The organism is Onishia taeanensis (assembly GCF_900100755.1).
Taxonomy (GTDB): Bacteria; Pseudomonadota; Gammaproteobacteria; order Pseudomonadales; family Halomonadaceae; genus Onishia; species Onishia taeanensis.
The window spans coordinates 254,951-367,826 of sequence record NZ_FNCI01000002.1; the positions used below are offsets into that span (position 1 = coordinate 254,951).

Sequence of the window (112,876 nt, forward strand, 5' to 3'; positions counted from 1 at the left end):
GCGGGTCGTTAGCTCAGTTGGTAGAGCAGTTGGCTTTTAACCAATTGGTCGTAGGTTCGAATCCTACACGACCCACCAAATTATGCCGAAACGCCCCGATCTCTTAGAGGTCGGGGCGTTTTGCTATGGATGCTAGGTATCGGCTCGTCTGCGCGGCAAGGCAATGCCATGGCGTTATGGCGACGACAAGCGTCTCAATTCGAGCTAAAATGGCCGTTGGGCAGGTGATGCGGGAGCCGCACCGCCAACGCCCTCTGGAGCCTCGGTGCGTGCAGAGAGCACGACCGCCGATGCATCTGGTGCCATGCAGGGGGAGCCCCTGCCAGTCACAGTGGTAGACACGATGACGATCATGACTTCCCGAGCCGAGGTGCGCGAGCATCTGGCCCGCGCCTACTGCCCGACGCGCATTCCCGCCGAGGATGAGGCGCGTATCGATGAAATCAAACGCCTGCTGCATGAGCGTAATGCCGTGCTGGTAGCGCATTATTATACCGACGACGCCATCCAGCAGCTTGCCGAGGAAACCGGCGGCTGTGTGGCCGACTCCCTGGAAATGGCCCGTTTCGGTGCCCGCCATGAGGCCTCGACCCTGGTGGTGGCCGGTGTGCGCTTCATGGGCGAGACGGCCAAGATTCTATCGCCTGAAAAGCGTGTGCTGATGCCGACCCTCGAGGCGACCTGCTCGCTGGATATCGGCTGCCCGGCCGATGAGTTCGCGGCCTTCTGCGATGCCCACCCCGACCGCACCGTAGTGGTCTACGCCAACACCTCGGCCGCCGTGAAGGCGCGCGCCGATTGGGTGGTGACGTCCTCGATTGCCGTCGACGTGATCGAGCATCTCAAGGCCCGAGGCGAGAAGATTCTGTGGGCGCCGGACAAGCATCTGGGAGGCTACATCCAGCAGCAGACCGGCGCCGACATGCTGCTCTGGGACGGTGCCTGCATCGTGCACGAGGAGTTCAAGGCCAAGGGCATCGAAGACCTCAAGGCGCTCTATCCGGAGGCGGCGGTGCTGGTGCACCCGGAGTCCCCGGCGGCGGTGGTCGAGCTCGCCGATGTGGCAGGCTCCACCTCTCAGCTGATCAAGGCGGCCAAGGAGCTGCCTCAGGACAAGCTGATCGTGGCCACCGACCGCGGCATCTTCTTCAAGATGCAGCAGGCGGTGCCGGAGAAGACCCTCTTCGAGGCGCCGACAGCCGGGCGTGGCGCGACCTGCAAGAGCTGCGCCCATTGCCCGTGGATGGCCATGAACGCCCTGGATAACCTGGCCGGCGCGCTGCGCGAGCTGAGCGGCGAGATTCAGGTGGACGACGCGCTGCGCGTGAAGGCGTTGAAGCCCCTGGAGCGGATGCTCAACTTCCAGCGCTAAGCCAGCCCCCGGCCTTGATTGGCCGGTAGTGGCGGCGCATGTCGCCCATGTCACTTGAGTTGAACTGGCCGAAAGCACAGCGGCCCGCCCTCTGGTTGGGGGCGGGCCGCTTTTTTGTATTGGGGCGGGCCGCTTCTTTGCATTGGAGAGAAACGAAAGGGGCCGCCAATAGCGAGGCGTCGCCGGCTACTGAAAGTCCTTGAGCTCCTCACGGTAGGCTTCGAAGGCCTCGCGGCGCTCCTCGATACGACCGGTAATGCCGATGTCACTTGCCTGTTTGGCCACGTCCTCGGCGATATCCAACTGGCGAATGGCCTGAGTGATGTGACCAGTCAACTGCAGGTATTCGGCGCGGGCCAGGTGGCTCCAGGCCTCGCGGTCGCTGCGCCCGGCGGCCTCTGACAGCAGGTTGAAGACCTGAGGGGCTTCGGGGCGCTGCTCGCTAAGGTCGCGCAGCGTGCCGAAGGCGGCGTTGGGGTCCTGCTGTAGCTGGGCTTCCGCTTCGATCATGCGGGCCGGGAAATAGTCCGGCATCAGCCGCAGCACGTGTTGGCTGCGGGACAAGGCTTCGCCGTGCTGCCCGGCATCCAGTGCCAGTTCGGCGGCGCTGGTGGGAATCAGCGGCAGGTCAGGCCATTCCCGCGCCAGGGCATCGAGCGCCGAGAGCGCGCCGGCCAGGTCTCCCTGACGAGCGCGGATCAGGGCCGCCAGGTAGCGCTTGGCGGCCGGCGAGGGGGCGCTCTGGTTGAGCAGGGTGACGGCTTGGGTCGGGGCGTCCTGGTGAATCAGCAGCAGCGCGCGGGCGCGTACCATGTCATATTGCGGCCCCGTGTCGCGGAGGCTGCCGGCTCCCATGCCCATGGCTCTGGCCTGAATATCGCTGATACGCGACTCGGTGAGCGGGTGAGTGAGCAGAAACTCCGGCGGGTTGCCGCCCTGCAAGGCTGCCTGACGCTGCATGGCGCGGAACATGTCGACCATGGCCTGAGGGTCGTAGCCGGCCTCGCGCATCACCTGCAGGCCTTGGCGATCGGCCTCCTGTTCGTAGCGCCGCGAATAGGCCAACTGGTCCTGAAAGAAGGCGGCTTGCGAGCCCATTGCCGCGGCAATTCCTGCATCGCCTCCGCCGCCGGCGGCGATCAGCATGCCGGCAAGCATCGCGGCCATGGTCGGCAGCTGGGTCTCTTCTGCTCTGGCTTTCTGACGAGCGTAGTGGCGCAGTGACAGGTGGCCCAGTTCGTGGGCCAGCACCGAGGCGAGAGCGGCTTCGTCCTTGGCGAAGGCAAAGAGGCCGGCGTTGATCCCCACCACGCCCCCGGGCACCGCGAAGGCATTGAGCACTCGGCTGTCGACCAGGGTCACCAGCAGTTGATTGCGCTGGATGCCGCTGTCGGGCAGCAGGCGGGCGATCAGAGTGTCGACATAGTCTTGGCTGAGCGGGTCCTGCCATAGCGGTGCATGGGCGCGGAACTGCCGCAGCCAGGTACGGCCCAGGCGGTATTCCTCGCTCGGGTTGACGCCGCTGGTGGCCGAACCAAGCTGTGGCAGGTCGAATTCAACGGCCTGGGCTGGCGTCGTGGTCAGGGCGCCGGTCATGGCCAGCGTGGCGATGGCGTATCGCCAAGCCTTCCAGGGTGATGGCATGATGTTCCTCGTGCATGAGCGCCCGGGCGAGGCGCGCCTTCTTCTCCGACCGCTGCCGATCCGCTAAAGTGCCGTGTACTGAGAGCCGCCTGGCGGTTCGATCTTCAATTCCCATTTTTCATCCCCCATTGTTTCGGGAGACGGCATGACCTTGCAACCAGACGATGTGCTCGATGCCCGAGACCTGCCCTGCCCGCTGCCGTTGCTCAAGGCCAAGCAGGCACTGTCGCGGCTGGCGGTAGGGCAGGTGCTCGAGGTGATGGCCACCGATGCCGGCTCATGGCGGGACTTCGAGTCCTACATTGCCCAGAGCGGCCACGAGATGCCAGCGCGGGAGACGCGCGGCGAGGTCTATCATTACTGGCTGCGCAAGGGCGATAAGGAGCGTTCGGCATGACGCTGAAGGCATTGTTTTCGGGCTGGCTGGAGCGCTACTTCTCTGACGAGGAAGCGGTCATCCTGCTGTTGCTGCTGATTGTCGGCACCGCGGCGGTGGTGCTGCTGGGCGGCATGCTCGCGCCTTTTCTCACCGCGCTGGTGATCGCCTTTCTGCTGCAGGGGGCGGTGAACTGGTTGACCCGACGCCATGTGCCGAATTTGGCAGCGGTGCTGCTGGTGTACCTGGGCTTTCTCGGCATCTTGTTAGCCATGGCGCTGATCGTCATGCCGCTGATCTGGAACCAGATGGTCAGCCTCGTCCAGGAGATTCCGCGCATGTTCGCCAGTGGCCAGAGCTTTCTGGATGAGGTTCAACTGCGCTATCCCAACCTGGTCACCCCGGACCAGATTCAGGGCTGGATCGACGCGGCCGGCCGCGAGCTTACCCAGGTCGGGCAGCGGGCCCTGACCCTGTCGCTGGCCTCGCTTGGCAACTTGATGGATCTGATCATCTATCTGGTGCTGGTGCCGATCCTAGTGTTCTTCATGCTCAAGGATCGCGAGCGGCTGGTCGGTTTCACGCTATGGCTGATGCCGCGCAAGCGCGACCTGATGACCCGTATCTGGCACGAGATGGACGCCCAGATCGCCAACTACGTGCGCGGCAAGTTCATCGAAATCGTGATCGTGGGGAGTGCCGGCTTCCTGACCTTTGCCTATTTCGGCCTGCCGTACTCGGCGCTGCTGGGCATGTTGGTAGGACTGTCGGTGCTGATTCCCTTCATCGGTGCTGCCGTGGCGACGCTTCCGGTGGCCGCGGTTGCGGGCTTCCACTTCGGCATCGGTGAGCAGTTCTTGTACGTGATCCTCGCCTACGGCGTGCTGCAGGCACTGGATGGTAACGTGCTGGTGCCGATTTTGTTCTCCGAGGCTGTCAATCTGCACCCGGTGTCGATCATCTTGGCGGTGCTGTTCTTCGGCGGTATCTGGGGCTTCTGGGGAATCTTCTTCGCGATTCCGCTGGCAACGCTGCTCAAGGCGCTGGTCTATGCCTGGCCGAGAGGGATACAGGAGCTCGCCGACCAGCCGGTCAGAGGCGAGCAGCATAGCTAAAGGCCCCGCCCAGGCCGCCATTGTCGGCCGGCGTGGGCGGGGAGGGGTATCAACCGGCGTGAAGGGCCTGGGCCGCTTCGAGCACTTCCTCGACATGGCCCTTGACCTTGACGCCTCGCCATTCGCGGGCAAGCTTGCCTTCGCTATCGATCAGGAAGGTGCTGCGCTCGATCCCCAGGTGCTCCTTGCCGTAAAGCTTCTTGAGCTTGATGACGTCGAATAGTTTGCAGACCGCCTCGTCCTTGTCGGAGATCAACTCGAAGTTGAAGGCCTGCTTGGCCTTGAAGTTTTCCTGGGCGCGAATGCCGTCTCGAGACACGCCGATAATCACGGTGTTGGCGGCATCGAAGGCATCCTTGCGGTCGCGAAAGTCACCGCCTTCGGTGGTGCAGCCCGGGGTGCTGGCCTTGGGGTAGAAGTAGATCACGACCTGTTGGCCCTTGAGTTCTGACAGGGTCACGGTGGTGTCGCCGGTCGCTGTGGCAGTGAAGTCGGGTACGGGGTTGCCGAGGCTTAAGCTCATGGGAAGCTCCTTAGGCAGTAGTGGATATCATCGCGAGTAGCGAAATTCAGCGCTTTGAATTCACGGTTCCGGGGCATCATGGTGTTGGCATGATCTGTCGGCATCGAATGCCGAGCATCCAGATTGTGCAAAGATTACACGTCAGCGCCGCGGTGCTGTAAAGGCTCTGTCGAAGACGGCGATACCTAAACGAAAGTCCTTGCGTTGGGTTCTGTACAGGCTCTGGCGGCCTGAGTACCATCTAGGCCCTGGCTTCATATGCGGCTTCATACCGGTTCAACCATCAGCGCCATCTTCTGCGGCGGCTGATGCATAGGCGTTTGTAGAGGAAAGAAGATGATCACAGGCAGTATCGTCGCCCTGGCGACGCCGATGAAGGCAAACGGAGAGATCGATTGGGAGGCGCTGCGCCGCCTGGTGCGCTTTCACCTCGAGCATGGCACCGATGGCATCGTCGCCGCCGGTACGACCGGTGAGCCGACCACCATGTCCTTCGCCGAGCACTTCGACGTCATTCGCACCGTGGTAGAAGAGGTCGGTGGCCGCATCCCGGTCATCGCCGGTACCGGCTCGAACAACACCACCGAGGCAGTGGAGCTGACCCGATACGCCAAGGAAGTCGGCGCCGATTACTGCCTGACGGTGGCGCCCTACTACAACAAGCCGACCCAGGAAGGCCTGTTCCAGCACTTCAAGGCCATTGCCGACGCCAGCGACCTGCCGGTGATTCTCTACAATGTGCCTGGTCGCACCTGCTCGGACATCTACAACGAGACCGTGCTGCGCCTTGCCGAAGTCGACAACATCGTCGGCCTCAAGGATGCCACCGGTAACCTGGAGCGCGCCGAGGATCTGATCGAGCGCCTCAAGGGCTCGGACTTCATGCTCTACTCTGGCGATGACGCCACCGCCTGTGACTTCATGCTGATGGGCGGCCACGGCGACATCTCGGTAACCGCTAACGTGGTGCCCCGCGCCATGCACGACCTGTGTGCGGCCGCCGTGGCCGGCGATGCCGACAAGGCACACCAGATCAATACCCGGCTGATGCCGCTGCATACGCAGCTGGGCATTGAGGCCAACCCGATTCCGGTCAAGTGGGCACTGAATCACATGGGCTACGCCGAGCAGGGCATTCGTCTGCCGCTGACCTGGCTGTCCGAGAAATATCATTCAACGGTCGGCGAGGCGCTGCAACTGGCAGGCGTCAGCGACGACTGAACGCCCCTCGCTTGTCCGATAATCAAGGTGGATGCATGAAAGCTGCCACGAACTGGATGCCGCTGGTAGCGGCCATTGCCCTGACAATGGCCGGCTGTTCCAGCGGCGGCTACTACGATGACCGTAGTGAAGCCTACACCCAGGCCAAGAGTGCCGAGCCGTTGGCCCTGCCGGCCGGCAGCGAGCTCTATGAGACCCGCGAAGCGATGCCGGTACCCAGAGCCAACCGGCCTTACCGCAAGCTGGATGACGAATTTACCGCTCCCAGGCCTCAGCCGTCTGTCGCTGAGCGCGATTACGTCGAGCGCCGCAGCATGGGCGATGCCCGCTGGCTGACGGTCAATGACCCGCCGGAAGTGGTGTGGCCGCGTATCGTCGAGTTCGGCGAGCGCCAGCGGCTGAGCGTCACCGATCGCGATGAAGTGGCCCGGCGCCTGACGACGCCCGATGGCGTCATCGTGGTCAACGATGGCCTAGGCGCCACCAGCGAGGTGCGCTGCGAGCTAAACGCAAGCGCTCTCGACGGCTGCCTGAATGCCCTGGCCGGCTACCTCGATGCCCGCGGCCAGACCGCCATGGCTTCGAACCTGTCTAGCCGCAATGCCGCTGGCACTGCGGTGGCGCGCCTGGTTGGCGGTGAGGGCAACCGCGCCTTGTTGATCGATTCCGACGCCGAGCAGGCCTGGGCCGAGCTTAGCCACTTGCTCGAGCGCGACTTCGACCAGCCCGAGCAGCAGCTGCTTGACCAGGACGCCGCAGGCGGCGACTTCGAGATCGCCTACCTGCCGCTGGCCGAGCGCCATCCGGGGATGATCAACCGGCTGTTCAGCGACCAGACGCCCCGTCGTGCGCGGCTCAATGTGGTGCCGGCGGAGAATGGGCAAGCGCGCCTGACGGTAACGAGTGTCGGCGAGCCGGCGCTGGACGATGACGGCGTGCGCGACCTGCTGGGTCGGCTGTCCTCGCTGTTGCGTTGATGCCGCCAGCAACGCCTGCCCTGCACTTCGCGTCGCTGGGCAGTGGAAGCAAGGGCAATGCGACCCTGGTCAGCGACGGCGAGACCCATCTGCTGATCGACTGCGGTTTCGGGCTGCGCGAAACCGAGCGGCGGCTCGCCCGGCTGGGGTTGCACCCGAAGCAGCTCGCTGCGGTGCTGGTGACCCATGAACACGGCGATCATATCGGCGGCGTCGGCGCCCTGGCGCGGCGCCATGGTATGCCGGTCTACCTGACGCCCGGCACCTGGCTGTCGGGTCGCCTCAAGGAAGTGCCGCGCCATGAGTGGATCACCCCCCAGGCGACGTTGGCCATTGGCGGAATCGATATCATGCCGGTGACCGTGCCCCATGACGCCCGAGAACCGGTACAATTCCACTTAAGCGCCCATGGTCGACGGCTGGGTGTCGTGACCGATCTTGGCCATCCCAGCGCCCATGTGATCCAGGCCTTCGCCGGCTGCGATGCCCTGATCCTCGAGTGCAACCATGACCGGCAGATGCTGGCCGATGGGCCTTATCCGCCGCGTCTCAAGCGCCGCGTGGGTGGCGATTGGGGGCATTTGTCCAATCCCCAGGCGGCGACGCTGCTAGCGGGGGTCGGGCTCGACCGGCTGCAGCGGATCGTCTGCTCGCACCTGTCGGAACATAACAACCGCCCAGAGCTTGCGCTGGAAGCGCTGGTGCCGCTGCTCGATGGCGATGAATCACGGCTGGTGGTCGCCGCCCAGGATCAGGGCCTGGACTGGCAGACCATCCGCTAGGCTTTGTTTAGCCCCCGTTTGTCGCACCGCCACGTCATCCGTTACCTGTTTAACGACCCTGTTATCACCTCTGTCCGTTACCTCCCCATTCGGAGACCCCTCATGGAAAAGCGTCAAGAGCTCTATGCCGGCAAGGCCAAGTCGGTCTATCACACTGACGACCCGGATCGCCTGATCCTCGAATTCCGCGACGATACCAGTGCCTTCGACGGCGAGCGGATGGAATCCCTGGCGCGCAAGGGTATGGTCAATAACAAGTTCAATGCCTTCATCATGGGCAAACTTCAGGAAGCCGGCATTCCGACGCACTTCGACGGCCTGCTCTCGGATACCGAGTGCGTGGTCAAGAAGCTCGATATGCTGCCGGTGGAGTGCGTGGTGCGTAACATTGCTGCCGGCAGCCTGTGCCGGCGCCTTGGCGTCGAGGAAGGCCAGGTGCTGACGCCCTCGACCTTCGAGCTGTTCTTGAAGAACGATGCCCAGCACGACCCGATGATCAACGAGTCGCTGGCGGAGACCTTCGGCTGGGCGACGCCCGAGCAGCTCAAGGAAATGAAGGCGCTGACCTACAAGGTCAACGATGTGCTCAAGGCGCTGTTCGAAGAAGGTGGCATGCTGCTGGTCGACTACAAGCTCGAGTTTGGCGTCTTCAAGGGCCAGATCGTGCTCGGCGACGAGTTCTCGCCGGACGGTTGCCGCCTGTGGGATGCCAAGACCCGCGAGAAGCTCGACAAGGACCGCTTCCGCCAGGGCCTTGGCGGTGTGATCGAGGCCTATGAGGAAGTGGGCCGTCGTATCGGTATCAGCTTCGACTGAGGCGGCCAACACGCCATGTCGAACGAAGGGCCTTACGGGGCCCTTCGTCGTTTCTGCACATGGCTAGCGATAAGAGCAATGAGCGACCGGTCGGCCCGGAGCCAGGTGGCGCGAGGGTCTTTTGCCAGGGATGGCAAAAGTAGCGCCCAGGGATGGGGTCATAGCGCCCTCGCGACGTCGTGGCAACGGGCCAGACCTACCAAGCCGAAGCGCTATACCGCCACGATCTCGACCACCTCCAGGCGCGTCTCGCCTGCCGCATTGGCCAGGGCACGAAAGCGCACATCGACATCGCGCAGCCTTACCCCGTAGATACGTGACTCGGCGCCCTTGCGATAGGCGGGGCGGGGGTCCTGGGCCAGCACCTGGCCGATCAGGGCGCGCAGCGAGGCGGCGTCTTCGCGCTGGGACAGGGTTTCCTCGGCCGCTGCGCAAAAGGCCACCGGGCACTGGGGCGGTGCGGCGGGGGCGAAGCCGGCCCTGGCGTCGGGTTGCGCCTCTGCCCACGGCAGGTAGGGCTTGATGTCGAGTATCGGGGTGCCGTCGAGCAGGTCGTGGCCGGAAAGCTCGAGTGCCACGCCGTTGTCGGTATCGATGCCCTTGAGTTCGACCAGCGACAGCCCCAGGCGGTTGGGGCGGTGGGTGCTGCGGCTGGCAAAGACGCCGACCTTGGCATTGCCTCCCAGGCGCGGCGGGCGCACCAGCGGTGACCAGCGCTCGGGACTATGGTGAAAGACGAAGGTCAGCCATAGGTGACTGAAGGCCTCGAGGCCACGCACGCTGAGCGGGTCATCGTAGGGCGGTAGCAGCACCAGGCGGGCGCGGGCGGCCGGCGCCAGTCCTGGCTGGCGGGGTATGCCGAACTTGTCCGGGTAATCGCTCTCGATGCGCCCGATGGGCGTAAGGGCGAAGGCGTCGGCGTTGGATGCAGAAGGAGGATTCATGGGCCGCATTATGCCGTGCCTGCGCAGCTGGCGCACGGCGCTCTATCTTGTGCCATGTGCCTTGCACGGCCATGAGGATTGGCGCCGACGCGCGCCTTAGGTAGTCTGGCGGCATCATTCACGGGAGACACAGCGGTGATCGATCTCGAGCAACTGGCCCGCGCCCAGCAGGCCATCGTGGCCGCCGGTGACGAGCTGTACCGCGCCGGTCAGGTGCCGGCCACCGGCGGCAATTTTTCGGTGCGCCTGGATGCGACTCATATGGCGGTAACGGCATCGGGTCGTCACAAGGGACGGCTGACGCCGGCCGACGTCATGGTCACCGACTTCGCCGTCACACCGCTCGGCAGCCCCCAGAAGCCGTCGGACGAAGCGCGTCTGCATGGCCAGCTCTACCAGGACAGGCCCGAGGCCGGCGCTGTGCTGCATACCCATTCCCGGGCCGCCACCGTGCTGTCGCGCCTGATCGAGGGCGATACCCTGTGGCTCGAGGGGTTCGAGCTGCAGAAAGCAATTGAGGGAGTGGCAAGCCACGATACGGCATTGGCGGTGCCCATCGTCGATAATGACCAGGACATCGCCGCGCTGGCCGAGGTGGCGCGCGAGCGGCTGCGGGGTCTCGATACACGCGCCTATTTGATCCGCGGCCACGGCCTCTATACCTGGGCGCGGGACATGAGCGGATGCCTGCGCCAGGTCGAGGCGCTGGATTTCCTCTTCGATTGTGAACTGATAATGCGCCGTACCCGCTGAGCGGAGCGGCCCACGATACGGCGGGGCGCGGCCCGCCCGCTCGCCTTGCCCGATGGAGTCTTGCCATGAGCTTTCTCAACGTCTACCACGACCATGACCCGGACCAGCCGCTGCTGACCACCCATGATGGTGAGCGCATCGCCGCCGAGCTCGCGGCGCACGGCATTCGGTTCGAGCGCTGGGCCACCAAGGCCGATCTGGCGCCCGACGCTGACCCCGAGGTGGTGCTAGCGGCTTACGCCGAGGAAATCGAGCGTCTCAAGGCCGACAATGGCTTTGCCACCGCCGATGTGATCGGTTTGACGCCTGAACATCCGGACAGGGAGGCGTTACGCGCCAAGTTCCTCGACGAGCATCGTCACAGCGAGGACGAGGTACGCTTCTTCGTGCGCGGCGAGGGGGTCTTCTATCTGCACCTGGATTCGCGGGTCTATGCGGTGGGCTGTGCCCAGGGCGATTTGATGTCGGTGCCGGCGGGCACGCCCCACTGGTTCGATATGGGACCGGCGCCGCACTTTACCGCCATTCGCCTGTTCACCAATCCCGAAGGCTGGGTAGCGAACTTCACCGGCGCGGGTATCGCCGCCCGCTTCCCGCGCTTCGAGGCCTTGCCGACCGGCGGAGGCGAGTCTGCTGAGTCGGCACCGGGGAGCCTTGCATGATTCGCGCCATCGTCACCGATATCGAGGGCACCACCGGCTCGATCGCCTTCGTTCATGAGGTGCTCTTTCCCTATGCCCGCCGGCAGTTGGGCGACTTCGTTCGCCAGCATTACCAGCAGGCCGACGTCGCCAGGCAGCTCGAGGCAACCCGCGAGGAGGCCGCCGAGCCCGATGCGGATATCGAGCGGCTGATCGCCATTCTCGAGGGCTGGATTCAAGAGGACCGCAAGGCCACGCCCCTCAAGGCCTTGCAGGGCATGGTCTGGGAGGCCGGGTATCAGGCCGGGGATTTCACCGGTCACGTCTATCCCGACGCCGCCGAGGCCCTGATGCGCTGGCATGAGCAGGGCTATGCCCTCTACGTCTATTCCTCGGGGTCGATACAGGCCCAGCGGCTGCTGTTCGGCCATAGCGATGTGGGGGATCTTACGCCGCTGTTTGCCGGCTACTTCGACACCACGACCGGCCCCAAGCGTGAGGCCGAAAGCTATAGGCGCATCGTCGAGGCGATCGGTCATGCGCCGCAGGAGATTCTCTTCCTTTCGGACGTCGTCGCCGAACTCGACGCCGCTCGCGCGGCCGGCCTCGCGACCTGCCAGCTGGTGCGTGAGCCCGGTATGACCACCGGCGAACATCCGCTGGCGACACGCTTCGATGAAGTGAGCCTTGATGGAATGGGCCGTGATGCAGCGAGCTTCGACGAGTCGCATCGTGCTGAGGCCCATTGTGAATCAGGAGGAAGCAATGACCGCCGCTGATAGCAGCCCCCGCGCCGGCAAGGCGCGCATCGTCTATCGCGACGCTCTGCCCGATGACGGTGCCGATCAGGCCGAGGTCTTCCATCATGCGGTGATGCAGGGCGCGGCCCAGCACTACAGCGTCGAGCAGCGCCGTGCCTGGGCAGCGGTGCTGCCTCGCGAAGGCAGTGCCTGGGTGGCCCGCCAACTGCTTCACCCGACCCTGGTGGCGGCCTGTGATGGGCGCTGCGTGGGCTTTCTGGAGATCGGGCAGGGCGGTGACGGCGAGGGGCGCATCGAAACGCTCTATGTCTGGCCGTCGCTTGCTCGCCGCGGTATCGGCAGTACCCTGCTGGTCCATGCGGAGCGCATGTTTCTGGAACAGGGACTGGCGCGGGTGCGTATCGAGGCAAGCCTGATGCTGGCGCCGCATTTGATCCAGCGCGGCTGGTGCCAAGAAGGGGAAGAGTGGGTAGAGCGTGGCGGTGAGCGACTGCCACGGGTGCGTCTGGTCAAACGGCTTGATCTGGTCGAGACCTAGACAAGCACTGCGTCTTCCTCGTCGGCCTTTCAGATAAAGCCTGGGATACACGGAATACATGGCATGAATGCCCGCCCGGCGGCGCCATGAGCGCTTTCGGGCGGGGCTCGTGCTGCCCTTGGTGGGCGCTTTAACGGGTCTCGGTTTTCAGGATGCGCATCGACAGGTCGATGGACTGCACGTCCTTGGTCAGGGCGCCGCTGGAGATGCAGTCGACGCCGGTCTCGGCGATCGCTCGCAGGGTGGCGTCACTGACGTTGCCCGAGGCTTCCAGGGTGGCGCGGCCGCTGCCACGGCGTACCGCCTCGCGCAGATCATCCAACGAGAAGTTGTCGAGCATCACCACGTCGGCCGAAGCCGCCAGCGCCTGGTCGAGCTCCTCGAAGGTTTCGACTTCGACCTCGACCGGCAGGTCCTTGGCAATATCTCGAGCTTCCTTGACCGCCGCCGCAATGCCACCACAGGCGGCGATATGGTTCTCCTTGATCAGGAAGGCGTCATAGAGGCCGACCCGGTGGTTGTAACCGCCGCCGCAGGTCACCGCGTACTTCTGGGCCAGGCGCAGGCCGGGCAGGGTCTTGCGGGTATCCAGCAGGCGCACGCCGGTGTCCTGGATCAGGTCGACGTAGGCGCGAGTGCGGGTGGCGGTGCCGGAGAGCGTCTGCAGGAGATTCAGGGCGGCGCGCTCGCCGGTCAGCAGGCTGCGGGCCGGGCCCTCGAGTTCCAGCAGGGTGTCGCCGGCCGCCATCCGGTCGCCGTCGGCATACTGCCAGTTAAGCGCCACCCGGGAATCCAGACGACGATAGAGCTCGTCGACAAAGGCCACGCCGCACAGCACGGCGTCCTCGCGGGTGATAACCCGGGCGGTGGCCCACTGGCGTTCGGGAATCAACTGGGCGGTGATGTCGCCAGGACCGACGTCTTCGGCCAATAACCTAGCGGCACTGGTGCGGATCTCTTCGGCGAGGGCTTCGTGGTAATGCATGGCGTGCCTGGGCTCCCTGGCGTGGGCAGCACCGGCGCAGGGCAGCGGTGCCTGAAGGATGAATCGATGCGACAATGCTTCATTATAGGGAATCCACGCCTGGCGCGTCACATGGCGCAAGCCGCGACCGGGCCATGATGGGAGGGAAGTCGAATGAGGCACGAGGCATGAAGATCGAACAGGGCCTCTGGGCACCGGCTCGCCAGCAGCCGTCACCGAACCAGAATGCGCGCCCCAAGGGCGAGGTATCGGCGCTGGTGCTGCATTCGATCAGCCTGCCGCCGGGCGTTTTCGCCGGTGATGCGATCGAACGGCTGTTCACCAACTGCCTCGACCCTGGGGCGCATCCCTACTTTGCCCAGATTGCCGCGCTTCGCGTGTCCGCCCATTTGCTGATTCGCCGCGATGGCGAAGCCGTGCAGTTCGTGCCCTTCGAGCGGCGCGCCTGGCATGCCGGTCGCTCCTGCTGGTTCGATGGCGTTTCCTGGCGTGGCGAGCTCAACGACTTCGCGATTGGCATCGAGCTTGAAGGCGATGAGCAAAGCCCTTACCGCGCCGCTCAGTACGCGACACTGGCAGGCGTGGTCAAGGACCTGCTGGAACACTATCCCGCCCTGACAGCCGAGCGCATCACCAGCCATGCCCGTATTGCGCCCCTGCGCAAGACCGACCCTGGCCCGGCCTTCGACTGGGCCTATTTTCGCCAGTGCTTAACGGCCGAGATGTGAGCTGTCGGATCCTGCCCGCTGGCCTTTGCATCATCGTGAGCCGAGTCGTTAAGCGGCAATCAGCGGCTGGACAGGTCGCTCGGTTGCGAGCGTTGCACGGGCCGTTTGTAGTTCGGTTACAGACGGCGAGCTTTCGTCTAGGCTCAGTGGAGTGGTGCGCTAGGTCCTTGTGCTGCAATGCAATATTTGAAATGGAAAAAGTTTCCATTTTTACTGCAATTGGCAGGCGCTGGTCTTTGCGGTATCTTCGTGGCCTGATTCCGGGCATTCCGCGTATCATTCCGTAACGACACTACATGCCCACTATATCCGAAGACGTGACCCATAGAAGGTCACGCTCGCACTGAAGAGCGCCATACGCCCCTCCCTCCTCCCGGGTGAGGGCAGACCGACACAATATCTTCATTCGGAGAGACGTCTATGAGTCTGGAGGCAAGAGAAGATTTCGATCCGACCGAAACCCAGGAGTGGATGGAATCCCTGGCATCGGTCGTTGATCGGGAAGGCGAGGAGCGTGCTCAGTACCTATTGAGTCGTCTGGCTGATCGCCTGCGTCGCGATGGCCGCATTCCCCCGTTCTCTGTCAATACGCCACATCGCAACACCATTCCGGTGCATCGCGAGGCGAAGATCCCCGGCGACATGTTCATCGAGCGCAAGCTTCGTTCGGCGATCCGCTGGAACGCCATGGCGCAGGTCCTGCGTGCCAACAAGAAGCACAAGGGGCTTGGCGGCCACATTGCCAGTTTCCAGTCCTGCGCAACGCTGTACGAAGTGGGCTTCAACCACTTCTTCCGCGCCGACGATGGCGAACACAAGGGCGACCTGATTTATATCCAGGGCCACGTGACCCCGGGTATCTATGCGCGTTCCTTCATGGAAGGCCGGCTGACCGAAGAGCAGATGGACAGCTTCCGCCAGGAAGCCGAGGGTGGCGGTCTGCCGTCTTATCCTCACCCCTATCTGATGCCGGACTACTGGCAGTTCCCGACCGTTTCCATGGGGCTGGGGCCGATCCAGGCGATCTACCAAGCCCACGTCATGAAGTACCTGGACTCCCGTGAACTGACCGACATGCGCGACCGCAAGGTCTGGGCATTCCTCGGCGACGGCGAGTGTGACGAGCCGGAATCCCTGGGTGCCCTGCATCTGGCGAGCCGCGAGAATCTCGACAACCTGATCTTCGTGATCAACTGCAACCTGCAGCGCCTCGACGGCCCAGTACGCGGTAACTCGCGGATCATGGACGAACTCGAAGGCGTCTTCCGCGGTGCCGGTTGGAACGTCATCAAGGTGGTCTGGGGCGGTCAGTGGGACCCGCTGTTCGAACGCGACAAGCACGACATGCTGCAAAAGCGCATGGACGAGGCGGTCGACGGCGAATACCAGAACTACAAGGCCAACGGCGGCGCCTATACCCGCGAGCACTTCTTCGGCAAATACCCGGAGACGGCCAAGCTGGTCGAGGACTACTCCGACGACGATATCTTCCGTCTCAACCGGGGTGGTCACGATCCGCAGAAGGTCTACGCGGCCTACCACGAGGCGGTCAACAACGCCGACGGTCGTCCGACCGTGGTGCTGGCGCATACCGTCAAGGGCTATGGCATGGGCGGCGGCAGCGGTGAAGCCGACATGGAAGCCCACCAGATCAAGTCCATGGAACACGAGGCGCTGAAGAAATTCCGCGACCGTTTCGGGGTGCCGATCACCGACAAGCAGCTCGAAGACGGCAACGTGCCCTACTATCGTCCGGACGAAGACAGCCCGGAGATGAAGTACTTGTTCCTGCAGCGCGAGAAGCTGGGTGGTTTCCTGCCCAAGCGCCGCACCGAGTTCGAAACCCTCGAAATTCCCGGCCTCGACGACAAGATGTTCGCTTCCCAGACCAAGGGCTCTGGCGACCGTGAAGTGTCGACCACCATGTCGTTCGTGCGGGTGCTCAATGGCCTGGTCAAGCACAAGCAGCTGGGCTCTCGCGTGGTGCCGATCATTCCCGATGAGGCGCGTACCTTCGGCATGGAAGGCATGTTCCGCCAGCTGGGCATCTATGCCTCGGGCGGTCAGAAGTACGATCCGGTCGATGCCGGCCAGATCATGTACTACCGCGAGGACAAGAAAGGTCAGATCCTCGAGGAAGGCATCACCGAGGCCGGCTCCATGGCCGCCTGGATCGCGGCGGCCACCGCCTACGCCAACCACGACATGACGCTGATTCCGTTCTACGTCTACTACTCGATGTTCGGCTATCAGCGTATCGGCGACCTGGTCTGGGCAGCCGGCGACCAGCAGGCCCGTGGCTTCATGATCGGTGGTACCGCCGGTCGCACCACCATCAACGGTGAGGGTCTGCAGCACCAGGACGGCCACAGCCATATCCTGATGTCGACCGTGCCGAACTGCCGCTCTTACGACCCCTGCTATGGCCACGAAGTCGCGGTCATCATGCAGGACGGCATGAAGCGGATGTATCAGGATCGTGAAAGCTGCTTCTACTACATCACGGTGATGAACGAGAACTACGCACACCCCGAGATGCCGAAGGGCAGCGAAGAGGGCATCGTGCGTGGCATGTATCTGCTGCAGGAAGGCAAGGCCAGCAGCAAGAAGGCGCCGCGGGTTCAACTGTTGGGCAGCGGCACCATCCTGCGCGAGGTCGAGGCCGCCGCCGAGATGCTGGCCGACGAGCATGGTGTCGTCGCCGACGTCTGGAGCGTGACCAGCTTCAACGAACTGCGTCGCGAAGCGCTCGACTATGATCGCAACCAGTTCCTCGAGCCGGACGACAAGCGCGAAAAGCCCTGGATCACTCAGCAGCTGGAAGGTTGCGAAGGTCCGGTGATCGCGTCGACCGACTACATGAAGCTTTACGCCGATCAGGTCCGTGCCTGGGTGCCCGCCGACTTCCATGTCCTGGGGACCGACGGTTACGGGCGCTCGGATACCCGCGAGCAACTGCGTCGCTTCTTCGAGGTGGACCGTTATTACGTCACCGTGGCCGCCCTGCGCGCGCTGTCCGAGCGTGGTGAGATCGACCGCAAGGTCGTTGCGGATGCCATGAAGAAGTATGGCATCGATCCGACAAAGCCGAATCCGGTGGATTCCTGAGACGCAGGTAAGGGTTGATCAGATGAAGGGCGAGCAGCGACGGCCAGGCAGTATTTGCGCTCGTTGGCTCGCCCGCCTGACCCATTTTACGCCTGCGGCGAGCATGATTAGGAAAGGAGCGCGACCTTGAGTAGCGAAATCATCAAAGTCCCCGATATCGGTGGCAGCACCGATGTCGAAATCATCGAGATCGCGGTGTCGGTAGGCGATGTAATCGCCGCTGAGGACACCATGATCACTCTCGAGTCCGATAAGGCCAGCATGGATGTCCCGGCGCCCAAGGGCGGTAAGGTCGTCAAGGTGCTGGTCAAGGAAGGCGATACCGTCTCCGAAGGCGACGACATCCTCGAGCTCGAAGCCGAGGGCGGTGGCGACGCCGATCAGGACGAGGCACCCGCCGAAGCGTCCTCCAAGGCTGAGGACGAGCCGGCCGAGAAAGCCGAGCAGAAGCAAAGCGGCGGCCAGGCGGCGAAGAAATCCTCCGGCGGAGGCAAGCGTACCGTCGAGATCAAGGTGCCGGACATCGGCGGCAGCGAGAACGTCGAGATCATCGAGGTGGCCGTGGCCGAGGGCGACGAGGTCAGCGAGGAAGATGCGCTGATCACCCTGGAGTCCGACAAGGCCTCGATGGACGTGCCGAGCCCTTATAGCGGCAAGCTCGTCTCATTGGCGATCAAGGAAGGCGACACCGTCTCCGAAGGCGACGTGATCGGCACCATGGAAATCGCTGGTGACGATGGCGACGCTGAAGAAGACGCGCCCAGCGAGCCGGCCTCAGCCTCTGAAGAGAGCGCCGAGCAGTCGAGCGCGGACGAAGAGCCGGAAGGCGCCGAGGAAGGCGAGTCTCAGCGCAAGGAGATTCGCGTTCCCGATATCGGTGGCAGCGAGGACGTGCCGATCATCGAGGTCTCGGTCGCTGAAGGTGACGAGATCAACGAAGAAGACGCCTTGATCACCCTGGAGTCCGACAAGGCGTCGATGGACGTGCCGAGCCCCTTCAAGGGCAAGCTGGTCGAGCTTGCCGTGAAGGAAGGTGACACCGTCTCCGAAGGCGACCTGATCGGCTATATCGAGGTGGCAGGTGCCAAGCCCGCTGCCAAGAAGCCGTCAGCGCCCAAGAAGGAGGCTTCGGCCCCGGCAAAAGAGCCGGCAGCAGCCAAGCAGGACGCGGCACCCTCCAAGCCGCAGAGTGCACCCCAGGCGGCAGAGCCGGTAAGCGATGGCAAGCGCGTGCATGCGGGCCCCGCGGTGCGCATGCTGGCCCGCGAGTTGGGCGTTGATCTGACCCAGGTCAAGGCCACCGGTCCCAAGGGCCGGGTGCTGAAGGAAGACGTGCACGGCTTCGTCAAGCAGGTAATGAGCCAATCCCAGGGCAAGGCGGCTCCCGCTGCGGCACCGGCGGCAGCCGGCGGCGCAGGCATCCCGCCGATCCCGGATCAGGACTTCAGCCAGTTCGGCGAGGTGGAAGAGAAGCCGATGGGCCGCCTGATGAAGATGGGCGCCACCAACCTGCATCGCAGCTGGCTCAACGTGCCACACGTGACCCAGTTCGACGAGGCGGACATCACCGAGCTCGAGTCCTTCCGCAAGTCGATGAAGGCCGAGGCCGAGGCACAGGGCGCCAAGCTGACCCCGCTGCCGTTCATGATCAAGGCCTGCGCCTTCGCGCTGAAGAAGTTCCCGCAGTTCAACGTCAGTCTCAAGAGCGACGGCGAGACCCTGGTGCACAAGAAGTACGTGCACATCGGGGTGGCCGTGGATACCCCGGACGGCCTGATGGTGCCGGTGATTCGCAACGCCGATCAGAAGTCGCTGATCGATCTGGCGAAAGAGTCCGTGGAACTGGCCAAGAAGGCCCAGACCAAGAAGCTCAAGCGCGACGAGATGACCGGTGGTTGTTTCACCATCTCGAGCCTGGGGTCGATTGGCGGTACCGCTTTCACACCGATCGTCAACGCACCGGAAGTCGCCATCCTCGGCGTTTCCAAGGCGCAGATGAAGCCGGTATGGGATGGCAAGGCCTTCGAGCCGCGTCTGATGATGCCGCTGTCGCTGTCCTACGACCACCGTGCGGTCAACGGTGCCGATGCGGCGCGCTTCACGGCCTTCCTGGCTCAGGCGCTGACCGACATCCGCCGGATGCTGCTGTGATCCGGTCTTGATGCTGCCGGCGTTTGCCGGCTACCGAAACGGCGCCCACGGGCGCCGTTTTTTTATGCGGGCAAAGGCAGCATCCTGGACAACCCCGACCAAAGTGCTATTGGGAAAGACCAGGCCTGGCGGTGAGGATGATCCTGGTCAGCATTAGGACGACCCCGATCCGGCGTTGCTTGTTTCACGAGCTTGGCCCCGGTATTGTCTGCGGTCATCACAATTTTTACCTTCACTCTATAACGCGAAGTCATTCAAGGAGTCATTCTGATGCGTTTGATCCTGTTGGGCGCCCCCGGGGCCGGCAAGGGCACCCAGGCCCAGTTCATCTGCGAGCGCTTCGGCATTCCGCAGATCTCCACCGGTGACATGCTGCGCGCCGCCGTTAAGGAAGGCAGCGAGCTGGGCATCAAGGTCAAGGAAATCATGACCACGGGTGGGCTGGTGTCTGACGACATCATCATCGCTCTGGTCAAGGAGCGTATCAGCCAGCCCGACTGCGCCAATGGCTTCCTGTTCGACGGTTTCCCGCGCACCCTGCCGCAGGCCGATGCCATGAAGGACGCCGGCGTGAAGATCGATCACGTGCTGGAAATCGCCGTCGACGACGAGGAAATCGTCAAACGTCTGGCGGGCCGTCGCGTGCACCCGGGCTCTGGCCGGGTCTACCACGTCGAATACAATCCGCCCAAGGAAATGGGCAAGGACGACGTCACCGGCGAAGCGCTGATCCAGCGTGAGGACGACCAGGAGTCCACGGTGCGCAACCGTCTTTCGGTCTATCACGACCAGACCGCCCCGCTGGTGGATTACTATCAGCAGTGGGCCAAGGAAGACGCTGACGTCGCCCCGGTCTATCACCGGGTCGAGGGTGTGGGCAGCGTCGACGACATCACCCGTCAGGTAATCGAGGCGCTCGAGGGCTGATCGCCTCCGCTCGATTCTCCGAGGGCTCGCCATGGCGGGCCCTCGGTCGTTTGGGAGGCCGTTAGCCAGGCGTGCCACCCGCCAGCGACGCCGTAACTTTCCTCGTCTTCACGCCGCGGCGTATAATGCCGCCCACATCTCCTGACCCCCGATACCGCTATGCCGACCCTGCTGGCCCTGGATGCCTCCTCGAGCGCCTGTTCCGCGGCGCTGCTTTGCCGCCGCGACGGGCATGACGATCAATTGCTGGCGCGCTTCGTGCAGGCGCCCCGCGAACATACGCGCCGGCTGATGCCGATGATCGACGAACTGCTTGACGAGGCCGGCCTGACCCTCGCCGATATGGACGCCCTGGCCTACGGGCACGGCCCCGGCTCCTTTACCGGCCTGCGCATCGCCGCCGGCGTGGCGCAAGGCTTGGCCTTTGGCCTCGAGATCCCGCTGATCGGCGTCTCTACCCTGGAAGCCCTGGCGCTGGCCGGCCATCGTCGTCTGCACCTGCGTCATGTGATGCCGGTCATCGATGCCCGTATGGGCGAGCTCTATACCGCCGCCTATCGCTGCCATGCCGGTGAGTTGACCCGGCTCGCCGACGAAGCGCTGGTGTCGCCTGAGCGACTGACGCTGCCCGCCGGTCACGAGGAGGCCGATTGGGTCGGGGTCGGCTCGGGATGGGAGCAATGGGAGGCGCTGCCGGTGACGGTGCAGGCCGGCGTCAGCCAGCATCTGCCCGACATGCAGCCGGCGGCCGAGGATATGGTGCTGCTGGCGGCTCAGGCCTTGGCGTCGGGCGGTGGCGAGGCGCCGCATCTTGCCCAGCCGGTCTATCTGCGTGACCAGGTAGCCTGGCAGAAGAGCCGGTGAGCGGGCAGCAGCCGGCAGAAGCGGGGCACGAACCGCCGGTGGTCGTCTGCGGTGAGGGCCTTGGCGAGCTTGCCGCACGCCTGGGCTTGCCGCAGGCAGCCGCGCCTGGGCCTCGGCTGACGCTCATGCAGCTCGATGGCCAACTGGTGCTGGCCGGCGACGAGCGGCTGTACGGCAAGCCGCTGGCCGCCGACTTCGTGGCCGGAAAGGCCGCTCATCGCCGCCGCTTTGGTGGCGGTCGCGGCCAGCTCATCGCCAAGGCCTGTGGCTTGGGGGCAGGGAAGGGCCAGGCGTCTGCCATGCCCAGCATTGTCGATGCCACGGCGGGACTTGGGCGTGACGCCTTCGTGCTGGCAAGCCTTGGCGCCGAGGTGCTGATGCTCGAACGGGTGCCGGCGATCTATGCGCTGCTCGAAGACGCATTGGCCCGAGCCCAGCAGGACGCTGAGACCGCGCCCATCGCTGCTCGCCTGCTGCTGGAGCACATCGATGCCAGCCTGGGCCTCGCCGAGGCCATCGCCAAGACGCGCCATGCGCCTCAGGTGATCCATCTGGATCCGATGTTTCCCCACCGCGACAAGTCGGCACTGGTGAAAAAGGAGATGCGGCTCTTTCGCGAGCTGGCCGGTGATGATGCGGATGCGCCCAGGCTGCTCGAAGCCGCTCTGGACGTGGCCAGCCACCGGGTGGTGGTCAAGCGCCCACGCAAGGCGCCGCCGATCGACGGCCCCGCTCCGCACCATGTCCTCGAGGGCAAGACCAGTCGCTATGATCTCTACGTGCACCGTTCGCTGCGCGATATCTAGCCCATGCCGCCTGTCAGGGTGGCCTGCCCTTTGCCAAGGACTTTTGCCAAGGACTTTCCCATCGTGCTGCATTGCTGGGTTGATGGTCGTCTAGGCGTCATCAACAGGCGGCGTTGCCGTACTTGCCTCGGCCTCGGCCTTGGATGAGGGTGAGGGCGCGGCGTCGCTAGTCGGCGCGGCAAGCTGCTGCAGGCGGTGGCGTAGCGCCGGGTCGAAGAGGGTGTTGACACGCTCGGCGGTCGCCGTCAATTCGGCGCCATAGCAAAGCCGACCGTCCTCGTCCGGCCATGTCCAGCCGTCGGCTTCCAGGCTCGTGACCAGACCCGCGAACAGCCGTCGATCGAAGAACTCCGGCGCATCCAGCCCCGACAGCAGCGTCAGGCGCTCGGCCAGAAGTCCGCTCTGCTCGGCGAGTTGATCCCGGGTCAAACTGCCGCTCGGCAGGCGCAACAGGCTCGCCAGCAGCAGATAGCCCCGTTCCAGAGACGGCTGGATCAGCCGCCCCAAAAGGTGTAGCTGTTCGCGGCCTGCATGCCCCGCCGAGGGGCGTCGCCAGCGGGGCACGCTTGCCTTGTCGCCTGCTGGCCGCGTCTCGACCTCCAAGAGTCCCTGATCGACCAGTCGATCCAGGGTGGCGCGCAGCGCTGTGGCCAGCTCCGTTTCTGGAGTGATATACAGCTCCCGCACCAGCACGGGCCAGCCCGGAGCCAGCAGGGCGTGCAGTTCTTCCTCGCTGAAGCGGACGTTATTGCGAAAGGCGAAGGCCACCAGGCCTGCCAGCGCGAAATGATGCAGCACATTGTTGCGATACCAGCTCAATAGGCTCGTCTGCTCCGGGCTCGCCAACACCAACTCGCCAAGCACCTGGTGGCGTCGCTCGATAAAGCCCAGCGACTCGACGTGGGGAATCCACTCCGCGGGTGAGCCACTGAGGCCCTGGGCGGGGGTCGAGCCGTCGGTGCCAATCGCTTCCGCTGAGCTCCTGGCCAAGTCGACCAGCAGCTCGAGCTGGCGCTCGAGCAGGTCGCGTTCGATGGCTCTGTGCGGAGTGGCCAATAGCACCAGGGCGACTAGGTTCACCGCATTGAGCGGCACGGCGGCATTGATGCGTCGCGCCAGTTCCTCGCCCAGTCGCGGCACCGCGCGCTGCTGCCAGTCCTCGTCGCTGGCGTGGCGCCACTCGGGCGTCTCGGCATCGAGAAAGGAACTCAGCGGCAGCGGTGCGCCGATGGTCACGCTGACGCGGCCAAAGGGTTGTCGCAGTCGACCAAACACACGCAGCAGCCCAAGCGGTGTCTCCCGTCGCTTGGGTTTGCCGGCAAGCTCGGCTCGGTAGCTGTCGCTCTCGATGACGCGCTCGTAGCCAATCGCCACCGGGATAAAGGCCAGTTTTCCCGAGTGCCCGCGGGTCTTCACGCCTCGGACATGGGCGCGCAGCGTCATCGCCAGCATGCCCGGGCGCGGGTCGAGCAGACGCCCGCTGCGCGAGCGTCCGCCTTCGATGAAGTACTCGAGGGGGTGCCCGCGGGATAGCAGGCGCGCCAAGTACTCCTGGAAGACCGCGCGGTAGAGACGATTGCCCTTGAAGCTGCGGCGCATGAAAAAAGCGCCGCCGCGCCGCAGCAGTGGGCCAATGACCGGCATGTTGAGGTTGCGACCGGCAGCGATATGCGGCGGCATCAGCCCCTCGTGGAAGAGCACGTAGGACAGCAGCAGGTAGTCGATGTGGCTGCGGTGGCAGGGCACATAGACCAGGGTATGGTCACCGGCCAGTGCCTTGACCGCTTCGATACCCTCCACGTCGACGCCGTCGTAGAGCCGTGTCCAGAGGCGTTCGAGCAGGCCGTCGAGCAGTCTCAGCACCGGATAGGTCATGTTGGAGGCGATCTCGCGGCCATAGCGGCGGGCGCGCGCCTTCACACGGGAGACTTGGCGACCTTCGGACTCGGCGGTCTCGGCGATGGCCTCGCGCACCGTCGGGCTTGCCACCACGCCATCGATCAGGGTGCGGCGATGGGAGAGATCGGGGCCCAGCACTCGGGTGCGCTGGCGCCGGAAGTGCACCCTCAAGAGCCTTGCCACCTTGCGGTTGGTGAGGGCATCGGGGCGTCTTTCGATCAGCGCGCGCAGCGACAGTGGCGCTCCGAAGTGCACCTCGACGCTGCGCCCGTGAACCAGTACCGCCAGGGCACGCCTGAGACGGCCGGTCAGCCCCCAGTCATCGGCGGTGATCAGCGACCAGAAGCCGAAGCGCTTGCCCGGCGCGCGTCCCCAGAAGACACTGACCGGCAGCAGCTCGAGATCCTGTTCGGGGTGGCCATGCAGCCACTCTAAGTAGCCAAGGAAGGGCGCCTGGGCTTTGCGGCGCCGTCCCGGCAGCGACACGCAGCGTGACAGCGCCGGTTGCTGTTCACTCAAGGGCTGATTCGGCTCGGGCAGCTCGCTTCGCGCGCACAGGGTCTCGAGCAGCAAGCGATCCGTGAGCGCCGGATGAGGCAGCACATAGATCGTCATGGCCGTTGGTGACAGGCCAAGCGATGCTGGGTCAGGCTCGATCAGACGAACCTCGACCCAGGCACGAATAAGGGCCCGAACGGGGCGGCGCACTAGGCTGGCAAGGGCTGATATCCAGGGCATTCCCTTACCTTATGCAATATGAGAGGGCCTAGTATAGCGTTGGTGACGCCCGACCGGCGCAAAGCCGGTGCCAGGGGGGCAAGAAAGGGGCCGCGAAAGGCGCGCAACGCGGTGGGAAAACAGCGGGGGCATCGAGCACGACAGGCGCTGGTCGATGGGTAAGCAAGCACGGGTGTGACTCGACACAAGCGATAAGGATGCAGGCATGCAAGGCAACTGGCGTGACGGAAATCGCTTCACGCTGCTGGCAGAGGCCCAGCAGTTTCTTCCCGAGATGTTCAAGGCCATCGAGTCGGCCCGGAATTCGTTGATTCTCGAGCTCTATCTGATGGAGTCCGGCGAGCTCTCCAATTCCTTGATCGATCTTCTGGGAGAGGCCGCGGAGCGTGGCGTGACGGTGATGTTGCTGCTCGATGACTACGGTGCCATGGGGCTCGAGAGCGCCGATCGTGAGCGACTCGCCAAGCGCGGCGTGGCAATACGTTACTTCAATCCACTCGCCTGGAAGTCGCTCGCCCGCAACCTGACCCGAGACCACCGCAAGCTGCTGGTGGTCGACGGTGAGGTGGCCTTCACCGGCGGCTTCGGGGCGGTCGATGCTTTCCTCGGCGCCTGGTACGAAGTGGCCGTGCGTATTGAAGGACCCGTGGTCGCTGATTGGGTGCGGCTATTCTCAAAGCTGTGGGATTCGTCCTTGAGTCGCGGTGAGGGCGAGGCTGCCCTGGTCCGAGGGCTGCGCGTGGCGCTGCGGGAAGACCGCGGAGCGAGGGGAATGCTGGGGCGAGTGGTCTGGGGGCAGGGCTATCGCTATCAGGCCATTCGCCGCTCACTGCAGGCACAGCTGGAGTCGGCGCAGGACAGGGTCTGGATCTGCACGCCCTATTTCGTGCCCACCCTGAGTCTGCGCAACCGTTTGGTACGGGCGGCGCGTCGGGGAGTGGACGTGCGCCTGCTGCTGCCTGGTGTCGATCATGACCACCCCGGCGTGCGTTATGCCGGCCAACGTTTCTATGGCCGTATGCTGCGTGCCGGGGTGCGCATCTTCGAGTTTCAGCCAAGCTTCATTCACGCCAAATTCTCGCTGGCGGACAATTGGAGCGCGATCGGCTCCTGCAACTTCGATCACTGGAACCTGCAGTGGAACCTGGAGGCCAATCAAGAAGTGCGCGATGTCCGTTTTGCCGGCGAGGTACAGGCACTTTTCGAGCGCAACTTCCGGGCAAGCCAGGAAGTCGATCCTCAGCGCTGGGCCGAGCGCCCGCGGTTGCAGCGGCTGCGCGAATGGCTGTGGGGCCTGGTGGATTCCATGCTCACCCGGCTGCGCTGAGCGCTCCTTTTCCAGTCATCAAGACCGCGACGCTGCTCGGCTTGGCTGCTGCTGGGTGATGCAGTGGATGTTGCCACCGCCGAGCAGAATCTCCCTGGCCGGCACGCCGACCACCCGGCGGCTGGGAAAGAGGTCTTGAATGATGGCGCTGGCCGCGTCGTCGAGGGCAGGGTCCAGCAGCGGCATGACCACCACCTCGTTGCCGATGTAGAAGTTCACGTAGGAGGCCGCCATACGATCGCCGGGCCGCCGCGGATGCGAATGGTGAAGCCGGTCGATGCCGCTGGCCTCGTCTTCGGCGATATAGAGGGGGCCCGGTTGCAGCAGCTTGTGAACCTTGAGCGATCGACCCTGGGCATCCTTTGTAGACTCCAGCACCTCGAGTGCTTCTCGGGAGATGGCGTACTGGGGGTCGGCCGGATCATCGCACCAGGTCAGGGCCACCTCGCCGGGTGCGACGAAGCAGCATAGATTGTCGACGTGGCCGTCGGTCTCGTCCTGATAGCAACCCCGCGGCAGCCAGATGATGGTCTTGACCCCCAGGGTATCGCGCAGTACCTGCTCCATCTCGGCCTTGGTCATATCGGGATTACGGTTGGGGTTCAGCAGGCATTCCTCGGTGGTGACCAGGGTGCCTTCGCCATCCACGTGAATGGCGCCGCCCTCGAGCATGACCGGTACCGTGAAACATTCCACGCCGAGTAATTCGGCGACCTTGGTACGAATGCGCCGGTCCTTGTCCCAGGGAAAGTAGAGGCCGCCATCGAGGCCGCCCCAGGCATTGAACTCCCAGTTCACCATGGCCAGGCGGCCATCCGGGTGGGTCAGGAAGGTCGGGCCCACGTCACGCATCCAGGCGTCGTTGCTGGAGAGCTCCACCACCCTGACATGGTCGGGGAGCTGGATGCGGGCGTTCTCATATTGGTCGTCGTTGACACCCACGAACACGGTCTCGCTCTCGGCGATCGCCGTGGCTACCTCGATGAAGGCCTGCTGGGCGGGCTTGGCGCCATAGCGCCAGTTGTCGGGACGCTGCGGCCATAGCATCCAGCAGGCATCGTGGGGGGCAAACTCGGCGGGCATGGAAAAGCCCTGTTCGGCCGGTGTTGCGTGGCAGGCGCCCTCAAGGGCACCGGGTAGATTGCGTGTCGTCATATCGATTCTCACAGGTAGCCGACCACCAGGAACACTACCGTGGCGATAGCCGCGGCAATCAGCACATAGGGCAGTTGAGTCAGAGCGTGGGCCATGGGGGTACAGCCGCTGCCTTGAGCGGACAGCACGGTGGAGTCACCGTAGAAGCAGGCGTGGCTGCCAAAGGCACTGGCCGAGATGAGCGCCCCCACCACCAGCGGCATGTTGGCGTCGACGCTCATGGCCAGCGGAAGCACGATGGGCATGGCCACGGCAAACAGGCCCCAGAATGATGCGGTGGCGAAGGCCAGGAAGGCCATGGTCACGAAGACCACCGCTGGCAGTAAGCTCGCCGTCATCATCGGTTGTACCGTTGCGATGACGTAGTCGGTGAGTCCTAGCCCGTCGTTGACCTCCTTGAGTGCGAAGCCGGCCACCAGGGTTCCGAGGGGCATGATCATGGCCTTGAAGCCGTCCAGGGCTGTATCGAAAGTCTCGTGGAAACTCAGCAGCCGCTGGGCGCCGATCAGCACTAGCGTAACCGCCAGGGCGACAATCACGCCGCGCAGGATGTCGATGTCGAAGTACCAGGTGAAGAACACCAGGGAGGCGATGGGCACCAGGAAGTTCAGCAGGTGGGGACGTGGCTGATTCTCGTCCACTTCCAGGGTGTTGTCATTGATGCCCGCGGGGATGGTTTGTCCACCTGCGGCACGCGCTTCGGCAGCCTTCATCGGGCCAATATTGGGAACCCAGCCCATTGCCACCATTGGCACGATGGCGGCGGCCACCCAGGCGTAGAACATGAAGGGAATGGCCTGAATGTAGAGGCTCATGCCGTTGCCGGTGATGTCGTTTTCTTCGAGCAGGCCGGCGAAGAACACCGCCCAGGTCGAGAAGGGGACCAGGATGCACACCGGGGCCGCCGTGGAGTCGACGATATAGGCGAGTTTTTCCCGTGAAATGTTGAAGCGGTCGGTGATCTTCTTCATCGAGGAGCTGATGGTCAGGGCATTCAGGTAGTCGTCGACGAAGATGATCAGACCCAAGAACCAAGTCGTCAGTAGGCTTTGTTGGCGAGTGTGAATGCGTCGGGCCATGGTGTCGCCGAAGCTGAGCACGCCACCGGTCTTGACCAGCAGGGCGATCAAACTGCCGAACAGGCCGCAGACCAAAATGATCCAGGTGACGGTATCGTTGCCCAGTACGGTGAGCAGGACGTCTGAGCCCTGGGTGACCACCGAGGTCGGGTCGATCATCAGCAGGCCGACCAATGCGCCGGTCATTAGCGATTCGATGGTGCGTTTAGTGACAATGGCCATGCCCAGTACCACCAGGGTAGGGAGCAGGCTCCAAGCGCCGAAAGTTTCCATTAGATCTCTCTTGTGGTTGTTGATCTGGAAAAGGGGCAGGCTCGGCGGGCGCCCTTGGTCCCGCCGAGCTGAAGATCACAGGTAGCCATCTTCCTTCAGGGACGCCGTGGTGGCTGCCAGGGCTTCGTCGAGAATGGCGATTACCTGATCGACGGTATCGCGGGTCCAGATCAGCGGTGGCGAGACGATGTTCAGGTGGCCCACCGGACGGATGATCAGGCCACGCCGCTGTGCCTCGGCGGCGACCCGGTCGCCGACTCGCGCCTCCACCGGTAGCAGGTCCTTGGTCGCTTTATCGGCTACGTTCTCCAGGCACATCATGAAGTGGCTGCCGCGGACATCGCCGACCGTTGCATGATGCGACAGCGTCTTGAGCCGCTCCTCAAGATAGGGGCCCACCTCACGGACGTTCTCGCAGATGCTTTCGCGTTCGAGGATCTCGATGTTCTTGAGCGCCGCTGCACAGCTCACCGGATGACCGGAGTAGGTGAACCCCGTGCTCAACACGCCGCCCTTGCGCTGCGGAGTGCCCAACACTTCATAGAGCTCGTCGGAAATCAGCGTCGCTCCTAGCGGCGCATACCCCGAGGACAGTCCCTTGGCGCAGTTGATGATATCCGGCTGGGTGTCGAACACCGCCTCCGAGGCGAAGAAGTGGCCCAGTCGACCGAAGGCGGTGACCACCTCGTCGGCGATGAGGAGGATGTCGTTGGCACGGCAAACCGCCTGCATGCGCTTGAGATAGCCCTCGGGGGCGACCAGGACCCCGCCTGCGCCCATGATCGGCTCGGCGATGAAGGCGGCGATATTATCCGCCCCGATCTCGGCGATGGCGTCCTCGAACTCCTTGACCAGGTGGTCGCAGTACTCGACCTCGCTCATGCCCTCGGGGCGACGGTAGCAGTTGGCCTCGCTGAGATGGGTCACCAGGTGATCCAGGGTATCGAAGTCCCAGTTGTTGCTCTCGATGCCGGTCAGGCTGGCGGCCAGGTAGGTGGTGCCGTGGTAGGCGTTATTGCGCGAGAGGATACGCTTCTTGTCCGGCTTGCCCAGGCGGTTGAAGTAGTAATGCACCAGGCGAATGGTGGCATCGTTGGCCGTCGAGCCGCCGCAGCTATAGAAAACGTGATTGAGATGGGCCGGGGCCAGCTCGGCGAGTTTGGCGGCGAGCTCTGAGGCCGGGGCATTGGACAGGTTGTTGAACGTCGAGAAGTAGGCCATGCGAGTGGCCTGATCGGCCATGGCCTGGCCAATCTCGGCACGGCCGTGGCCGACGTTGACGCACCATAAGCCGGCAATGCCATCGATGAAGCGATTGCCGCGCGAGTCCTGGACGTAGATGCCCTCGCTGTCGGTGATCAGGTCGCAGCCTTCCTCGTGGAAGGTGCTGAAGTCGGTGAAGGGGTGGATGAAGTGGTCCTTGTCCTTCTGCCATAGAGACTGGGTGTCGAGGGCAGGAGAGGTATGAGTCGGGCGATGCGTTGTTGTCGTCATGGCGAAGCCTCCTAAGGTTCGGGACCAGCCTAGCCAGCCCGGGATGGCACGCGACATATCCTGATTGGGGTATATCGGTGACTGATGTGGCGCTCGTAAGGTGATGAACAGGTAACGCCAGCCCTTAACAATCACCAACGAGGCGCACTATGACGACTTCCATCGACGGCCAACGGCTGTGGGACATGCTGATGGCCATGGCCGAGATAGGCCCCACCGCGAACGGCGGCAGCTGCCGCCTGGCACTGACGCCGGAGGACGCTGCCGGCCGCCGCCAGTTGCTGGACTGGTGCGAGGAAATCGGCTGTACCTGGCGTCTTGATCAGGTCGGCAACCTGTTCATCCGTCGTCCTGGACGGCGCGATGATCTGGCCCCTGTCGCGACCGGCAGCCATCTGGATACCCAGCCCAAGGGCGGGCGTTTCGATGGCATTCTCGGCGTGCTGGCCGGGCTCGAGGTCTTTCGCGCCCTGCATGATCAAGACATCGTCACCGAGCGCCCGCTGGAGCTGGTGGTTTGGACCAACGAAGAAGGCAGCCGCTTTGCCCCGGCCATGGTCGCTTCGGGCACCTATGCCGGCGAGTTCAGCGTCGATTACACCCTGAGCCGCCGCGACGGCGACGGCGTGACCCTGGGCGAGGCGCTGGAAGCCTGCGGCTACGCCGGCACCCTGCCGGTGGGCCAGCCACGACTGGATAGTTTCTTCGAATTACATATCGAGCAAGGGCCAGTGCTCGAGGACGCCGGCGAGTCGATCGGCGTGGTCACCGGCGTGCAGGGCATGCGCTGGTTCGATGTGACCTTCAGCGGTCAGTCGGCGCATGCCGGCCCCACCCCGATGCGGCTGCGCCATGATGCCCTGGCGGCGGCAGCGCGGCTGATCGACAGGCTGCAGACTCATGCCCTGGCCGACGATAGCGGTGCCACCAAGGTCACTTGCGGCTGCCTGGAGATTGCTTCGGCTTCGCGCAATGTGATCCCCGGCGAGGTGTGCCTTACCGTGGATCTTCGTCATGTGGATGAGGCCGAGCTCGACGCGCTCGAAGCCTATTTCGGTCAGGAGCTGGCGGCAGTGGGCGAGACCTTCGGCGTGGCGATCACCCAGCAGCGGATCTGGGCCTCGCCGGTGGTGGACTTCGCGCCGGAATGCATCGCGGCCGTGGAGCAGGCAACCCATGCCCTAGGGGTTCGCTACCGGCGCATGATGAGCGGTGCCGGCCACGATGCCGTCTATGTATCCCGCGTCGCCCCTACCGCCATGATCTTCATTCCCTGTCGCGACGGCATCAGTCATAACGAAGCCGAATACGCCTCGCCGGAGCACTGTGCCCTGGGCGCTCAGGTGTTGTGCGATGCCCTGCTTGCACGTGCCAATCGCGCGGCCTGACTGATTAGGAGCCTTTCATGAATGACATGACGCAAACCGCCCCGCAAAGCCTCGCCGACTGGCAGGCGCTGGCGGCTGCCCTCACGCTCGAATCCCGCGCTTATATCAACGATACCTTCACTGACGCCGCCGATGGCGCCACCCTGACCACCATCAATCCGGCCACCGGCGAGACGCTCGCCGAGGTGGCGAGCTGCGACGCCGCCGATGCCGATACCGCGGTGGCGGCTGCGAGGCGTGCCTTCGACGGCGGCGAGTGGTCGCAACTGGCCCCGGCCGGCCGCAAGGCCGTGCTGCTGCGGCTCGCCGAGTTGATGGAGACCCACAAGCACGAGCTGGCGCTGCTCGACACCCTGGACATGGGCAAGCCTGTCTCGAGTTCGCTCGGCGACATGGCGGGCGCCATCGGCTGCCTGCGCCACCACGCCGAATCGATCGACAAGCTTTACGGCGAGGTCGCGCCCACCGGCAACAGTGCACTCGGCCTGGTGCTGCGCGAGCCGCTGGGGGTGGTGGCCTCCATCGTGCCGTGGAACTTCCCTTTGATGATGACCGCCTGGAAGATCGCCCCGGCGCTGGCCGCCGGCAACAGCGTGATCTTGAAGCCTTCGGAGAAGTCACCGCTGTCGGCGCTGCGTCTGGCGAGCCTGGCCCGCGAGGCCGGCCTGCCGCGCGGTGTCTTCCAGGTGCTGCCGGGCTTTGGCCATACCGTGGGCAAGGCGCTGGCGCTGTCGATGGACGTCGACTGCCTGGCCTTCACCGGCTCCACCGCAGTGGGCAAGCAACTGATGCAGTACGCCGGCCAGTCGAATCTCAAAAAGGTGTTCTTGGAGTGCGGCGGCAAGAGTCCGAACCTAGTGTTCGCCGACTGTAAGGACCTGGATCGGGTGGCCCAGCATGCCGCCGGCGCGATCTTCCACAACCAGGGCGAGGTGTGCATTGCCGGCTCGCGGCTGCTGGTCGAGAACTCCATCCGCGAGGCCTTCGTCGACAAGGTGCTGGCCGCCGCCGAGCGCATGCAGCCCGGTGACCCGCTGGACCCGGCAAGCTTTATGGGCGCGATCGTGGATGACACCCAGCATGCCCGCATCTTGGACTATATCCGCAAAGGAGTAGAGGAGGGCGCTCGGCTAAGGACAGGCGGTCAGGCACTGGACGGACCGGGGCTCTTTATCCCGCCGACGGTGTTCGATGGCGTCACTGACGATATGGTGATTGGCCGCGAGGAGATCTTCGGTCCGGTGCTGTCGGTGTTCGGTTTCGACAGCGAGGAGGAAGCGGTGCGGCTGGCCAACGACAGCGACTACGGCCTGGCGGCCGGGCTCTGGAGCCAGGACATCGATCGCATCATGCGGGTCACGCGGTGGCTTCGGTCTGGGCAGGTATTCGTCAACAACTGGGCCGAGATGGACCAGACGGTGCCTTTTGGCGGCGTCAAACAGTCGGGCAATGGCCGCGACAAGTCCCATCACTCACTGGAGGAGTATTCCGATCTCAAGAGCGTGTGGATGACGCTGACTCCCTGAGGGCGGAGTGACCGCGAGTCACCAGAGGCGTGTGTTTCTTCCCTTGTCGGTCGTGGTTAGTCCCGACCGACTTTTTTGTGGTCAGCCGCTCTGCCGACGGGACACCAGCGCCACGTGATCGAGGAACAGTCGAAAGAGCTGCGACTGGCTGGAGACATCGAGGCGCTGATAGATATGTTTGCGGTGGACCTTGACGGTGCCGTCACTGATACCGAGTTCGCGGGCTGCCGACTTGGTGGAATGACCCGCCAATAGCAGCCGGACGATCTCCCGTTCGCGCTGGGTCAGGGCTTCCTGGCCAAAGCTATCGAAGGCGGCTTCCACCGGTTCAGGTTCCTCCAGGCGCGCTTGAAAGCTGTGGCCTTGCCACTTCCAGTATTCGCCGAGCAGGGCGTTCACCACCGGCATGATGTGGCGCAATGTCAGCATGTCGCGCCGTGTCACCGGCGGGCCATCCCGATGAAAGCCTAGCGATACCATCATCACCACGTCGGTATCGACGCGGGCGAAGAGCCCGATTTCGTCGGAGAGGCTCAGGGCACGATAGTAGTAGTGATAATACTCGCTACTCTCGAAGCGGTCGGGTGCCAGTTCACGCAGCCGATAGGCCCCCTGGTCGAGGCCGTCATGCACTGCCTTGAAAAAGGGGTCGAGCAGGTAGGCCCGGCTCAGGTAGCGGTCTATGCACTGCTCGCGACGGTCTTGCGGATAGTTATCGTGAATCAGCAAGGGCCGGTGGTGGCCCTTGTAGGTGTTGATCAGGATGGTGTTGAACTCGATCAGCTCGTGCAGGGCCCGCTCCAGCATGGTGGGAAAACCACTGCCCGGCGCCGCCTGGATCATGCGTGCGAGACTTTGATGCCATTCCAGGGCGGCGGCGTTGGCGAGGAGGTCATGCTGATTCATTGGCAGCCATTAGCGCGATGAGAAACGCCGTTCAGAATAGCATTCCCCACCTCGTCGGTAAGGGCATCCTGCGTTGAATGGCGTCGGGCGCCCACTAGCGCCGGCGCCCCTTGCCGCTCTTGCCGGCCGGCTTCTTCTTGCGCGGGGTCGGCTTGGGCGCTTCCGGTGGAACCCGGTAGTTGAGATAAAGGTCCAGAACCAGCTCGGGCAGTTGGCGTACCAGCGACTCGAGGCGGGCCTCGTCGCCGGCGAGGTCGGCCATGTCCGGTTCGTCGTCGAATAGCCCCGATAGCGCCATGAACGGCAGCAGCAGGGTGGCGGCACTCTCTTCGTCGCCTTCGAACCAGGCGGCTTCGTCGAGGAATACCGCCTCCATGAAGGCCGCGCACCAGTCGCCGATCGGCGTTTCCGCCGGTGCGATGCCGCCAAGCTCAAGGTCGAAGGGCAGCTCAGGAAGACCGCCCTGTTCCATGGTCGAGATGGCATTCGCCTTAAGCGCTTCCAGGAGCCCCAGGATCTCGTCGCGCTCGGCGCTGTCCGTGAAGTCTGGCTCGCCGTGGAAAAGCTCGCCGACCCAGGTGGTGGCGGGCGTTTCCCGGGGTGCGACGGCCAAGGCCACCAGAAAACCGTGGGCGCCAATCACATCCAGGGCATCGGCGTCGACGCGCTCGGATTCGAGGAAGTCGTCGAGGCGGTCGAGTGCCTCGTCGTCGATCAGGGGCGTGGGAACGGGGGTCTCTGACATCGGAAATCTCGTCGTCGGTCTCGCCAGGGAGAATAAGAGGCACTTTACGCGCCTAGCATGGCGCGCCATTCTAGCATCCCATGACCACCCCATCTTCTTCCGCTGCCGTTTTGCCCACGCCGCTTCCCGAAGAGCTCGAGTCGCTGGACGCCGCGTCCCTGAACGCTCGCCTGTATCAGCGTGTCGAAGACGCCTTCCAGCTTTGCCGAGAAGTCCATCCGGCCCTGCCTCGGCCAAAGATATGGCTCGACCTGCGGGGCAAGAGCGCCGGCCAGGCGCATTTCGGGCGCGGCGGGCTGCGCTTCAATGCCCAGCTTTATGCCGAGAATCGCCAGGCGTTTCTCGTCGAGGTGGTGCCCCACGAGATGGCGCATTGGCTGGTTTGGCACCTCGATGAAGGGCCCCGGCTGCGTCCCCATGGCCATGAGTGGAAGACCGTCATGCGCCAGTTGTTCGGGCTTTCGCCCAGCACCACCCATCGCTTCGATGTGGGCCGGGCAAGCCCTACGCCTTATCGCTATGCTTGTGGCTGTCAGGAGCACTTCTTCAGTTTACGCCGGCACCGGCGGGCCCTGCGGGGGCAGGCGTATCGCTGTCGACAGTGTGCCGAGACCTTGGTCTATCAATGTGTGCTGTCTTCCGAGAAAAGCCAGTAAGCTACTGTTATGCAATAAGATTGAGGGTCTACCAATGTCTAAAAGGCGCGGCCGCGAGCAGGGGTATATGCTGGACTAGCTTTCCGGGTCGGCGGCGAGGGATGAACCGCGGCCGGCAACATTCCATTTCTGGCACTCTTCTGGACGAGGTTCCTCAATGACCGAACAGCCGCATGTCCATCCGGTGCGCGATGATATCGCTGCCAACGCCTGGGTCGATAACGCCAAATACTTGGCCATGTATCAGCAATCGGTAGACGATCCGGAAGGGTTCTGGGCCGAGCAGGCCAAGCGGCTCGACTGGATCAAGGCGCCGACCCGGGCCAAGAACACGTCGTTCGCCAGGGACAATGTCGATATCCGCTGGTACGAGGATGGCACGCTCAACGTCAGTGCCAACTGCCTGGATCGTCATCTCGAGACCCGCGGCGATAAGCCGGCGATCATCTGGGAAGGTGATGATCCCAACGAATCCAAGACCCTGACCTATCGCGAGCTGCATGCCCGCACCTGTCAGCTGGCCAATGCCATGAAAGAGCTGGGCGTGAAGAAGGGCGACGTGGTCACCCTCTACATGCCGATGATTCCCGAAGCGGCAATGGCCATGTTGGCCTGTGCACGCCTCGGCGCCATTCACTCGGTGGTGTTTGGCGGCTTCTCCCCGGATGCCCTAGCCCAGCGTGTCATCGACGCCGAGTCGAAGCTGATCATTACCGCCGATGAGTCGGTGCGTGGCGGCAAGCAGGTGCCGCTCAAGGACAACGTCGATGCGGCCCTGACCCGCAAGGGCGCCGAGGTGGCCGAGTCGGTGCTAGTGGTCAAGCGCACCGGTGGTGACATCGACTGGCACGAGGGCCGCGACGTCTGGTTCCACGAGCGCGTCGACGGTCAGTCCACCGACTGCCCGGCGGAAGAGATGAACGCCGAGGATCCGCTGTTTATCCTCTATACCTCCGGCTCTACCGGCACGCCTAAGGGCCTGAAGCACACCACGGGTGGCTATCTGACCTATGCGGCCATGACCCACCAGTACGTCTTCGATTATCACGACGGTGAGGTGTACTGGTGCACCGCCGACGTGGGCTGGGTGACCGGCCACAGCTATATCGTCTACGGCCCACTGGCCAATGGCGCCATCACGTTGATGTTCGAAGGGGTGCCCAGCTATCCGACGCATGGGCGCATGGGCGAAATCGTCGACAAGCACAACGTCAGCATTCTCTATACTGCGCCCACCGCGGTGCGCGCGCTGATGGCGCACGGTGACGACGTCATGGCCTCCAGCAAGCGTGACAGCCTACGTCTGCTCGGGTCAGTAGGCGAGCCGATCAACCCCGAGGCCTGGGAATGGTTCTATCGAGTGATCGGTAACTCCCAGTGCCCGATCGTCGATACCTGGTGGCAGACCGAGACCGGCGGCATCATGATCTCGCCGCTGCCGGGCGCCACCGAGCTCAAGCCGGGCTCTGCCACGCGGCCCTTCTTCGGCGTGCGTCCTGCACTGGTCGACAATGAGGGGCATCTGTTGGAGGGTGCGACCGACGGCAACCTGGTCATCCTCGACTCCTGGCCGGGCCAGGCCCGCTCGATCTGGGGCAATCACGAGCGCTTCGTGCAGACCTACTTCTCGACCTACGACAACATGTACTTCACCGGCGATGGCTGCCGTCGTGACGAAGACGGTTATTACTGGATCACTGGTCGTGTCGATGACGTGCTCAACGTGTCCGGGCATCGCATGGGCACCGCCGAGATCGAGTCCTCGCTGGTGGCTCACGATGCGGTGGCCGAGGCCGCCGTGGTCGGCTTCCCGCACGATATCAAGGGCCAGGGCATCTACATCTACGTGACCCTGAATGACGGCATCGACCCAAGCGATGAACTGAAGAAGGAGCTCACCCAGTGGGTGCGCAAGGATATCGGGCCCATCGCCTCGCCGGATGTGATCCAGTGGGCGCCGGGTCTGCCCAAGACGCGGTCGGGCAAGATCATGCGCCGTATCCTGCGCAAGATCGCCGCCAATGAGACCGATGGCCTGGGCGATACTTCCACGCTTGCCGATCCCTCGGTCGTCGATGAGTTGATCGCCAACCGTGCCACTCATTGACGTTTCCTGAACCGACGAATCAGGAAGGGACCCCAACCCGCGCCAGGAGCCTGGAAGGCGTTGATGCCTGCCAGGTGTCCAAGGGGGCAGGGGGCACGCCAGCCCGGGGTTCTTTTCTGTCTCTTACCGGCCTTCGGGCCGGTTTTTTGCGCTGTGACAAGTAAATGTCGACAACTCCCCTGTATGCTTGGGAATACCCGCTACCATGGGGTAACATGCGGTAATACAACGGCGAACCCACCAACATCACCGGTACGTTGGTCGCTGAAAAGAGGATCCGGAGGAGTCTCAATGGCCTTTGCCCAGAAATTCATCGTCGCCGATGACCATCCGCTGTTTCGCGCTGCCCTTACCCAAGCGCTAAGGCAGCAGGCGCCCCAGGCCGAGATCGTGGAAGCTGACACCATGGAAGCCACCACCGACGTGGTGACTCGCCATCCGGATGCTGACCTGATCCTGCTGGACCTGCACATGCCGGGCGCCCATGGTTTCTCTGGGCTGATCCAGCTGCGCGGTCAGAATCCCGATGTCCCGGTGGCCGTCGTTTCCGGCAGCGATGAGCCCTATGTGGTGCGTCGCGCGATCGATTATGGCGCCTCCGGCTTCATTCCCAAGTCGTCTTCACTGACGCTAATCGCTGAGGCGGTGGGCGAGATCCTCGAGGGGGAAGTCTGGCTGCCTGCTGAACTGGCCGATGTGCTGGGCGAGACCAACGAGGAAGAGTCACGCTTTGCCGAGGCCATTGCCTCGCTGACGCCTCAGCAGTTCCGGGTCCTCAACATGCTCACCGAGGGCCTGCTCAACAAGCAGATTGCCTATGAGCTGAACGTATCCGAGGCGACCATCAAGGCGCACGTCACCGCGATCCTTCGCAAGCTGGGCGTGCACTCCCGCACCCAGGCGGTGATCGCCGCCCAGAAACTCGAGGTCGAGCCACCCAAGGTGGAGTCTTGATCTTCGGTCAGGAGCCATAATAGCGTCGCTGCCCACCTGGAAGCCTGAAGCTGAAAGAACGCCGCCCCCATGGCCTTGCCGTGGGGGCGGTTTCATTTAGGCTGCTTCGGGCTTCGGGCTTCGGGCTTCGGGCTTCGGGCTTCGGGCTTCGGGCTAGGCGCTAGGCGCTAGGCGCCCGGCTGGCCTGAAGTGTACGGGTCAGCAGCGCGCGCAGTGCCGCGGGGCGGACAGGTTTTAGCAGCAACTGATAACCCGCTCGCTTGACCTCCTCGGCCACCTCTTCGGTTCGATCGGCGGTGATCACGATACCTGGCACTGGTCCTTCGCAGCGCTCGGCCAGGGCGTCCAGTGCCATAAGGCCGGTCACTTCGTTGTCCAGGTGATAGTCGGCGAGTATGGCATCAGGATCGCTTTCCAGATGGCGCAGGATCGACTTGGCGCCGCCTATCGAGGTGGCGGTGAAGACCTCGCAGCCCCAGCCGGTGAGCATCGCCTTCATGCCCTCGAGAATCAGCGTCTCGTTATCGATACAGACCACGCGGGTACCGGCAAGCTTGTTACCGGCGCGACGCTGCTTGGGCTCTTCCTGTGTGCTGACCTCTTGGGCGGCCACCATCGGCACGGTCACCGAGAAGACCGTACCCACGCCTTCCCATGAGCGGACCCGAATCGGATGATCCAGCACTCGGCTCATGCGGTCGGCAATCGACAGCCCGAGGCCGAGCCCCTTCTCGCTTTCCTTGTGCCGCGAGGCCTGGTCGAGACGCCGGAACTCCTGGAAGATTTCGGCTTGCTTGGCCTCCGGAATGCCGGGGCCGGTATCCCAGACCTCGATGACCAGCTGCCCCTCGTGGCGACGACATCCCAGCAGCACTCGCCCCTGCTGGGTGTAGCGGATGGCGTTGGAGAGGAAGTTCTGCACGATGCGCCTGAGCATCTGGGCGTCGCTGTCGACCCACTGCTGGGTGGCGACCACCACGAGATCCAGGCCGCGCTCCTCGGCCATCACCTCGAACTCGGCGCGCAACGGCCGGAAGACATCGGCCAGCGCGAAGTGGCTGCGACGCGGGGTCAGGGCCCCGGCATCCAGCTTGGAGATGTCGAGCAGGGTGCTGAGCAGCTCCTCGGCGGCCTGCAGCGAGTTATCGATATGGCCGATGGTGCGGGAGAGATCCTCGGCGTCGTCCTGCTGGGCCAGCGCCGAGGTGAACAGGCGCGCGGCGTTCAGGGGCTGCAGCAGGTCGTGGCTGGCCGCGGCCAGAAAGCGGGTCTTGGAGGCGTTGGCGTCCTCGGCGACCTGCTTGGCCTGGCGCAGGGCCTGCTCGGCCTCGGCGCGTACCCGGTTCTCCTGACGCAGGGCTGCGTTGGCATCCGAGAGCGCAAGAGTGCGCTCGCGGACTCTTTCTTCGAGGTTCTCGTTGGTCTCCTTGAGAGCTATCTCGGCCAGCCGACGTTCGGTGATGTCCTGGTAGAGGGCAAAGAAACCGAGGATGGTGCCGCTATCGCCGAAGTGCGGCGTATAGGTGACCAGCAGGTAGCGGGTGCCGCCCTCGTCGTCACGCTGGGAAATCTCGAAGCTGACCCGCTCGCCGGCCAGTGAGCGGCGCATCCAGGGCAGCCCCTCGTTGGCGACGTGATGGGGCATGACCTCCTCGAAGCGCTTGCCGATCACCGCGTTGCGATCGATGTTGAAGACCTGCTCGTAGGCGCGGTTGGTGAAGAGGTAGCGACAGTCCTTGTCGAAGTAGGCGATCAGGGCCGGCACGTTGTCGGTGTAGATGCGGATGTTGTTCTCCGAGCGGATCAAGGCCTCCTCGGTACGCTTCTGGCGGGTGATGTCCTGATAGGTATAGACGAAGCCGCCTCCCGGCATCGGCATGCCCTGCACCTCGAGCACGGTGCTGTCCTGGCGATAACGCACATAGCGGTGGGGCTGGCCCTCGCGAATATTGTCGACCAGCAGCTCGACGTGTTCTTCGGGGTCGCCAGGGCCGTATTCGCCATTATGGGCGTTATAGCGCAGCACCTTGTCGAAGGGTGCGCCGACCCGAATCAGATGGTCGGGAAAGCGGAATAGCTCCAGATAGCGCTGATTCCAGACCACCAGGCGCAGGTTCTGGTCCACCACGCTGATGCCCTGGTTGATGTTCTCGATGGTGGCCTGGAGAAGGGCGCGGTTGAACTCCAGCACCTGGGAGGCCTCATCGACGATCGAGATCACATCCGAAATGCCGATACCGCGCCCCTGCAGCGCCGAGTTGACGACGATACGCGCCGAAGACCCCCCCAGTACCGAGGCCAGAAAGCGCTCGGTGAACTGGATGATATCGATGGAGGCGCGCTGCGTGTCCTCGAGCTTCTTACCGTTACGCCGAGCGTAGTCCTCAAAGGCGCGTTGCACCTGGTCGGCACCAAGGAAGCGCTCACATAGCACCTTGAGGTCGCCCACCGTGGTGGCGCCCGCCCAGGGCCTGTTGATCGGCGTCTGACGGGTCTCGACGCTGTCCACGAACAGCGAGGCCTGGATGCGTTCGACCACGCGCTGCGGGGTCATTTGCGAGACGAAGATATAGCCGAACAGATTGAAGCCGAGCGACAGCATAACGCCGTGGGTGAAGTTATCGCTGACATTGAGACCGAACAGGTCGGTGGGCGAGAGCCAGCCGATGCCCAGCGGCCCGCCGGCGAGCCAGTCCCCGGGCAGCACGCCTGCCTGGATCAGGGCCGGTGTCAGCAGCGTGTAGGCCCAGATGGCGAAGCCGATATTCATGCCCACGATCACGCCCAGACGGTTGCCGCGTTTCCAGTACAGGCCACCGAGCAGGGCCGGGGCGAACTGAGCGGCAGCGGCGAACGACAGCATGCCGGTCGATGCCAGGGTGCTGAATTCGGCGGTCAGCTGATAGAAGCCGTAGGCAAGCCCCAGGATGATCACGATGGTGACGCGGCGGGCTCGCAGCACCAGGCGGCCATAGTCGCGGGCCTTGGTATCGAACCAGCGCAGGCGGAACAGCAGCGGAATGACGATCTCATTGGAGATCATGATCGAGATGGCCACGGTGGCGACGATCACCATCCCGGTGGCCGCCGAGAAACCACCGATGAAGGTCAGAAGCGTCAGCGGCACATTGTTGGCCGCCATGGGAATGGCCAGCACATAGGTATCGGGTTCGATGCTGGTGCCCGAGAACATCGTCAGACCGGCGGCGGCCAGCGGCAGCACGAAGAAACCGATGACGACCAGATACAGCGGAAACAGCCAGCGGGAACGCCGGGCATCGTCACGGTGGGTGTTCTCGACCACCGCAACGTGGAATTGGCGCGGCAGGCAGAACACCGCCAGCATTGCCAGCAGGGTTTGCGCCCAGAAACCGTTGCCGAAATCCTGCTCGGTCAGCTGGCGCTGCAGCTCGAGCTGGATATCGGCCCGCATCAGCAGGTCGCCGAGACCGTCGAAGAGTCCCCAGGTGACGTAGGCGCCGAGTATCAAGAATGCCGCCAGCTTGACCAGTGACTCGAAGGCAATGGCTTGAATCAGACCCTCGTGGTGCTCGGTGGCATCGGTATGGCGGGTGCCGAAGAGGATCGCGAACAGCGCCATGACCGCCGCCACATAAAAGGCGGTGTCGGCGAACAGCGGTGCGCGGGTCACGTCGCTGCTGTCCGTGAGTACTTGAAAGGCGGCGGATACCGCTTTCAGCTGCAAGGCGATATAGGGCAGGGTGCCGATCAAGGCCACTAGGCTGGCGAAGGCGGCAAGCGACTGGGTCTTGCCGTAACGAGAGGCGATGAAGTCGGCGATCGAGGTGACGTTCTGGTGCTTGGCGACGCGGATCATCTTGGCCAGTACCGGCCAGAACAGCAGGAAGGTCAGGATCGGGCCGACGAAGATGCTCGCAAACGACCAGCCCGAGGTGGCGGCCTCGCCCACTGCGCCATAGAAGGTCCAGGAGGTGCAATAGATGGCCAGCGCCAGGCTGTAGATGATGGGGCGTCGTTGGCTTGGCCCATGCTGCTGGGCATGACGATCGCCCCGCCAAGCGATGGCGAAGAGGACGACGATATACAGAAGCGATATGGCGATCAGTAGCCAGCCGTGAAACATGCCTGCTCTCCCTCGAATGTCGCCCCATTCTAGGGTAATGCCGCCCCGGAAGGCAGCCGGTGAGAGGCATTGGATCAGATCAATGATTCGTGAACCAAGCCTACAACCGAGCAGATGTTTGGGTGAGGCGCGAAGGCAAGATGGCTCGACGGATGATCCGCAGCGCCTAGCGACTCAACGACGCAGCAAAGGCCCCGTTGGGGCCTGGACGGCAGAGGTAAGAATAGCTGTGAGGAAGCGTGGTATGGCGCTCAGGACGCGTTGCATACCGCCTGGAAGACCGGGTCGCTGTCCTTCAGGCGTACCAGCTCATCAAGCTTTGGTTCGCCGGTAGAGGCGTCGAGCGGCACCCGTTCGCGGGTGGTGCAATTCATCAGGTAGGGCCGCGTGCTGACATGATCGACGGCCTGCTTCTCGAAGCGGTAGCGAATGAACTCGACGAGCCTATCGTTGCCCGCCTGACGGCTGATCAAGTTCTCCCGGTCGATGACCTGGAAGGCTGTCGTCATGGGAAAGAGATAGGTCCAGGGGCGCCAGAACATCTTGCTTTTCTCGCTCGCTACGACCTGTGCCGAAGGCGGCAATTGCTGCTGCTTGTGAGCGAACCAGGTGTATTCGGCATGGATTTGGTAGGCCAGCATGCCCAGTCCGCCGAAGGCGGGGATGATCCAGCGCGGCAGCCGCTTACCGCTGAGTGTTCTCAGCAGCAGGGCGATGCCCGCCGCACCGAGGCCGGCGAAGACTGCCGCGATCAGGTGCCACATCATATTCGGGTTTCCTCAAAGCAATCGGGCTTCCTGCTGGAAGCCCGATTGGGTGATGCCGTGGCGCCGGTTGGCGCTGTCAGACGAGTATTATGGCTTAGTGATCCACTGCCATGCCAGCACCCTTGGGATAGCGGACGCTTTCCACCAGGTCCTGGATTTCCTGCGGCGGTGCCTTGGTGACGCTGGAGACGCTGAAGGCTACGGCGAAGTTGATCATCGCGCCCACGGCACCGAAGGACAGCGGCGAGATGCCCAGGATCCAATTATCCGGCGTGTTGGCCAGGGTGTTGGTGCCCGGAATGAAGAACCAGCCGAGGTAGGTGAAGATGTACAGCAGGGTGGCGATCAGGCCCGAGAGCATGCCGGCCACGGCACCCACGTTGTTCATCCGCTTGGAGAAGATCCCCATCATCAGCACCGGGAACAGCGAGGCGCCGGCGATACCGAAGGCCAGGGCCACTGTCTGTGCGGCGAAGCCCGGCGGGTTGAGACCCAGATAGGTGGCCAGCAGGATGGCACCGGCCATCGAGATACGTGCCGCCAGCATCTCGCCTTTTTCGGTGATCCGCGGGTTGATCATGGTCTTGATCAAGTCGTGACTGACCGCCGACGAGATGGCCAGCAGCAGGCCGGCAGCGGTAGACAGCGCAGCCGCGATACCCCCGGCGGCGATCAGGCCGATGACCCAGCCGGGCAGGTTGGCGATCTCCGGGTTGGCGAGCACCAGAATATCGTTGTTGACGTTAAGCTCACTGCCTTCCCAACCGCGCTGTGCGGCGGTATCAGCGAATGCCTCGTTGCTGTCGTTGTAGACCTGGATGCGGCCGTCGTTGTTCTTGTCTTCGTACTGGATCAGGCCGGTTTCTTCCCAGGTACGGACCCACGCGGGACGATCTTCGTAGAGGATGGGGTTGTTGGCCGCTTCATCATAGTTCTCGACCTGACCTGCCATGTCCGGATAGACAGTGGTCATCAGGTTAAGGCGAGCCATGGAGCCCACGGCCGGGGCGGTCAGGTAGAGCAGGGCGATGAACACCAGCGCCCAGCCCGCGGACCAGCGTGCGTCAGCAACCTTGGGCACGGTGAAGAAGCGAATGATGACGTGAGGCAGGCCAGCGGTACCGACCATCAGCGACATGGTGAACAGCACCATATTCAGCTTGTTGTCGACGTCGGCGGTGTAGTCGCGAAAACCGAGTGCATTAATCACGTCATCCAGTTTCGCCAGCAGTGGCACGCCGGATTCGGTGTGGGTGCTAAAAAGACCGAGCCCCGGGATGGGGTTGCCGGTAAGTTCCAGCGAGATGAACACGGCGGGGATGGTGTAGGCGATGATCAGTACGATGTATTGGGCCACCTGCGTGTAGGTGATGCCTTTCATGCCGCCGAAGACCGCGTACAGGAAGACGATGAAGGCCGCGATCCAGATGCCCCAGGTGTTGCTGACCTCGAGGAAGCGCGAGAAGGCGACACCGGCACCGGTCATCTGACCGATGACATAGGTGATTGAGGCCACGATCAAGCAGATGACCGCCACCAGGCGCGCGGCGTTGCTGTAGAAACGGTCACCGATGAAATCAGGCACGGTGAACTTACCGAACTTGCGCAGGTAGGGGGCCAACAGCATTGCCAGGATGACGTAGCCGCCGGTCCAGCCCATCAGGAAGGTGGAGTTGGCATAGCCACCCGATGCCAGCAGGCCCGCCATGGAGATGAAGGAGGCCGCCGACATCCAGTCGGCGGCCGTGGCCATGCCGTTAGTGATCGGGTGCACGCCGCCGCCGGCGACATAGAAGTCCTTGGTGGAGCCCGCACGGGCCCAGATCGCGATCCCGATATACAGGGCGAAAGAGGCGCCCACGAATAGCAGGTTAATGGCAAATTGACTCATGCGATTACTCCCCGAGACCGAACTTTTTGTCGAGGCGGTTCATCTTCCATGAGTAGAAGAAGATGATGCCGATGAAGGTGAGGATCGATCCCTGCTGAGCGAACCAGAAGCCCAGGTCAGTACCGCCCACGGGGATGCCCGCCAGTAACGGGCGCAGCAGAATGGCGCAGCCATAGGACACCAGCGCCCAGACGATCAGGCAGCCTGTGATTAGACGCACGTTGGCCGACCAGTAAGCAGCAGCATTGGATTTGTCATCTGCCATAGTCATGCTCTCCGGATGTTCCAGGGTTGAGTTGTTGTTGCGACATTAAGTGTGATGTAGCCGGTCGATCATTCTTTGAGCATCACTCCGGGTAGCGCTTCCATTCATTGCTGAAATGGCGGCATCGTGGTGAGAAGTCATCAGGATCGGCTTCATCATCGGTTGCCCATCGGTGCTTCACTAAGACCTTGGTTTATTGTTCCTTTGTCTTTGGTGGAATGCGCTTTTATGTCGCTGCATTCATCAGCACTGATACTGGTCAATAACCCAGGAAAAACAATCCCATACTTTGGTATCAGGGCTCGAAGGCGCTGTGAAAGATTTTCCTAAAGTTTTGTTTTTTCAAATGGTTATGAGACCCTTTGTTTTTTATCGTCCTATCTTTAGTCGTGTGGTTAGGACGATGGTATAGCCTGGTTTTGATCGAAGTTATACCAAAGAGAAAAAGTTGAACGATGGTCTAGGTGTCGGCCGGTGAGAAGCTGTTGCTATGCTGCCTGAAAGTTAAATGATGTTTGGCGGGCGCCGTCAGGTCAGCCATCACTGTCGTGACGTGAATAGGCGCCGGCACTCGCTGTAGAGATAAGACGAAGGTCGCGCCATGCGGCCGGTGAGATGAGTCGTTACCCGCGGTGACATGGCCGCCGCACAATGAGGTCATCGCCATGGTCGATGTTGATCTCTCCCAGCCACCTTTCTCGCTGCTCGATGATGACGGGCGTGACCTGGTGCGACATGGCGTGGATCTGGCGTATTACGAAAGCGACGATGTATTGCTCGACGCGGGCCAGCCCGGCGAATACGTCTACCTGATTCACAAGGGCGAGGTCGCCGAGCTGGATACCTCCGAGCCCAGTGCGTCGGCGCGCATCGGCCACTACACGGCGGGGGATTTGTTCGGCGCGATCAGCATCCTCAACGGCAAGAGCCGCTACCGTTTCAAGGCCGAACAGGAATGTCTTTGCTACCTGCTACCGCGCGCGCTGTTCGAGCGGCTGTGCAAGGGGTATCCGGCCTTCGCTGAGTTCTTCCGCCAGCGTCTTTCCGACAAGACCCGGTTGATGACCGAGCGGCGTGCCGAAGGTGGCGTCAGCATGGCCGGCTTCATGCTGGCGCGCATCGGCGAATGCATGCGCGCGCCGCTACTCGTCGATGCCGATACCAGCATTGCCACGGCGGTGCGGACCCTCAACGACAGCCGTGCCGATAGCCTGCTGGTTCGCCAGGGGGCGCGTCTGGGGATGGTCACCAAGACCGACCTGCTCAATGCCCTGGTGATCGATGGCGACGACCAGCAAAGCCCGGTGGTCGCGATCGCTCACTTCTCGCTGGTCAGGGCCCGCCCCGATCAGTATCTGTTCGAAGCACTGGTCAACATGACCCGCCACGAAGTGGCGAGAGTGGTGGTGTTCGAGGGCCATCAGGCGGTGGGCGTGGTCGAGCTCACCGACGTGCTGAGCTACTTCTCGAGCCGTAGCTATGTGGTCAGTCTTCAGGTCGAACAGGCCGACAGTCTCGAGGAGCTGGCTGCGGCCAGCGCCCGTACCCCTGAGCTGGTCAAGGCGCTGATGGTGCAGGGCGTCAAGTTGCGGTTCGCCATGGACCTGCTGGCGGCGTTGAATGGTCGCATCATCCACAAGGCCTGGGGATTTCGGATCGATCAGGCGCGCCAGCATCAAAGCTGCTTGATGGTGATGGGCAGCGAGGGGCGCGGCGAGCAGATTCTCAAGACGGATCAGGACAATGGCCTGATTCTTGCCGACGACGTCGACTGGCCCGGCTGCAGTGATCAGATGCAGCGCTTTACCGAGACCCTGGTGACGCTCGGCTATCCACGCTGCCCGGGCAATATCATGGTCTCCAACCCACAATGGGTCGGTCGGGTGAAGGATTGGCGAGAGCGTATCGTCCAGTGGGTCGAGAGGCGCGATGGCGAGAGCCTGATGAAGCTGATGATCCTTCTCGATGCCCATGCGGTTGCCGGCAATACGGCCCTGCTCGACGAGGTGCGCGATGCGCTGTTCGAAGCCTGTGGCAACAATGAGCTGTTGCTGACGTACTTCGCCCGAGCGGCGCTGCAGTTCTCCACGCCGCTGAGCCTGTTCGGCACCCTGAAAAAGCCCCAGCATGGTATCAACATCAAGAAAGGCGGCATCTTCCCCATCGTGCATGGTGTGCGCACCCTGGCGTTGGAGCGTGGCATTCGGGCCACCTCGACGCTGAAGAGGTTGGATGCCCTGGTGGCCGATGGCCGCCTGGAAGCACGCTTCGCCGAGGATCTGGGCGAGGCTCTGTCGCTGTTCGCCGAGCTGCGCCTCAAGCAGCAGCTCGAACATCTGGACGGCATCAATGCCGAGCGCGACGCCAATCGAGTCGTCGTGCAGCAACTCTCGTCACTGGAGCGTGACCTGCTGCGCGAGGCGCTGCATATCGTCAAGGACTTCAAACAGCGACTGACTCAGCGCTTTCATCTGGAATATTGACGGCAGGAGGTAGGATGTTAAAAGCGTGGCGCCGTGTGACCGATCGTCGCCGCCAGGCCGGTGGCGACTATGGTTGGCTGTTCAACCCCTATACTGGCGACGAGATGGTGGCCATCGACTGCGAGACCACCGGCCTCGATACCCGGCGCGACGAGCTGGTCTCGATCGCTGCGGTCAAGGTGCGCGGTGACCGGGTGCTGACCAGCGAATCGCTGGACCTGCGATTGTCGCGTCCGGCTTGTCTGACGGGTGATTCTATCTGTATCCATGGTCTTAGAGGCATCGATCTAGAAGGCGGCGCGAGCGTCGAGGATGCCCTCGAGCAGTTTCTGGATTTCGTCGGCAACCGGCCGCTGATCGGCTGGTGCATCGCCTTCGATATTGCCATGCTCAATCGGCAGTTGCGGCCCCGCTTCGGCTTCGACTTGCCTAACGCCACCGTCGATATCGCCCAGCGCTATGCCAAGGCCGTGCGTCGCGTGAATCCGCAAATGGAGCCCAGCCTGCGCTTTGAAGCCATGGCCGAGTCGCTCGGCGTGCCGGTCATGGGGCGCCATACGGCGCTCGGCGATGCCGTGACCACGGCCCTGATGTACGTGCGCCTGAACAAGACCCGCCGCATCATGGCCTGAGCCAGCCGTTGGCGCTGCGCCTTTCCCGGTGGCGGACGCTCATCCAAAGTGCCCGGTCGCTAGCCCCTGGCGCGAGTGATAAGATAGCGCCTCATTTCCGTCCCCTTCTGTTGCGATCATGACCGATACTGCCGTGACTTACCCCTCGAGCGTTGCCGATACCTCTGCTAACGATACGGCCCAGGCTGCCGCCAAGGACAAACGCGACTTCAACAAGCTGCAGAAGCGCCTGCGGCGCCAGGTCGGTAACGCCATCATCGATTACGGCATGATCGAAGAGGGCGACAAGGTCATGGTCTGCTTGTCCGGTGGCAAGGACTCCTACACCATGCTGGAGATCCTCAGGAGCCTCCAGCGCAATGCGCCCGTGAATTTCTCGCTGGTAGCCGTCAATCTGGACCAGAAGCAGCCGGGGTTCCCCGAACATGTGCTGCCGGAATATCTGGACAAGCTCGGCGTCGATTACCACATCCTCGAGCGGGACACCTATTCGGTGGTCAAGGAAAAGACCCCCGAGGGCAAGACCACCTGTGCGCTTTGCTCGCGCCTGCGGCGCGGCTCGCTGTACGGGTTCGCCGAAGAGATCGGCGCTACCAAGGTGGCGCTTGGCCACCATCGCGAAGACATCCTCGAGACGCTGTTTCTGAACATGTTCTTCGGCGGTAGCCTCAAGTCGATGCCACCTAAGCTGCTTTCCGACGACGGCAAGAACATCGTGATTCGCCCGCTGGCCTACTGCCGCGAAGCGGATATCGAGGAATTTTCCCAGCGCATGGCGTTTCCGATCATCCCCTGCAACCTGTGCGGTTCGCAGCCCAATCTGCAGCGCCAGGTGGTCAAGGAGATGCTGGCCGAGTGGGAGGTCGAGCATCCCGGGCGCCTCGAGAGCATGTTCAAGGCCGTGACCAATGTGGCGCCGTCGCAGCTGGCGGATCGCGAGCTCTTCGACTTCAAGGGCCTCGAAGCCGAGCAGGCACGCCGCCGCGAGCGTCGTATTGATGCGTTGGATCTTGGCGGTGAGGCCTAGGCCTGCCGGCACGCCACTTCTGGGCGCATCATCCCTGCTGAATTGCCCCGGCGGACTTAAACCGGATCAGCTCATAAAAACGCCAAGCCTCAGGGCTTGGCGTTTTTGCGTTGCATCGATGTGGGGGGATGCGCGGGCGGCTAGCCGTCGTAAGGGCAGCCATCATTGGCCAGTTCGGAAAGCTTCTTGAGATCGAGAATATTGACCTCGCGTCCCGATACTGCCACTAGTTGCTGCTGTTGAAAGCGGCCCAGAATTCGGCTGACGGTTTCCACGGCCAGCCCCAGGTAGTTGCCGATATCCGCACGGGACATCGATAGCCGGAAGCTGTAGGCCGAGTAACCGCGCCGACGAAAGCGCGATGACAGGTTGACCAAAAAGCTCGCCAGCCGCTCGTCGGCGGTCATGCGTGACAGCAGGCGCAGCATGCGCCGGTCGTCGCGCAGCTCCTTGCTCAGGCTGCGATAGAGCTGGGCACGCAGCTCCGGCAGGTTCTCTGACAGCCCGTCCAGCCGGTCGAAGGGAATCTCGCACACGGTGGTGGTCTCAAGAGCCACCACCGTGCCCTGATAGCTTCCCTCGTCGATGCCGTCCAGGCCAACCAGTTCGCTCGGCAGATAGAAATTGCTCAGCTGTTCATCGCCGCTGCCGGCACTGATCAGCTGCTTGAGGCTGCCCGAGCGCACCGCAAAGACGCTCGAAAAAGGCGCCTGCTGGCGCACCAGTGCCTCGCCCTTCTTGAGTGGCGCGCGACGACGAATGATGGCGTCGAAGCGGTCCATGTCCTCCACCTCCAGCGCGAGCGGCAGGCACAGAGAACTTAGGCTGCAGGTCTGGCAGCGGGTTTCATTGAGGCGGGCTCGGTGACCGAGCGCATTGGCGGGCATGTCCTTCTCCTTGACTGCATCCTTTTCGATTCTAGCTTATCCGTAGTGCCCATTATGGAATAGAGAACCTAGCAGGCAAAGTTTCTTTGCTTCTCGAACGCCGCGGCCGGCACTGCTTCGTTATAGGCATGAGCCTACAGGCGTTGGGATCAAAGGATGCGCGAATAGCGCTCTTGGGCCTGCTTGGGCAGTCGAGCATCGAAGGCCATCGCCAGATGCCGGATCAGCAAACGCCCGCGCGGCGTCACGACCAGCCGGCTGCCGTGTCTTTCGATCAGGCCATCCTCGATGCTGGGGGCTAGGCGGGTCAGCGCATCGTCGAGCCACAGCGTCGCATCGAGGTCGAACTCGTGACCCAGTGCCTCAAGATCGAGCGCCATGTCGCACATCAGCCGTTCGATGGCGCGACGGCGCAGTTGGTCGTCGAGGCTCAGCCGGATGCCCTTGACGGTGGCCAGCCGGCCGGCGTCCAGCGCCGCTTCGTAGTCGGCGAGCGCCGTGGGATTCTGCGCATAGCAGTCATCCACCCGGCTGATGGCCGAAACGCCCAGCCCGACCAGGTCGCTATTGCCGTGGGTTGAGTAGCCCTGGAAATTGCGGGTCATGGTGCCTAGGCGCTGGGCGCTTGCCAGGCTGTCGTCGGGCAGTGCGAAGTGGTCCATGCCGATATGCACATAGCCCGCTTCCTCGAGCATTTCGATGCTTGTCTGCAGCATGGCGAGCTTGGCGTCACTGTCCGGCAGGTCGGCCTCACGAATGCGACGCTGCGGGGCGAACCGGCTGGGCAGGTGGGCGTAGTTGAATACCGACAGCCGTGGCGGGGCCATGTCGATGATCTGGGCAAGGGTCGCGGCGAAGCTCGACGGCGTCTGATGCGGCAGGCCATAGATCAGGTCGAGATTCAGCGAGCGGAACCCCAGTCGGCGGGCCTCGTCGATCAGCGATTCGGTCAGTACCCGAGGCTGGACTCGGTTGATGGCCTGCTGAACCTTGGGGTCCAGGTCCTGCACGCCGAGGCTCAGCCGATTGAAGCCCAACGCCTGAAGATGGCGCAGGGTCAGCACGTTAGCTTCCCGAGGGTCGATCTCGATGGAATAGTCGCGATCGGGCGAGTTGCTGAGGCCGAAGCGCGCATCCAGGCGATCGAACAGGTCGCCCATCTGGCCGAGCGTCAGGAAGGTGGGGGTACCGCCGCCCCAGTGCAGCTGGGACACCTCACGGGACCTGTCCAGCTGGCGGCTGGTGAGCACCATCTCTCGGTCGAGCCGGGAAAGGTAGGGTTCGGCGAGCTGGGTGTTCTTGGTGGCAATCTTGTTGCAGGCGCAGTAGAAGCAGATGCGCCGGCAGAAGGGCACATGCACGTAAAGTGACAGCGGGCGGGGCCTTGCATTGCTGCGCGCCAGCGCCGCCTCGAAGTCCTCGGCGCCGAACCCCTGGTGAAAGGAGGGCGCGGTCGGATAGGACGTGTAGCGCGGCCCGCTGATGTCATAACGCTTGAGCAGTGCCGGATCCCAGGCCTGGGTGGACGGGAGGGCGGGCAGGGGGCTGAACATCACTGCATACTCCACTGGATGCGAATTGCGCCCAGTTTAGTGCCGCCAGGCTCCTGGCCTCTTGCGCCAGGTCAATTCCCGTGGAAATGCTGGGCCGCCAGGCTCACATCAGCCGCCAGGCGTTGGCCAGTTGCCAGAGTGCAAACGCGATGATCAGCGTCGCCGCCAATGTCCGTGTCGCCGGGTGGCGGATCAGTTGGCCAAGCGAACGTGCGGCGAGGCCGGTGGCCAGCAGGGCGGGCAGGGTGCCGAGCCCGAAGGCCGCCATCAGGGCACCGCCGGCCAGGGGCTCGGCGGTGGCCAGGCTCCAGGCCAGCATCGAGTAAACCAGCCCGCAGGGCAGCCAGCCCCAGATGGCCCCCAAGGCCACGGCTCGAGGCAGGGTCACCACCGGCATCAGGCGTCGACCAACCGGTTCCAGATGGCGCCACAGGCGCCGGCCCAGGGCCTCGACTCTGAGCAGCCCCTTCCACCAGTTGGCGATATACAGCGCCATCAGAATCAGCATGACGGCGGAAAGCGTCGACAGCGCCAGGCGCACACCGCCGGACAGCCCGCCGATCAGGGTGCCGAGCCCGGCCACCAAGCCGCCGGCGACGATGTAGCTTCCGATGCGGCCCAGATTATAGCCGAGCAACAGGCCGGTGAGCCTCAGCGGGTGTCGCATGCTGGGCGGCACGGCGAAACTCAGCGCGCTCATGATGCCACCGCACATGCCGATACAGTGGGCGCCCCCCAGCAGTCCGAACACGAAGGCGGCGGCCAGCGGCGGCAGATCGAGACCGGTCGGGTTCATCGCGGCCCGTCCTCCCGGCCTTGGTCTGGCTGGCGTTGTCCTGCCTGCTTTTCTTTCTCGTGTCGCTCGGTGCCATTGCCGGTCTCTGCGTCCTGCGGGGCGGGTTGGGCATCATCGGTGGCCGTCTGTGCGCGTTTGCGGCGCTGACGGGCGGCCGGCGAGAGGTCCTGTTCATCATCGTCGAAGAGGATGCGATGCGCCGGGCCTTCGAGATCGTCGAACTGGTCGTTCTTGACCGCCCAGAAGAACGCCCAAACGGCCAGCGATAGCAGGAGCAGAGATAACGGAATCAGCAGGTAGAGAATGCTCATAGGGGCTCTGTTGAGGCGTTAAGCGGTGTCGTAACCTCGCTGAGAACGCTTCGGCGTGGGCGGCCCAGCCGCAGGGCGTTGCCGACCACCACCAACGAGCTTGCCGACATGCCGATGGCGGCAAGCCAGGGCGGTATCAAACCACAGGCGGCCAGCGGCAGCGCGGTCAGGTTGTAGCACAGCGCCCAGCCCAGATTCTGGCGAATGATGCGGCGGGTAGCGCGGCTGACCTCGATGGCTTCGACGATACGCGATAGATGTGGGCTGAGCAGCACCGCATCGGCACGGGTGCGGGCCAGATCGGTGGCGCCGTTCATGGCGATCGACACCTCGGCGCCGGCCAGCACCGGCACATCGTTGATGCCATCGCCGACCATCACCACCGACTCTCCCTGTGCCTGCAGGGCCTGGACATGGGCGAGCTTGTCCTCGGGGCTGGCGCCGGCGCGCCAGTCCTCGATGCCCAGTCGCTGAGCCAGCGCCTCGACCGACCCCCTCTGATCGCCGGAGAGCAGCTCGACCGAGAGCCCCAGGCGCTTTAGCGCTTGCACGGTGGCGGGCGCGTCGTCGCGCAGATCGTCCTTGAGCGCAAACCAAGCGCTCGGCCTGCCGTCGCAGGCGAGCAGCAGCCACCGGCCTTGATCGGGGGGCGCCGGGGTGTCGCTGCCGGCGACGAAAGCCGGTTTGCCAATCCGCCAGCGGCGCCCCTCTATGCGGCCTTCCAGCCCTTGTCCGGGCCGGTTGATGACGGCCTCGGCGGAGATGCTGACATCCCGGTAAGGGCTGAAGGCCCGCGCGATGGGATGCTCGGAGTGCGCCTCGAGGGCCGCGGCAACGGCGCGAGCCTGCTGTGGTGCGATCCCGGCGATCGGCCGCGTCTCGGCTAGCGTCATCTGACCGGTGGTCAGGGTGCCGGTCTTGTCGAGGATGACGCGCTTGGCCTGGGCGAGGCCCTCTAGGGCGTGGGCGCGGGTGATCAAAAATCCGCGGCGACGCAGTCGGCCGTGGCTGGCCGTCAGCGCCGTGGGCGTGGCCAGTGCCAGGGCGCAGGGGCAGGTCACCACCAGCACCGAGAGCGTTACCCACAGCGCCCGTGACGGGTCGATGAAGGCCCAGGCGATGGCCACGCAAAGGCTGACCACCAGCAGGCGGATTACGAAGAGGTGTGCCCAGCGGCTGGCCAGTTCGGCGATGCGAGGGCGCTTGGCGAAGGCTCTGTCGGTGAGATTGAGGATCGCCGAGGCACGCGCTTCGCCGCCGGCATGGGTGACGCGCACCACCAGCGGGCTGTCGATGTTGTGGCTGCCGCCGATAACGGCGTCACCGACGCGACGAATGACCGGACGGGACTCGCCGGTGAGCATCGATTCGTCCAGGCTCGAGGTGCCGTCTTCGATCACGCCGTCGGCGGGCACGCCATGGCCTGGCCGCACCAGCACCCGGTCCCCGGCTACCAGACGGTTGGCGGGCAGTACGCGCTCGCTGTCGTCGGCCTCGAGGCGAGTCGCCGAGGCGGGCAGCACGCCTGCCAGCGCATTGCCGCTGTGGCCGCTGCGGCGTCGGGCGCGCATCTCCACATAGCGACCGAACAGCAGAAAGAAGGTGAACATCGATACCGAGTCGAAGTAGATCTCGCCGTGACCGGCGATCACCGCGTAGCCGCTGGCCAGATAGGCGCCGCCGATCGCCAGCGAGACTGGCACGTCCATGCCCAGCGTCCGGTTGCGCAGGTCGCGCAGGGCGTTGTGGAAAAAGGGCGCCGCTGAAAAAAACACCACCGGGGTGGCCAGGGCGAAGGACAGCCAGTGGAAGAGCACCAGAAAGTCCCTGGACATCTCGTCGGGGCCGCTCAGGTAGATCGGCACCGAGAACATCATCACCTGCATCATCGCCACCGCGGCGACGATCAGCCGCCGCACGCCCATGCGCTCGTCATGCTTGAGCTGCTGCTGCGCCTGGTCGGGCGCGTAGGGCTGGGCGGGATAGCCGATGGCGGCGAGCTCGGCGAGCAGCGCCGAGAGCTTGAGGCGCGCCGGATCCCAGCTAACGCTTAGCCGGTGATGGCTCAGGTTCACCGCGCTTGAGGTGACGCCATCGAGCGCGTTCAGGCGGTGTTCGATCAGCCAGGCGCAGGCCGCGCAGGTAATGCCGTCTACCGTCAGGGTAGCGGTCAGGCCATCGCCGTCGGCATGCACGAATTCGCCTTGCAGTGCTGGATCGTCGAATACCTGCCAGGTCTCGGCCTGGACGCGGCGGGTGCCGGCGTCGTTCGCGGGCCTTTCGGGCAGTTCGGTACGAAAGCGGTAGTAGCTCGAGAGTCCGCTCGCGGTGATGGCCTGCGCCACCGCCTCGCAGCCGGGGCAGCACAGCGAGCGGGGCCGCTCATCGATCACTAACTGCCAGGTGGCGCCTTTAGGCACCGGGCTGCCGCAGTGATAGCAGCCACTATCGACACCCTGTGAGGCCGTCTCGACACTCATAAGACGGCACGCCTGATCTCAAGTGTGCGCTGAAGGGGGTGGCGAAGAGTCCGCGTATCGCTCATGGACCTCACTGGCTTTCGTCGGGCACTTGCGCCGTCAGGCGGAAGGCCTCTGCACTGGGGAAGGTTGCTTCACCCTGCAGGCGCCATTCGGGGGTCTGAACGTCGGGCTCCAGCTGCAGGTACCAGCGATACTCGAGATGGCTAGGGGCCTGGCCGACATAGTGGCCGTCGCGAACGTGCGTGAGGATCAACTGCTGGTCGCGATCGTCGCGAGTGGGAAAGATCAGCGTCAGCAGCAGTCGCTGGGGGCGGGCCTCGCCGCTGAGATCGACATTGACGTCGCCGGTCATATCATCGACGCGGAGCCTGGCGGCCATGCCCAATTCAGCCGCACGGTGGTCCTGGGCAATTACCTGATTGATGGCCAGCCCCGTCTTGTAATAGTTGTCCTCGACCATGCCGTCGTAGCTGGTGATCGACAGCACCAGAAAGGTGGTGCCGGCGATGATCGAGGAGCCGAGCACAGCCAGGATCATCCAGGGCCAGAACTCCTTGTACCAGGGGTTAGTCGGCTGAGCGTTCAAGGTCATCTCCTGATCTGTCCGATGAAACGGGTCTCATGCGTTTGGCGGATGTCGTCGTCGCTGGCCTCGACGGTCACCTCGAGCTCGTGGCTGGGCTGATCGATGACATCGGCGTCAACGGTGGCACGCAGGGTGACCAGTCGGCTGTCGCCCGCGCCAATGCTGACCGCCTCGTTGCCTATCAGTTCGATGCCCGGCAGCCCCTGCATGCTGATGCGGTAGGTGTGCTCGCGGTCATCCAGGTTGCGAATGGTCAGCGTATAGGCATTGCTGATGCGCCCGTCCGGCATCACCTGGTAGAGCTGGTTGCGGTCTCGCTGGATATCGAACTCCAGGCTGGTACGGTCGCTTACCGCCCAGGCGAACAGGCCGATCATCACCAGCAGTGCGGCCAGGTAGCCGATCAGCCGGGGACGCAGAATGTGAGTGGTGCCGCCTTCCAGCGCATGTTCGGTGGTATAGCGGATCAGGCCCCGGGGATAGCCCATCTTGTCCATCACGCTGTCGCAGGCATCGATACAGGCCGCGCAGCTGATGCATTCGTATTGCAGGCCGTCGCGGATATCGATGCCGGTGGGGCACACCTGCACGCACAGGTCGCAGTCGATGCAGTCACCGAAGCCGGCCTCGCGCGCTTGTTCGTGGCTGAGGCGCTTCTTGCGGGCGCCACGCGGCTCGCCGCGGTTGCTGTCGTAGGAGACGATCAGGGTGTCCTGATCGAACATCACCGACTGGAAGCGGGCATAGGGGCACATGTAGATGCACACCTGCTCACGCAGCCAGCCGGCGTTCAAGTAGGTGAATACCGTGAAGAAGCCGATCCAGAACAGCGACCAGCCGCCCAGCGTCATGCGGGCCAGGTCGGCAACCAGCCCCTGGATCGGCGTGAAATAGCCGACGAAGGTCAGTCCGGTGGCCAGGGCGATGACGAGCCACAGCAGGTGCTTGGCCCCCTTGCGCCAGGCCTTGTCGAGGCTCATGGGCTCTTGGTCGAGCTTGATGCGGCGGTTGCGACGGCCTTCGGTGAGCTTCTCGGCCCAGATATAGAGCCAGGTCCAGACGCTCTGTGGACAGGTATAGCCACACCACACCCGGCCGGCGAAGACGGTGATGAAGAAGAGTCCGAAGGCACAGATGATCAACAGCCAGGAGAGCAGCATGAATTCCTGGGGATAGAAGGTACCGCCGAAGATACGGAACTGGCGGGCGGGCAGGTCGAACAGGACCAGAGGGTGACCGCCCCAGGAGATCCAGGGCAGAGCGAAGTAAAGGCCCAGCAATACCCAGTTGGAGGCGCTTCTGAGGCGCTGGAAGCTGCCCTTGATACTGCGCACGTAGATATGACGCCGGCTCTGATACATGGCGGTGGACGCCGCAGAAGCCGGGTCATGGTGGCCGACGCCTGCGTCTGTCGTTACGTCTTTAGTGGGAATCCTGTCGGACATGACATCACCGCGTCGGCTCGGGGTTCTGTGAGGCCCGGCGCATATCGGGCAGATCGCTATTGTAGCGGTCGGTTAGTAGTCAGGCGGCCGGGTGCGACGGCGAGACGCACCCGACGGGCGTTGACTCAGTGCGAGAGACTGTAAACGTAAGCGGTGACCAGGTGCACTTTGTCTTCGCCGATGTAGGGTGCCTGAGCGGGCATATGCCCGTTGCGGCCATTGCGCAGGGTCTGGCGGATGGCGTCGCCCAGCGGTTGGCCAGGCTGGCGATACAGCCAGATGTCGTCGGTTAGATTGGGTGCGCCCAGCGCCTGATTGCCCTTGGCTTGCGGCCCGTGGCAAGCCACGCAGGAGGCAGCGAAAATCGGCTGGCCAAGGGCGGCGGCATCGGCGTCATGCTCGGCAGCGGAGAGCGACATCACATACTGAGTCACATTGTCGATGTTGGTCTCGCCGAGCTGTTGCCAGGCGGGCATCAGGCCGTTACGGCCCTGGCGCAGGGTGGTCTTGATGTTCTCCGGCTCGCCGCCGTACAGCCAGTCGTCGTCGGTTAGGTTGGGGAAGCCGTAGCCGCCCTGGGCGTTGGAGCCGTGGCAGACCGCGCAGTTATTGAGGAAGATGCGCTCGCCGACGCGCATGGCCTCGCTGTCCTTGGCAAGTTCCGGCACTGCTATCTCGTTGTACTGAGCGAAGATCGGCGCATAGCGCTCCTCGGCACGCGCGACCTCCTTGTCCCACTGGTTTTCCTGGGTCCAGCCGAGCAGGCCCGCATAGTTGCCAAGCCCGGGATAGAGGGCGAGGTAGCCGAGCGAGAAAATGATGGTGCCGGCGAACAGCATGAACCACCAGCGTGGCAGCGGGTTGTCATATTCCTCGATGCCATCGGCCTGGTGGCCGGTGGTGCCCACCTTGCCTTCGGCGTCCGGCACCTCGTCGGTCTTGCGGTTGGCAAACAGGATCCACCAGCAGAAGGCAATGGTGCCCAGCGTGATGACGATGATCCAGCTGCTCCAGAAGCCTGAAAGGGAGTCGCCCCATAGGTTGTTCATGTGTTCTTGTCTCCCTTGTCCTGCCGGGCATCGACCTCGCCGGGCGAGGCACGGTCGCTATCCGTCACCTCGTCCTGTTCATCGGCGAAGGGCAGATTGGCTGCCTCATCGAAATCCTTGCGGCGCCGCTTCGAGTAGGCCCAGGCCACGATGCCGAGAAAGGCGATAAGGATCAGCAGGGTGGTGATGCCGCGAAAGGTCCCCATGTCCATGATCAACGCGCACCCTTGAGAACGGTGCCCAACTGCTGCAAGTAGGCGACCAGCGCGGTGATTTCCTGCTCGCCGCGGACCTGGTCGCCGGCACCGTCGATCTGCTCATCGGTGTAGGGCACGCCCATGCTTTGCAGGGCGCGCATCTTGGTCTCGGTGGCCTCGCCGTCGAGGATATTGTCGAATAGCCAGGGATAGGCGGGCATCTTGGATTCCGGCACCACGTCACGCGGGTTGTACAGGTGCGCTCGATGCCAGTCGTCCGAGTAGCGATCGCCGACCCGCGCCAGGTCCGGGCCGGTGCGCTTGGACCCCCACAGGAAAGGGTGGTCGTAGACGAATTCGCCGGCCACGCTGTAGTGGCCGTAGCGCTCGGTCTCGGCGCGGAAGGGGCGCACCATCTGTGAGTGGCAGCCGACACAGCCCTCGCGAATGTAGATATCGCGGCCTTCGAGCTCCAGCGGGCTCAGCGGTTCCAGGCCCGCCACCGGCTGGGTCGTCTCCTTCTGGAAGAACAGCGGCACGATCTCGGCCAAGCCGCCGAAACTGATCACCAACAGGATCAGCACGGCCAGCAACCCCACGTTCTTTTCGACTATCTCGTGTCTCATCGCTGCGGGTCCCTGTCAGGCGGTCTGAGGAAGCGGCTGGGTCTCGGAACTGCTGCGCTTGATCGTCATGTAGACGTTCAAGGCCATGAGCAGCATGCCGGTGACCCAGAACAGGCCGCCGATCCAGCGCACCACATAGCCGGGATGGCTGGCCTCGAGGGCTTCAACGAAGGTGTACATCAGGGTGCCATCGGCGTTGACCGCTCGCCACATCAGGCCCTGCAGGATGCCGTTGACCCACATCGCGGCGATGTAGAGCACGGTGCCGATGGTCGCGAGCCAGAAATGCACGGCGATCAGTTTTACCGAGTACATGTCGGTATCGCCGTAAAGCCGTGGGATCAGGTGATACATGGAGCCGATGGTGATCATGGCCACCCAGCCCAACGCCCCGGAGTGCACGTGACCGATGGTCCAGTCGGTGTAATGAGACAGCGCATTGACGGTCTTCACCGCCATCATCGGTCCCTCGAAGGTCGACATGCCGTAGAACGACAGCGCCACCACCAGGAAACGCAGGGTCGGGTCGGTGCGCAGCTTATGCCAGGCGCCGGACAGGGTCATCATGCCGTTGATCATGCCACCCCAGGAAGGCGCCAACAGAATGATCGACATGATCATGCCCAACGACTGAGCCCAATCGGGCAGGGCGGTATAGTGCAGATGGTGGGCGCCGGCCCACATGTAGGTGGTGATCAGCGCCCAGAAGTGCACGATCGACAGGCGATAGGAGTAGATCGGGCGCTCGGCCTGCTTGGGCACGAAGTAGTACATCATGCCCAGGAAGCCTGCGGTCAGGAAGAAACCCACGGCGTTGTGGCCCCACCACCACTGCACCATAGCGTCCACGGCCCCGGGGTAGATCGAGTAAGATTTGAAGGGCCCGACCGGAATGGCGGCGTTGTTGACGATATGCAGCACGGCCACCGTCAGGATGAAGGCGGCATAAAACCAGTTGGCCACGTAAATATGCGCGGTCTTGCGCTGCTTGATCGTGCCGAGGAAGACGACGGCATAGCTGATCCAGACCACGGCGATCAGAATGTTGATCGGCCACTCGAGCTCGGCATACTCCTTGGACGTGGTGAAGCCCATCGGCAGGGTGATGACCGCCGACACGATCACCGCCTGCCAGCCCCAGAACGTGAAGGCGGCGAGCCTGTCGGAGATGAGGCGAACCTGACAGGTGCGCTGCACCACGTAATACGACGTCGCCATCAGCGCCGAGCCGCCGAAAGCGAAGATCACGGCGTTGGTGTGGAGCGGACGCAGGCGGCCGAAGCTCGTCCACGGCAGCCCCAGATTGAGCTGCGGCCAGACCAGCTGCGCGGCAATGATCACCCCCAGGAGCATGCCGATGATGCCCCATACCACCGTCATGATCGCGAACTGCCGAACCACCTTGTAGTTGTAGATCGGATGCTCAAATGCTGTGTTCATGTCAGGTTCCCGTTGAACGCGGTGTCGGGGAGACGTCTTAAGCCGGAGTTTGCCCGAGGCATGCCGCCGCCATAATGATGCAGATCAAGAGTCCGGGGGCGATTCTAGCCCAGCGCCTGCGCCACGCGTACCAGGCGCTCATACGCATATTGGTTATTACTTTTTGGCGATTAATAGGAGAGTAAGTGGCATATCCCATCGACGCCAGCGAGTTGCTGCAAACACCGGCTGAACTAGGGCAACGACTCGCCCAGGGGCAGACCGGTACTTGGTGGCTCCCAGAGCGAGGGCCGGTCGAGGTTAGCGGCGATGCGCGCCTTGGTCGGCTGCTGTTGACCCACGGTGCCGGCGCCGGGCAGGACTCGAGCTTTTTGATCGCACTGCGCCAGGCGCTGGCGCAGGCCGGAGTGCAGGTGCTGGCGATCGAGTTTGCCTACATGCAGCAGATGCGACGGGAAGGGCGCCGGCGACCGCCGCCTAAGGTCGAGAGACTGGTGGAGGAACTGGCGGGGTGGTGCGACACCTTGTTTCAGGCCGGGCTGCCCGCGCCCTGGCTGGGCGGCAAGTCGATGGGCGGGCGCGTGGCCAGCCTGTTGGCCGCCGAACAGGGTCGCATGCAGGGAGGCGAGGGCCTGGTGCTGTGCGGCTATCCCTTCCACCCGCCGGGCAAGCCCGAGCGAACCCGGCTGGCGCATTGGCCGTCGCTTCGCTGTCCGACCCTGGTGCTGCAAGGGACCCGTGACCCCTTCGGCCGTCGTGAGGAAGTGGAGGGCTATGCGCTACCCGCCAATGCCGAGGTGCACTTTCTAGAGGGGGGCGATCATGACTGGACGCCGACTCGGCGCAGTGGGCGAAGCCAGGCTGATTTGATTGACGAGGCGGCCGAGGTGATCGCTGCGCGTATGGCGCAGGCCAATGCCGGTGCCAAGGGATAAGGACTAACACTCATTGATAGATGCGTTGGCATAAATGAAACCAAGGCGGATGTTCGCGCGAACTCGCCAACCGTACCGGCGGAAATAAACGAATTTGGCGAGGACGCAGAGCGGGGTGGTTGGGCGCGAAATTGCCCAACCCCGCGCATGGCGCGGCTTTGCGAACCATAAGGGCGCAAGTTGATGAATGCCCTGTGAAATTCGTGCTGCCCACTGACGAATTATTTGCGTCGATGGCGTTGACTTTAGTCCGTTGCCCTGTAGAATGCAGCGCCACGTCCCCAAGGGTGGTTAGCTCAGTTGGAAGAGCACCAGCCTTACAAGCTGGGGGTCACTGGTTCGAGCCCAGTACCACCCACCATCTCTTCGAGATGCCCTGGAGGCGTAGAGAAAAAAATGTGGACTGGTAGTTCAGTTGGTTAGAATGCCGGCCTGTCACGCCGGAGGTCGCGGGTTCGAGTCCCGTCCAGTCCGCCATCGATCATCCAAGCACACCTCGCCTGTCGAATATGTGGGTGATTAGCTCAGCTGGTTAGAGCACCAGCTTCACATGCTGGGGGTCACTGGTTCGAGTCCAGTATCACCCACCACGCGGACCGGTAGTTCAGTTGGTTAGAATGCCGGCCTGTCACGCCGGAGGTCGCGGGTTCGAGTCCCGTCCGGTCCGCCATTTCGATACCCGATATTAACCCCGAGCCTTGCCGCTTGGGGTTTTGTCGTTTTAGCCCTCGCGTTTTTCCTCTCGCCTCGCTATTTTCTCGTGCTGCCTTATTGGCCTGCTCAGTGTCGCCTTAGTCGATGCCACGCTTGCGGATGGCAGTGTCATAGGGCTCGCGGCGTCGATGGTCGACCTTGGCCGTCTTGCGGCTTCGGTCAGTCTGTCATACGGTTGTTTGAAACCAAGCCGTGCCATCGTGCGAGGACGCGCCGTGACGACCTACCCGCATCTCTTCCAGCCGCTGAAGCTGGGTAATCTGACCCTGCCCAACCGTGTGCTGATGGGCTCGATGCACACCAACCTCGAGGAAGCCCCCGACGGCTTCACCCGGCTGGCGGCCTTCTACGCGGAGCGTTCCCGGGCCGGCGTGGGTCTGATCGTTACCGGCGGCATCGCCCCCAACCCGGAAGGCGCGGTTTTCCAGGGGGCCGCCAAGCTCACCGACGCCCAGGAGGCCGCCGCCCACCGCCCGGTCACCGAGGCGGTGCACGGCGAGGGCGGGCGCATCTGCCTGCAGATTCTGCATGCCGGTCGCTATGCCTATTCGCCCGAGCTGGTAGCGCCTTCGGCGATTCGCGCGCCGATCAATGCCTTCACACCCCGAGCGCTGAAAAGCGACGAGGTCGAGCAGCAGATCGAGGACTACGTGCGCTGTGCATGCTTGGCCGCCGATGCCGGCTATGACGGCGTCGAGGTGATGGGCTCGGAAGGCTATCTGATCAATCAGTTTCTGTGCCGGCGTACCAACCAGCGCGAGGACGAGTGGGGCGGCGACGCCACCGCCCGCATGCGCTTCCCGCTAGAGATCGTGCGCCGCATCCGGGGCGCCATGGGGGCGGACTTCCTGATCATCTTTCGCCTGTCGATGCTGGATCTGGTGGAGGAAGGCAGCAGTTGGCAGGAAGTGGTCGCCCTGGGGCGCGCCCTCGAAGAGGCCGGGGTGGATCTGATCAATACCGGCATCGGCTGGCACGAGGCGCGGGTGCCCACCATCGTCACCAGCGTGCCGCGGGCCGCCTTCACCGAGGTGACGCGGCGCATGAAAGCCGAGCTTACGGTGCCGCTGATCACCACCAACCGCATCAACATGCCGGAGGTCGCGGAGCGAGTGCTGGCCGAGGGGCATGCCGATCTGGTGTCCATGGCGAGACCCTTTCTCGCCGACCCCGACTGGGTGGCGAAGGCACAGGCGGGGCATAGCGAAGCAATCAACACCTGTATCGCCTGCAACCAGGCCTGCCTCGATCACACCTTTCAGGGCAAGCTGACCTCCTGTCTGGTCAACCCGCGCGCCTGTCACGAGACCGAGCTTGCGATCACGCCGGCCGAATCGCCTCAGGACATCGCCGTGGTCGGCGCCGGGCCGGCGGGGCTGGCGACGGCGGTGACCGCCGCTCGCCGTGGCCATCGGGTGGTGCTCTTCGAACGGGAAAGCGAGGTGGGCGGGCAGTTCAACTACGCGCGTCGGATTCCGGGCAAGGAGGAGTTCAACGAGACGCTGCGCTACTACAAGGTGATGCTCGAAAAATACGCCGTCGAGGTGCGCCTGAACACCCAGGCCAGTCTGGAGGCCCTCGAGGGCTTCGCGGCGGTGGTGCTGGCCAGCGGTGTTCGTCCTCGTCGTCTCGAGCTTCCGGGCAGCGATCATCCCAAGGTGATCGAGTACCCCGAGGCGATTCGCTATCCCGAGCGGGTCGGCCCGCGGGTCGCGATCATCGGTGCCGGCGGCATCGGCTTCGATGTCGCTGAGTTGCTGACTCACTCAGGAGGGGAAGAGGCGTCGGAACAGCCGCTGAACGCTCCAGCGCTCGGTGCCTGGTGTCGGGAGTGGGGGGTCGATCTCTCGGCCCGCGAGGGCGCAGGGCTGACCACGGCTGAGCGGCCACCGGCAAGGCGTCAGGTGACCCTGCTGCAGCGCAAGACCAGCAAGCCCGGCAAGGGGCTCGGCACCAGCACCGGCTGGGTGCACCGGGCCTCGCTGCGTCATCGCGGCGTCGAGACGCTGGCCGGCTGCGAGTATTTGTCTATCGACGATGCCGGGCTGCATGTGCGGGTGGCGGGGGAGCCGCGGCTGCTCGAGGTCGACAGCGTCGTGGTCTGTGTCGGCCAGGAGCCGGTACGTGAGCTGTTTGCGCCGCTGGAGGCCGCGGGCGTGGCGGTGCACCTGATCGGCGGCGCCGACGAGGCCGCCGAGCTCGACGCCAAGCGGGCCATCGACCAGGGCACACGGCTGGCGGCGCGTTTATAGCACGGCGAATCGCCGTGTAATGGGCGATGAGGGCAAGCGGGTGCAGCCTTCCACGAGGGTGGTAGACTGGTTTAGGCGTGCAATCCACGCCGACTGCCAGGGCGTTGCGATCAACCCCGTCGCAATGCGCCTTCGTGAACCTTGTGTGTAAGGACACCTCAGATGGAACCCGACTGCACTCCGCGCTATCTGGCCAGTGACAACACCTCCGGGATCTGTCCAGAGGCCATGGAATACCTGCTCGAGGCCAATCGTAGCGATGATCTCGCTTATGGCAACGACAGCTGGACCGAACGGGCGGCCGACCGCTTCCGTGAACTCTTCGATTACGACTGCGACGTCTTCTTCGTCTTCAATGGCACCGCCGCCAACTCCTTGACGCTGGCCGCAATGGGGCGCAGCTATCACAGTGTGATATGCCACGAGCTCGCCCATATCGAGACCGACGAGTGCGGTGGGCCGGAATTCTTCTCCAACGGCGCCAAACTGCTGACCTCGCCGGGCGAGCATGGCAAGTTGACGCCAGAGGGCATCGAAGCGCTGGTCACCAAGCGCAGCGATATCCACTATCCCAAGCCCCGCGTGATCTCGCTGACTCAGGCCACCGAGGTCGGCACCCTCTACAGCCTCGATGAGCTGCGGGCGATTCGTGCCATGGCCGACAAGCACGACCTGCGGCTGCATATGGACGGCGCGCGCTTCGCCAACGCCTGTGCCGCACTGAATGTCAGCCCCGCCGAGCTGACCTGGCAGGTCGGCATCGACGCCCTGTGTTTTTCGGGCACCAAGAACGGCATGGCGATGGGTGAAGCGATCTTGTTCTTCAACCGTGAGCTGTCCGAGGATTTCGCTTATCGCTGCAAGCAGGCCGGCCAGTTGGCCTCGAAGATGCGCTTCATTGCCGCCCCCTGGCTGGGGCTTTTAGAGAGCGGCGCCTGGCGCACCAACGCCGAACACGCCAATGCCATGGCGCGTTATCTGGCCGACGGCTTGATCGGGCTGCCCGGCGTTGAAGCGATGTTTCCGACCCAGGCCAACAGTGTCTTCGTCAGCCTGCCGCCGGCGGCGATTGCGGAACTCAAGGCGCGCGGCTGGACCTTCTATACGTTTATCGGTGCCGGCGGGGCGCGCTTCGTGTGTTCCTGGAACACCACTACCGAGCTGCTCGATACGCTCATCAATGATATGCGTGACGCCCTGAGCCAAGCCTGAGCCGCCTTTCCCGCCTGTTCGATCTCCTCGCTGCCGACCGCCATTCACTGGCGGTTGGCGGCTTTTTCGCCTAGCGTTCAAAATCTCGGCGACTTTCAACGAACGATCCTGCCGCTTCTGAGCTCTTATAGATCAGAGGCGTCAGATAGTCGTTGCGTTGAAGTGCGAAGAAAGCCCCTGGCAACCGAATCTGTCTACGCTGATAGATGTGCCCGCCTCGAACTGACAGTTCCCGTCATCGTCGAGGAATCGTGCTTAAGGAGGCTTCGATGAGCATCTTCGATCATGTCCAGAATCGCTACGAACGCGTTCAACAGGAGGAACTCAGTCTCAAGGAGTACCTGGAACTTTGTCGTAGTGATCCCACTGCCTACGCTTCGGCCGCCGAGCGCATGCTGGTGGCGATCGGGGAGCCCGAGGTGATCGACACTGCCAAGGATTCCCGGCTATCCCGCATTTTTTCCAACAAGGTGATCCGTCGCTACCCGGCGTTCTCCGAGTTCTACGGCATGGAGGAGGCGATCGAGCAGATCGTCGCTTACTTCCGCCATGCCGCCCAGGGGCTCGAGGAGCGCAAGCAGATCCTCTACCTGCTGGGCCCGGTGGGGGGCGGCAAGTCGTCCCTGGCCGAGCGCCTGAAACTGCTGATGGAGCGAATTCCTTTCTATGCCATCAAGGGTTCGCCGGTCTTCGAGTCACCGCTGGGGCTGTTCTCTCCCGAGGAAGACGGCGAGTTGCTCGAGAAGGAGTACGGCATTCCTCGGCGCTGCCTGAAGAGCGTGATGTCGCCCTGGGCGTCCAAGCGCCTCAAGGAGTACGGCGGCGATATCTCGGAGTTCCGGGTGGTGCGCCTCTTTCCGTCGCGGCTCAACCAGATTGCCATCTCCAAGACCGAGCCGGGTGACGAGAACAATCAGGATATTTCCTCGCTGGTCGGTAAGGTCGATATTCGCCAGCTCGAGCTCTATTCCCAGGACGATCCGGACGCCTACAGCTTCTCTGGCGGACTTTGTAAGGCCAACCAGGGCCTGATGGAGTTCGTGGAGATGTTCAAGGCGCCGATCAAGGTGCTGCACCCGCTGCTGACCGCCACCCAGGAGGGCAATTACAACCCCACCGAAGGCATGGGAGCGATCCCCTTCGATGGGGTGGTGCTGGCGCACTCCAATGAAAGCGAGTGGCAGACCTTCCGTAACAACCGCAACAACGAGGCCTTCCTCGACCGGGTCTACATGGTCAAGGTGCCTTACTGCCTGCGGGTGACCGAAGAGGTCAAGATCTATCAGAAACTGCTCGAGCACTCGTCGCTGTCCGAGGCGCCCTGCGCGCCGGATACGCTGCGCATGCTGGCCCAGTTCACGGTGCTCTCGCGGCTCAAGGAGCCCGAAAACTCCAGCATCTACTCGAAGATGCGGGTGTATGACGGCAAGAACCTCAAGGATACCGATCCCAAGGCCAAGTCGATTCAGGAGTATCGCGACGGCGCCGGGGTCGATGAGGGCATGAACGGGCTCTCTACGCGCTTCGCCTTCAAGATTCTCTCCAAGGTGTTCAACTTCGACACCCATGAGATCGCCGCCAACCCGGTCCATCTGCTTTATGTGCTGGAACAGCGCCTGGAGCAGGAGCAGTTGCCCAAGGAAGTCTTCGAGCGCTACCTGCGCTTCATCAAGGAGTTCCTGGCGCCGCGCTACGTCGACTTCATCGGCAAGGAGATTCAGACCGCCTATCTCGAGTCCTACTCCGAATACGGTCAGAACATCTTCGATCGCTATGTGACCTATGCGGACTTCTGGATTCAGGATCAGGAGTATCGCGACCCGGAGACCGGCGAGCTGTTCAATCGCCAGTCGCTCAACGAGGAACTCGAGAAGATCGAGAAGCCGGCGGGCATCTCCAATCCCAAGGACTTCCGCCACGAGGTGGTCAATTTCGTGCTGCGGGCGAGGGCGCAGAACAACGGCATGAACCCCAGCTGGGGCTCCTACGAGAAGCTTCGCGGCGTGATCGAGAAGAAGATGTTTGCCAACACCGAAGAGCTGCTGCCGGTCATCTCCTTCAATGCCAAGGCGTCCCAGTCGGATCAGAGAAAGCACGAAGACTTCGTCGCGCGGATGGTCGACCGCGGCTACACCGAGAAGCAGGTCCGCCTGTTGTCGGAATGGTACCTGCGCGTTCGCAAGTCCCAGTGATGCCTCAGCTCTCGGTCGCGCGCGACTGAGAGCTGGACGGGGTAGCGCCGTGAGGCGCATCGCCGGGCCGGGTGACCGGCCCGGCCAGCGGCGCGATGCGCCGGGAGGGCAGCATGAGCTATTTCATCGATCGACGGGCCAATGCCAAGCACAAGAGTGCGGTCAATCGGCAGCGCTTCCTCGATCGCTATCGCACTCATATCAAGCGTTCGGTGGAGGAGGCCGTCAATCGGCGTTCGATCACCGACATGCAGCATGGCGAGAAGGTGTCGATCCCGACGCGCGATATCTCCGAGCCGGTCTTTCAGCACGGTCAGGGCGGGCATCGCTCCATCGTCAGTCCCGGCAACCGCGAGTTTGATGAGGGCGACCGGCTGCGCCGCCCCAGCGGCGGAGGTGGCGGAGGAGATGGCAGTGGCGAGGGCGGGGCGTCCAATCAGGGTGAGGGCATGGATGAATTCGCCTTCAGCCTTACCCGCGATGAGTTTCTCGATTTCGTTTTCGATGGCCTGGAGCTGCCGCACCTCGAGCGCAAGCAACTGATGGATCTCGAAGAGGTCAAGCCGGTGCGATCCGGCATCACCCGCGATGGCGTGCCCTCGCGGATCAATATCGTCCGCTCGATGCGCGAGGCTCAGGCTAGGCGCATCGCCATGCGGGCGCCCATCCGGCGCGCCCTGCGTGAGTCCATGGATGCCCTGGCGGAGGAGGAGCGCAAGGACCCGGTGCTGCGCAACCCCTCACGCATTCAGGAACTCAAGGCCGAGATCGAGCGGCTAGAGAAGCGTCTGGAATCGGTGCCCTTCATCGATACCTATGACCTTCGCTACAACAATCTGGTCAACCAGCCCACGCCGTCCAACAAGGCGGTGATGTTCTGTGTGATGGACGTCTCGGGTTCGATGACCCAATCCCACAAGGACATCGCCAAGCGCTTCTTCCTGCTGCTGTACCTGTTTCTCGAGCGCAACTACGAAAAGGTCGAGCTGGTCTTCGTGCGCCACCATACCGCCGCCAAGGAAGTCGACGAGGAGGAGTTCTTCTATTCGAGGGAGACCGGCGGCACCATCGTCTCCAGCGCCCTGACCCTGGTCGACGAGATCATCAGTGACCGTTACCCACCCGCCGACTGGAATCTCTACGTGGCTCAGGCTTCCGACGGCGACAACTGGGACGACGATTCGACGACCTGCCGTGAAGTGCTGTCCAAGTCACTGATGCAAAAGCTCGCCTATTTCACCTATGTGGAGATCACGCCCCACGCCCACCAGGCGCTGTGGGAGGAGTACGAGGCAGTCGAGGCGGATTTCCCCTCACGCTTCGCCATGCGCCAGATTGTCGAGCCGGGGGATATCTACCCGGTGTTTCGCGAGCTGTTTCGTAAAGTCGAGGCCTGAGCGGCTCCAGGAGGCAGCATGACCCGACAGACCCCCATCGCTACCGGTTCGGACTGGAATTTCGAGGTGCTTGCGGAGTTCGAACGTGAGATTGCCCGCCTCGCCGATGAATACCGCCTCGATACCTACCCCAATCAGATCGAGGTGATCACCTCCGAGCAGATGATGGACGCCTACGCCAGCGTCGGCATGCCGGTGGGCTACCACCACTGGTCCTTCGGCAAGCAGTTCCTGTCCGTCGAGCAGGCCTATCGCCGCGGCCAGATGGGGCTGGCCTACGAACTCGTCATCAACTCCGACCCCTGCATCGCCTATCTGATGGAAGAGAACACCCTGATGATGCAGGTGCTGGTCATGGCTCACGCCTGCTATGGGCATAACTCCTTCTTCAAGGGCAACTACCTGTTTCGCGCCTGGACCGATGCCAGCTCGATCATCGATTACCTGGTGTTCGCACGCAAATACGTCGCCGAGTGTGAAGAGCGCTATGGGGTGGCCGCGGTCGAGCAACTGCTGGATGCCTGTCATGCACTGCAGAACTACGGCGTGGATCGTTACAAGCGCCCTTCGCCCATCTCCGCCGAGGAAGAGGCGCTTCGTCAAGCCGAGCGTGAGGAATATCTGCAAGCGCAGGTGAATACCCTGTGGCGCACCATTCCCCTGTCCGGGCAGGGCCTCGAGGCGATCACGGAGGACGATGGCGATGACCCCCTGGGGCTGCACCAGGCCGGTCGCTATCCGCCCGAGCCTCAGGAGAACCTTTTGTATTTCATCGAGAAGAACGCCCCCTTGCTGGCGCCCTGGCAGCGGGAGATCGTGCGCATCGTGCGCAAGCTGGCGCAGTACTTCTATCCGCAGCGCCAGACGCAGGTGATGAACGAGGGCTGGGCTACCTTCTGGCACTACACCCTCATGCATCGGATGTTCGACGAGGGGCTGGTCGATGAGGGGCTGATCCTCGAATTCCTGCAGTCCCACACCGCCGTGGTCCATCAGCAGCCTTTCGATAGCCCCTACTACAACGGCATCAACCCCTATGCGCTAGGGTTTGCGATGTTCACCGATATTCGCCGCATCTGCGAGTCGCCAACCGACGAGGATCGTGAATGGTTCCCCGACATCGCCGGTAGCAACTGGCTCGATACGCTGCATTTTGCGATGCGCAACTTCAAGGATGAGTCGTTTATCCAGCAGTTCCTGTCGCCCAAGGTGATTCGCGACCTCAAGCTGTTCAATGTCATCGACGACGATCAGGACGAGATGCTCACGGTGGCGGCGATCCACGATGAGCGTGGCTACCGACGCCTGCGCGAGGCGCTGTCGGTGCAGTACGCGCTGTCGGTGCGGGAGCCGAATATCCAGATCTATGCCGCCGATATTCGCGGCGACCGCTCCCTGACGCTGCGTCACGTCCAGGATCGCCGTCGGCCGTTGGCCAAGAGCGTCTATCCGGTGATGCGTCACCTGCACCAGCTATGGGGCTTCACGGTGCGCCTCGAATCGATCGAAGACGATGAAGTGGCGCGTCGCTATCAATGGCCGCTGCCCAACGAGGGCGGACAGGAGTAAGAGGCGAGAACAAAGAGATAGAAGCTAAGAGATAAGGATGAAGAGTTAAGAGCGAAGAGGCGGGCGAATGCTCGAGGTACCCTCCAAGCGACGACGAGAGAAAGCACCGGATCAGCCCCGGTCGAGAAACGGCTGTGGTGAGGGTGAGGAAGGCCGGCATCGACACATCAGGATGGGCGTGAGCCGGCATGGCGCTGCTACTGAACCGACAAGACCCGCCAACTGGCGGGTCTTGTCGTCGTGCTTTGACGCTATGGTTGACGGCCAGCCGGTTTCACCGGCGTCAGGGCCTTAGGCAGCGGTCCAGGATTGGCACCAGCCGCCCGCTGCCACACTGTTTTGCGGGAACAGCTGACAGCCCTGGGTGTCGGCGTTATAGAACATGCAGTTGGAACACTTCTCGCCATCGGCGTAGGCCGGATGGTCGCTGGCATCGCTTGCTTGGGTGACGTAGTTCAGTGCCTTTGCTTGCGGGTTTTCCGGGTCCAGGGGCGGGAGGTCCTGAGCCAGGGCCTGGCGTGACAGAATGCCTGCGCCCAGTGGCAGGGCGGCAAGGCCCAGCAGGCTGTTACGCATGAAGTCGCGACGACTCTGATTAGCCATGGTATCTCCTTGGGGTAGGTCTTTTCCGGGTCCTTGGATGCCTTGCCAGGGGCGGGACCCGCTTCACGGTCATAGGGGCGGCTCGGGCCGCCTCTGGTTCAGGCGAGGCTGCCTTGCCTCGCTTCCTGCCTCTTGCTTCTTCCGGTGCCTTGCTGGTGGGGCACCTGACAACTATTGCACCTCATCGCCGAACGGTCTCGCTATCGTGTCGATCAGCAACGCCGCAGGGCGTCCCGTTCAGTTCGATCACGACTAGTTTAGTGCATGACGCTGTAAGCAGGGAATCCGCGGTGTTCGATCCTGTCCCTGGGTCGCCACTTGGTCACCCTGGTCTGCCTGTGCGCATCGGGTGGCGCTGGTATACTGCGCCGCTGATGCGGAAACCACAGCCGGGGGCGTGAATGGGGATCTTGTTGTCGATGGGGCGTGCCGGGCTACGCCGCCTGCTGATCGCGGGGCTGTTCGTGGCGGTGGGTACAGGGCTTTGGTATAGCCAGGAGGCCGAATATCGCGACAGCCTGAGCTGGATGGGCGTCACGACCTGGGAGTCCCCTACGCCACTGAGCCTGCATCGCGTGCTGCGCAACGATGGTTATCTGGTGGGCTGGTCCGACCTGAGGGTCAATCCGCTATGGGTCAGCTATTGGTTGAATGATGCCGGGTCATCGCGAATCGGCGAGCGTCCCGATTTTCAGCGTGACTGGCGAACCCTGTGGCCGGTGAGTACCGATAGCTATCGCGGCAGTGGCTATGATCGTGGCCACCTGGCCCCCAATTATGCCATTGCCAGCGTTTATGGTCGCGAGGCTCAGCGCCAGACCTTTTTGATGAGCAATATGTCGCCCCAACGGCCGCGCCTCAACCGCCAGCTCTGGCAGCGGCTGGAAGAGGTGGTGATGGATGATTTCGTACCGCGCTTCGGCACCCTGCAGGTGATTACCGGGCCCATCTATCCCCAAGACTTTCTCGATGGTGTCTTTCGTCGGGTGGGTTTCACCCAGGTGCCGGAGGCGTTTTACAAGATTCTGGTCGTGCCGTCCGATACGCCTCGCGTGCTGGCCTTCATCATGCCCCAGGAGGTCAGCGGCAATGAACCGCTGGATCGCTTCCTGGTCAGCGTCGATGAGATAGAGGCCCGCACCGGCCTGGACTTCTTCCCGAACCTGCCTCCGGCAGCAGAGACGCGCCTCGAGGGCGGCATCAACCAGCGTGGCTGGGCGCTGCAGGCCGTGGCGCGGCGTCCCGGGCGCTTTCAGTAAGCATTGTCTGGGCGCATGCAAGGTGTAGGCGTGCCAATACGCAGCCTATAGGCGATATCGAGCGAGAGATGACGACCAAGGGGTAGGGCGTGTTGCAAAGGCGGCGGGGTAGCCAAAACGGGATGACACAAGCGAAGCGCAAACAGACCGTTGCGAGGACAGCGAGATACAGCTAAAGGGGATAATACAATGGTGCCCAGAAGAGGACTTGAACCTCCACGTCCGTAAGGACACTAGCACCTGAAGCTAGCGCGTCTACCAATTCCGCCATCTGGGCAGCGGGTTCGCCGGGACCGGCGTTTCGGGAAGGTGTTACTACATGATGCGAATTGGTGCCCGGGAGAGGACTTGAACCTCCACGTCCATACGGACACTAGCACCTGAAGCTAGCGCGTCTACCAATTCCGCCACCCGGGCGCATCATGCTGGCCGGTGTTCGCGTGTCTGGGCATCGAGATCCTAGTCAAGAGGGATCAGGATGGTGCCCAGGAGAGGACTTGAACCTCCACGTCCATAAGGACACTAGCACCTGAAGCTAGCGCGTCTACCAATTCCGCCACCTGGGCGAACACAAGCCATATTGTGCCGTTGAGTGATCAACGGGTCTTACCGGTACTGCAAACTGCGGTTACTGCCGGTGGGATCTTCATCCCGTGATGACCGGGCCTGAGCCTTAAGATCATCGATGGTGCCCGGGAGAGGACTTGAACCTCCACGTCCATACGGACACTAGCACCTGAAGCTAGCGCGTCTACCAATTCCGCCACCCGGGCAAGTGGGCGGTATAATACCGATTTCATTTGGCAATGCAAGACGTGGGCCGGGGCGCCAGAAAGATTTTTCTGCGCGGCCAATCAGGATCCGTTCGCAGAATGCTTGAGACGCCGTCACGGTTATGGTTGGGTCGGGCTCGCTGCGACGCTATACTGGCGCGATGTTAATGAACACACGAATTCTTGCCTCACGTCCGTGGTGCATCGTTTTTCCCTTATCAAGGACGCCTTGCGTATGACTCAGTGGACGCTCAGCGACGATCCCCAAGCGGAACGTGAAGCCCACAAGTACGATAATCCGGTACCCAGCCGCGAATACCTCCTGCGCCGCCTCGAAGAGGCCGGCAAGCCCCTGACTCACGAGAACATGAGTCGGATGCTGGGCCTCGAGGACGACGACCAGCAGGAGGCCGTGCGCCGCCGTCTGGCCGCCATGGAGCGCGACGGCCAGGTGCTGCGCAACCGCCGCGGCGCCTACGCGCTGATCGATAAGCTCGATCTGATCAAGGGCAAGGTGCTTGGGCACCGCGACGGCTTCGGCTTCATCCTCCGCGACGACGGTAAAAAGCCCGACCTGGTATTGCCGCCACGCCAGATGCGCCGTGTCTTCCACGGCGATCATGTCTTGGTGCGCGTCAGCGGCCGTGACCGCCGTGGCCGTGACGAGGCAACCATCGCCGAAGTCATCGCCCGCAACACCCAGACCGTGGTGGGGATCTATCGTCAGAACAACGACGAGTTCGCGGTGCTGATTCCCGAGAACAGCCGCATCTCTCAGGAAGTGCTGATTCCCCACAGCGCCAGCGGTGGCGCTCAGGACGGCCAGGTCGTCTCGGCGCGGATCGTCCAGCAGCCCGAGACCCGCAAACAGCCGGTGGGCGAGGTCATCGAGGTGCTTGGCGAGCGCATGGATCCGGGCATGGAGATCGGCATCGCCATTCGCAGCTACGACATTCCCGATCAGTTCCCGCCGGCGGTGGACGAGCAGATCGCCTCGATGTCCGCCGAGGTGGCCGAAGACGACAAGGCGAAGCGCATCGACCTGCGTCACCTGCCGCTGGTGACCATCGATGATGAAAGCGCCAAGGACTTCGACGACGCCATCTGCGCCTACCAGACCAAGTCGGGTAGCTGGAAGCTGATCGTCGCCATCGCCGACGTCTCGCATTATGTGCGGCCGGGCAGTGCCCTGGACCAAGAGGCGCTGGTGCGCGGCAACTCGGTGTACTTCCCGGGCCAGGTCGTGCCGATGCTGCCCGAGCTGCTCTCCAACGGCCTGTGCTCGCTGAATCCGGCGGTCGACCGGCTGGCCCTGGTCTGCGAGATGAACATCTCCAAGACTGGTGCGATCAGCCGCTATCGCTTCTACGAGGCGGTCTTCCAGTCCCATGCGCGCCTGACCTATAACAAGGTCGGCAAGATGCTGCAGGAGCCGGACAGCCCCGAGGGTAAGGCGCTGCGTGAGGAGTACGCCTCCCTGGTGCCGTCGATCGAGCAGCTGCATCAGCTCTACAAGCTGCTGCGCACCGCGCGCAGCGAGCGCGGTGCCATCGACTTCGAGACCACCGAGACGGCGATCCTCTTCAACGACGAGCGCAAGATCGACTCCATCGTGCCGCGCTCGCGCAACGACGCCCACAAGATCGTCGAAGAATGCATGCTGGCGGCCAACGTCGCCACCGCACGCTTCCTCGACAAGCACGATCTGCCGGCGCTGTATCGCATTCACCAGCCGCCGACGCCCGAGCGTCTGGATCGCCTGCGTCTGTTCCTCAACGAGCTGGGGCTTTCCCTGGGTGGCGGCGACGAGCCGACACCGCAGGACTATCAGGCGCTGCGCGAGGTCATCAAGGACCGCCCGGATGCCGATATCATCCAGACCGTGATGCTGCGTTCGATGAACCAGGCCGTGTATTCGCCCCAGAACGAAGGGCACTTCGGCCTGGCCTATCCGGCCTATGCGCACTTTACCTCGCCGATCCGTCGCTATCCGGATCTGCTGGTCCACCGCGCCATTCGCTCGGTGATCCGTGGGCCGCGCCAGACCTCAACCGTGCTGCGTGCCGAGGGGGCTTCGGTCGAGCCGCCCAGCCGTTGGGCGCCGTACTCCTTCGAGCAGATGGTGCACTTCGGTGAGCATTGCTCGATGACCGAGCGGCGCGCCGACGACGCCACCCGCGACGTGGAAGACTGGCTCAAGTGCGAGTTCATGTCCGACAAGGTCGGCGATGTCTTCGAAGGCACCATCGCCTCGGTGACCCAGTTCGGTATCTTCGTGCGCCTCGACGATGTCTATGTCGAAGGCTTGGTACACGTTACCTCGCTGCCTTCCGACTACTACCACTACGAGGCCGAGAAGCATCGCCTCAAGGGCGAACGCTCCGGCGTCAGCTACCGGCTGGGCGACGGCGTCACCGTTCAGGTCGCAAGAGTCGATCTCGACGACCGCAAGATCGACTTCGATCTGGTCGACGACAAACCGCGTCAAAAGCGTGCGCCGCGTCGCAAGCCAGGCACCGAGCCACAGGCCGGCAGCGACAAGTCGCCGTCTGAAAAGCCCAAGGGCGACAAGCCCAAGTCGGGTCGTCGCCGCGGGCCGCGCAAGCCGCGGGGCGGCGGCGCCAAGCGCTAAATAAGGGCGCAACGCCGGGCGCTTGAAGCAGGGTCAGGTGCTTATGACTGAGCACCATGGCCTGGCGCCGGCATGCCACGAACTGTCAGGAAAAGCCGATCATGAAACGACGTCCCGGCCAGCGTGGGCCCAAGGCCCCCGCTGGCCTCGATGCGGTATATGGCGTGCACGCGGTGCGCGCCCTGCTGGCGAGGGGAGAGGCTCCCCGCGAACTCTGGGTGCAGGACGGCAATGCCGGGGCTCGTCTGGCCGAGCTGCTCGACGAGGCTCGCCGCCTGGGTACGCGGGTCCAGTTCCAGCCCCGCGATACCCTCGATGCCCTTTCCCAGGGGGCCGCGCATCAGGGCATCGTGGCGTTCTGTCCGCCGCTGTCGGCCGAGGGCGAAGAGTCCCTGTGGCTGCGGCTCAATGGCTGGACCAAGGACACGCCGCCGCTACTGCTGATCCTCGATGGCGTCACCGACGTGCACAACTTCGGTGCCTGCCTGCGCAGCGCCGATGCCGCCGGCGTGGATGGCGTCATCGTGCCCAAGGATAAGGCCGCGCCGCTCAACGCCACCGTGCGCAAGGTAGCCTGCGGGGCCGCCGAGAGCGTGCCCGTCTATCAGGTCACCAACCTGGCGCGGGCCATGGGCAAGTTGAAGGATCACGGCATTTGGATCACCGGCACCGCCGGCGAGGCCGAGGCCAGCGTCTTCGATGGTGACTTCAGCGGGCCCTGCGCGCTGGTGATGGGCGCCGAAGGCAAGGGCATGCGGCGGCTGACCCGCGAAGCCTGCGATAATCTGGTCAAGTTGCCGATGGTGGGCAGCGTGTCGAGTCTCAACGTCTCGGTGGCCACCGGTATCTGCCTGTTCGAGGCGCTGCGGCAGCGTCAGCTTGCAAGCTAGCCGGGCGGTCACTACAATTGTTCGGCTTGGTCGGACTGCGGCCAGACAAACACACCCGTTAAATCACTCCTTGCTTCCCCTGGTGCTGCGAAGGCTTTCCTTCGACATGCCCTATGGAAGCTGTCAAACCGAAAGGAGACACTATGCGTCATTACGAAATCGTGTTCATGGTCCACCCGGACCAGAGCGAACAGGTTCCGGCGATGGTCGAACGTTACACCAGCCTCGTTACCGAGAGCGGCGGCAGCGTTCATCGTCTGGAAGATTGGGGCCGTCGTCACCTGGCGTATCCGATCAACAAGATCCACAAGGCTCACTACGTGCTGATGAACGTCGAGTGCAGCGGCGAGACCCTCGAAGAAATCGAGAATATCTTCCGCTTCAACGATGCGATCATCCGTAGCCTGGTCGTGCGTTGCAAGGAAGCCATCACCGAAGCTTCACCGATGATGAAGCCGGCGGAAGAAAAGCGTCCGCGTCGCGAAGACAAGCCGCGCGAACGTACCGAAACCGCTGAAGCTAACTGATACGCACCGCCAGGAGGATTTTTACATGGCACGCTTTTTCCGTCGCCGCAAGTTTTGCCGTTTTACCGCCGAAGGCGTGAAGCAGATCGACTATAAAGATCTGGACACTCTCAAGGCCTACGTCACCGAGACCGGCAAGATCGTTCCGAGCCGCATCACCGGTACCAAGGCACGCTACCAGCGTCAGCTGTCCAGCGCCATCAAGCGCGCGCGCTACCTGGCTCTGCTGCCGTACTCCGATAGCCACCAGTAAGCCGTTCGCGTGATGCTTTCGATTGCCCGCTGGATGATGCGGGGGCTGCCCTACGCTGCTGGAGGGGCGGCGATCGCGGGGCTGGTGCCTTGGTTGTTCTGGATGAGCGCCGCCATCGCAGGCTTGGTGACGCTTCGCCAGGGCATGGCATCGGCACTGCCGGTGATCCTGGCGGCGGGCCTGCCCGCCGGCTGGTGGTGGGTTCAGGGGGACGTGATCCCGCTGGCGACCCTGCTGCTGGTGACCCTGATGGGCGTGGTGCTCCGAGAGCGTCTGCGCTGGTCCGAGGCACTGATCAGCGGTTCGCTGGCCGGCGCCGCCATGGTCCAGCTAGGCGTCTTTCTGCCACCGGGTGGCAGTCAGGCACTGCTCGACCAGCTCAGGGAGAGTTCGCCGGAGGCTCAGCGAATCCTGGAGGATTTGACCCAACAGGGCATCTCCACCGAGGCACTCGCGACCCTCGTCGTCGGTGGTGTCAGTGGCATCATCGTGCTGCTGCTCGCCGTGGCCTGCTTGGCCTTGGCGCGTGGCTGGCAAGCCGGGCTCTACAACCCCGGCGGCTTTCGCGAAGAGTTTCACTCTTTCCGGTTGGCGCCGCGGGAGCTGGTGACCCTGGTTGTGCTAGGGATCCTCGGCTCACTGCTGGCGTTGCCGGGACTGGCGATTCTCGCTTGGGTACCCCTGCTGATCGCGGGCATCGCGCTGATTCACGGAATTATTGGTCTCAAGGGGATGAAGGGGCTTTGGCTGGTGATCTTCTACGTACTGCTGATCACGACTTGGCCCACGATTCTGATTGTGCTGCTGTTGGCTCTGATCGATACGTTTGCGGACTTCCGCACGCGTCTGGCCCGCAGCGTCTGACAAGAGGTTCACGAGATGGAAGTCATTCTGCTCGACAACATTGGCAAGCTGGGCGGCCTGGGTGACAAAGTCACCGTTAAGCCCGGTTACGGCCGTAACTACCTGATGCCTTACGGCCTGGCCGTTCCGGCAACTAAAGAAAACCTGGAAGCCTTCCAAGCCCAGCGTGCCGAGCTCGAAGCTCAGGCCGCCGAGCGCAAGGCCGAAGCCGAAGCCCGCGCTGAGCAGCTGGCCGACATCGAGCTGTCGCTGGTCGCTAAAGCCGGCGAAGACGGCAAGCTGTTCGGTTCCATCGGTCCGCGCGACCTGGCCGAAGCCATCGCCCAGGCCGGCATCGACCTCGCCAAGAGCGAAGTTCGCATGCCGGAAGGTCCGCTTCGTCGGACTGGCGAATACGATATCGACCTGCAGCTGCATGCCGAAGTGGCATCCAGCGTGCGCGTGGTCATCGTCGCCGAGTAAGTCGTCGCCTAGCGCGTCAGGCCGCATCTTCGATGCGCGAATGACGTGACGAACGACACCAAGAGGCACACGGGGATTTTCCCGTGTGCCTTTTTTTGTGCGCTTTTTGTCCCTCAACCTTCCTGTCATGGCCGTTCGGCGCCTGATGGCGCTGCCTGCAGGGGTGAAGGTTAGGCGGGCGAACCTTTGTCATTGTGTTTAGACATTGGTCGGAAAAGAGGCGATTTTCTTTTGCGAGGCGGGGCTTAAACGATTAAGTTTTGCCTTGAACGATGATTCCTGTTTTGCGCAAGGGTCGTTCAGGGGTTATTCGGTGGCATCGGCGATATCCGTTCACGCCGGCCATCTTAAACGATAAAGATCACATGCCCCGGTGTTATACACAACAAGCATAAAAGGACTCGCCCCCATGAATGCAGCCATGCTGAGAACTCCGCTCGTTGCCGCCGTTGCCGTCGCTAGCTTCGCCATGAGCGGCCTGGCCAGCGCGCAACAAAGCGATATTGAACAGCGCCTGGCCGACCTGGAAGCCCGTGTCGCCGCCGCCGAGGCGCGCGCCGATGCCGCCGAAGCGCGTGCCGCTTCGGTCGAAGAGAGCGTTGATGATGGTCAGGAGCGCCTGGATAAGGTGGCCCGCCAAGCCAGCGGTGAGGAAGGCTTCTCCTTCAACGCTTATGCACGCTCCGGTCTGTTGATCGGCGAGGACGGCAACAGCGCCGAGGGTGGCCCCTATGTGACGCCTGCCGGCAGTGTGGGTGGGGCCGTGGGGCGACTGGGCAATGAGCCGGATACCTATGTCGAGACGGTGCTTAACTACCGCCAGACCTACGATAACGGTGCCAAGGCCCTCTACCGCACCATGCTTGCCGATGGCGTGACCACCAGCAATGACTGGACCGCCGACGAGTCCAGCCTCAATGTGCGCCAGGTGTTTGTCGAGCTCAGTGACCTGCCAAGCTTCACCGGTGCCTTCGAGAACGCCTCGATCTGGGCCGGTAAGCGCTTTGATCGCGACAACTTCGATATTCACTGGCTCGATTCCGACATCATCTTCCTGGCCGGTACCGGTGGCGGTATCTATGATGTCCAGCTCGCCGACAACTGGAAGGCTAACTTCTCCGTTTACGGCCGCAGCTACAGCGAATTTCCTACCGAAGAGAGCGAGATTACCGGCGATACCGATAACCTGACCTTTACCGCCAACAACTACTTCGGTAACTGGCAGTGGATGATCAGCGGCTTGTCGGCCGCCGATAACGATGATCGTTATAACGATGTCCAGACCGAGACTCAGCTGGTCAATGATCCGAGCACCAATATTGTCGAGTCGCAGACCACGGTGACCAACCTGGGTGAGCGCGGCGCCGATAACGGTTTCCACACCATGCTGGCTTACCATGGCGACAGCTTCTTTGGCCTCGGCGAGGGCAGCTTCAAGGCGGCCCTGCTGCATGGCCAAGGCCTGGGCGCCGAGGTCAAGACGATCGGTGGGGACGGTAACCTGACCGAAGACGCTACCGCCACTCGCCTGGGCCTCTACGGCACCACCTACCTGGCACCCAAATGGCGTATCGCCCCGGCAATCCTTGCCGAGGTCAGCGAGGACCGCTATGCCCAGGGGGACAAGTACAGCTGGGCAACGTTCAATGCGCGTTTGGCCAACGAGATCACGTCGAACTTCGAGATGCAGTACGAGGCTAGCTATCAGTTCATGGACCTCGATGCCGCTGGCTACAAGGGCCGCAACAACGTAGATGGGGGGTACAGCAAGTTCACCGTCGCGCCGACCTTCAAGCCCCAGGTGGGTGGCTTCTGGCAGCGTCCCGAAGTACGCCTCTTCGCGACCTTCTCCGATTGGGATGACGATCTGAACGATTACGTGAGCGATGACTCCTTCGGCGAAGAAGGCTTTACCGGCAGCCAGTGGAGCTTCGGCGTGCAAACGGAAGTCTGGTTCTAATCTAAAACTCACCCATACTGCATCTAACGACAGGGCGGGCGTGTCGCGACGCTCGCCCTGGTCTTAAGCTCGGTGTCTCGATCCTTCCCCGCATGCCTAACGGCCCGCGGGTTTTTTTCATTGTCGGGAGTCTGGTCAAGAATGGGGTGCACCGCAGGGATGGGGTAGAATGAGCGCCGCTTACCGAATCACCTAAGGTGCCCGACTCCATGAACGAACCCGTCGAGCTCGATCAGGAAACTGCTGCGCTCAAGGTGCCGCCACATTCGCTGGAGGCCGAGCAGTCTGTGCTGGGCGGTCTGATGCTGGATAACTCTGCCTGGGATGCGGTCTCCGAGCAGCTGGTGTCCGGCGACTTCTACCGCTACGAGCACCGGCTGATCTTCAATGCCATGGCGGGGCTTGCCGAGGGGACGCACCCGCTGGATGTGGTGACGCTATCCGAGGCGCTGGAGAGCCGCGATCAGCTGGATACCGTCGGCGGGCTGGCCTATCTGGCCGAGCTTGCCCGCAATACGCCGTCGGCGAGCAATATCCGCGCCTACGCCGAGATCGTGCGCGAGCGGGCCACGCTGCGCAAACTGATCCAGGCCGCCAGTCAGGTCGCCGAGAGTGCCTTCGCGCCCCAGGGACGACCGGCCGATGAGCTGGTCAACGAGGCCGAGCGCCTGGTCTTCCAGATCAGCGAGGATCGGCCCAAGACCGGTGGTCCCATCGGCATGAGCGAGCTGCTCGCCAAGGCGGTGGATCGCATCGACGAGATGTTCAACATGGAAGGCGAGATGACCGGGCTTTCGACCGGTTTTCGCGATCTCGACGACATGACCTCGGGGCTGCAGCCCTCGGATCTGGTGATCATCGCCGGACGCCCCTCGATGGGTAAGACCACCTTCGCCATGAACCTGGTCGAACATGCCGTGATTTCCAGCGACAAGCCGGTGATGGTGTTCTCCATGGAGATGCCCGCCGAGGCGCTGATGCTGCGTATGCTGTCGTCGCTTGGCCGCATCGACCAGACCCGGGTGCGTACGGGTCAACTCGAGGACGAGGACTGGCCGCGCCTGACATCGGCGGTCAACCTGCTGAAAGACAAGCAGCTTTTCATCGACGATACCGCCGCACTGTCGCCCAACGAGATGCGTTCGCGGATTCGTCGGGTGGTGCGTGAACACGGCAATATCGGCCTGGTGATGATCGACTATCTTCAGTTGATGCAGATCCCCGGTTTTTCCGAGAACCGTACCGGCGAGATTTCCGAGATTTCGCGCTCCCTGAAGGGGCTCGCCAAGGAGTTTGGCTGTCCGGTGGTGTCGCTGTCGCAGCTCAACCGCTCCCTGGAGCAGCGCCCCAACAAGCGCCCGGTGATGTCGGACCTTCGCGAGTCCGGGGCCATCGAGCAGGACGCCGACGTCATCGCCTTCGTCTATCGTGACGAGGTCTACAATCCAGATAATCCCGACAACCAGGGGCTTGCCGAGCTGATCATCGGCAAGCAGCGTAACGGTCCTATCGGCACGGTGCACATGGCCTTCATCGGCAAGTACACCCGCTTCGAGGATCTGGCGCCGGACAGCTACGGTCAGCATTTCGGCGAGTGATCGCCTCGGCCAGGGCGGCGGGTCATGGTTGAGACTGCAATGGGCCCCCGTATAATGCGCGGCTTGGTTTAGTGAAGCAGTCAGATGAATCAGTCAGGTGAACGAGGATAGCTTATGGCAGGCGGATTTCGGCGCGGCAACCGCAAGCGGGCCCCAAAACTCGAGGGGCGCGGTGAGCTTCAAGAAGTCGAGCGCGAGGGGCCCTTCAAAGAGTGGCTCGGCATGCCCGACCTCTATCGCTACCGGTTGGTGGTGGACGGCGAGACTTACAGCTATCAGACCGAGGACTCCGAGATTCCGGTAGCGGTCGGCGATAAGGTGGTGTTTCGCTACAAGGAAACCAAGGCCGGCAATTGGGTCGATCGCAACTCTCTTGGCAAGGCTATCGACCCCGCCGACTATCAGTAACGGCGTCGGCGCTTTCTGGGGCGCTGTCTGGGCGGAACACTTCGTAGTGGCCAGGGTCATAACGGTGAGGGCGACATGTCATATTGTCGTCATGGGGCACAGCCATGCTGTGCCCCAGGTATATCTGGAGTAAGCCCAAGGGGCGCTGATATATCGACAACCGCACTGACCGAACGGCATGGCAAGCCGCCATCGCGTTCGGCCAGTATTCCGCGACCCAGGAGGACAGTATGGAACTGCAAGACTTCAAGGCCTTTGCCAAGCGACACGACAATTTCGAAATTCGCGTTATCAGCCACGCCGGTAGCCGTTTCTATCAGGTAGAACTGGAAGATATCGAGGGCGCACGACATTTATTGACCCAGTCTGGCAAGCCTAGGCTCTTTCGCGCCCTCGATGATATCTATCTCGAGCTCAAGCGGGTCGGCATCCACCGGGCCTATCTGGTGCAGTACGTAGCCCACGACGAGGTGATTGGTCGCGACGCCCACTACCATGATGCGCTCAGCTCGCGTATGCCGCTGGTCTTCTAGGCGGTAGGGTTAAGCCCAGCATCATCCGACGCCGCTTGAACGCCACGTTCGAGCTTCATTCTTCGACTCCATCAGCCTTCCGGCATCTTGTCGGTTCTCTGATTTACCCTGCTATCAACTTGCCACCTCGCTCCCTGGAGAGCGCTCATGCCAAGGGTGGTAGGTTTCCCCGCACTCGCCAGCCGCACTGCTATGGCTGGACTTTCTCTACCAGCGTTTGCCATCCATACCCCATCCCGTCAGCCCCCCTGGCGCCGGCGCCGTCTTGCTTGCCACCAGTTCCCCAGCCTGACCCGGCGGCGGGCGAAGAAGGCGTAGCCTCGGTCGAAGCACCAGGCAAGGCCAGGCAGCATGGTCAGTGCTACGAGCCGTCGATAGCCCAGCACGGCGTACAGCGCCCGGCTGGCATCCATGCCCACGAACCAGGCTCCCTTGGCATCCGCGAGATGCAGGCGGCCCATCATGGCCTCGAACGAGCATCCCCAGGCGGCGGCATCGAAGTCATCGGCCTGGATATCGATCAGCCTGATACGCTCGCGGCGCGGATGCTGCTCGAGCCAGGCGACTTCGCGTTGGCAGAAGGGGCAGTGGCCGTCGTGAAAGAGCGTCACGGGGGAAGCGGCATGCTGGGGGGACGGAGCGGTCGGAGACATTAGGAGGGCTCCCGGGAGGTGGTCGATGTGCGATCGGCATCGCGATAGCCCGCCAGATGCTGGCCTTGGCCATAGGCCGGCGTCGTGTCCAGGCGCGCCAGGAAGGCGTCGGCCTGCTGGCGCATGGCCTCGCGCTTGTCGTCTTTCATGCGGTCCAGCGAGCCATAGATCAGCTTCATACGGGGGTTGTCGGCCAGTACGTCGCGGTGTTCTTCGATGAAGTGCCAGTAAAGGCTATTGAAGGGGCAGGCATGAGTACCGGTGACTTGCTTGGGGTCATAGCGACACTGCTTGCAGTGATCGCCCATGCGGTCGATGTACTTGCCCGAGGCGCAGTAGGGCTTGGAGCCCATCAGCCCCCCGTCGGCATGCAGCACCATGCCCAGGGTGTTGGGCAGCTCGACCCATTCGCAGGCATCGGCATAGACCGCCAGATACCAGTCGCACAGGGCCTCTGGCTTGACCCCGCACAGCAGGGCGAAGTTGCCTGTGACCATCAGTCGCTGAATGTGATGGGCATAGGCGTGATCGCGGGTCATCTCGATGGCCCGCTTGAGGCAGCGCATTTCGGTGTCGCCGGTCCAGAAGAATGCCGGCAGATCACGGCTAGCGGCGAGGCCGTTGCCACGCTTGTAGTCGGGCATGCGGGTCCAGTAGAGGCCGCGCACGTACTCACGCCAGCCAAGGATCTGGCGGATGAAGCCCTCCACCGAGTTAAGCGGCGCACGACCCTTGCGATACGCCTCTTCGGCCGCCTCGCAGACCTCGATGGGAGACAGCAGGCCCAGGTTCAGCGCCGCTGAAAGGCGCGAGTGAAAGAGAAAGGGGGATTGGTCGCTCAGGGCATCCTGGAAGCGGCCGAAGTCCGGCAGGCAGGCCTCGAGAAAATGCTCGAGCTCGGCAAGCGCCTGGGTTCGGGTCACCGGCCAGTGAAAGGCCTCGAGTGAGCCGAAATGCTCTCCGAACCGGGACGCCACCAGCGCCAGTGCCGCCTTGGTGGTGGCATCCTGCTCGTGGGTCGGCGGCGTGGGAAAGGCAAGGTGGTCGGGCAATGGCTCGCGGTTATCATGATCGAAGTTCCACTGGCCGCCGGCCGGCTGGCCGTCATCCATCAAGAGCCCGCTGCGCTTGCGAAGATGCCGGTAGAAGTGTTCGAGACGATAGGTCTTGCGACCCTTGGCCCAGGCGGCGAAGTCGTCCGGGGTGGTGAAGAAGCGATCGTCTTCGATGAGTCGCCAGGGCAGGGCTGCGTTCCCGGCGCCAGCCGTGCGCGACCTGATCGCCTCGTAGAGACGCCACTCTCCGGGGCGAACCACGCGAATTTCGTCGCAGTCATGTAGTCGGGCCAGGCGTTCGGCCTCTTTGAGCAGCTCCTGGCGATTGTCGTCATCGTCGAGGCGGCTGTAATGCACCGACTGACCAGCGGCCTCGAGTTCGCTGGCAAAGTGACGCATGGCGGCAAACATCATCGCGATCTTCTGTGGGTGATGGGGCACGTAGCGGCCTTCTTCATCGACCTCGCAAAGCGCCACCACGGCGCCTTCCGGCAGATCTTGAAGGCTTGCCAGCGATGCACTGAGCTGATCACCCAGCACCAGGATCAGGGGCTTCGACATAAATTGACCTGAAGTTATACAAATATGGATGATAGTATAACTGCATTCTTCTCGATGGCATCCCTTTGATAAGCTGTCGATCCATCAGTCGGTTAGGTCACAAGGATTCCATGATGTCCGCAGCCAGTCCCCGTTCGCCCGCCACCCTCGAACAGCCCGGCGAAGGGCGCCTCGCTCATGCCGGCGCCGACCATCCGCCGGTGCCGCGAAAGAAGGTGGGCGTGGTATTGGCCAACCTGGGCACCCCGGATGCCACCGACTACTGGTCGATGCGCCGCTATCTGTCGGAGTTTCTCTCCGATAGGCGGGTCGTGGATTATTCGCGCTGGCTGTGGCAGCCGCTACTGCAGGGAATCATCCTGACGCGCCGGCCCTTCATTTCCGGCAAGGCCTATCAAAGTATCTGGAACACCGAGCGCAACGAGAGCCCGCTGTTGACCATCACCCGCGAACAGGCCGAGAAGGTCGCGGCGCGCCTCGAGGCGGCCTTCGGCGATGAGGTGGTGGTCGACTTCTGCATGCGCTATGGCAACCCCTCGACCGACAGCGTGATTCGCCGCCTGCATGAGCAGGGCTGCGAGCGGCTGTTGTTCTTCCCGCTCTACCCGCAATACGGCTCGCCGACGACCGCCACGGCCAATGATGAGGTCTTTCGCACCCTGATGACGCTGAAGTGGCAGCCGGCGCTGCGAACCGTGCCGGCTTATTTCGATCGTCCGGATTACATTGCTGCCCTGGGCGGTTCGATCCAGCAGGCCTATGAGCAGGCCCAGGCCGACCAGGGTGGCCGTCCTGACGTGCTGGTGGCGTCCTATCATGGGGTCCCCGAGCGCTACCTTCTCGATGGCGACCCCTACCATTGCCAATGTCAGAAGACCACAAGGCTGGTGAAGGAACGGCTGGAGATGGCGGACGACGAAATCGTGACGGCCTTCCAGTCCAAGTTCGGCCCCGAGAAATGGGTGGGCCCGGCGACCGTCGACAAGGTGGCCGAGCTTGCCCGGGCGGGCAAGAAGCATATCGCGGTGATCTCTCCGGCCTTCGCCTCCGACTGTGTCGAGACCCTCGAGGAAGTGCAGCAGGAAATCCGTGATGCCTTCCTCGCCGCTGGTGGCGAGACCTTCACCTATGTGCCTTGTCTGAATGCCGACGAAGCGCATATCGATGTGCTGACGGCGATCGTCAAGCAGGAGCTTGGCGGCTGGCTCTAGGCCCTGTGGCCAGATGGCACTAGATGGCGCTTCAGAAACGACGAGGCCCCGGACGATACGTCCGGGGCCTTGATGGTTCGGGAGGGTGGCAAAGCGGCGCTCAGTGGCCCTTGTCGGGGTGCAGTACCGGCTTCTCGCCGACGTCTTCGGTGTGGATTTCATCCGGGCAGCCGCGGGTTTTGTCGGCATATTTGAGCTTCAGGTGCAGGCCTGTCTTGGCCAGCAGGTGAGCCGACACCGGGGCGGTAATGAACAGGAAGAGCGTGATCAGCATCTCCTGCATCACCGGCTCGCCCTTGGTGACGCCAAAGTAGATCATCGAGGCGCTGAGCATGCAGCCGATACCCAGGGTGGTGGCCTTAGTCGGTCCATGCAGGCGCATGTAGAAGTCTCGCAGGTGGGCCATGCCCAGCGAGCCGATGAAGGCGAAGGCGCCGCCGGCGATCAGCAGCACCGAGATCAGCCCCTCCAGAAACACATACCAGTTCATAGAGATCTCCTGCCTATTCGATGATGTCGCCGCGCAGCAAGTACTTGCATACCGCCACGGTGCTGATGAAACCGAGCATGGCGATCAGCAGCGCCGCCTCGAAATAGGTCTTGCTGTTGAGCCATAGCCCCATCAGCACGATCAGGGCGATGGAATTGACATACATGGTGTCCAGCGCCAGCAGCCGGTCGGGCATCGACGGGCCCACCGTCATGCGATAGACATTGAGCATCAGGGCCATCAGGATCAGCGCCAGGCTGATCCACAGGGCGGTATCTAGCATTCGTAGATCTCCTTGAGCGGCTGTTCATAGCGCTCGCGAATCTCGTCGATCAGCGCCTGTTCATTCGGCACATCCAGTGCGTGGATCAGCAGGGTGCGGCCGTCCATGCGCAGGTTGGCCGATACCGTGCCGGGCGTCAGGGTGATGGTGTTGGCCAGCAGGGTGATAGTGAAGCGGTCCTCGAGCATCAGCGGATACTCGACGAAGGCCGGGCGCATGCGCCGCCAGGGATTGAGGATCAGCCAGGATACCTGCAGGTTGGCGCGAATGATGTCGCCCAGCACCCGCAGGCCGTAGCGCACCAGCTTCCAGGGTTTCTTGACGCTAGGCTGAACATCCCAGAAGCGCCGGTTCAACAGCGGGATCACAATGGCCAGCAGGCTGCCCAACAGAATATGCGCGAAGGACACGCTACTGACCAGCAGCAGCCAGACGATCAGCAATAGGATCGATAGCAGTGGCGTGGGTAGCCAAGAGCGGGGCTTGATCATGCGTCACCTCCGGCATCAGGCAGCAGGGCGCGGATTTGTACTGCCGGTGTGCTCAATTGTTCTGCGGTGGCCTGGGTATAGTCGCTGACCGGCCCGGCCAGCAGCACCAGCAGGGGCGAAGCGCCCAGCAGCCATATCACCCCAAACAGCTGACGGCGGCCCAGGGGGCGGTCGCTGGGTTCGCCATCGTGGCTGCGCCAGAACAGGGTGGAGCCGGCCCTGGATAGCGCCACCAGCGAGAACAGCCCGGCGATCAGCAGCACTGGCCATAGCCAGGGCTGCTGTGCCGGCGTCGCGGCGGCCATCAACAGGGCCTTGCCGATGGCGCCGGATAGCGGCGGCAGGCCGGCCACGGCGGCAGCACCGATCATGAATAGAATCCCCAGCAGCCCGCCATTGCGCAATGGGCGCCCCTTGACCAGCCGGGTGCCTGCCTTGCCGCGCTGCAGGCCGATCAGCTCGGCCAGCAGGAAGAGGCCGCCGGTGACCAGGGTGGTGTGAATCAGGTAGAAGAGCAGGGCACTGACGGCTTCAGGGGTCTGCATGCCGATGCCCGCCAGCAGGGTGCCCACCGAGACCAGCACCAGGTAGGCGACCAGCAGTCGCAGATCCCTGGCCGCCATCACGCCGACCGCGGAGGCCGCCAGGGTGCCCAGTGCCAGCCACCACACCCAGGGCTGCTCGATGGCGGCCAGCGGGCCCGCCTGGTCGCCGAAGATCAGCGAGTAGACTCTGAGAATGGCGTAGACGCCGACCTTGGTCATGATCGCGAACAGCGCGGCCACAGGCGCTGGCGCCGATGAATAGGCCTTCGGCAGCCAGAAGTACAGCGGCAGGATCGCCGCCTTGAGCCCGAAGACGACCAGCAGCAGCAGTGCGCCGGCGCTGACCAGCCCGGCGCTTTCGGGCCCGAGCTCAGAAAGGCGAACGGCCATATGGGTCATGTTGAGGGTGCCGGTCGCACCATAGAGCACGCCCACCGCGATCAGGAATAGCGCCGAGCCCGCCAGGTTGAGCACCACGTAGTGCAGGCCGGCCTGGATGCGGCTCTTACCGCCGCCGTGCATCAGCAGGGCATAGGAGGCCAGCAGCAGCACCTCGAAGAACACGAAGAGGTTGAACAGGTCGCCGGTCAGAAAGGCCCCGTTGATCCCCATCAACTGCAGCTGGAAGAGTCCATGGAAGTTACTGCCTTGTTCGTCGTCGCCGGCACTGGCGAAGACCACGCAGCCCAGCGCCAGCACGGCGGTGAGCAGGATCATCAGCGCCGAGAGCCGGTCCAGCACCATGACGATGCCGAAGGGCGGCTGCCAGTCGCCCAGCGCATAGTAGGAGACCTCGCCGCTCGCAGCCTTGTCGACCAGCGCGATGGCAACGGCCAGCAGCAGGGCGGTGCTGCCGATGCCCAGCACGCGCTTGAGAGAGGTGCTGCCGTGACGGCTGATCAGCAGCAGAATGCCGCAGACCAGAGGCAGTACGACGGGCAGAACGATCAGATGTTGCAGCATCAGCGGCGCTCCTCCCGCGTCTCGTCGACCTGGCGACCATCGACATGGTCATTGCCCATGTCGCCGCGGGCACGCATGGCCAGGATCACCGCGAAGGCGGTCATGGCGAAGCCGATCACGATGGCGGTCAGCACCAGCGCCTGCGGTAGCGGATCAGCATAGCTGCCACCGCCGTCGAGAATGGCGGCGCCATTGGTGGTCAGCCCACCCATTGAGAACAGGAAGAGGTTGACCGCGTAGGACAACAGCGTCAGGCCGACCACTACCGGAAAGCTGCGTCCGCGCAGGGTCAGGAAGAGGCCACAGGCGGTGAGGATGCCTGTGGTGATGGCGTACAGGCTTTCCATCAGCTTTTCTCCTTGCTGGTGGCGGGCTGGGCATCCTTGGTGGGGCGGTGGGGCGTGGTCACCTTGCCTAGGTTGGCAAGGATCATCAGGGTCGCCCCGACCACTGCCAGATAGACGCCGAGATCAAACAGCATGGCGGTTGCCAGCTCGAACTCGCCGATTAGCGGCAGCTTGAAGTGCCCGAAGGCGGATGTCAGGAAGGGGCGGCCGAACAGCCAACTGCCAAGCCCGGTGAGCGTTGCCACGGCAACGCCGCCGATGGCCACCAACTGGTAAGGGAAGTCCAGGCGGCTTTGGGTCCATTCCACGCCACGTGCCATGTAGATCAGGATCAGCGCCACAGCGGTGACCAGGCCGGCGATGAAGCCGCCGCCGGGCTGGTTGTGGCCGCGCAGGAAGATGAAGACCGACACCAGCAGCGCCAGCGGCAGCAGCCACTGGGAGACGCTGGTAAGGATCATTGGGTAACGATCCGGTGACCAGACCCGGCCCTCGGCGTCGCTGTGGGGCATGAACAAACGTAGACGATTGAGCAGCTTGAAGATGGCAAGGCCGGCGATCGCCAGTACCGTGATCTCGCCCAGGGTATCGAAGCCGCGGAAGTCGACCAGGATCACGTTGACCACGTTATGGCCGCCGCCGCCGGGTACGCTGTTATCGATGAAGAAGCGGGAAATGCTGTCGATCTCACGGGTCAGCACGGCGTAGTTGAGGCTCGCCACCACCATCCCCAGTGCGCTGGCCAAGGCGATATCGCGAATGGTGCGATGGGCCGAGGACTCTCGCGGCGTCTTCTGTGGCAGGAAGAACAGCGCCAGCATCAGCAAGATCATGGTCACCACCTCGACCGAGAGCTGAGTCAGTGCCAGGTCGGGCGCCGAGAAGCGAGCGAAGGTCAATGACACGACAAGCCCCACCACTGACAGCATCAGCAGCGACACCAGGCGATAGCGGTGGGTCACGACGGTTCCGAGGGCGCCGAAGATCAGCAGTGCTGCGCCAAGAATCAGCACGCCATCGAGCTCGCCCTCTGGCATCCCGCCGGCCAGCTGCGGCAGCTCCAGCAGGCCCAGGGTGGCAAGCAGCAGCGCCGCGCCCAGCAGCAGGCTCATGTAGCGTTGCAGCGAGCCGTTCTCCAGGCGCTCCGTCAGCGACTGGCTGCGTGCCACCAGACGCTGGATGCTGTTCTCGAAGATCATCCGTGCATCGGTGGTGGCGAACTGACGCACGAAACGGCGGATCGAGGGGTGCACGCCGTAGAGCGCGACACCGCATCCCAGTGCGACCAGACTCATGATCAAGGGCGCATTGACGCCGTGCCAGATGGCCAGGTGGAACTCGAGGTGCCTGCCCAGTACGGCCTCGGTCGCAAGATTCAGCAGGCCAGTGGCCAGTACCGCCGGGAACAGGCCTACCGCCACGCAGATCATGACGAGAAACTCTACCGGTACCCGCATTAGCCGTGGGGGCTCATGAGGGTGCTTGGGTGGCGCCGTCTTGGCCGGCTTGAAGAAAACCGAATGCACCAGGCGCAGCGAGTAGGCCACGGACAGCACGCCGCCAAGCGTCGCCAGCAGTGGCAGCAGCCAACCCAGCCCGCCTAGCAGGCCGGCATCCAAGGTCTCCTTGAAGAACATTTCCTTGGAGAGAAAACCGTTGAGCAGCGGCACCCCGGCCATCGCCGCCGCCGCCAGACTCATTAGCAGAGCGGTGATCGGCATCGCTCGGCGCAGCCCGCCCAGCTTGGCGAGCTCTCGGGTGCCGGCTTCGTGATCGATGATGCCCGAGCACATGAAGAGCGCGGCCTTGAAGGTGGCATGGTTGAGGATGTGGAAGAGTGCGGCAAGGATCGCCATCGGGCTACCGATGCCCAGCAGCGCGGTGATCAGCCCCAGATGACTGACCGTGGAGAAGGCCAGGATGCCCTTGAGATCGGTCTTGAGCAGCGCAAACCATCCTCCATACAGGAAGGTGGTCATGCCGGTCAGCGTGACCAGCCAGCCCCACATGGCGCTGTCGCCGATCGCCGGATGCAGTCGCGCCAGCAGAAAGATGCCGGCCTTGACCATGGTGGCCGAGTGCAGATAAGCCGACACCGGGGTCGGGGCGGCCATGGCATGGGGTAGCCAGAACTGAAAGGGGAACTGGGCGGACTTGGCGAAAGCCCCGATCAGCACCAGCACCAGCATGATTGGGTAGCGCGGGTCAGCGAGGATAACGTCAGCGCTATCGAGTACCACGCCCACATTGAAGCTGCCGACCATGTCGCCGATCAGCAAGAAGCCGGCGAGCAGGGCCAGGCCACCGGCACCGGTCACGGTGAGCGCCATGCGCGCGCCCTTGCGAGCGTCGCTCTGGGATGACCAGAAACCGATCAGTAGGAAGGACGACAGGCTGGTCATCTCCCAGAACACCCACAGCAGCAGCAGGTTGTCGGCCATGACGATGCCGACCATCGACAGCATGAACAGCATCAAATAGGCATTGAAGCGGCCGAAGGGCTCCTCCGGCGCCAGATAGTAGCGCGCATAGAGAATGATCAGCAGGCCGATACCCAGGATCAGCGTCAGGAACAGCAGCGATAGGCCGTCCAGGCGAAAGGCCAGGTCCAGCCCCAGCTGAGGAATCCAGCTGATGGCAATGCGAGGCACCTCGCCGGCCATGAGAGCCGGCACCTGGTTCAGGGCCAGCAGCAGTGCAATGGCCGGTGGCGTGGCCGTGCCGAGTGAGCACAGATTGCGCCCATAGCGCTCGAGGCACATGGGAGCCAGCACACCCAGAAGAGTCAGCAAGGGAATCCAGAGCAATGTCATTGATCGTTCGTCCTGCGCGGGTCCGGGGAAATTGGGGTGATACCCGTTGTCATTCGCCAAGGCAAGCCCTCAGGGCTGGCGTTGACGGCATGGCGTGATCCATCTCAGGGCCAGACGCCGCCCTACTCTAGCGTAAAGGGTCGTCCGACGCAGGTACTCTGGGCCGCTTTATCGTCTTGAATCATCAACGCTTGTCGGTTTCGCCTTGGCCCCACGGCGTCGCCGGTTCTGGGAGCGGAGGGGGCCAAAGTGACCTTGATAGCGCCAGCGGTTGGCGGACGAAGCTGGATATGGCAGGCATGTTACCCGCATTTTAGTGTACAGTACCTATACGAGATTTTATTCTTGTCTAATTTTATGTCCTGACTCTTGGCACTTTCTAAGGTGACGACATGCGACGCAAGACTGCGCTTCCCGTCAAGACCTGCCGCCAGTGTGAGCGCCCCTTCAACTGGCGGCGCAAGTGGGCTCGCTGCTGGGATGAGGTGCAACATTGCAGCGAGCGCTGCCGCCGAGAGGCGCGTCGCGCCAGGCGGTCAGCATGAATCCTGAGTTGGTGTGGCTACGAGACGACCTGCGCCTGGCCGATAACCCCCTGTTCCACTTTTCCTCGCCCCCGGCCTCACTGATGTGTGTCTATGTGCTCGACGAACGCTGGCTCGAGCCTCTTGCGCCAGGTCTGTCGGCGCGGCGCATCGGTGCTGCCCGGCTGAGCTTTCTGTGGCAGAGCTTGATCGCTCTGCGTGGCGAACTGCTCAAGCGGGGAGGCGACCTGCTGGTGCGTGTCGGTGACCCGCCGGCGGTGATCGCCGAGCTCGTGGCGTCAGTGGGCGTGCTCTGCGTTCACGTTCGCGATACCGCAGGGCACGATGAAGCGAACGATTTGGCAAGGCTCATCGAAAAACTGCCCGCAAGCTGCAAACTACGTCGCTGTCAGGGCGGTACCCTGTTCGACGAGCAGGCGCTGCCCTTTGCCCTCGAGGATTTGCCGGGCAGTTTCTCGGCCTTTCGCCGGCGCATGGAAGCGCAGGACAGCACACCGCCAGCCCAGCCCACGCCGATTACGCTGCCGCTATGGCCCGAGAAAGCGCCTCGTGGCCTGCCGCCGCTTAACCATATCTGTGATCAAGCGGCGGCCTGGCGCTCCGATTCGCGAGGTGAATTTCGCTTCCAGGGCGGCGAGGAAGCCGCCCTGGCGCGACTCGATCACTATCTCTGGCACAGCGGCGCCATCGCTCGCTACAAGAAGACTCGTAATGGTCTGCTGGGCGCCGAGTTCTCGACCCGGTTATCGCCCTGGTTGGCGACCGGCTGTCTGTCGGCACGCCAGGTCCATGACCAGGTGCGGGCCTGGGAGCTCGAGCATGGCGCCTGTGAGTCGAGCTACTGGGTAATCTTCGAGCTTCTGTGGCGAGAGTACTTCCATTGGGTCGCTCGCAAAGAAAAGGCTGGGCTCTTTGGCCCGCGCGCCTTGCCCGAGCCACCGCCCGCCTTCGGCAGCTGGTGTCGCGGCGAGACCGGCGTGCCCTTCATCGATGCCGGCATGCGCGAGCTGGCGGCCACCGGCTGGCAGTCCAACCGGGTGCGTCAGAATGTGGTCAGCTTCCTGGTACACGACCTGGACGTCGACTGGCGACTCGGGGCGGCCTGGTTCGAGCACTGCCTGATCGACTTCGACGTCGCCAGCAACTGGGGCAACTGGGGGTATGTGGCCGGTGTGGGGCGAGAGGCTAGCCGCGGGCGCTATTTCAATGTGCTATGGCAGGCGCAGCACTATGACGCGGCCGGCGACTACGTCAGCCACTGGTTACCCAAGCTCGAGGGCCTGAGCGAAGGCCCGGCGCGGCACCAGCCCTGGCGGGCGGACGCCACTGCCTACCCTGAGCCCTGCGTCATTCCCGATGCATGGGAAGACACGCTGTTGCCGCTATCGACCGCGGCCGGTGGCGCGTCGCGCCTGGACGCTTCCGCCGACGGCTCTTCGCTATGACCCTTCATGATGCACCTTCACTGTGAACCTTTACTTTGAACAAGGAATGCTGATGCCGGTGTTATCTCTTGATGGCGAACATCGCTTGCCCATTCGCCTGGGGCTGGCCGGGCTACTGCCTTTCATCGCCACAGCCCTGGGTGCTTGGTGGGCGCCAGGGGCTTGGTCGGTGTACGCCATACAGGCCTTCGTCTATTACAGCGCGGTGATACTGTCCTTCCTCGGCGGCATCCACTGGGGGCTCGCCATGGGCCGTGATGCGCCAAAGAGCCCGACATTTCGCGGCCGTGTCATGCTGAGCATGGCCCCCAGCCTGATGGCCTGGCCGGCCTTGCTGTGGGGCGGGGCGCCGGGCACCGCGCTGCTGATGTTCGGCTATATAGCGGTGCGGGGCTATGAGGCCAGCGCGACTGGCTCTGTTGGGCTGCCCGAGTGGTATCGAGGGCTGCGTAATGTGCTGACCATCGTGGTGGTGGCTTGCCACCTGGCCGTGATCCTTCGGTTCTGGCAGCTTCTGTAGCGGTGTCGCTGGCTGGCGCGGCGGCAAGGCTGGTGGCCTGGATCGATCTGCGCGATGATGTTCTTCTTTATTCGTGATGATGGAGTATCACCCCGCCATGCGCAGGATCCTCGTATGCTCGCTGCTGTTGAGTACCCTGGTCGGTTGCCAGAGTAGCCAGTTCAGTCAGGCCCAGAGCCAAGATTCGCCAGCCTCCTCGTCTCAGACGACGGATCAGGCGACGGCAGCGGCCGCCGATACTGGACAGGGCGATAACGCAGAGGCCGAATCGCCGGCGTCCTTCGAGGCCTGGCTCGCCGATTTTCGCCGCGAAGCACGGGCCAAGGGCATCGCCGAATCGACGCTCGACCGGGCCCTGGCCGATGTGCGCTACCAACCCAAGATCCTCGAGTACGACCGCTCTCAGCCCGAGTTCGTGCGTCCCATCTGGCAGTACCTGGATACGGCCGTTTCATCGAGCCGGGTGACCAACGGTCGCGAGCGCCTGGACGCGCATCGGGCCACGGCGGAGCGGATGGCCAATCGCTATGGTGTGCCGGCGGAGGTGCTGGTGGCGATCTGGGGAGTGGAAAGCAACTACGGTAGCAACTTCGGCAGTTTCTCGACGCTGAACTCCCTGGCGACCCTGGCCTTCGATGGCCGCCGTCGCGACTTCGCCCACGACGAGCTGATCGCCGCGCTCAAGATCATTCAGGACGGCGATATCGCCCCGGACCGCATGATTGGCAGTTGGGCCGGTGCCATGGGGCATACCCAGTTCCTGCCTTCGAGCTTCCTTGCCTACTCCAAGGATGGTGACGGCGATGGTCGTCGTGACATCTGGGGCAGCATTCCCGACGTCATGGCCTCCACCGCCAACTACCTGGCGCGAGCCGGCTGGCAGGCCGGCGAGCCGTGGGGCGTCGAGGTGGCGCTGCCGGCGGACTTCGATTATTCCCAGACGGAACTTGCCACGCGACGCTCGAGCGAGGCCTGGGAGGCACAGGGCGTGCGTGCGGTCGACGGCGGCGTGCTGCCGGCGTTTGCCGAGGCATCGGTGCTGGCACCGGCCGGCGCGCGCGGTCCAGCTTTCTTGGTCGGTCGCAACTATCGCGCCATCCTTCGCTACAACAATGCCACCAGCTATGCGCTGGCGGTGGGCACCCTGGCGCGCCGGGTGGCGGGCGAGCCTGGCATCCGCGCCGACTGGCCGCGCCAGGAAACGCCGCTGTCCAGGTCGCAGGTCCGCACGCTGCAGCGCGCGCTCAATGCTCGCGGCTTCGGCACGGGTACGCCGGACGGCATCATGGGCCCCAACACCCGCGCCGGGCTGCGGGCCTATCAGGCGTCTCAGGGGCTGACGCCCGACGGCTTCGCCACGGTATCGCTGCTCGAGCGCTTGCAGCAGTGACGGCGGCTAGCCGAGTCGTGCCAACAGGGCGATGACGGCCGTCTCGACCCGCAGGATCCGGCTGCCCAGGTGAATGCCCTGGCAGCCGGCCGCCAATAGTGCCTCTACCTCATAGGGAATGAAGCCGCCTTCGGGGCCCACCACCAGGGTAGCCGGGGACGTGAGTCCGCGCGGGCAGGCGGCTTGCATGCCGGGGTGGGCCAGCAGCCCGCGGCGCACCTTGAGTCTTGTCGCCAGGCGGTCCTCGACGAAGGGCTTGAAGTGGGTTTCCAGTTCCACCTCGGGCATCACGGTATCGCGGGCTTGTTCCAGGCCCAGCACCAGGTGCTGGTGAATCTTCTCGGCGGACAGCTCGGGGGATTGCCAGTAGCTCTTCTCGACGCGCCGGGTGTGCAGCAGGGTAATGCGTTTCACCCCCAGGGCCGTGACGTGCTCCAGAGAGCGCGCCAGCATGCGCGGTCGCGGTAGGGCCAGCACCAGTTCGATATCCAGCGCTGCCGGTGGGGCCTGGTCGAGAGCATCGAGGGCGAAGCGGGCGCCATCTTCGTCGAGGCTTACCAGCCGGCCGCGACCGATGGACCCGCCGCTCACGCCAAGCGTCAGTTCATCGCCGGGGCGAGCGCGATGCACCTCTCGCAGGTGGCGCAGTCGCCTTGGATCACGCACCCAGGCGTGGTGGTCGTCGGTGAGGTCGGCGGGGTCGAGCAGGATCAGGTTCATGGGGCCTCGGCGGCGCGCAGGAGTGACAGGAACACGGTGGCGGTGGCTAGAACGCCAGACGCGGTGCACAATACCAGCAAAGCCGATAATAGGAGCACCGTCCGTGCGCGTGATTCGCAAGTATGCCAACCGCAGGCTCTATGATACCGAACAGAGCCGCTATGTGACGCTCGAGGACCTGCGCAGCCTGATCATCGAGGAAGTGCCCTTTCGCGTCGAGGATGCCAAGTCCGGTGAAGACCTGACGCGCACTATCCTGCTGTCGATCATCATCGAACAGGAGCAGTCCGGAGGTGATTCGGAGGTCTTTTCCAACGATCTGCTGGCCCAGTTCATTCGCGTCTACGATATGGCCCAGCCGCTGCCGCTGGCCCGTTACCTGGAGCAGGGCACCCAGCTGATGATGGAACAGCAGCAGCGCATGCAGGACCAGTGGAAGGAAGCCATGCGGCACACGCCGATGGAAATGATGCGCGAGATGGCCGAAGAGAACATGCGCTTCTGGCAGAAGACCTTTCAACAAGGCCCCGGTGATAGTCACAAAGACGACACGGGAAGCGACAAAAGTCGCGACAAGGACTGAGCCCTCCCGACATGGCCGTCGGCTTTCTGGCATAATGCTCGGCCTATTGCGCATTCCCCCCTACCCAACAGTCGAGCAAGGTTGCAGATGAAGGTTTTGATCATCGGCGGCGGCGGCCGCGAACATGCCCTGGCCTGGAAGGTCGCTCAGTCTCCACAGGTCGAGACGATCTACGTGGCGCCCGGCAACGCCGGCACGCTGGTCGAGCCGAAGGTCTCCAACGTCGACATCGCGGCCACCGACCTGGCGGCGCTCGAAGCCTTCGCCCGTGACCATGCCATTGACCTGACCATCGTCGGCCCCGAGGCCCCGCTGGTCGAGGGCGTGGTCGATCGCTTCCAGGCCGCAGGGCTTGCGATCTTCGGGCCGACCCAGGCCGCCGCCCAGCTCGAAGGCTCGAAGTCCTTTACCAAGGACTTCCTGGCCCGCCACGCGATTCCCAGCGCGGACTACCAGACCTTTACCGATGTGGAACCCGCGCTTGCCTACCTGGCCGAGAAGGGTGCACCGATCGTGATCAAGGCCGACGGCCTGGCCGCCGGCAAAGGGGTGATCGTCGCCATGACCGTAGCGGAGGCCGAGGCGGCGATCCGCGACATGCTCGAGGCCAACGCCTTCGGTGATGCCGGCGCCCGTGTCGTGATCGAGGAATTCCTCGACGGCGAGGAAGCCAGCTTCATCGTCATGGTCGACGGCGAGCACGTACTGCCCATGGCCACCAGCCAGGACCACAAGCGTGCCGGAGATGGCGATACCGGCCCCAACACCGGTGGCATGGGCGCCTATTCGCCCGCGCCAGTGGTCACGGAGGCCGTCTATCAGCGCATCATGGACGAGGTGATCCTGCCCACGGTCAAGGGCATGGCCGCCGAAGGCCATCCCTATACCGGTTTCCTCTACGCGGGCCTGATGATCGACAAGAGCGGCATCCCCAAGGTGATCGAATACAACTGCCGTTTTGGCGACCCGGAAACCCAGCCGATCATGATGCGTCTGGAATCCGATCTCGCCGCCCTGTGCCTGGCCGGCAGTCAGGGCACCCTCGATCGCGAAACCATCGAATGGGACAAACGGCCGGCGGTGGGCGTGGTCCTGGCCGCAGGGGGCTACCCCGGCAGCTACCGCAAGGGCGACGTGATCGACGGTATCGAAGCCGCGGAAGACACCGGCTGTCGGGTCTTTCATGCCGGCACCACTCAAGATGACCAAGGTCGTGTCGCGACCAGCGGCGGTCGCGTGTTATGTGTAACCGCCTTGGGAGACACCGTAGCCAACGCCCAGGCCCTGGCCTACGAAGGGGTGGCCGCCATCGACTGGCAGGACATGAGCTATCGTCGCGACATCGGTTTCCGCGCGATCGCCCGGGAGAGCTGATTATCGGCTGCGCTGTCTCTCTCATGGGTTGTCTTCATTGCAGTGATTGCCCCAGTGCCAGGCGCAAGCGGCCGCGCATGTAAACCTGCGTGATCAGGGGATGGCCCTGAGTCGTGGCGCTGGGACGGGATACGACGGGGAGTCGATATGTCACGAGTACGCTTGGAATTTCCGACGGATGCCATCCTGCACCGCCACCCCCTGTCGGTACGTATCACCGACATGAATTACGGCCGCCATCTCGGTCACGATGCCCTGGTGTCGCTGCTGCATGAGGCGAGAACCGAGGCATTGGCCTCGCGCGGGCTCAGGGAATGGGATCTCGGTGGCTGCCCCAGCGTGGTCGCGGATCTCGCTATCCAGTATCAGGGCGAGGCCGCCTGGCCCGACAAGCTGATCGTCGAGACCGCGATTCCCCCCGTCGACGGCAAGTCGCTGTGTGTCTACCACCGGGTGGTACGCGAGCATGACCAGCGTCCCGTGGCCACGGCCCGGCTCAACCTGGTATTGCTTGACCCCGCCTCGGGCAAGCCCGTGCCGGTGCCCGCCGAGGTGCAAGACGCGCTCTTGCCCGCTGCGGCCTATCCCCATGAGGGAGACGCCTGATGTCCCGGGAGTATCCGATCATCGCCGTGACCGGCTCCAGCGGTGCGGGAACCACCACGGTGCGGCGTACCTTCGAGCGCATGTTCGCGCGCGAAGACGTGCATGCTGCGACCGTGGATGGTGATGCCTTTCACCGCTACACCAAGGACGAGCTGTCACGGATCTTCCGCGAAGAGCCCGAGCGTACCGACGAGCTGTCCCACTTCGCCGTGGAAGCCAACCTGCTCGAGCATCTCGAGGCGCTGTTTCAGGAGTATGGCGACCAGGGCTCCGGCACTTATCGGCACTATATCCACGCCGAAGACAAGCAGATGATCGAGCTTGGCCATCAGGTCGGCACGTTCACCGACTGGCAGTCCCTGCCCAGCGGCACCGACCTGCTGTTCTATGAAGGGCTTCATGGCGGCCTGGTCACCGCCGAGCACGACATCGCCCGCCATGTCGACCTGCTGGTGGGCGTGGCGCCGACCATGAACCTCGAGTGGATACAGAAGATCGACCGCGACACCAAACTGCGTGGCTACTCCCAGGAGGCGGTGATCGACACCATCCTTGGGCGCATGCACGACTACGTTCGCTATATCCAGCCGCAGTTTTCGCGCACCCATATCAACTTCCAGCGGGTGCCGACGGTGGATACCTCCAACCCCTTCGAGGTGCAGGATATCCCCACCGACGCCGAGTCCTTCGTGGTGATTCGCTTTCGCGACCCCTCCACGGTGGACTTCCCATACCTGCTGGCGATGATTCAGGATGCCTTCATGAGCCGCCCCCACACCCTGGTGGTGCCCGGGGCGCGCATGCCGCTGGCCATGGAATTGATTCTGGGCCCGCTGGTTCGCCATCTGTTGGCCCAGCGACGTTTCCGCTAGCCTGCGCCTGTCGCTGCGACCATCACCGATTGATCCTTAACGACCGTTATCAGGGAGAGGCGCCATGGATTGCCTGTTCTGCAAGATCATCAACCGCGAGATTCCCGCCGATATCGTCTATGAAGACGATGACGTCCTGGCCTTCAACGATATCAACCCCCAGGCGCCGACCCATCAGCTGGTGATTCCCAAGCGCCATATCTCGACCCTCAACGACATTGCCGAGCAGGACCTGGCGCTGGTCGGCCGCTTGCAGTACACCGCCGCGACCCTGGCCAGGCAGGCGGGCTTCGCCGATGAGGGCTACCGGGTGGTGATGAACTGCAACGAGCGGGGCGGGCAGACGGTTTATCATATCCACATGCACCTGATGGGCGGCCGCAACTTCACCTGGCCGGCGGGATGATCGCCAGCCGGGCGTCGAGCTGAACACCCTCATATCCCCCGCTTGTATCCCCGCCAGAGCCCCGCGGCATCGCTAGCTGTTCGGTAAGCCGCGGGGCTCTGGCCTGGTGAGGAGGCCGGCGCGTCAGAATGTCGCCACCGCTTCTGGCGGCGGGGCGGCTCGGGTAGACTAGAGATAACATCCATGGGGGCCTCATGAACCGTCAGCTTTCCCGCAGTGATCACCTGATCCAGCAGTTCGATACCATTCTGCGCACCCTGGTGCCGCATGCCGCCCAGCCATCGCGTCCAAGCCCGTCCGCCGGCGTGCAGGACGGCGAGTTCGATGAGGCCGAGCGCGCTCACGCCGAGGGGTTGATGCGCATCAATCACACCGGCGAGGTCTGCGCGCAGGCGCTTTATCAAGGCCAGGGACTTACCGCCAAGCTGGCCGACACCCGCAGCCAGATGGAGCAAGCGGCTCAGGAAGAGATCGATCACCTGGCCTGGTGCGATGCCCGCCTCGAGGAACTCGGTGGCCGTACCAGCCTGCTCAACCCGCTCTTCTACGGAGCATCCTTCGGCCTCGGCGCCGTGGCCGGCGCCGTGGGCGACCGGGTCAGCCTGGGCTTCGTTGCCGCCACCGAGGAGCAGGTTGGCAAGCACCTGGAAGAGCACCTCGAGGCATTGCCGTCGGGCGATCGTCGTTCACGGGCGGTGCTTGAGAAGATGCACGAAGACGAGGCCCACCACGAACGCTGGGCCCTGGAAGCTGGCGGCGCCGAGTTCCCGGCGCCGGTCAAGGCGGGCATGCGGCTGGTGTCCAAGCTGATGACCAAATCCGTCTACAAGCTTTGAGCTCGAAGCCGAGAGCTTGAAGCCCCCCATCGAGTGAACCCCACCCCGGTCATGCCGAGGTGGGGTTCGCGTTTTCTTGCCGCTGCAAGCTTACCGCTCAAGGCTCCCGCGCTGCGCGCGGGCTAGTCCATATTGCGCGAGTAGAAGATTTCGAGCATCTCCTTGCGCAGGCGACTCTCGATGTTGCGGGCTTCCTCGAAGGTCAGGTCGCGCCGCGAGGTGCCGAACAGATAGTTGTCGAGTTCGAAGTCCTTCAGCAACATCTTGGTGTGGAACATGTTTTCCTGATAGACGTTGACGTCGACCATCTGATAGGCGTTCTTGGTGTCCTCGGCCAGGTAGTCCTGGATCGAGGTAATGGCATGGTCGATGAACAGCTTCTTGCCGTCGACGTCGCGGGTGAAGCCGCGCACCCGGTAGTCCATGGTGACGATGTCGGAATCGAAGCTGTGGATCAGGTAGTTCAACGCCTTGAGGGGGCTGATCATGCCGCAGGTCGAGACGTCGATGTCCAGGCGGAAGGTGCTGATGCCGTTATCCGGGTGAGATTCCGGGTAGCTGTGCACCGTGACGTGGCTCTTGTCCAAGTGACCGACCACGGTTTCCGGCAGCGGGCCCGGGCCAGGCGCCGTCTGCTCCGGCGCTGGGTCCTCGAGCTCGTGCTCGGCGATCAAAATGGTCACGCTGGCACCGTGGGGCTCGTAGTCCTGACGCGAAATGTTGAGCACATGGGCGCCGATGATGTTGGTGACATCCTTGAGGATCTGCGTCAGCCGTTCGGCGTTGTAGAGCTCATCGATGTAGTCGATGTAGGCCCGACGCTGCTCTTCGGTCTTGGCGTAGCAGATGTCGTAGATGTTGAAGCTCAACGAACTGGTCAGGTTGTTGAAGCCGTGGAGTCGGAGATTGTTGCTCACGTCCGAGCCTCCCTCAGGTGCTTGAGTGCGTGGTATGCCTGTCGGACTAGGCCGGGGCTGCATGAAAGGCGCGTATTATGCACACCCCGGGACACAGGCGCACCTGCTCCGGGGAGTTTTCTAACGGGTCACGCTTCTACGATAGTCACGGAGTGTGTCACTTCGACGCCACCGCTGGCGAGCATGATGGAGGCGCTGCAGTATTTCTCTGCCGAGAGGGCCACCGCCCGCTCGACCTGCTTCTCCTTGAGGCCCTGGCCGGTCACCGTGAAATGCACATGGATCTTGGTGAAGACGCTGGGCACGCTGTCGGCGCGCTCGGCCTCGACGCTGGCCACGCAATCGCTGACCGGGGCGCGGGACTTCTCGAGAATCTGCAGCACATCGAAGGACGTGCAGGCGCCGAGCCCCATCAGCATCATCTCCATGGGGCGGGGGCCGGTGTCGCGGCCGCCGTGGTCGGGGGGACCGTCGATCACCACGCTGTGGCCGCTGCCCGATTCGGCGACGAACTGACGACCGTCGGTCCACTTGACGCTGGCTTTCATGAGGCAACTTCTCCGTCTGGCATCAATATCAATAAATAGATACGCCACCCACAGGATGACGCCGGTTTGTGGCGCCAACGCGGCGTTGGGCGATGCGTTTTGCGCTACGCAAGAAAAAACGAGGCACTTACTCTGCCATGGCACGCAGCCGGGTATCCAGTTCGGCTAGGCGCTCAGGCGTGCCCACATCGACCCAGGGGCCGCGGTGGTGATGGCCCGACACCCGGTCCTTGGTCATGGCGTCTCTTAGCAGCGGGGCCAGGGCGAAGGCGCCGGGTGCCTGGTCGGCCACCAGTGCCGGGTCGATCAGACTGAGACCGGCGAAGGTCAGGCGCGGCTCGCCGCCGTCATCTACACGCCCTGCAGCGTCCAGATGGAAGTCGCCGTCCGGATGGTGGCCGGGGTTGTCGACCAGCCACAGGTGGGCGATATCCTCCGCGAGCACCGGCAGCCGGGTGAGGTCCGGTGCGCACCACACGTCGCCGTTGATCAGCAGGAAGGGCGCCTCGCCGAGCAGCGGCAGCGCCTTCTGGATGCCACCGCCGGTCTCCAGGGGGCTATCTTCCCGGCTCCAGGCGATACTGACCCCATGGGCCGCTCCATCGCCCAGTGCCGCGATGATCTGTTCGGCTCGGTAGCTTACGTTGATCACCACCTCGGTGATGCCGGCGGCGGCCAGGCGCTCCAGGTGGTGAACGATCAGCGGTTTGCCGGCCACCGGCAGCAGCGGTTTGGGGCAGTGGTCGGTCAGCGGGCGCATGCGCTTGCCGAGCCCGGCCGCCAGGATCATCGCCTTCATGCCGTCGTCTCCCGCGTCATCAACTCGCTTGCCGGCGTCTCGATGCCTCGCGCCGTCAGGGTCTCCTCGAGAGCCGGAGTAAAGGTCGTCTGCAGCCATTGGCGCAGGTCGGCGAAGGCGGACCAGGAGGCCAGGCTGTCGTTTAGGTGAGACAAAAAGTGAGGCAGGCGGGCAAGGTAGCCGTGCTTGCCGTCGCGCAGGGTCAGGCGACAGAAGATGCCGAGTACCTTGAGGCTGCGCTGGGCCGCCATGGCATCGCACCAGAAGTGGAAACGTTCGGCGTCGATGGCTGGATCCAGGCGGTCATCGGCGATAGCGCGCTCGCGAAAGGCGGCCTGCCAGTGGCGAAGGGTCGCGGCGTCGAAGCGCCGGTAGCGCCCGCGTGTCAGCGAGATCAGATCATAGCTCAGGGGGCCTGCCACGGCGTCCTGGAAGTCGATCATCACCAGAGCGTCATCTGCTGCACGCATCAGGTTCATGGCGTCGAAGTCCCGATGCACGACGAAGCGAGGCTGCTCGAGGGCGCTGTCGACGAGTTGGGTGACCAGTTCCGCCCAGACGGGCGGCGGGGCGATGCCTAGAAGGCCCTCCAGGCACCATTCGGGAAACAGCTCGAGCTCGCGGGTCAGCAGCGCCGCGTCGTAGATCGGCAGGGCATCCTGAGGGGCCTTGGCCTGAAGCTCATGGATCAGGGCGATGGCCTTCTCGAAGCCGTCGATAGTGGCCTCGTGCGAGGTGAAGCTATTCTGCAGCGGGGTGTCACCCAGGTCATCGAGTGCCAAGAAGCCCAGGTCCAGGTCCGCGTGATGCACTCGCGGTACCGGTAGCCCGGCGGCCAGCCAGTCGCCGGCGATGGCAAGAAAAGGCCGACTGTCTTCCTGTGCCGGCGGGGCGTCCATCAGGATGCGGGTGGCGCCGTCGGGCAGCGTCAGACGATAATAACGGCGAAAGCTGGCGTCGCCGGCGGCCAGGGTCAGCCTGAGCGCGTCGGGGGCCAGGCCGTATTGCTCGGCCGCCCAGTCGGTGAGGGGGCCTAGGCGCGCGGGGTCTGCCGAGGTCATGGGCTCTCCTGTGGTGATGCGTGTCGCGGCGTAGTTGTTGACGCTCACTCGGGCGCCGCGCATGCTGCAATCCGTGCTCGTCAATGGCCGGATCATCGACAGCCAGCAGCAGCGCCGGCCGAGCGGTGGCAGACAGCCGGGATTCGGCCTGTATAATACCGATTTCACCCGTCAAGGACAGCGAGGAAGATGGGCAAGCGACTCTACTGGACTGCCCTGGCCGGCCTCACCGCCGTTGCCGGCGGTAACGCCCTGGCAGCGCCGCCGGCGCCCCTGCCAGCGGAACAGCTCGATTGGCAACCCTGGGGCGATGATGCGCCTTCAGGGGCGCTGTGCCGCGGCCGCTACGTGATGCCGCCATATCGGCTGCCGCCCGCCGACACCCCCGGCGACGTCAGTTCTTCCTCGGACCGGGCTCGCTATGGCGAAGACGGCTCGGTGAGTCTGGCCGGCGAAGTGCTGCTGCGCCGCGATAACAGCCAGGTCGAGGCACCCGAGGTGCGGGTGGGGCCCGCGCGGGAGAGCGCCCAGGTAACGGGGCCGCTGGCCCTGCGCGACCAGGGGCTACTGGTGCGCGGCGATGCCGCCGAGGTGTCGCTGCAGAGCGATGCGGCTTCGGTGGATGTCGCGCACTACGTGGCCCACGAGGCTCGCCTGCGTGGGGACGCCCAGCGCTTGGCCCGCCTCGAGGATGGCCGCTACCGGCTCACCGACGCCAGTTTCACGACCTGTGAGCCGGGCAGCCAGGCGTGGCGGCTGGTGGGCAGCGATATCTTGCTGGATCGCGAGGCAGGCTTCGGAACCGCCACCCACGCTCGCCTCGAAGTCCAGGATGTGCCGGTCTTCTACTGGCCTTGGGTGCGTTTTCCGATCGACGATCGCCGCCAGAGTGGCTTCCTGTGGCCGGTGCTCAGTGCCTCCGGCGATGGCCTCGACTACGCCCAGCCTTATTACTTCAACCTGGCGCCGAATTACGACGCGACCCTGACGCCGCGCTTCATTAGTGACCGTGGTTTCCTGCTGGGCGGTGAGTTCCGCTATTTGCAGCAGGGCCCCTCGCAACAGGGCTATGCCGGCACGATCGAAGGCGCCTATCTGGCCAACGATCAGGGCAAGAGTTCATCCAATCCCAATGATCCGCCCGATGCCTTCGAGGGCGAGGATCGCTGGTATGTGGATTACCGCCATCAGGGCCGTCTGAACCAGCGCATGGATTACCGGCTCGCCTATGGCGCCGCCAGCGACGGGCGTTACTTCGATGATTTCGGCCGCGATTTCGGCGAGTCCGACACCGCTTACCTGCCGCGTCTGGCGCTGTTCGATTACAGCGGTGATACCTGGCAACTCGAAGCCCGCGCCCAGGGATATCAGCGGCTCGACTATCCGCTGGCCGAGCGTGACAAGCCTTTCTATCGTTTGCCGAGCCTGACCGCCAATGCTCGCTGGGATCAGGACAATGGCTTCTATCAACAGTGGCGCTCCAACGCGACCTACTTCTGGCGTGATGTCATCGAGCAGCAAGTGCCGTTGCGCGAGGCCGCGACCGGTAGCCGTGTGCACCTGGCGCCGGCGCTTGGGTGGCGAGCCGATCCCAGCTGGGGCTTTTTGGAGCCCAGGGTCGAGCTGCTGCACACCGCCTACGAGCTCGACTACGGCAACCTGAATACCGACCGTGACACTACGCTTTCGCGTACCGTGCCGGTCAGCTCGTTGGATGGCGGCCTGGTCTTCGAGCGCGACCTTTCGGCCTTCGGTGAAGGCTACCGACAGACCCTGGAGCCGCGCCTCAACTATGCCTATGTGCCGGCCGAGGATCAGCAGGAATTTCCGGACTTCGATACCAACGAGCGGGCCTTCTCCTGGGGGCAGCTGTGGTCGCCGTATCGCTTCTCCGGTGTGGATCGGGTGGGCGATCTCAACCGTCTTTCGGCCGGCCTCAGTTCTCGGCTTCTCGAGGATGACAGCGGCCGCCAGCGCCTCGATGTCGGTGTCGGCCAGGGCTTTTACTTCGAAGATCGCTATATCGACATGAACGGTGACCCGGATACGCTGCCGGATCGCGACACCAACTATGCGGCCTGGTATCGCGCGACCCGCGATCGCACGCCGCTGGTGACGAACATCGACTGGCAGATCAACGATTACTGGAGCACTCGCTACGCCTGGCTCTATGACACCGAGCGGGAAGTGACCGAGCGCAACGGCATCGATCTGGCCTATCGGGACCCTCGCGGCCATGTGCTGAACCTCGGCTATCGCTGGGAGCTGCAGGGCTTCGATCCCTCTGCCGACGACCCCGAAGACAGGCTCGGTTACAACCGCGAAGAGTTCGATGTGTCCTTCGCGCTGCAGGCCAGCAAGCAAGTCGACCTGATCGGCCGCTATTTGTACGACAACACCAACGACCGCTCGCTGGAGCGCCTGGCGGGTGTGCAGTGGAACGACTGCTGCTATGGTCTGCAGCTGGTATGGCGTGAGTGGGTCGAGGACAACGACACCGCCAACACCATTGCCGACGACTATACCGATCGCGGCATCTTCCTGCGCTTCATCTTCAAGGGCCTCGGCGGAGTGGGCCAGGAAGCCGACAGTTATTTCGAGCAAGCCATTCCAGGCTATCGCTCAACCGCCTTTTGAGCGCTTCGGCGCGAAGGCATCGACACACGAGACGAGTCAATGAGGTATATATGCGCAGTCGACTGATCGCCCCGCTGGCCATGGCCCTGATGATGGCCCTGCCCTTGGGCGCGGCCCCGCTGACGGCAGCGGCCCAGCAGTTAAAGCCGCTCGATCACATCGTGGCGGTCGTCAATGAGGGCGCGATCATGTATAGCGAACTCGAGAGCCGAGTCGCCCGGGTACGTGACCAGCTGTCCCAGCGCGGTGTCACACCGCCAAGCGACGCGGCACTCGAGCAGCAGGTGCTGGATCGCATGATCGTCGAAGAAATCCAGCTGCAGATGGCCCGCGATGCCAACCTGAGCGTCGATGACACCGAGCTCAATCGCACGGTGCGTAGCGTCGCCGAGAATAACGGCATGAGCCTCGAGGCGTTTGCCGATACCCTCGAGGCCGATGGCCTTTCGCTTGCCGCGGTGCGCGAGGACGTGCGTCGCGAGCTTCTGATGCGCCAGCTTCAGCAGCGCCGCGTGGCCAGTCGGGTTACCGTCAGCGAACGCGAAGTAGATCGCTATCTGGAGCAGCAGGGCGCCAACGACGGCGTGCGCTATCGCCTGGCGCACATCATGGTCGCGCTGCCTCAGTCGCCGAGCCAAGCGCAGATCGACGATGCGCGCGACAAGATCGAGGACCTGCGTCGCCAGCTTGAGAATGGCGCCGATTTCGCCAGCCTGGCGGCCGCCGAGTCCGACGGTGGCCAGGCGCTGAACGGCGGCGATCTGGGTTGGCGCGCGGCCGCCGAGATACCCAGCATCTTCACCAATGCCGTGCCGTCGCTGGACGTGGGTGAAGTCTCTGAGCCGATCCGAAGCCCCAGCGGCTTCCACCTGGTCAAGCTGTCCGACCGCGAAGGCGGCCAGGGCCGCAACCTGACCCAGCGTGATCAGGTCCGCCAGACCCTCTTCCAGCGCAAGGCCAATGACGAGATGGAGGTCTGGCTGCAGGAGATCCGCGCCGATGCCTACATCGACAATCGCCTGAATGAGTCCGGCGCCTCATGATCCAGCCGGTACTGGCGCTGACCACCGGCGAACCCGCCGGGATCGGCCCGGAACTGGCGCTGATGCTGGCCGCCGAGGGCTTCGCCGGAGCCGCGTCAGGCGCCGGCGTCGCCCCGGATTTCAGCGTCGTGGCGGTGGGGGATCCCTCGCTGCTCGAGGCGCGAGCCCAAGAGTTGGGGCTTGGCGTCACGGTCAAGGTGCTGGCGCCAGGCGAGACGCCGCCGGCGCCGTGCCCCGGCGTGCTGCCGGTGTGGCCAGTGGCCCTCAAGGCGCCGTGCCGCGTCGGTGAACTCGACCCCGCCAACGGCGCCTATGTGCTCGAAATCCTGGACCTGGCCGTCGCCGCCTGCCGCGAGGGCCAGGCCCAGGGCATGGTGACCGCGCCGCTGCACAAGGGTGTGATCATCGAAGGTGGCCAGGCGGGCTTTACCGGCCATACCGAGTACCTGCGCGATGCCTGCGGGGTCGAAGAGGTGGTGATGATGCTGGCCACCGATCAGGCGCTCCACGGGCAGCTCGAGGGGCCGTCTCCTTGCGCTCTGCGGGTGGCGCTGGCCACGACGCACCTGCCGCTGCGCGAGGTCGCCGATGCCATCACCGCCGAGGGGCTGAGCCGGGTGCTGCGCATTCTCGATGCCGACCTAAAGCGCTATTTCGGCCTCGCTGCGCCGCGTCTCAAGGTCTGTGGCTTGAACCCCCATGCCGGCGAGGATGGCCATCTCGGCCGCGAGGAACTCGAGACCATCACCCCGACGCTTGAGCGCCTGGCAGCCGAAGGGTTCGACGTGCGTGGCCCCTATCCTGCCGATACCCTCTTCACGCCGCGCCATCTCGATGACGCCGACGCGGTGTTGGCGATGTATCATGATCAGGGGCTCGCCGTACTCAAGTACGCAGGCTTCGGACGCGCCGCCAACATTACCTTGGGCCTGCCGCTGGTTCGCACCTCGGTGGATCACGGCACCGCCCTGGATCTTGCCGGGCGTGGCGTCGCCGACGCCGGCAGCCTGCGCGTCGCCTTGAATCTGGCGGCCGAAATGGCCGCCTGCGGAACCCAGCCCTAGCCGGCCCTAGCCGTGCGTTTACTTCCGCAAGCGTGCTGGGCCGCCATCGCCGGTCGATGTCGGACTCGCTGTCGGTAAGCGTTAACCCCTGTCAGAACCAAAGGATCATCCATCGCATGTCTTCACGCCCACCCATGCATCGGGCCCGCAAGCGCTTCGGCCAGAACTTCCTACGCGATACGGGCATCATTTCGCGCATCGTGCGGGCCATCGACCCGCGTGCCGGCGAGCGTCTGGTCGAGATCGGCCCCGGCCAGGGCGCGCTGACCGAGCCGTTGATCGAGGCCGCCGGTGGCGCCCTTGAGGTGATCGAGCTCGACCGTGACCTGATCCCCGGCCTGCGTGTGCAGTTCTTTCAGTACCCTGACTTCGTGATCCACGAAGGCGATGCCCTGGCGTTCGACTTCGCCGCGCTGCGCGGTGACGGCCCAGCGCTGCGGGTGGTGGGCAACCTGCCCTACAACATCTCCACGCCGTTAATCGTGCATCTGCTCGAGGCCACCGGGGCGATTGCCGACATGCACTTCATGTTGCAGAAGGAAGTGGTCGAACGCCTGGCCGCCGAGCCCGGCAGCACCCACTGGGGGCGGCTGTCGGTGCTGGCGCAATACCATTGCCGGGTCGAGTCGCTGTTCGTGGTGCCGCCGGAAGCCTTCGTGCCGCAGCCCAAGGTCGAATCGGCCATCGTGCGGCTGACTCCCCACGCAACCCTGCCGCATCCGGCCAAGGATCCGGCCCTGCTGTTCGACCTGGTCCGTGAGGCCTTTGGCCAGCGTCGCAAGACCCTGCGCAACAACCTCAAGGGGCGCGTGTCCGCCGAGGCCCTGGAAGCGTTGGGGATCGACCCGACCCGGCGCCCGCAGACGCTCTCCATCGAGGAGTTCGTGCGCATCGCCGACCACCTGGCCGAGGAGGCCGCATGACCGACAGTTCCCAAGAGGCGGCGATGATGCCGCTCTCCGTCGATGTCGAGCCGGCCTTTCGCGCCGAGGAGTCTGACGAGGCCGAGGACCGCTACGTATTCAGTTACACCGTCACCGTGCATAACCACTCGTCCCACAGCGTTCAGCTACTGGCGCGGCATTGGAAAATTACCCAGAGCAGCGGCAAGGTGCAGGAAGTGCGTGGCAAGGGGGTAGTAGGCAAGCAGCCCATGATCGGCCCCGGCCAGACCTTTTCCTATACCAGCCGCGCCGTGCTGGATGGGCCGGTGGGCGTGATGGAGGGCGACTATACCTGCGTCGATGCCGCCACTCAGCGGCATATCGAGGTGCCCATCGCGCCCTTCCGCCTCGCCGGTCCCCATCAGGTGCATTGACCGCGGCCGGCACGACTGGAAGTCTTGATCGACATGGGCGCTAACTGCCCGGTGGGGCTACATCGGGTGTGAGCCGCCGCCCGCCCGCGCAAGGCGTTATCGCTCGTTTCATCCCTTACCTCATCAGGAGATGCCATGACCACCTACGCGATCGGCGATCTGCAGGGCTGCCACCGGGAGTTCATGGCGTTACTCGAGCGGCTCGACTTCGCGCCGGGCCGCGATCGGCTATGGTTGGCCGGTGACCTGGTCAACCGTGGCCCAGGTTCACTGGAGTGCCTGCGCGAGGTGATGGCGCTCGGTGATTCGGTGCAGGTGGTCCTTGGCAATCATGACCTGCATCTGCTGGCGGTCGCTCGGGGTGGCGCAGCGACCAAGCGCTCCGATACCTTGGCGCCGATTCTCGAGGCGCCGGACCGCGAGGCGCTGCTCGACTGGCTCACGCAACAGCCGCTGATGGTGCGTGAACCGCATGATGGCGGCGATACGGTGATGTGTCATGCCGGGCTGTTGCCCGAATGGTCGGCCGCCAAGGCCCAGGCGCTTGCAGGTGAGGTCGAGGACCGGCTCGCCGCCGACGCCGGCGGTTTTCTGGCGCAGATGTACGGCAATCGCCCCAACCGCTGGCAGGATGATCTCGACGGTATCGAGCGCGCGCGATTCATCGTCAACGCCTTCACCCGCATGCGCTTTGTCGACCCCGACGGACATCTCGACTTCTCGGCCAAGGAGGGGCTCGACTCGGCGCCGGATGGCTTCGCCCCCTGGTTCAGCTATGCCCGCGAGGACGACCCGCATATTCTGTTCGGCCACTGGGCGGCCTTGGAGGGGGTGACCCCGGGCAGCCGAGTCCGCGCCGAGGCACTGGACACCGGCTGCGTGTGGGGCGGTAGCCTGACCGCCCTGGACCTCGGCACCGGCAAGC

The 112,876-nt window shown here is 63.5% G+C and carries 99 protein-coding genes and 9 tRNA genes (1 of these 108 only partly in view); 65 read left to right on the top strand and 43 right to left on the bottom strand.

Annotated elements, in window-relative coordinates; translation table 11 throughout:
• Positions 1-2 precede the first annotated feature (2 nt).
• Both BLR71_RS03635 and nadA read left to right on the top strand, forming a co-directional pair.
• Positions 3-78 (top strand) — tRNA-Lys (locus BLR71_RS03635).
• Positions 79-343: 265 nt separating this feature from the next.
• A complete protein-coding gene (gene nadA, locus BLR71_RS03640) occupies positions 344-1,372 on the top strand; it encodes a quinolinate synthase NadA (protein ID WP_092523571.1) in 1,029 nt (342 codons plus the stop codon).
• Positions 1,373-1,558: 186 nt separating this feature from the next.
• Here nadA and BLR71_RS03645 read toward each other — a convergent pair whose 3' ends face one another.
• Positions 1,559-3,016 (bottom strand): M48 family metalloprotease, encoded by a 1,458-nt coding sequence (locus BLR71_RS03645; RefSeq protein WP_092523218.1) that lies wholly within the window; start codon positions 3,014-3,016, stop codon positions 1,559-1,561.
• Positions 3,017-3,161: 145 nt separating this feature from the next.
• Between BLR71_RS03645 and BLR71_RS03650 the strand changes: the two genes are divergently transcribed.
• Both BLR71_RS03650 and BLR71_RS03655 read left to right on the top strand, forming a co-directional pair.
• Positions 3,162-3,413 (top strand): sulfurtransferase TusA family protein, encoded by a 252-nt coding sequence (locus tag BLR71_RS03650; protein ID WP_092523220.1) that lies wholly within the window; start codon positions 3,162-3,164, stop codon positions 3,411-3,413.
• Positions 3,410-4,507, top strand: coding sequence for an AI-2E family transporter (locus BLR71_RS03655; protein WP_092523222.1), 1,098 nt, complete (start codon positions 3,410-3,412; stop codon positions 4,505-4,507). Before BLR71_RS03650 ends, BLR71_RS03655 begins: the two co-directional genes overlap by 4 nt.
• A 49-nt stretch (positions 4,508-4,556) precedes the next feature.
• Here the strand turns inward: BLR71_RS03655 and BLR71_RS03660 are convergent, their stop codons facing one another.
• Positions 4,557-5,030, bottom strand: coding sequence for a peroxiredoxin (locus tag BLR71_RS03660; RefSeq protein ID WP_092523224.1), 474 nt, complete (start codon positions 5,028-5,030; stop codon positions 4,557-4,559).
• Between the two features lie 336 nt (positions 5,031-5,366).
• On the opposite strand from BLR71_RS03660, the gene dapA reads away from it, so the two are divergent.
• From dapA to purC, 4 genes are all read left to right on the top strand, one after another.
• Positions 5,367-6,251, top strand: a complete 885-nt coding sequence (gene dapA, locus BLR71_RS03665; protein ID WP_092523226.1) for a 4-hydroxy-tetrahydrodipicolinate synthase — start codon at positions 5,367-5,369, stop codon at positions 6,249-6,251.
• A 35-nt stretch (positions 6,252-6,286) separates the two neighbouring features.
• Complete coding sequence (locus tag BLR71_RS03670; protein ID WP_092523228.1) at positions 6,287-7,228, top strand: hypothetical protein; 942 nt, start codon at positions 6,287-6,289, stop codon at positions 7,226-7,228.
• Positions 7,228-8,010, top strand: coding sequence for an MBL fold metallo-hydrolase (locus tag BLR71_RS03675; protein ID WP_092523230.1), 783 nt, complete (start codon positions 7,228-7,230; stop codon positions 8,008-8,010). Before BLR71_RS03670 ends, BLR71_RS03675 begins: the two co-directional genes overlap by 1 nt.
• 102 nt (positions 8,011-8,112) lie before the next feature.
• Positions 8,113-8,826, top strand: coding sequence for a phosphoribosylaminoimidazolesuccinocarboxamide synthase (purC, locus tag BLR71_RS03680; RefSeq protein ID WP_092523231.1), 714 nt, complete (start codon positions 8,113-8,115; stop codon positions 8,824-8,826).
• Positions 8,827-9,038: 212 nt separating this feature from the next.
• Here the strand turns inward: purC and tsaA are convergent, their stop codons facing one another.
• Positions 9,039-9,770 carry a tRNA (N6-threonylcarbamoyladenosine(37)-N6)-methyltransferase TrmO gene (gene tsaA / locus BLR71_RS03685; protein WP_092523573.1) on the bottom strand — a complete coding sequence of 244 codons (732 nt, stop codon included), beginning with the start codon at positions 9,768-9,770 and terminating at the stop codon, positions 9,039-9,041.
• A 135-nt stretch (positions 9,771-9,905) separates the two neighbouring features.
• Here tsaA and BLR71_RS03690 point away from each other — a divergent pair, with 135 nt between their 5' ends.
• The 4 genes from BLR71_RS03690 to BLR71_RS03705 all read left to right on the top strand — a co-directional run bounded on the left by BLR71_RS03690 (position 9,906) and on the right by BLR71_RS03705 (position 12,463).
• Positions 9,906-10,523, top strand: coding sequence for a methylthioribulose 1-phosphate dehydratase (locus tag BLR71_RS03690; RefSeq protein WP_092523233.1), 618 nt, complete (start codon positions 9,906-9,908; stop codon positions 10,521-10,523).
• A 65-nt stretch (positions 10,524-10,588) separates the two neighbouring features.
• On the top strand, positions 10,589-11,185 hold the full coding sequence (locus BLR71_RS03695; protein WP_092523235.1) for a 1,2-dihydroxy-3-keto-5-methylthiopentene dioxygenase: 597 nt from the start codon (positions 10,589-10,591) through the stop codon (positions 11,183-11,185).
• Complete coding sequence (gene mtnC, locus BLR71_RS03700; RefSeq protein ID WP_092523237.1) at positions 11,182-11,943, top strand: acireductone synthase; 762 nt, start codon at positions 11,182-11,184, stop codon at positions 11,941-11,943. Before BLR71_RS03695 ends, mtnC begins: the two co-directional genes overlap by 4 nt.
• Positions 11,930-12,463 (top strand): GNAT family N-acetyltransferase, encoded by a 534-nt coding sequence (locus BLR71_RS03705; RefSeq protein WP_092523239.1) that lies wholly within the window; start codon positions 11,930-11,932, stop codon positions 12,461-12,463. The genes mtnC and BLR71_RS03705 overlap by 14 nt, the downstream gene beginning before the upstream one ends.
• 130 nt (positions 12,464-12,593) lie before the next feature.
• Here the strand turns inward: BLR71_RS03705 and nadC are convergent, their stop codons facing one another.
• Positions 12,594-13,448 (bottom strand): carboxylating nicotinate-nucleotide diphosphorylase, encoded by an 855-nt coding sequence (gene nadC / locus BLR71_RS03710; protein ID WP_092523242.1) that lies wholly within the window; start codon positions 13,446-13,448, stop codon positions 12,594-12,596.
• Positions 13,449-13,615: 167 nt separating this feature from the next.
• Here nadC and ampD point away from each other — a divergent pair, with 167 nt between their 5' ends.
• The 6 genes from ampD (at position 13,616) to BLR71_RS03740 (ending at position 22,032) form a co-directional block, all read left to right on the top strand.
• Entirely contained in the window at positions 13,616-14,176 is a 561-nt protein-coding gene (gene ampD / locus BLR71_RS03715) for a 1,6-anhydro-N-acetylmuramyl-L-alanine amidase AmpD (protein ID WP_092523244.1), read from the top strand.
• A gap of 420 nt (positions 14,177-14,596) precedes the next feature.
• Positions 14,597-17,284: a pyruvate dehydrogenase (acetyl-transferring), homodimeric type gene (gene aceE / locus BLR71_RS03720; protein ID WP_092523246.1), complete on the top strand. Its 2,688-nt coding sequence runs from the start codon at positions 14,597-14,599 to the stop codon at positions 17,282-17,284.
• A gap of 126 nt (positions 17,285-17,410) precedes the next feature.
• Positions 17,411-19,435, top strand: a complete 2,025-nt coding sequence (gene aceF / locus BLR71_RS03725; protein ID WP_092523247.1) for a pyruvate dehydrogenase complex dihydrolipoyllysine-residue acetyltransferase — start codon at positions 17,411-17,413, stop codon at positions 19,433-19,435.
• 270 nt (positions 19,436-19,705) lie between these two features.
• Positions 19,706-20,362, top strand: coding sequence for an adenylate kinase (adk, locus tag BLR71_RS03730; protein ID WP_092523249.1), 657 nt, complete (start codon positions 19,706-19,708; stop codon positions 20,360-20,362).
• A 159-nt stretch (positions 20,363-20,521) separates the two neighbouring features.
• Positions 20,522-21,226, top strand: coding sequence for a tRNA (adenosine(37)-N6)-threonylcarbamoyltransferase complex dimerization subunit type 1 TsaB (gene tsaB / locus BLR71_RS03735; protein ID WP_092523251.1), 705 nt, complete (start codon positions 20,522-20,524; stop codon positions 21,224-21,226).
• A gap of 80 nt (positions 21,227-21,306) precedes the next feature.
• Positions 21,307-22,032, top strand: coding sequence for a class I SAM-dependent methyltransferase (locus BLR71_RS03740; RefSeq protein ID WP_281241750.1), 726 nt, complete (start codon positions 21,307-21,309; stop codon positions 22,030-22,032).
• A gap of 90 nt (positions 22,033-22,122) precedes the next feature.
• Here BLR71_RS03740 and plsB read toward each other — a convergent pair whose 3' ends face one another.
• Positions 22,123-24,669 carry a glycerol-3-phosphate 1-O-acyltransferase PlsB gene (plsB, locus tag BLR71_RS03745; RefSeq protein WP_092523253.1) on the bottom strand — a complete coding sequence of 849 codons (2,547 nt, stop codon included), beginning with the start codon at positions 24,667-24,669 and terminating at the stop codon, positions 22,123-22,125.
• A 205-nt stretch (positions 24,670-24,874) separates the two neighbouring features.
• Here plsB and BLR71_RS03750 point away from each other — a divergent pair, with 205 nt between their 5' ends.
• Positions 24,875-25,996, top strand: coding sequence for a phospholipase D-like domain-containing protein (locus BLR71_RS03750; RefSeq protein WP_092523255.1), 1,122 nt, complete (start codon positions 24,875-24,877; stop codon positions 25,994-25,996).
• An 18-nt stretch (positions 25,997-26,014) separates the two neighbouring features.
• Here the strand turns inward: BLR71_RS03750 and aguA are convergent, their stop codons facing one another.
• The 3 genes from aguA to BLR71_RS03765 all read right to left on the bottom strand — a co-directional run bounded on the left by aguA (position 26,015) and on the right by BLR71_RS03765 (position 29,997).
• Entirely contained in the window at positions 26,015-27,151 is a 1,137-nt protein-coding gene (aguA, locus tag BLR71_RS03755; RefSeq protein WP_092523256.1) for an agmatine deiminase, read from the bottom strand.
• Between the two features lie 8 nt (positions 27,152-27,159).
• On the bottom strand, positions 27,160-28,503 hold the full coding sequence (locus BLR71_RS03760; protein ID WP_092523258.1) for a Na+/H+ antiporter NhaC family protein: 1,344 nt from the start codon (positions 28,501-28,503) through the stop codon (positions 27,160-27,162).
• Positions 28,504-28,578: 75 nt separating this feature from the next.
• On the bottom strand, positions 28,579-29,997 hold the full coding sequence (locus BLR71_RS03765) for an aminotransferase (RefSeq protein ID WP_092523260.1): 1,419 nt from the start codon (positions 29,995-29,997) through the stop codon (positions 28,579-28,581).
• Between the two features lie 149 nt (positions 29,998-30,146).
• On the opposite strand from BLR71_RS03765, the gene BLR71_RS03770 reads away from it, so the two are divergent.
• Both BLR71_RS03770 and BLR71_RS03775 read left to right on the top strand, forming a co-directional pair.
• Positions 30,147-31,385, top strand: a complete 1,239-nt coding sequence (locus tag BLR71_RS03770) for a M20 family metallo-hydrolase (RefSeq protein WP_092523262.1) — start codon at positions 30,147-30,149, stop codon at positions 31,383-31,385.
• A gap of 26 nt (positions 31,386-31,411) precedes the next feature.
• The gene (locus BLR71_RS03775; RefSeq protein ID WP_422730754.1) at positions 31,412-32,911 is read left to right on the top strand and encodes an aldehyde dehydrogenase; all 1,500 of its coding nucleotides are present in this window, start codon (positions 31,412-31,414) and stop codon (positions 32,909-32,911) included.
• 81 nt (positions 32,912-32,992) lie between these two features.
• Here the strand turns inward: BLR71_RS03775 and BLR71_RS03780 are convergent, their stop codons facing one another.
• Together BLR71_RS03780 and BLR71_RS03785 are read right to left on the bottom strand one after the other, a co-directional pair.
• Positions 32,993-33,817: a helix-turn-helix transcriptional regulator gene (locus BLR71_RS03780; protein ID WP_092523266.1), complete on the bottom strand. Its 825-nt coding sequence runs from the start codon at positions 33,815-33,817 to the stop codon at positions 32,993-32,995.
• 94 nt (positions 33,818-33,911) lie between these two features.
• Positions 33,912-34,562 carry a YecA/YgfB family protein gene (locus BLR71_RS03785; protein ID WP_092523268.1) on the bottom strand — a complete coding sequence of 217 codons (651 nt, stop codon included), beginning with the start codon at positions 34,560-34,562 and terminating at the stop codon, positions 33,912-33,914.
• Between the two features lie 80 nt (positions 34,563-34,642).
• Between BLR71_RS03785 and BLR71_RS03790 the strand changes: the two genes are divergently transcribed.
• The 3 genes from BLR71_RS03790 to BLR71_RS03800 all read left to right on the top strand — a co-directional run bounded on the left by BLR71_RS03790 (position 34,643) and on the right by BLR71_RS03800 (position 38,279).
• Positions 34,643-35,218, top strand: a complete 576-nt coding sequence (locus BLR71_RS03790; protein WP_092523270.1) for a SprT family zinc-dependent metalloprotease — start codon at positions 34,643-34,645, stop codon at positions 35,216-35,218.
• A 157-nt stretch (positions 35,219-35,375) separates the two neighbouring features.
• Positions 35,376-37,325 carry an acetate--CoA ligase gene (gene acs / locus BLR71_RS03795; RefSeq protein WP_092523272.1) on the top strand — a complete coding sequence of 650 codons (1,950 nt, stop codon included), beginning with the start codon at positions 35,376-35,378 and terminating at the stop codon, positions 37,323-37,325.
• Positions 37,326-37,616: 291 nt separating this feature from the next.
• Positions 37,617-38,279 (top strand): response regulator, encoded by a 663-nt coding sequence (locus BLR71_RS03800; RefSeq protein ID WP_092523274.1) that lies wholly within the window; start codon positions 37,617-37,619, stop codon positions 38,277-38,279.
• A gap of 160 nt (positions 38,280-38,439) precedes the next feature.
• Here the strand turns inward: BLR71_RS03800 and BLR71_RS03805 are convergent, their stop codons facing one another.
• The 4 genes from BLR71_RS03805 to BLR71_RS03820 form a co-directional block, all read right to left on the bottom strand.
• The gene (locus BLR71_RS03805; protein ID WP_092523276.1) at positions 38,440-42,384 is read right to left on the bottom strand and encodes a hybrid sensor histidine kinase/response regulator; all 3,945 of its coding nucleotides are present in this window, start codon (positions 42,382-42,384) and stop codon (positions 38,440-38,442) included.
• 251 nt (positions 42,385-42,635) lie between these two features.
• Complete coding sequence (locus BLR71_RS03810; RefSeq protein ID WP_092523278.1) at positions 42,636-43,151, bottom strand: hypothetical protein; 516 nt, start codon at positions 43,149-43,151, stop codon at positions 42,636-42,638.
• A gap of 94 nt (positions 43,152-43,245) precedes the next feature.
• Complete coding sequence (locus BLR71_RS03815) at positions 43,246-45,042, bottom strand: sodium:solute symporter family protein (protein ID WP_092523280.1); 1,797 nt, start codon at positions 45,040-45,042, stop codon at positions 43,246-43,248.
• Positions 45,043-45,046: 4 nt separating this feature from the next.
• Positions 45,047-45,307 (bottom strand): DUF4212 domain-containing protein, encoded by a 261-nt coding sequence (locus BLR71_RS03820; protein ID WP_092523282.1) that lies wholly within the window; start codon positions 45,305-45,307, stop codon positions 45,047-45,049.
• 665 nt (positions 45,308-45,972) lie between these two features.
• On the opposite strand from BLR71_RS03820, the gene BLR71_RS03825 reads away from it, so the two are divergent.
• The 3 genes from BLR71_RS03825 to ttcA all read left to right on the top strand — a co-directional run bounded on the left by BLR71_RS03825 (position 45,973) and on the right by ttcA (position 49,449).
• Complete coding sequence (locus BLR71_RS03825) at positions 45,973-47,790, top strand: putative nucleotidyltransferase substrate binding domain-containing protein (RefSeq protein WP_092523284.1); 1,818 nt, start codon at positions 45,973-45,975, stop codon at positions 47,788-47,790.
• Between the two features lie 14 nt (positions 47,791-47,804).
• Positions 47,805-48,422 (top strand): 3'-5' exonuclease, encoded by a 618-nt coding sequence (locus BLR71_RS03830; protein ID WP_092523286.1) that lies wholly within the window; start codon positions 47,805-47,807, stop codon positions 48,420-48,422.
• Between the two features lie 118 nt (positions 48,423-48,540).
• Positions 48,541-49,449 carry a tRNA 2-thiocytidine(32) synthetase TtcA gene (ttcA, locus tag BLR71_RS03835; protein ID WP_092523288.1) on the top strand — a complete coding sequence of 303 codons (909 nt, stop codon included), beginning with the start codon at positions 48,541-48,543 and terminating at the stop codon, positions 49,447-49,449.
• 140 nt (positions 49,450-49,589) lie between these two features.
• Here ttcA and fnr read toward each other — a convergent pair whose 3' ends face one another.
• The 11 genes from fnr to ccoN all read right to left on the bottom strand — a co-directional run bounded on the left by fnr (position 49,590) and on the right by ccoN (position 60,822).
• Positions 49,590-50,336 (bottom strand): fumarate/nitrate reduction transcriptional regulator Fnr, encoded by a 747-nt coding sequence (gene fnr, locus BLR71_RS03840; protein ID WP_092523290.1) that lies wholly within the window; start codon positions 50,334-50,336, stop codon positions 49,590-49,592.
• Positions 50,337-50,485: 149 nt separating this feature from the next.
• Positions 50,486-51,889, bottom strand: a complete 1,404-nt coding sequence (gene hemN / locus BLR71_RS03845; RefSeq protein ID WP_092523292.1) for an oxygen-independent coproporphyrinogen III oxidase — start codon at positions 51,887-51,889, stop codon at positions 50,486-50,488.
• A gap of 103 nt (positions 51,890-51,992) precedes the next feature.
• Complete coding sequence (locus BLR71_RS03850) at positions 51,993-52,685, bottom strand: sulfite exporter TauE/SafE family protein (RefSeq protein WP_092523294.1); 693 nt, start codon at positions 52,683-52,685, stop codon at positions 51,993-51,995.
• On the bottom strand, positions 52,682-52,996 hold the full coding sequence (gene ccoS / locus BLR71_RS18065; RefSeq protein WP_092523296.1) for a cbb3-type cytochrome oxidase assembly protein CcoS: 315 nt from the start codon (positions 52,994-52,996) through the stop codon (positions 52,682-52,684). The genes BLR71_RS03850 and ccoS overlap by 4 nt, the downstream gene beginning before the upstream one ends.
• On the bottom strand, positions 52,993-55,476 hold the full coding sequence (locus BLR71_RS03860; RefSeq protein WP_092523299.1) for a heavy metal translocating P-type ATPase: 2,484 nt from the start codon (positions 55,474-55,476) through the stop codon (positions 52,993-52,995). The genes ccoS and BLR71_RS03860 overlap by 4 nt, the downstream gene beginning before the upstream one ends.
• Positions 55,477-55,546: 70 nt before the next feature.
• The gene (locus tag BLR71_RS03865; RefSeq protein WP_092523301.1) at positions 55,547-56,071 is read right to left on the bottom strand and encodes a FixH family protein; all 525 of its coding nucleotides are present in this window, start codon (positions 56,069-56,071) and stop codon (positions 55,547-55,549) included.
• Entirely contained in the window at positions 56,068-57,510 is a 1,443-nt protein-coding gene (ccoG, locus tag BLR71_RS03870; protein ID WP_245696328.1) for a cytochrome c oxidase accessory protein CcoG, read from the bottom strand. The genes BLR71_RS03865 and ccoG overlap by 4 nt, the downstream gene beginning before the upstream one ends.
• 125 nt (positions 57,511-57,635) lie before the next feature.
• On the bottom strand, positions 57,636-58,559 hold the full coding sequence (ccoP, locus tag BLR71_RS03875) for a cytochrome-c oxidase, cbb3-type subunit III (protein WP_092523305.1): 924 nt from the start codon (positions 58,557-58,559) through the stop codon (positions 57,636-57,638).
• A complete protein-coding gene (locus tag BLR71_RS03880; RefSeq protein ID WP_092523307.1) occupies positions 58,556-58,771 on the bottom strand; it encodes a cbb3-type cytochrome oxidase subunit 3 in 216 nt (71 codons plus the stop codon). The genes ccoP and BLR71_RS03880 overlap by 4 nt, the downstream gene beginning before the upstream one ends.
• 2 nt (positions 58,772-58,773) lie before the next feature.
• Positions 58,774-59,382, bottom strand: coding sequence for a cytochrome-c oxidase, cbb3-type subunit II (gene ccoO / locus BLR71_RS03885; protein WP_092523309.1), 609 nt, complete (start codon positions 59,380-59,382; stop codon positions 58,774-58,776).
• A 15-nt stretch (positions 59,383-59,397) separates the two neighbouring features.
• A complete protein-coding gene (ccoN, locus tag BLR71_RS03890) occupies positions 59,398-60,822 on the bottom strand; it encodes a cytochrome-c oxidase, cbb3-type subunit I (protein ID WP_092523311.1) in 1,425 nt (474 codons plus the stop codon).
• 185 nt (positions 60,823-61,007) lie between these two features.
• Between ccoN and BLR71_RS03895 the strand changes: the two genes are divergently transcribed.
• The 10 genes from BLR71_RS03895 to BLR71_RS03940 all read left to right on the top strand — a co-directional run bounded on the left by BLR71_RS03895 (position 61,008) and on the right by BLR71_RS03940 (position 71,093).
• Entirely contained in the window at positions 61,008-61,757 is a 750-nt protein-coding gene (locus BLR71_RS03895) for an alpha/beta family hydrolase (protein WP_092523313.1), read from the top strand.
• Positions 61,758-62,042: 285 nt separating this feature from the next.
• Positions 62,043-62,118 (top strand) — tRNA-Val (locus BLR71_RS03900).
• A 39-nt stretch (positions 62,119-62,157) separates the two neighbouring features.
• Positions 62,158-62,234: transfer RNA gene (locus BLR71_RS03905), tRNA-Asp, on the top strand.
• A gap of 36 nt (positions 62,235-62,270) precedes the next feature.
• Positions 62,271-62,347: transfer RNA gene (locus BLR71_RS03910), tRNA-Val, on the top strand.
• A 3-nt stretch (positions 62,348-62,350) separates the two neighbouring features.
• A tRNA-Asp gene (locus tag BLR71_RS03915) sits at positions 62,351-62,427 on the top strand.
• Positions 62,428-62,686: 259 nt separating this feature from the next.
• Positions 62,687-64,723, top strand: a complete 2,037-nt coding sequence (locus BLR71_RS03920; RefSeq protein ID WP_245696329.1) for an NADPH-dependent 2,4-dienoyl-CoA reductase — start codon at positions 62,687-62,689, stop codon at positions 64,721-64,723.
• Between the two features lie 162 nt (positions 64,724-64,885).
• Positions 64,886-65,935: a threonine aldolase family protein gene (locus BLR71_RS03925; RefSeq protein ID WP_092523317.1), complete on the top strand. Its 1,050-nt coding sequence runs from the start codon at positions 64,886-64,888 to the stop codon at positions 65,933-65,935.
• Between the two features lie 269 nt (positions 65,936-66,204).
• Positions 66,205-68,127: a PrkA family serine protein kinase gene (locus BLR71_RS03930; protein WP_092523319.1), complete on the top strand. Its 1,923-nt coding sequence runs from the start codon at positions 66,205-66,207 to the stop codon at positions 68,125-68,127.
• 113 nt (positions 68,128-68,240) lie between these two features.
• Positions 68,241-69,524, top strand: coding sequence for a YeaH/YhbH family protein (locus BLR71_RS03935; RefSeq protein ID WP_092523321.1), 1,284 nt, complete (start codon positions 68,241-68,243; stop codon positions 69,522-69,524).
• An 18-nt stretch (positions 69,525-69,542) separates the two neighbouring features.
• Positions 69,543-71,093, top strand: coding sequence for a SpoVR family protein (locus tag BLR71_RS03940; RefSeq protein WP_092523323.1), 1,551 nt, complete (start codon positions 69,543-69,545; stop codon positions 71,091-71,093).
• Between the two features lie 291 nt (positions 71,094-71,384).
• Here BLR71_RS03940 and BLR71_RS03945 read toward each other — a convergent pair whose 3' ends face one another.
• Positions 71,385-71,696 (bottom strand): high-potential iron-sulfur protein, encoded by a 312-nt coding sequence (locus BLR71_RS03945; protein WP_092523325.1) that lies wholly within the window; start codon positions 71,694-71,696, stop codon positions 71,385-71,387.
• A 401-nt stretch (positions 71,697-72,097) separates the two neighbouring features.
• Here BLR71_RS03945 and BLR71_RS03950 point away from each other — a divergent pair, with 401 nt between their 5' ends.
• The gene (locus BLR71_RS03950) at positions 72,098-72,955 is read left to right on the top strand and encodes a DNA/RNA non-specific endonuclease (RefSeq protein WP_175491607.1); all 858 of its coding nucleotides are present in this window, start codon (positions 72,098-72,100) and stop codon (positions 72,953-72,955) included.
• Positions 72,956-73,145: 190 nt separating this feature from the next.
• On the opposite strand, the gene BLR71_RS03955 is transcribed toward BLR71_RS03950, so the two are convergent.
• The 4 genes from BLR71_RS03955 to BLR71_RS03970 form a co-directional block, all read right to left on the bottom strand.
• A tRNA-Leu gene (locus BLR71_RS03955) sits at positions 73,146-73,232 on the bottom strand.
• Between the two features lie 53 nt (positions 73,233-73,285).
• Positions 73,286-73,372 (bottom strand) — tRNA-Leu (locus BLR71_RS03960).
• Between the two features lie 62 nt (positions 73,373-73,434).
• Positions 73,435-73,521 (bottom strand) — tRNA-Leu (locus BLR71_RS03965).
• Between the two features lie 120 nt (positions 73,522-73,641).
• Positions 73,642-73,728: transfer RNA gene (locus BLR71_RS03970), tRNA-Leu, on the bottom strand.
• Between the two features lie 235 nt (positions 73,729-73,963).
• Between BLR71_RS03970 and rnr the strand changes: the two genes are divergently transcribed.
• From rnr to BLR71_RS04020, 10 genes are all read left to right on the top strand, one after another.
• Positions 73,964-76,360, top strand: coding sequence for a ribonuclease R (gene rnr, locus BLR71_RS03975; protein ID WP_092523327.1), 2,397 nt, complete (start codon positions 73,964-73,966; stop codon positions 76,358-76,360).
• A 101-nt stretch (positions 76,361-76,461) separates the two neighbouring features.
• Positions 76,462-77,250: a 23S rRNA (guanosine(2251)-2'-O)-methyltransferase RlmB gene (rlmB, locus tag BLR71_RS03980; protein WP_092523579.1), complete on the top strand. Its 789-nt coding sequence runs from the start codon at positions 76,462-76,464 to the stop codon at positions 77,248-77,250.
• A 143-nt stretch (positions 77,251-77,393) separates the two neighbouring features.
• Positions 77,394-77,777 (top strand): 30S ribosomal protein S6, encoded by a 384-nt coding sequence (gene rpsF / locus BLR71_RS03985; protein ID WP_092523329.1) that lies wholly within the window; start codon positions 77,394-77,396, stop codon positions 77,775-77,777.
• Between the two features lie 25 nt (positions 77,778-77,802).
• On the top strand, positions 77,803-78,030 hold the full coding sequence (gene rpsR, locus BLR71_RS03990; RefSeq protein ID WP_092523331.1) for a 30S ribosomal protein S18: 228 nt from the start codon (positions 77,803-77,805) through the stop codon (positions 78,028-78,030).
• A 12-nt stretch (positions 78,031-78,042) separates the two neighbouring features.
• Complete coding sequence (locus tag BLR71_RS03995; protein ID WP_092523333.1) at positions 78,043-78,894, top strand: hypothetical protein; 852 nt, start codon at positions 78,043-78,045, stop codon at positions 78,892-78,894.
• A gap of 15 nt (positions 78,895-78,909) precedes the next feature.
• Positions 78,910-79,356, top strand: coding sequence for a 50S ribosomal protein L9 (gene rplI, locus BLR71_RS04000; protein WP_092523335.1), 447 nt, complete (start codon positions 78,910-78,912; stop codon positions 79,354-79,356).
• 409 nt (positions 79,357-79,765) lie between these two features.
• Positions 79,766-81,316 (top strand): carbohydrate porin, encoded by a 1,551-nt coding sequence (locus BLR71_RS04005; protein WP_092523337.1) that lies wholly within the window; start codon positions 79,766-79,768, stop codon positions 81,314-81,316.
• 209 nt (positions 81,317-81,525) lie between these two features.
• A complete protein-coding gene (gene dnaB / locus BLR71_RS04010; RefSeq protein ID WP_092523339.1) occupies positions 81,526-82,914 on the top strand; it encodes a replicative DNA helicase in 1,389 nt (462 codons plus the stop codon).
• A gap of 114 nt (positions 82,915-83,028) precedes the next feature.
• Positions 83,029-83,322 (top strand): hypothetical protein, encoded by a 294-nt coding sequence (locus BLR71_RS04015; protein WP_092523341.1) that lies wholly within the window; start codon positions 83,029-83,031, stop codon positions 83,320-83,322.
• A 230-nt stretch (positions 83,323-83,552) separates the two neighbouring features.
• A complete protein-coding gene (locus BLR71_RS04020) occupies positions 83,553-83,855 on the top strand; it encodes a DUF6482 family protein (RefSeq protein WP_092523343.1) in 303 nt (100 codons plus the stop codon).
• A gap of 239 nt (positions 83,856-84,094) precedes the next feature.
• Here BLR71_RS04020 and BLR71_RS04025 read toward each other — a convergent pair whose 3' ends face one another.
• On the bottom strand, positions 84,095-84,508 hold the full coding sequence (locus BLR71_RS04025; RefSeq protein WP_092523345.1) for a thiol-disulfide oxidoreductase DCC family protein: 414 nt from the start codon (positions 84,506-84,508) through the stop codon (positions 84,095-84,097).
• Entirely contained in the window at positions 84,508-86,124 is a 1,617-nt protein-coding gene (locus tag BLR71_RS04030; RefSeq protein WP_092523347.1) for a cryptochrome/photolyase family protein, read from the bottom strand. The genes BLR71_RS04025 and BLR71_RS04030 overlap by 1 nt, the downstream gene beginning before the upstream one ends.
• Positions 86,125-86,237: 113 nt before the next feature.
• On the opposite strand from BLR71_RS04030, the gene hemH reads away from it, so the two are divergent.
• Positions 86,238-87,335, top strand: coding sequence for a ferrochelatase (gene hemH / locus BLR71_RS04035; RefSeq protein WP_092523349.1), 1,098 nt, complete (start codon positions 86,238-86,240; stop codon positions 87,333-87,335).
• 100 nt (positions 87,336-87,435) lie between these two features.
• Here the strand turns inward: hemH and BLR71_RS04040 are convergent, their stop codons facing one another.
• Genes BLR71_RS04040 through BLR71_RS04065 form a run of 6 tightly spaced genes read right to left on the bottom strand, consistent with a single transcriptional unit; the run spans position 87,436 to position 93,267 of the window.
• Entirely contained in the window at positions 87,436-87,825 is a 390-nt protein-coding gene (locus BLR71_RS04040) for a Na+/H+ antiporter subunit G (RefSeq protein WP_092523351.1), read from the bottom strand.
• A gap of 13 nt (positions 87,826-87,838) precedes the next feature.
• Positions 87,839-88,108: a K+/H+ antiporter subunit F gene (locus tag BLR71_RS04045; RefSeq protein WP_092523353.1), complete on the bottom strand. Its 270-nt coding sequence runs from the start codon at positions 88,106-88,108 to the stop codon at positions 87,839-87,841.
• Complete coding sequence (locus tag BLR71_RS04050; protein WP_092523355.1) at positions 88,102-88,599, bottom strand: Na+/H+ antiporter subunit E; 498 nt, start codon at positions 88,597-88,599, stop codon at positions 88,102-88,104. The genes BLR71_RS04045 and BLR71_RS04050 overlap by 7 nt, the downstream gene beginning before the upstream one ends.
• Positions 88,596-90,107 carry a monovalent cation/H+ antiporter subunit D gene (locus BLR71_RS04055; RefSeq protein ID WP_092523357.1) on the bottom strand — a complete coding sequence of 504 codons (1,512 nt, stop codon included), beginning with the start codon at positions 90,105-90,107 and terminating at the stop codon, positions 88,596-88,598. The genes BLR71_RS04050 and BLR71_RS04055 overlap by 4 nt, the downstream gene beginning before the upstream one ends.
• Positions 90,107-90,454: a Na+/H+ antiporter subunit C gene (locus BLR71_RS04060; RefSeq protein ID WP_092523359.1), complete on the bottom strand. Its 348-nt coding sequence runs from the start codon at positions 90,452-90,454 to the stop codon at positions 90,107-90,109. Before BLR71_RS04060 ends, BLR71_RS04055 begins: the two co-directional genes overlap by 1 nt.
• Complete coding sequence (locus BLR71_RS04065) at positions 90,454-93,267, bottom strand: monovalent cation/H+ antiporter subunit A (protein WP_092523361.1); 2,814 nt, start codon at positions 93,265-93,267, stop codon at positions 90,454-90,456. The genes BLR71_RS04060 and BLR71_RS04065 overlap by 1 nt, the downstream gene beginning before the upstream one ends.
• A 392-nt stretch (positions 93,268-93,659) precedes the next feature.
• Here BLR71_RS04065 and BLR71_RS04070 point away from each other — a divergent pair, with 392 nt between their 5' ends.
• The 4 genes from BLR71_RS04070 (at position 93,660) to BLR71_RS04085 (ending at position 97,167) form a co-directional block, all read left to right on the top strand.
• Complete coding sequence (locus BLR71_RS04070) at positions 93,660-93,812, top strand: DUF2256 domain-containing protein (protein WP_092523363.1); 153 nt, start codon at positions 93,660-93,662, stop codon at positions 93,810-93,812.
• Positions 93,809-95,257 (top strand): DASH family cryptochrome, encoded by a 1,449-nt coding sequence (locus tag BLR71_RS04075; RefSeq protein WP_092523365.1) that lies wholly within the window; start codon positions 93,809-93,811, stop codon positions 95,255-95,257. The genes BLR71_RS04070 and BLR71_RS04075 overlap by 4 nt, the downstream gene beginning before the upstream one ends.
• Positions 95,258-95,309: 52 nt before the next feature.
• A complete protein-coding gene (locus BLR71_RS04080; protein ID WP_092523367.1) occupies positions 95,310-95,777 on the top strand; it encodes a DUF3429 domain-containing protein in 468 nt (155 codons plus the stop codon).
• Positions 95,778-95,874: 97 nt separating this feature from the next.
• Positions 95,875-97,167, top strand: coding sequence for a lytic murein transglycosylase (locus BLR71_RS04085; RefSeq protein ID WP_092523369.1), 1,293 nt, complete (start codon positions 95,875-95,877; stop codon positions 97,165-97,167).
• Positions 97,168-97,173: 6 nt separating this feature from the next.
• On the opposite strand, the gene BLR71_RS04090 is transcribed toward BLR71_RS04085, so the two are convergent.
• Positions 97,174-97,887 carry a 16S rRNA (uracil(1498)-N(3))-methyltransferase gene (locus tag BLR71_RS04090; protein WP_092523371.1) on the bottom strand — a complete coding sequence of 238 codons (714 nt, stop codon included), beginning with the start codon at positions 97,885-97,887 and terminating at the stop codon, positions 97,174-97,176.
• 103 nt (positions 97,888-97,990) lie between these two features.
• Between BLR71_RS04090 and phaR the strand changes: the two genes are divergently transcribed.
• The 6 genes from phaR (at position 97,991) to coq7 (ending at position 102,564) form a co-directional block, all read left to right on the top strand.
• The gene (gene phaR / locus BLR71_RS04095) at positions 97,991-98,470 is read left to right on the top strand and encodes a polyhydroxyalkanoate synthesis repressor PhaR (RefSeq protein ID WP_092523373.1); all 480 of its coding nucleotides are present in this window, start codon (positions 97,991-97,993) and stop codon (positions 98,468-98,470) included.
• Positions 98,471-98,557: 87 nt separating this feature from the next.
• Positions 98,558-99,844, top strand: coding sequence for a phosphoribosylamine--glycine ligase (gene purD, locus BLR71_RS04100; RefSeq protein ID WP_092523375.1), 1,287 nt, complete (start codon positions 98,558-98,560; stop codon positions 99,842-99,844).
• A gap of 147 nt (positions 99,845-99,991) precedes the next feature.
• On the top strand, positions 99,992-100,450 hold the full coding sequence (locus BLR71_RS04105; RefSeq protein WP_092523377.1) for an acyl-CoA thioesterase: 459 nt from the start codon (positions 99,992-99,994) through the stop codon (positions 100,448-100,450).
• Positions 100,450-101,322 carry a phosphoribulokinase gene (locus tag BLR71_RS04110; RefSeq protein WP_092523379.1) on the top strand — a complete coding sequence of 291 codons (873 nt, stop codon included), beginning with the start codon at positions 100,450-100,452 and terminating at the stop codon, positions 101,320-101,322. Before BLR71_RS04105 ends, BLR71_RS04110 begins: the two co-directional genes overlap by 1 nt.
• Before the next feature lie 64 nt (positions 101,323-101,386).
• Positions 101,387-101,728, top strand: coding sequence for a histidine triad nucleotide-binding protein (locus tag BLR71_RS04115; protein ID WP_092523381.1), 342 nt, complete (start codon positions 101,387-101,389; stop codon positions 101,726-101,728).
• Positions 101,729-101,922: 194 nt separating this feature from the next.
• Positions 101,923-102,564 (top strand): 2-polyprenyl-3-methyl-6-methoxy-1,4-benzoquinone monooxygenase, encoded by a 642-nt coding sequence (gene coq7, locus BLR71_RS04120; RefSeq protein ID WP_092523383.1) that lies wholly within the window; start codon positions 101,923-101,925, stop codon positions 102,562-102,564.
• 122 nt (positions 102,565-102,686) lie between these two features.
• On the opposite strand, the gene speD is transcribed toward coq7, so the two are convergent.
• From speD to BLR71_RS04140, 4 genes are all read right to left on the bottom strand, one after another.
• Complete coding sequence (gene speD / locus BLR71_RS04125) at positions 102,687-103,481, bottom strand: adenosylmethionine decarboxylase (RefSeq protein ID WP_092523385.1); 795 nt, start codon at positions 103,479-103,481, stop codon at positions 102,687-102,689.
• Positions 103,482-103,609: 128 nt separating this feature from the next.
• Positions 103,610-104,029: an OsmC family protein gene (locus BLR71_RS04130; RefSeq protein WP_092523387.1), complete on the bottom strand. Its 420-nt coding sequence runs from the start codon at positions 104,027-104,029 to the stop codon at positions 103,610-103,612.
• Between the two features lie 127 nt (positions 104,030-104,156).
• Complete coding sequence (gene murU, locus BLR71_RS04135; RefSeq protein WP_092523389.1) at positions 104,157-104,828, bottom strand: N-acetylmuramate alpha-1-phosphate uridylyltransferase MurU; 672 nt, start codon at positions 104,826-104,828, stop codon at positions 104,157-104,159.
• Positions 104,825-105,889 (bottom strand): aminoglycoside phosphotransferase family protein, encoded by a 1,065-nt coding sequence (locus BLR71_RS04140; RefSeq protein WP_092523391.1) that lies wholly within the window; start codon positions 105,887-105,889, stop codon positions 104,825-104,827. Before BLR71_RS04140 ends, murU begins: the two co-directional genes overlap by 4 nt.
• Before the next feature lie 189 nt (positions 105,890-106,078).
• On the opposite strand from BLR71_RS04140, the gene BLR71_RS04145 reads away from it, so the two are divergent.
• The 6 genes from BLR71_RS04145 to BLR71_RS04170 all read left to right on the top strand — a co-directional run.
• Entirely contained in the window at positions 106,079-108,526 is a 2,448-nt protein-coding gene (locus BLR71_RS04145) for an LPS-assembly protein LptD (RefSeq protein WP_092523393.1), read from the top strand.
• Between the two features lie 50 nt (positions 108,527-108,576).
• A complete protein-coding gene (locus tag BLR71_RS04150) occupies positions 108,577-109,569 on the top strand; it encodes a peptidylprolyl isomerase (RefSeq protein ID WP_092523395.1) in 993 nt (330 codons plus the stop codon).
• The gene (pdxA, locus tag BLR71_RS04155) at positions 109,566-110,633 is read left to right on the top strand and encodes a 4-hydroxythreonine-4-phosphate dehydrogenase PdxA (protein ID WP_092523397.1); all 1,068 of its coding nucleotides are present in this window, start codon (positions 109,566-109,568) and stop codon (positions 110,631-110,633) included. Before BLR71_RS04150 ends, pdxA begins: the two co-directional genes overlap by 4 nt.
• Positions 110,634-110,749: 116 nt before the next feature.
• Entirely contained in the window at positions 110,750-111,556 is an 807-nt protein-coding gene (gene rsmA / locus BLR71_RS04160; protein ID WP_092523399.1) for a 16S rRNA (adenine(1518)-N(6)/adenine(1519)-N(6))-dimethyltransferase RsmA, read from the top strand.
• Entirely contained in the window at positions 111,553-111,951 is a 399-nt protein-coding gene (apaG, locus tag BLR71_RS04165; protein WP_092523401.1) for a Co2+/Mg2+ efflux protein ApaG, read from the top strand. Before rsmA ends, apaG begins: the two co-directional genes overlap by 4 nt.
• A 135-nt stretch (positions 111,952-112,086) precedes the next feature.
• Positions 112,087-112,876 carry the 5' portion of a symmetrical bis(5'-nucleosyl)-tetraphosphatase gene (locus BLR71_RS04170; RefSeq protein ID WP_092523403.1) on the top strand. Its footprint extends 32 nt past the window's final position, so only the first 790 of its 822 coding nucleotides appear in the window; it begins with the start codon at positions 112,087-112,089; its stop codon lies off the right edge, out of view.

Coding starts and splice junctions, on each gene's coding strand:
- BLR71_RS03860 (WP_092523299.1), bottom strand. CDS start 55,476: ATGAGTGTCGAGACGGCCTCACAGGGTGTCGATAGTGGCTGCTATCAC.
- BLR71_RS04015 (WP_092523341.1), top strand. CDS start 83,029: ATGGCAGGCGGATTTCGGCGCGGCAACCGCAAGCGGGCCCCAAAACTC.
- BLR71_RS04115 (WP_092523381.1), top strand. CDS start 101,387: ATGGATTGCCTGTTCTGCAAGATCATCAACCGCGAGATTCCCGCCGAT.
- hemN (WP_092523292.1), bottom strand. CDS start 51,889: ATGTTCAGCCCCCTGCCCGCCCTCCCGTCCACCCAGGCCTGGGATCCG.
- rpsR (WP_092523331.1), top strand. CDS start 77,803: ATGGCACGCTTTTTCCGTCGCCGCAAGTTTTGCCGTTTTACCGCCGAA.
- pdxA (WP_092523397.1), top strand. CDS start 109,566: ATGATCCAGCCGGTACTGGCGCTGACCACCGGCGAACCCGCCGGGATC.
- BLR71_RS03780 (WP_092523266.1), bottom strand. CDS start 33,817: ATGAATCAGCATGACCTCCTCGCCAACGCCGCCGCCCTGGAATGGCAT.
- BLR71_RS03945 (WP_092523325.1), bottom strand. CDS start 71,696: ATGGCTAATCAGAGTCGTCGCGACTTCATGCGTAACAGCCTGCTGGGC.
- BLR71_RS04140 (WP_092523391.1), bottom strand. CDS start 105,889: ATGACCTCGGCAGACCCCGCGCGCCTAGGCCCCCTCACCGACTGGGCG.
- ccoO (WP_092523309.1), bottom strand. CDS start 59,382: ATGAGACACGAGATAGTCGAAAAGAACGTGGGGTTGCTGGCCGTGCTG.
- purD (WP_092523375.1), top strand. CDS start 98,558: ATGAAGGTTTTGATCATCGGCGGCGGCGGCCGCGAACATGCCCTGGCC.
- ttcA (WP_092523288.1), top strand. CDS start 48,541: ATGACCGATACTGCCGTGACTTACCCCTCGAGCGTTGCCGATACCTCT.
- murU (WP_092523389.1), bottom strand. CDS start 104,828: ATGAAGGCGATGATCCTGGCGGCCGGGCTCGGCAAGCGCATGCGCCCG.
- BLR71_RS03790 (WP_092523270.1), top strand. CDS start 34,643: ATGACCACCCCATCTTCTTCCGCTGCCGTTTTGCCCACGCCGCTTCCC.
- BLR71_RS03940 (WP_092523323.1), top strand. CDS start 69,543: ATGACCCGACAGACCCCCATCGCTACCGGTTCGGACTGGAATTTCGAG.
- dapA (WP_092523226.1), top strand. CDS start 5,367: ATGATCACAGGCAGTATCGTCGCCCTGGCGACGCCGATGAAGGCAAAC.
- acs (WP_092523272.1), top strand. CDS start 35,376: ATGACCGAACAGCCGCATGTCCATCCGGTGCGCGATGATATCGCTGCC.
- BLR71_RS03705 (WP_092523239.1), top strand. CDS start 11,930: ATGACCGCCGCTGATAGCAGCCCCCGCGCCGGCAAGGCGCGCATCGTC.
- fnr (WP_092523290.1), bottom strand. CDS start 50,336: ATGCCCGCCAATGCGCTCGGTCACCGAGCCCGCCTCAATGAAACCCGC.
- BLR71_RS04080 (WP_092523367.1), top strand. CDS start 95,310: ATGCCGGTGTTATCTCTTGATGGCGAACATCGCTTGCCCATTCGCCTG.
- ccoP (WP_092523305.1), bottom strand. CDS start 58,559: ATGAACAACCTATGGGGCGACTCCCTTTCAGGCTTCTGGAGCAGCTGG.
- BLR71_RS03760 (WP_092523258.1), bottom strand. CDS start 28,503: ATGGAAACTTTCGGCGCTTGGAGCCTGCTCCCTACCCTGGTGGTACTG.
- nadA (WP_092523571.1), top strand. CDS start 344: ATGACGATCATGACTTCCCGAGCCGAGGTGCGCGAGCATCTGGCCCGC.
- plsB (WP_092523253.1), bottom strand. CDS start 24,669: ATGCCCTGGATATCAGCCCTTGCCAGCCTAGTGCGCCGCCCCGTTCGG.
- BLR71_RS03810 (WP_092523278.1), bottom strand. CDS start 43,151: ATGATGTGGCACCTGATCGCGGCAGTCTTCGCCGGCCTCGGTGCGGCG.
- BLR71_RS03995 (WP_092523333.1), top strand. CDS start 78,043: ATGCTTTCGATTGCCCGCTGGATGATGCGGGGGCTGCCCTACGCTGCT.
- ccoS (WP_092523296.1), bottom strand. CDS start 52,996: ATGAGCATTCTCTACCTGCTGATTCCGTTATCTCTGCTCCTGCTATCG.
- BLR71_RS04050 (WP_092523355.1), bottom strand. CDS start 88,599: ATGATCAAGCCCCGCTCTTGGCTACCCACGCCACTGCTATCGATCCTA.
- BLR71_RS03785 (WP_092523268.1), bottom strand. CDS start 34,562: ATGTCAGAGACCCCCGTTCCCACGCCCCTGATCGACGACGAGGCACTC.
- BLR71_RS04045 (WP_092523353.1), bottom strand. CDS start 88,108: ATGCTAGATACCGCCCTGTGGATCAGCCTGGCGCTGATCCTGATGGCC.
- tsaB (WP_092523251.1), top strand. CDS start 20,522: ATGCCGACCCTGCTGGCCCTGGATGCCTCCTCGAGCGCCTGTTCCGCG.
- tsaA (WP_092523573.1), bottom strand. CDS start 9,770: ATGAATCCTCCTTCTGCATCCAACGCCGACGCCTTCGCCCTTACGCCC.
- rnr (WP_092523327.1), top strand. CDS start 73,964: ATGACTCAGTGGACGCTCAGCGACGATCCCCAAGCGGAACGTGAAGCC.
- BLR71_RS03650 (WP_092523220.1), top strand. CDS start 3,162: ATGACCTTGCAACCAGACGATGTGCTCGATGCCCGAGACCTGCCCTGC.
- BLR71_RS04150 (WP_092523395.1), top strand. CDS start 108,577: ATGCGCAGTCGACTGATCGCCCCGCTGGCCATGGCCCTGATGATGGCC.
- BLR71_RS03925 (WP_092523317.1), top strand. CDS start 64,886: ATGGAACCCGACTGCACTCCGCGCTATCTGGCCAGTGACAACACCTCC.
- adk (WP_092523249.1), top strand. CDS start 19,706: ATGCGTTTGATCCTGTTGGGCGCCCCCGGGGCCGGCAAGGGCACCCAG.
- rsmA (WP_092523399.1), top strand. CDS start 110,750: ATGTCTTCACGCCCACCCATGCATCGGGCCCGCAAGCGCTTCGGCCAG.
- ccoG (WP_245696328.1), bottom strand. CDS start 57,510: ATGTCCGACAGGATTCCCACTAAAGACGTAACGACAGACGCAGGCGTC.
- rplI (WP_092523335.1), top strand. CDS start 78,910: ATGGAAGTCATTCTGCTCGACAACATTGGCAAGCTGGGCGGCCTGGGT.
- BLR71_RS03865 (WP_092523301.1), bottom strand. CDS start 56,071: ATGACCTTGAACGCTCAGCCGACTAACCCCTGGTACAAGGAGTTCTGG.
- BLR71_RS04020 (WP_092523343.1), top strand. CDS start 83,553: ATGGAACTGCAAGACTTCAAGGCCTTTGCCAAGCGACACGACAATTTC.
- BLR71_RS04055 (WP_092523357.1), bottom strand. CDS start 90,107: ATGCTGCAACATCTGATCGTTCTGCCCGTCGTACTGCCTCTGGTCTGC.
- nadC (WP_092523242.1), bottom strand. CDS start 13,448: ATGCATTACCACGAAGCCCTCGCCGAAGAGATCCGCACCAGTGCCGCT.
- BLR71_RS03880 (WP_092523307.1), bottom strand. CDS start 58,771: ATGGACATGGGGACCTTTCGCGGCATCACCACCCTGCTGATCCTTATC.
- BLR71_RS03675 (WP_092523230.1), top strand. CDS start 7,228: ATGCCGCCAGCAACGCCTGCCCTGCACTTCGCGTCGCTGGGCAGTGGA.
- BLR71_RS03765 (WP_092523260.1), bottom strand. CDS start 29,997: ATGACGACAACAACGCATCGCCCGACTCATACCTCTCCTGCCCTCGAC.
- BLR71_RS04105 (WP_092523377.1), top strand. CDS start 99,992: ATGTCACGAGTACGCTTGGAATTTCCGACGGATGCCATCCTGCACCGC.
- BLR71_RS03930 (WP_092523319.1), top strand. CDS start 66,205: ATGAGCATCTTCGATCATGTCCAGAATCGCTACGAACGCGTTCAACAG.
- BLR71_RS03935 (WP_092523321.1), top strand. CDS start 68,241: ATGAGCTATTTCATCGATCGACGGGCCAATGCCAAGCACAAGAGTGCG.
- BLR71_RS04130 (WP_092523387.1), bottom strand. CDS start 104,029: ATGAAAGCCAGCGTCAAGTGGACCGACGGTCGTCAGTTCGTCGCCGAA.
- hemH (WP_092523349.1), top strand. CDS start 86,238: ATGTCCGCAGCCAGTCCCCGTTCGCCCGCCACCCTCGAACAGCCCGGC.
- purC (WP_092523231.1), top strand. CDS start 8,113: ATGGAAAAGCGTCAAGAGCTCTATGCCGGCAAGGCCAAGTCGGTCTAT.
- ampD (WP_092523244.1), top strand. CDS start 13,616: ATGAAGATCGAACAGGGCCTCTGGGCACCGGCTCGCCAGCAGCCGTCA.
- BLR71_RS03770 (WP_092523262.1), top strand. CDS start 30,147: ATGACGACTTCCATCGACGGCCAACGGCTGTGGGACATGCTGATGGCC.
- BLR71_RS03655 (WP_092523222.1), top strand. CDS start 3,410: ATGACGCTGAAGGCATTGTTTTCGGGCTGGCTGGAGCGCTACTTCTCT.
- BLR71_RS03850 (WP_092523294.1), bottom strand. CDS start 52,685: ATGAACCCGACCGGTCTCGATCTGCCGCCGCTGGCCGCCGCCTTCGTG.
- aguA (WP_092523256.1), bottom strand. CDS start 27,151: ATGACGACACGCAATCTACCCGGTGCCCTTGAGGGCGCCTGCCACGCA.
- BLR71_RS04005 (WP_092523337.1), top strand. CDS start 79,766: ATGAATGCAGCCATGCTGAGAACTCCGCTCGTTGCCGCCGTTGCCGTC.
- dnaB (WP_092523339.1), top strand. CDS start 81,526: ATGAACGAACCCGTCGAGCTCGATCAGGAAACTGCTGCGCTCAAGGTG.
- BLR71_RS03750 (WP_092523255.1), top strand. CDS start 24,875: ATGCAAGGCAACTGGCGTGACGGAAATCGCTTCACGCTGCTGGCAGAG.
- aceE (WP_092523246.1), top strand. CDS start 14,597: ATGAGTCTGGAGGCAAGAGAAGATTTCGATCCGACCGAAACCCAGGAG.
- BLR71_RS04090 (WP_092523371.1), bottom strand. CDS start 97,887: ATGAACCTGATCCTGCTCGACCCCGCCGACCTCACCGACGACCACCAC.
- BLR71_RS03830 (WP_092523286.1), top strand. CDS start 47,805: ATGTTAAAAGCGTGGCGCCGTGTGACCGATCGTCGCCGCCAGGCCGGT.
- BLR71_RS04085 (WP_092523369.1), top strand. CDS start 95,875: ATGCGCAGGATCCTCGTATGCTCGCTGCTGTTGAGTACCCTGGTCGGT.
- BLR71_RS03825 (WP_092523284.1), top strand. CDS start 45,973: ATGGTCGATGTTGATCTCTCCCAGCCACCTTTCTCGCTGCTCGATGAT.
- BLR71_RS03805 (WP_092523276.1), bottom strand. CDS start 42,384: ATGTTTCACGGCTGGCTACTGATCGCCATATCGCTTCTGTATATCGTC.
- BLR71_RS03660 (WP_092523224.1), bottom strand. CDS start 5,030: ATGAGCTTAAGCCTCGGCAACCCCGTACCCGACTTCACTGCCACAGCG.
- BLR71_RS03820 (WP_092523282.1), bottom strand. CDS start 45,307: ATGGCAGATGACAAATCCAATGCTGCTGCTTACTGGTCGGCCAACGTG.
- BLR71_RS04040 (WP_092523351.1), bottom strand. CDS start 87,825: ATGAACTGGTATGTGTTTCTGGAGGGGCTGATCTCGGTGCTGCTGATC.
- BLR71_RS04070 (WP_092523363.1), top strand. CDS start 93,660: ATGCGACGCAAGACTGCGCTTCCCGTCAAGACCTGCCGCCAGTGTGAG.
- rpsF (WP_092523329.1), top strand. CDS start 77,394: ATGCGTCATTACGAAATCGTGTTCATGGTCCACCCGGACCAGAGCGAA.
- BLR71_RS04060 (WP_092523359.1), bottom strand. CDS start 90,454: ATGGAAAGCCTGTACGCCATCACCACAGGCATCCTCACCGCCTGTGGC.
- BLR71_RS03800 (WP_092523274.1), top strand. CDS start 37,617: ATGGCCTTTGCCCAGAAATTCATCGTCGCCGATGACCATCCGCTGTTT.
- BLR71_RS04065 (WP_092523361.1), bottom strand. CDS start 93,267: ATGACATTGCTCTGGATTCCCTTGCTGACTCTTCTGGGTGTGCTGGCT.
- ccoN (WP_092523311.1), bottom strand. CDS start 60,822: ATGAACACAGCATTTGAGCATCCGATCTACAACTACAAGGTGGTTCGG.
- apaG (WP_092523401.1), top strand. CDS start 111,553: ATGACCGACAGTTCCCAAGAGGCGGCGATGATGCCGCTCTCCGTCGAT.
- BLR71_RS03815 (WP_092523280.1), bottom strand. CDS start 45,042: ATGAGTCAATTTGCCATTAACCTGCTATTCGTGGGCGCCTCTTTCGCC.
- BLR71_RS04145 (WP_092523393.1), top strand. CDS start 106,079: ATGGGCAAGCGACTCTACTGGACTGCCCTGGCCGGCCTCACCGCCGTT.
- coq7 (WP_092523383.1), top strand. CDS start 101,923: ATGAACCGTCAGCTTTCCCGCAGTGATCACCTGATCCAGCAGTTCGAT.
- BLR71_RS03775 (WP_422730754.1), top strand. CDS start 31,412: ATGACGCAAACCGCCCCGCAAAGCCTCGCCGACTGGCAGGCGCTGGCG.
- BLR71_RS03670 (WP_092523228.1), top strand. CDS start 6,287: ATGAAAGCTGCCACGAACTGGATGCCGCTGGTAGCGGCCATTGCCCTG.
- BLR71_RS04110 (WP_092523379.1), top strand. CDS start 100,450: ATGTCCCGGGAGTATCCGATCATCGCCGTGACCGGCTCCAGCGGTGCG.
- BLR71_RS04030 (WP_092523347.1), bottom strand. CDS start 86,124: ATGTCGAAGCCCCTGATCCTGGTGCTGGGTGATCAGCTCAGTGCATCG.
- BLR71_RS04075 (WP_092523365.1), top strand. CDS start 93,809: ATGAATCCTGAGTTGGTGTGGCTACGAGACGACCTGCGCCTGGCCGAT.
- mtnC (WP_092523237.1), top strand. CDS start 11,182: ATGATTCGCGCCATCGTCACCGATATCGAGGGCACCACCGGCTCGATC.
- BLR71_RS03695 (WP_092523235.1), top strand. CDS start 10,589: ATGAGCTTTCTCAACGTCTACCACGACCATGACCCGGACCAGCCGCTG.
- rlmB (WP_092523579.1), top strand. CDS start 76,462: ATGAAACGACGTCCCGGCCAGCGTGGGCCCAAGGCCCCCGCTGGCCTC.
- BLR71_RS03950 (WP_175491607.1), top strand. CDS start 72,098: ATGGGGATCTTGTTGTCGATGGGGCGTGCCGGGCTACGCCGCCTGCTG.
- BLR71_RS03645 (WP_092523218.1), bottom strand. CDS start 3,016: ATGCCATCACCCTGGAAGGCTTGGCGATACGCCATCGCCACGCTGGCC.
- BLR71_RS04025 (WP_092523345.1), bottom strand. CDS start 84,508: ATGTCTCCGACCGCTCCGTCCCCCCAGCATGCCGCTTCCCCCGTGACG.